Here is a 106,936-nt window from a genome sequence, read left to right as displayed (position 1 = left end):
AACGGAAAAACGGTCCCGAACTGGAACCACCCGTGGATGAAATCATCAGCGGGGACTGCGGGGAATCCTCACGCAGATTGACGTGAACTAAAAAACTCCCCATGAACAGCAATGATCTAAGATAGTGTGAGAATCTCCGGAGTGGGCAGGATGAAAAAGGAAACGCAGATAACGCAGATGCGGCGCTTCGCGCCGCTGCTTCGCTCATCGCATTTGCTCTTCGTCGCTCGCCATCCCGTCCGAGCGGACGGGTGGCGTTGCTATCGCAAGCGCGACGGCAAATGCTCGCGAAGCAATACAAACCTCCCAAGCAGCAAAAAAGCTTCGCGAGCATTTTTAGCTGCGTTTGCGATAACGACCCCGATAGGGGGAGTGGAGCACGGCTCTGCCGTGCGATTGCAACGAGCAACCGCCCGGCTCCGGGCAGGATGGCGAGCAGCGTTAAAAAAATGCGACGAGCGAAGGCGACCCCGCAAGGGGGAGCGGAGCAAGACCTACGGGCTTGCGACTCCGCGCCGTAGGCGCCATCTGCGAAATCTCGCGTTGATCTTTCCTCGTCTTACCCACATAGAAGACCAACAAACAGCGGAAATATGCCACACGCCCACACACAAAAGACCAACAAACACAAAAAAATCACACAAAAAACCACACAAACCAAGGATAAAAAAACCATGACCCCCCAGATCACCCCCGCCGACCTCCTCAACACCGCCATCCTCCCCCACTGGCCCAGACCCGCCGACACCTACGAACAGGCCCTCTGGTGTGAAGACCTCGAAAACGCCCTCGCCGCCCTCATCCCCCTCATGAACGCGCAATACCACACCGCAGTAACCGCCATCATCACCAACAACCTCCAGAACCCGCAGTACGAACTCCTCCAGCCGCAGATCCCGTACCGCAGGATCAACCTCGACCTCCTCCGAAAAAACCTCCCCGCAACCTACCAAAAAATCATCCACCTCAAAGCAACCGACGCAGAAAAAATCATCGGCAGAACCGAACTCTACCGGCTCGCCCGAAAAACCGACCCCGCACGAACCGACACCCTCGCCTGCGCAAACATCGGCGACCTCCAAAAAATCCTCCGGCCCGAAGAAGCAGAACCCTACCTCATCACCAGCCACAAACCCGCACGCCCAAAAATCATCCCACGGAAAACACCATGAAATGCTGGTACCACTACCCCGAACTCGCCGACCGCCACATCCTCCTCAACCTCCTCAGATCAGGATACAGCATCCGCGAAATATGTGAAATGCTCGGATGCACCAGAACAAACGTCGCATCCGCCATGAAAAACCACGGAATACAAAGACCCTACGTAGAACACGTACCCGAAGGAATGCGCAAAAGAATGGGACTATAAAAACCCCGGCAGAAACCGACAAAATAAAAAAAATCTCCGGCTCCAAACCGGAGCACACTTTTTGAAAAAAAATAATGGGGAAGAGGATTACTCCTCATCAGGGAACAGACTCTGCTGCTCCGCATCCTCCGGTAACGGAGACTCGGAAGACTCCTCCTCCTCTTCATCCGCAGGAACAACCGCAATGCTTGTGACCTTATCACCCTCATCCACCCGGATGATACGGACACCCTGGGTGCTCCGCTTCTGAATCGAAATGTCGCCTGCCTGCGTGCGCATCACCACACCGCCCGCAGTTGTAATCACAATCTCCTCATCATCACCGATCGCAAGTGAAGAAACCACCCCGCCGCGCTCAAGATTCGTCACAATATTGCGGACACCCATCGTCCCGCGTCCCTTGCCGCGGAACTCATCAAAGGCAGTCCGTTTCCCGTAACCTCCCTCCGTAATCGTCAGCAGATGATCCTTCTCAACCAGCGTCAGCGCACGGACCGAATCACCGCGGCGCAGAGTGATACCCTTCACACCCTGCACACCGCGACCGGTCGACCGCACCTCATCCTCACTAAACCGCAGACTCTGACCAAGCCATGTCGTCAGAACAACATCGCACGACCCGTCCGTTACCATCACGTCCACGAGCTCATCTCCCTCAAGAATCGTCATCGCAATCAGACCGCCGGACCGCGGGCGCGAGAACAACTCCTCAGACATCTTACCGACCTTGCCCATCTTCGTTGCAAAGAACAGACACTTATCCGACTCAAAGTTCCGCAGCGGAATAACCGCCGTAACATCCTCATCCGTCAGATTCAGCAGATTCACAATCGCTTTACCCTTACTCTGACGCGAACCTTCCGGAATCTCATGCACCCGCAGCCAGTAGACACGGCCGCGGTTCGTGAAACACAGCAGATAATCATGCGTACTTGCAAGGAACACCTTATCCACCGAATCCTCGTCCTTCGTCGTCATACCCGTCACACCGCGGCCTCCGCGGCGCTGCTGGCGACAGGAATCAAGCGGCATCCGCTTGATATAATTCTGCGAAGTCAGCATCACCAGAACCTGCTTGTCCTCAATGAAGTCCAGAACATCCATATCCGTGTTCGCCGAATAATCAATCTTCGTCCGGCGCTCATCCGCATACTTTCCGCGAATCTCCGCCGTCTCTTCCTTCACGACCGACAGAATGTTTTCATCGGAAGCTAAAATCCAGTTCAGCTTATCGATGATAACCTGAAGCTCATTCTTCTCATCGATAATCTTCTGCTGTTCCAGAGCAGCGAGCCGCCGCAGCTGCATCTTCAGAATTGCATCCGCCTGCGGCTCGGAAAACCCAAACTTACTAACGAGGGCAACCTGCGCCGCCGCAACCTCGGGAGAACCCCGGATAGTCGCGATCACCTCATCGATCATATCCAGCGCCTTCAGAAGACCATCCAGAATATGCTTACGCTCCTCAGCCTTCCGCAGATCAAACTGCGAACGTCTGCGGACAACCGACATCCGGTGAGAAATAAAATGACGAAGAATCTCCGCAAGCGAAAGAATCATCGGCTTCTTCTCAACGATCGCAAGGTTCGTGATACCAAACGAACTCTCCAGCGGCGTGTGCTTATAGAGCTGGTTTAAAATCACATTACCCTGCACACCCTGCTTCAGCTCAATGATCACCCGGATACCATCCTTATCAGACTCATCACGCAGATCGCTGATACCCTCAATCTGCTTGTTCTTCACAAGATCAGCAATCTTTTCGATCATCACCGCCTTGTTCACCTGATACGGAATCTCCGTAATCACAATCTGCTCATAGTTCTTCTTCCGCTCCTCAACCTCGGCAACACCGCGGACAACCACTTTACCCTGACCGGTCAGATACGCATTGCGCACCCCGTCGGTACCCATGATAATACCGCCCGTCGGGAAATCCGGCGCCGGAAGAATCTTCATCATCTCCTCGATCGGCATATCCGGTTTATCAATGAACGCCGCAACCAGATCACAGACCTCACCGAGATTATGCGGCATCATACTAGTTGCCATACCGACTGCAATACCGGTTGTTCCGTTTACCAGAAGATTGGGAATCCTGCTCGGCAGAACATCCGGCTCCTGCGAAGACTCATCGAAGTTCGGAACAAAATCCACCGTCTCCTTATCGATATCCTCAAGAAGCGACTCGGCCGCCTTTGTCAGACGGGCCTCCGTATACCGGTATGCTGCTGCGGAATCACCATCAATCGAACCGAAGTTACCCTGACCATCCACCAGCGGATACCGGTACGAAAACGGCTGTGCCATCTTCACGAGCGTATCGTAAATCGCCGCATCACCGTGCGGGTGATAATTACCCATGGTGGCAGCCACTGCCTTTGCCGACTTCTTGTAGGCTTTATCGCTCGTATTGTTCTCATCATGGAACATCGCATACAGAATGCGGCGGTGAACCGGCTTAAGACCGTCACGCACATCCGGAATCGCACGACCAATGATAACCGACATCGCATAGTCGATGAAACAGTTCTTCATCTCGTCCTCGATGTTCACCGGCTCTGTCCGATGAGTGATCTTCTCAACAACAGGTGCCTGCTCCTCAGATGTCAAGGTTCTTCACCTCCCCTGCATGGCGTTTAATGAAATCCTTCCTCGGCATCACATCATCACCCATGAGTTTTTCAAAGATCTCGTTTGCATAACTTGCATCCTCAATTCTGACCTGTTTTAAAATCCGGTTCTCCGGATTCATGGTCGTATCCCACAACTGGCCGGCGTTCATCTCACCAAGACCCTTGTACCGCTGCACGGCAACACCTTTCTCGCCGAACTCGGCAACCGCACTGCGCATATCCTCTTCGGTATAGACATAGCGTTCCTGTTTACCTTTGGCAATCCGGAACAGCGGCGGCTGGGCAACATACACATAGCCAAGCTCAACCAGCGGCTTCATGTACCGGTAGAAGAAGGTCAGAAGCAGGATTCTGATGTGTGCCCCGTCCACATCCGCATCGGTCATGATAACGATGTGGTGATACCGGGCACGTTCAGGATCGAATGATTCGCCGTATCCGGCACCGACCGCAGAGATCAGCGTCTGGATTTCGGCGTTCTTGAGGGCTTTGTGTTCAATTGCCTTTTCCACGTTCAGAATCTTACCACGGAGCGGCAGAATCGCCTGGAACTTCCGGTCACGTCCCTGCTTCGCAGAACCGCCTGCAGAATCTCCCTCCACGATATAGATCTCGCTCTTTGCCGGATCGCGCTCGGAACAGTCCGCAAGTTTGCCGGGAAGACCCGACATCTCCAGAGAACTCTTTCTCCGGGCAAGCTCCTTTGCACGGCGGGCTGCCTCGCGGGCATTTGCCGCTTCCTGTGCTTTTTTGGCGATGGATGCAATGACCTTCGGATTCTCCTCAAAGAACTCCGTCAGTGCCTGATAGACCATGGAGTCCACAAGGCCCTTCACATTGCTGTTGCCGAGCCGCATCTTTGTCTGGCCTTCAAACTGCGGATTTGCAATCTTGACGCTGATGACAGCAGTGAGACCTTCCCGTACATCCTCACCCTTAACCGAGACATCCTCTTTCAGATGCTTGTTTACATGGGCACTGTTGTTGATGGCGCGGGTAAGTGCTGACCGGAATCCTTCCAGATGCGTTCCTCCCTCACGGGTGTTGACGCTGTTCACAAAGGTGAACAGCGTCTCGCTGTAGGTCTGGTTGTACTGCAGTGCAATCTCAACCTCAATCTTATTTTCTTCGTCGGAACGATCCACGTAGATGATATCGTTGTGCAGCACCTCTTTGCCCTCGTTCAGGTGGGCAACAAACTCACGGAGACCGCCTTCATAGCAGTACACATCAGCATCGCCGGTGCGGTGATCCGCAACCCGGAGTTCCAGTCCCTTGTTCAGGTAGGCAAGTTCCCGGAACCGGTGGGCAAGAACATCGTAATCGAAGTGCGTCGTATCAAAGATCGTTCCGTCCGGCTGGAAGGTGATGCGCGTACCGGTAAGATCCTCCGGAGTCTCTGCATCGGCAGCATCCAGACGCGTGCGCCTCTCGCGGAACTCGGCATCCGTCACCGGACGGCTCTCCAGCTTCTGCACAAGACCGCCGCGGGAGAATACCATTGAATAAACGTTTCCTCCCCGGTACACTTCAACGGTCAGTTTCGTGGAAAGAGCATTGACCACGGAAACACCAACACCGTGCAGACCTCCCGAGACCTGATAGGTGTTTTTATCAAATTTTCCGCCGGCATGCAGAACAGTCATTACCACTTCAAGGGCGCTCTTGTTCTGTTTGGGCATAATGTCAACCGGGATTCCGCGTCCGTCATCATCAACCGTGCAGGAACCGTCCTGATTCAGGGTGATGGAGATGTGTTTACAGAATCCGGCAAGAGCCTCATCAATGGAGTTGTCCACAACCTCATAGACAAGATGGTGCAGACCACGGGTATCGGTACTGCCGATATACATGGCAGGGCGTTCACGCACCGGGGCAAGACCCTCGAGAACGGTGATGTGAGACGCATCGTAATTGTCGGTCATTAAATGTGATCTCCTTTGGAAAGAACCACCCGGCGGGCAGATGTTTCTCCCAAATAGTTAACTTATTTTTCAAAACCACGCGGGATAACAGGGCGCAGTCTGAAAAATAATTATTCCTTATTATATTAGTGCGGAATGCTTATTAGATTGCTGGAAGAAAGGGCGTTGTCTCTTCCCCTTGGGTATTCCTTACGAATGGATCGTCACTCGCCATACCGCCCAGAGCCGGGCGGGCGGCGTTGTACTCGCACGGCAGAGCCGCAATGATCTAAGATAGTCGGGAGTCCTCGGCAGGGGCAAGATGAAAAAAGAGAACGCGAGATTTCGCAGATGCGCCTAACGGCTCCGAGTTGTAAGGTAAGTTAGTGGTAAGTGGGCACGATGAAAAAGAAAACGCAGATAACGCAGATGCGTCGCAAGCGCGACGGCAAATGCTCGCGAAGCTCCCACTTGTCCCGTATCCTGAGCCAGTGTCGCGAGTATGTTTGGTCGTAATTAAAGGAAGACACAAGAATAACGCATCTACGCAGAAAAAAAGCTTCGCGAGCATTTTTAGCTGCGTTTGCGACAGCAACGCCGCCCGCCCAGCTCTGGGCGGGATGGCGAGCAGCGTTAAGAAAATGCGATGAGCGAAGCCGCGCCGTTAGGCGCATCTGCGTTATCTGCGTTCTCTTTTTTCATCCTGCCCACTCACCACTCACTCACCTACAATGGCAAGCTACGAAAAGAAAATGCGACTCGGCACCGGTAGGCGCATCTGCGAAATCTCGCGTTTTCTTTTCCCAACCATCCCACTCACCACTAACTCACCTACAATGGCAAGCGACGAGCGAAGGCGACACAATATCCTGAAAAAAAGGGGTTGTTAGATATTCTCACTTTTTCTGTTTCTTCTTCGACATCGACGGCAGGTCAAGCATATACTTCCCGTCGTCAACCCCGATGATAATGTCCTGCGACTCGGCAAGCCGCTCAAGATTCAGCTCATACTTGCCGGGACTCACAATACGGACACTCTCCACCCGCTCCAGAATATCCGTAGGCCGCGATGCCGGCCCCTGGTTTCTGATCTCAAGAACCTCCTGCTTTGTTTCCTGCGCAATATCAGCGATGCTCTTCTCCTCTAAAACATCTGCATTGCGCACACGGTCACTCACGTAGAGGAACTTCTTTCCGCCGCAACTCGGGCATCCGCGAAGGATCTCCACCGACCCGTCGCGGAACTCGCGCCCGCACTGAGTACACTTATGTGGCATGGCTGTATTTTTGTTCGATGAACGAAATGGTGTTTACTGTGCAGCAGACGCCCAGGCAATCAGGCGGTCCTTCTCGCGGGTAAGCATCTTCAGCTGATCGACCGGACCGATCACCATCAGTCTGCCGGCAGGACTCTTGCCTCCGCCGAACAGTTTGGAGAAGAGACCTCCCTCTGAACCTCCGCTGGACGGATACGTCTCGATCTCAATACCCGAAAATCCTCCGGGAGAGATCTCCATCATCGTTGTCTCCAGAAGTTTGCCCTGCTCCTCAGGAGTCAGACCCTTCTCCAGAACAACAATGTAACCCTGACGGACATCATCAAGAATAAGACGAATCTTCTCCATTGACGTCATCCGGCTCAAGCGATCGCTTGACAGCATATCAATCTGAACGCCCTGAATCATTTTTGTCTCACCTGAATACCTCGGAGATCTTCGCATACAGATCATCCATGTTGTTTCCTTCAAGACCGGAGACCATCACAACCGGGTGCTGCGGGAACGCGCTCTTAATTCTCTGGGGTGATGCATCAGGCAGATCAATCTTGTTGGCAACAATAATGACCGGCAGCTTGCGTGACTCAATAATGCCGACCATCATAATGTTCACGTGCATGAACGGATCCTGGGTACTGTCCAGCACATAGATAACACCGTCAATATCCTCACGCAGCCAGTGCATAGCCTCGGCAACACCTTCCGTTGCCTCACGGGCACGGGCAACCGCCTCGTCCTGATCCATACCGTATTCAAGGAACTCGTGGTAGTCGATCTTGGTGGTAACTCCCGGAGTATCCACAATATCTATCAGGAGTTTGCTGCCGCCGCTGTTAATCTCAACACCCTCTTTTCTCCGGGCACGACGGGTTTCATGCGGGACCTCGCTCACGGGACCGATTGCCTCACCCGTTACATCACGGACAATACGGTTGGCAAGCGTGGTCTTACCGGCATTCGGCGGACCGTAGATTCCAACACGCGACCGTTTTTTACCGAACAGCTTTGAGAAAAAGCCTTTTATACGCGTCATTACTGCCATGAAAACACCTTAATTGGGATACGTAGTAGTTCGGTTGTAAAGGAATATAAACGTTCATGTTCGAAGTGAACTGCCGGACAGACGTCAGACAAAAAGAAAAGCCCAATACTTTCTATCTATGATCATCACTTCTATAAAATACAATCCCCACAGAGTATATATACTTCCCGCAACGGAGAAGAAAAACCGCAGGTGATGCCGGATTCCCATAGAATAAACGATGAATTCTCCGCGCGTTATTTTTGAAAAGGGCTCAAAAGATAATGAATTTATACTGGGAAGGAGTATTACTCAATAATCACCAGAAAAACCATGAGGAGGTGAAATGAGTCTGATGAGAATACATCCTGAGATCCCGGAGAACCGGGGAAATATACGACTGATAGAAATAATGAGACCGAACCCGACCTTGATTTCCATAGGGTCAACCACCGCAGAAGCTGCGGCCCTCATGTGCAGGGACGATGTCGGCAGCTGCATCATAACCGAAAACGGCAGCCCCAGAGGAATCGTAACCGAACAGGACTTCAACTGCAAGGTAATGGCAAAAAATCTTCTGCCGGGCTCCGTCCGCGTGGAAGACGTCATGAGCTCCCCCTTAATCACCGTGGACGAGGAGATGCCGGTCTCCGTTGCAGCAAAAAAAATGATTGAGCATAAAGTGAGAAGACTGCCTGTCACAAACGCAGACGGAAACGTGACCGGCATTGTAACCGTCCGTGACCTGCTCGGTGTCACCAATGAGATCAACGAGATCATAACCGAACTTCTCGTGATCAACCGTCCGGACGACAAGAGCGGGATGTGCGGGGTCTGCGGCGCAATGTCTGCAGACCTCATGCCCGTCGACGGCATTCTGGTATGTCCGAACTGCCGCGAGCAGGAACGGATCTAAAACAGTCTGATGATCACTTTACATGAAAAAACACTATGACAACCATTCCAAAACAACAGAAGGGGAACCCCCGGATTCCGAATGCTGAAGGAAAAACAAAATCAGCCGGCAGGAAAAGCAGTCTCCTGGGCATTGCAACAACCAGCGTAATATCCGTTCCCCCGACGATGAGTATCATTGAAGGTGTGCAGATGATGAGCCGGCACAGCTTCCGGCGTCTGCCGATCACCGATCCCGGAAATAAAAAACTCATCGGCATTGTCACCATCACCGACGTAATCAATATGATGGGAGGAGGAAGCCGTTACAACCTTGTCACAAACCGCCACAAAGGTTCCCTCCTTTCTGCATTAAACGACAATATCCGGACAATTGCCACCGAGAAGGTGGACAGTCTCGCACCGTCGACCTCAATTCAGGAAGCAATCTGTCTGCTGGTCAAGAGCGGACACGGCAGTTTCCCGATCACCAATCCTGACAACACCATTGCAGGCATCGTGACCGAGTACGATATCATGAAGATGCTCGCCGGAACCGAGTCAGACCTCATTGTTGACGAGATCATGACAAAGAACCCGAAGGTGGTTGCACCCGATGTCCCGATAAACTGTGTCACGCGGCAGATGGTGGATCACGACTACCGCCGTCTGCCGGTTGTCGCAGACGATCTCCTTATCGGCATGATCACCGCGACCGACATCATGGGATACCTCGGACGCGGCCGGGTCTTCTCCGAGATGAAGACAGGCTCTGTTGACGAAGTCCTCAACCTGCCGGTACGGGATCTCATGACCGGAGCAAACATCCGTACCATGTCGCCGGATGAAAAGATCAACGAGGTGGCACGCGAGATGCTGGAATTCGGCATCGGTGCGTTCCCGGTGATCGATGAAGGAAAACTGACCGGTATTGTAACCGAGTTTGATCTGGTCAAAGGACTTGCCGGAAACATGTAAGTTTCCTTTGCACCGGCAGGCTCTGAAAAAGAGAACAGATGATCCGGCCGGTGCCGAACCAGTCAAGGCGGCGGGAGACGAACTGCAGGAAAATGGAAGCTGCAGGAGAATCTCCCGCATATCATGTCGAATACCAAAAAAATCCAAATACAGGAGGCAGCAAAATGAACCAGAAGTTAACCGTAAAGGATGTAATGTCCAAGCCCGTGTCAATCGCCAAATCAGCATTAATTCCTGAGGCCCTTGACAAGATGCTTGCCGAAGGAGTGGACCCCATCGTTGTGACAAACGACCGGGTGGTCGTCGGTACCGCATCCCGCCGCAGCATTGCGGAGAAGATGGGAAGCAAAAAGACCGGCAACATTCCGGCATCACAGATTCGTGTTGCAAGCGTGACCCGCGAGGACTTCACCTCGGTTTACCAGGATCAGGACGTGGATTTGTTAGTCCCGCTGCTCCAGAGATACAAAATTGTTGTTGTCTGGGATGAAGAGCACCGGTTAATCGGACAGGTGACGACCGGTGATCTTCTCAAAGTTGCAAAGCCCGAAGGATCCATCGATACGATGGTAGAGATTGCCCCAAGAATCTCTCCGGATGACCGTGTTGTCCAGCTGCACCGCCGCATGGTCGGTGACGGGGCAACGAGATTCATCGTTATGGAGGGAAACAAAGCCGTCGGTATCGTAACCGAAACGGATATTGCAAAGATCCTTGTCAAACTCAAGAGCGAGATAGACAAGCACTTTGAAAACGCACTGCGCAACGTGACGGCGGCAGACATCATGTCAAGCCCGCTGATTACGACGCCGGCAAACACACCAGTAGCAAAGGTGGTGGATCTCATGCTTACAAAGAACATCAGTACCATCCCCATTGCAGACGGTGAGAAGGTCATCGGCCTTGCCACCCGCAAATCACTGGTTGACGCGCTCTGAACAGATTCATTCATCTTTTTTTAGAAATTACGCAGCGCAAGGAAAAAATCTGAGAATACGTTCTCTTTCGCGCAGAACATGTAAATTCGGCGTTGCACCTAAATTCGTTTATTGCCTATGAATGATCATCATTGATCGAATTTCAGCCCACGATTCGTACAGGCTCTGCCGTGCGAATCGTGGGATCTTCAGAAATAAAGTTACAACGCCTGCAAATTCGTCACCAGTATAAACCCTGCCGACCAACGTTTTTACTGCTATGCTGAATAACCCCACAAATCCCATGTATCCGGCAGCAGAAATTGACCAGCTGCTGGAGCGGATGAGCCAGACCGGATTTCAGGGAAGAAAACTTGGTGAAAGCTATCATATCTGGAAAGAAATGATCGAAACCCCCGGAGTAAAAATCATTCTTGGTCTCTCCGGTGCGATGATCCCCGCAGGCATGCAGGAATGCCTCATTCAGCTTGTAGAACACCGGTATGTGGATGCCATCGTCTCGACCGGTGCAAACATCTTCCATGACATCTGCGAACACCTCGGAGTCCGGCACTACAAAGGAACTCATCTCACCAACGACGAGGAACTCTACCAAAACGGAATCGACAGAATCTACGACGTATTCGCCGTCGAAAAGGAGTTTCAGAACGTTGAACACTACATCGGTGACTTCGGTGCATCCCTCGGGGACGCACGGCTGAGCAGCCGCGCATTCCTCAGGCTCCTCGGAGAAAAGATTGCAGCCGAACGGCCCGAAGGCAGAAGCCTCCTTGCCGTCTGTGTGAAGCACAATGTGCCGGTCCATGTCCCGGCCCTTGCAGACTCTGCAATCGGTATCGGCCTGGTCACCGCATACCGGAACGGTGCAAAACTCGTCATCGATCAGATCGCTGACGCAAGCGAACTTGCCGCGTTCGTCGAAGATGCGGAGAAGACCGGCGTCATCTATCTGGGAGGGGGAACGCCCAAGAACTTTATTCAACAGACTGAAGTAATACCTCCACAGAAAATGGAAAAGTATATCGGTGGTCACTCCTATGCAATTCAGTACACAACTGACGCGCCGCACTGGGGCGGATTGTCTGGCTGCACCTTTGAAGAAGCAGTTAGCTGGGGAAAGGAATTACCCGACGCAAAAAAACTGCAATGCTTCTGTGATGTAACCATCGCACTGCCGCTTATCGTCTCAGGACTGATTGCAGCAGATGTGGTGAGAAAACATGACTGAAGAAAAAAGACCCAACACCTGCCTGATCTGCGGCTTTCCGATGATCACAAAGAATACTCCGGAAAGAATGGAGTGTGCAATCTGCCGGAAGACCTTCACCGACACAACCGCCTGCGTCAACGGGCACTACGTCTGCAGTGACTGCTGGAACCACCCCGGCGCCGCAGTAATCCGCAGCATCTGTACCAGCACCAAATCAAAAAATCCGGTTTCACTTGCCGTGATGATGATGAACAGTCCGGCGGTCTATATGCACGGAGCAGACCATCACGCAATCATTGCTGCAGCTCTTCTTGCAGCCTATAAGAACTGCGGGGGCGAGGTGGATCTCAACACCGCAATTGATGAGGCAATCAGACGCGGATCAGCCGTACCGTACGGAATATGTGCCACCGCAGGAACCAGCGGCGGAGCGGTGAGTGCCGGAATCTTCTACTCGATCGTTGCAAAAACCGAACCGCTGAGCATAAAAGAGTGGGGAGAAGGAAATCTTCTTGTCTCGGAATGTCTGCATAAAATAGGCCAGGCCGGAGGGCCGAGGTGCTGCAAACGCTGTACGTTCTTTTCCCTTGAAACCGCAGCAGCATTCATCACCGAACATTTCGGCATACAGCTTGAAATGCCGGAAAAGATACGGTGCGGATACGTGGAGCGCAATACCGACTGTAACAAAGAGCGTTGCCCCTATTTCGCAAGCATTACAGATTATTAAAGTAATACGGAAATAAATAGAGATAAATAGAGAGAAGAGAAACACTAACTACTTGTCCGACAAGTCCCGGAAATGAAAGAGAGCTGGAATTTTGCAGAACTCTTCCCGAGTGTATTTCCGGCAACTGTCAAGTGAAGGTGATGTATCTTGAGTGGTGGAAAGAGAAAATCAGATATCTGTGCACTCTGCGGTGCTCCGATGGAAATAATCCATCCTGCAAAAGTGATGGAATGCGATATCTGCGGAAGAAAATTTACCGACGTTATCCAGTGCGCTGCTGGACATTATATCTGCGAAAGCTGTGGTGAAAACCCTGGTCTGGCGATAATTCGTTCGGTGTGTACGCGGACCAAATCAAAAGACCCCATTGAAATTGTAATCAGTATGATGGACAGTCCGGCAATCCTCATGCATGAGGAGAACCATCACTTTGCGGTTGCCGCATCCCTTGCTGCCGCCTACAAAAACTGCGGCGGCAACATTAATCTCAGGGAAGTGCTGGGAGAAATTATCAGACGCGCGAGTTATCTTCCCAAAGATGTCTGCGTAGAAACCGGATCCTGCGGGGCAGGGGTAAGTGCGGGAATCTTTTACTCCGTTCTTGCCGGAACAAAAGTCCTGAGTGTTGATGAGTGGGGAGAAGGAAACCGGCTGGTTGCCCAGGCTCTCATGGAAATCGGCAAAATCGGGGGACCACGATGCTGTAAACGCAGTACCTTTACTGCAATTAAGGTTGCCGCAGAACATGCGGAAGAGTACTTCGGCGTAAAAATGGATCTGCCGGAGATTATCCACTGCAAATATGCAAAACTGAACAGAGAATGTCTGGGAACACGCTGTCCCTACTTCTCCGTATAATTTTACCAATCTTTTCCGTCAACCCGTTTTGTACTTGCCGAAGGTGAGAGTTTTCGTTTCATAACCTCGCCCGGATGCACCATTTCATAGGAATGATCCCCGCCCGTAACGACAGCATACGCATCCGATCCATCCAGGCACCGCACACCACCCGCCGGAGGGGCGGCAGCGAGAACCATCAGAAACTCGACGGGGTCTCCGTAGAGATCGGCGAGCAGTTTTTTCTTTGCGGATATTTCACTGCGAAACCCGCGAACTCCCGACGGGTTGATGATCACCTCGCCGAACACGCGGACACCGTCCGCGGTTTTGATCAGGAGATCCATCTCAGCCACAACTTTCCCGCCGACACGGAACCGGATACCGCCGTCACGGGAGTACCACAGACCGTCCGGAGAATATTTGTCATACGACACAAACACAGCGTCCGAAAACTTCGCGGCAACCGAGACAACTGCATCCGAACACTCCGCAGATCCGAGCAGCAGTTCATAGACCAGAGCTTCAAAATATTTTCCGGTGACTGAACGGTGCAGAGGATTTGCCGCGTCATACAGTACCGCACGTTCGGGTTTCGTCAGATGATGAACGGCATACCGGATATGCGCAGGCGTAATTTCGGCATGCGAGAGAAGGTCGGCGACCCCGGCAGCGGACATGAAAAAAATCAGCGGTGGGTGAAGTAGGCAGTGACCTGCCCGTCCTTCACTGAATCGATTCTGGCAAAACCCACACGCTCAAACTGTACGATCTTCTGATCGTACTTCTGCACGGCAGCCTCACAGTACCCTTCGCTTGTCCCCTCCGGGGTCAGAAGCGAACAGGGAATACCCTCGCCCGCCGGAAGCCACTGGACAATCGGCGCTTTTGCGGTGCGTGCCTCGGCAAGGGAGTTGCCGGCGTACTCGGCGCGGCCTTCTCCGGTGATTCTGATGTTAAAGAGATCTTTTAAGCGGAGCATTCTGCCGGTCTCAATCTCTGATCTCGGCAGAAGAACACTGCCCGTAAACGCGAGTACACGAACGCCCCGTTCCGGCTGGTTCGGGTAGATGGGTGCGTGTGCTTCCATTGCCGGAGCGTCCGCAACCGCAACCGTGACAACGTCCGGGACAAAGAAGTAACGGTCGGCGTCGGCGTCGATGATTGCCTTGTTCTGGGCAAACAGGTTCTCCCACGAAAACGAGATATCGGTGTCGCCCATACCGATGTCAACAACCGCAGCCCGCACCGCTTCCGGCTGAATGCCGCGGCGGGCAAGCGCACGGAGGGTTCCGAGGTGGATGTCATCCCAGCCGGTGTAGAGTCCTTCATTGATTCCTTTACGCATGCCGGATGTGGAGAGTTCGAGACCTGCGATGGACATTCTGCCGTAATGGTAGAAGTGCGGCATCTTCCAGCCGAAATACTGGTAGATGTACTCCTGACGGCGGGTGTTGGCAATGTGGTCTTTGCCGCGGATGACGTGCGTCATGCCGAGCAGGTGATCATCGATGGCGACGGAGAAGTTCATCAGCGGATAGACGAAGATGTCCGGGCGGCGGGGATGTCTGGTGGAGGTGAGTACCCGCATGGCGGCGAAGTCGCGGACTGCGGGGTCGGGATGGGCGATGTCGGTCTTGACCCGCATGGTGATTGCGCCTTCCGGATATTTTCCGGCGAGCATGTCGTCGAAGCGGCGCAGGTTCTCCTCAACACTGAGGCTGCGGCAGGGACACGGCTGTTTTTTCAGTTTTTTCTCGCGGAACTCGTCGTTGTCGCAGGTACACATGTATGCGCCGCCAAGCGTGATCAGTTCGCGGGCGAGGTCGTAGTATATCGGGAACCGGTCGGACTGATAGATCACATCGGTGATGCCGATACCGAGCCATCTGAGGTCTTCTGTGACCATGTCGTAGGCTTCCGGATCAACCCGTTTCGGGTCGGTGTCTTCGACACGGTAGTAGAACTTGCCACCGTATTTTTTGACATAGTAGTCGTTTAAGACCGATGCGCGGGCGTGTCCGAGGTGCAGGGGGCCGGACGGATTTGGCGCAAACCGCATAACAACACCGCCTTCTGCTTCCGGAAGGTCGGGGAGTTCGTGCACGCGTTCCTTCTTCTCATGCATCTTCTCGATCATTTCGGGTGAGAGTGCGGTGAGTTTTGCTTCCCGCTCCTCAACGGACATTGCTTCCACTTCTGCGAGGATCTCAGGCAGCATGGCGTTGATCTCTTTTGCTTTCGGACGAAGCTCCGGATGTGCGCCCATGACCGAACCGAGAATGGCCCCTGCCTTGGGGACGGACTTGTGCTTTACTGCGTTTTGCAGTGCGAAAAGATAGATATCATCACGAATATTTGTATCGGACATTTGCGGGAACTATATTGGCGGGGGAGGTGTTTATAGTTGTGTCCTCGTAAAGCTTTACGCCAAATGTGCCGGATTGCATGACGCTGCCGAAGCGGACCCGGGGGTTACGCTCCTTCCCACTCCGCAAAAAATTCGGCGAGAAACTCTTCCATAAACCGGTGCCGCCGTTCTGCAATCCTCCGTGCCGTTTTTGTGTTCATCCGGTCTTGCAGAAGCAGCAGTTTTTCATAAAAGTGATTGACGGTATGACGGCTGCCGGTGCGGTACTCCGCGGCAGTCGCAACCGGCACAATTCCCTCCTCAGGGTTATACAGCTCGCGGCCTTTCGCCCCGCCGTAGGCAAATGCCCGTGCAATACCGATCGCCCCGATCGCATCAAGCCGGTCGGCATCCTGCACAATCTGTCCCTCCGGTGACAGGGGCATCTGATCAAACCCTCCCGCAAATCCGAGATGCAGAATGTCAAAGATGATGCCGTCCCAGACCTCATCCGGAAACACCGCACGAATACCAAGCTGATCGACAAGACCGGACAACGCCGTCCCGGCATCACCGTCGTAGAACTTTTCATCGAAAACATCATGCAGCAGAGCAGTCAGCTCGACCCGCAGAGGATCTCCGCCTTCTGCTTCGCGGATAGTTGCGGCAAGGCCTGTAACGCGAACCACATGCCACCAGTCATGACCGGTTGACTCGCCGAGCGAGACCGAACGGACATAGTCCCGAACGACGGAGGAAACATCTGCCGGATTCATTCCCAAGATATTGCCGCCGAAACGATATGAATACAAGGGAATACCACAGAAAAAAAGAATCAACCACACCAACCGAACGAAGCGAGTGGACCGCGCCGGTGAAATCGTGCGGGGATGAAAACGCCTGCGGCGTTTTCATCCCCCCAAAACGATTTTCGCGGGTCGGTTAGTATCCTCTCGTAATGAAGAAGTCCACCATCTCAAAGATCAGATCCCGCTCCTCCGACTCCGGCACCACGCTTGCAAGGCCTGCCTTTGAGTCAGCGATGAGTTTTTCTGAGATACCGCGGACCTTCCCGAGAACACCCGACTCCTCAAGAAGCGCAATTGCTTCTGCGATCTCCTCCGGGGAAAGGTGATCCTTATGATACTTCGACAAGTCCACACCCATCTCGCGGGCCGTGATTGCAAGAAGCGTCTGCTTGTTCTCGCGGAGATCGGATGCCTGATCCTTTCCTGAGACCGCGGGCGGCGTCATCAGATCAATGATATCATCCTGAATCTGGAACGCAATTCCTGTGTTCAGACCAAGCGTATAAAACGCAGAGATCTGCTTCATGTCGCCTCCCGCAAGAGCAGCACCGATACCGGCAGCCGCCGCATACAGAACACCCGTCTTCTTCCGGACCATCTCCAGGTACTCAGCCGCAGAAACATCATCCCGCGTCTCAAAGGACACATCCTCCTGCTGACCCTCACAGATCTCATAGCAGGCATGCGACAGCATCTGCACCGCCGCAACCTTCGACTCGGGACTTGCATTCTTCACCGAACACAGATGTTCAAACGCCTTTGCATACAGCACATCGCCTGCAAGAATAGCCGTAGGCTCGTCCCACACCACATGCACCGTCGGCCTTCCGCGGCGCAGCGAATCGCCGTCCATGATATCATCATGCACCAGCGTGAACGTATGTGTCCACTCAAGCGCAAGAGCCGCGGAAAAAATATCCGCCGAAGATCCTTTGCGGACTGCGTCTGCTGCAAGCAGAACCATTGCAGGGCGGAGACGTTTTCCCCCGCCGAGCAGCAGATGTGCGGACGCCTTCTGCAGCGTCGTGTCGGTCGCTTTGCTGTACTCATCCGCCTCCTGATCAACTTTTACGGCAACGGATTTCAGATACTCGGATAACTCCATACTACACACTCTCAATTTTTTTTGGTTATTTCGGAAGAACCAGACGGTCTCCGTTCTGCATAATGTGAATCTCTTTGTTCAGCGTGTAACCGAACTCACGGCCGAGCGTCACATAGCCGCCCTTCATCTCAAACGGACCGTGCGACGGAACAATGTGTTCCGGATTCAGCATGGAAACCAGATCATAATGCTCCTGATAAAACGCGTGACCCGTAACATGAAGACCGTCAAAGATTCTTGCACCCTGCCGCAGCAGAAGTCTGTCAACCTCCGCACGCTGGGCATAGTTCACCGGGTTTGGAATAATGTTTGCCGAAAACATCACCTTATCGCCTTTCTCGATCTTAAACGGCGTATCACCGGCAGCCATACGGGACAGCATGGACCCCGGCTCTCCCTGATGACCGGTAACCACCAGCAGGAACTTCTCCTTTCCTTCCTTTGCCACACGGCGCAGCATCCGGTCGGTCGTCTTGCGGTTGCCGTAGATACTCGTCCCCTGCGGGAAGGCAACCTGCTTCATCATCTCGGCCGTTCCGTTGTACCGCTCCATTGATCTGCCCAGAAGAATCGGGACACGATCAATCTCGCGGGCACACTCGGTGATGGTTTTGATTCTTGCAATCTGCGAGGCAAACGTCGAGACAATGATCGCATTCTTGTCGTCCTCGCAGCGGGTAATCGCATCCCGCACCCGCAGACGGGCAACCTGCTCGCTTGGCGCATACCCGCGGTCGTCCAGATTCAGCGACTCAACAATCAGAACCTTCACACCCTCCTTACCGATCGCACGCATACGTGCAAGATCCGGAGCCTCGCCGATGACCGGCGTCATGTCCAGCTTGAAATCGTTTGCATAGACAACACAGCCCGCCGGCGTGTGAAGCACCGCCATAACAGAGTCGATGATACTGTGCTGGACGCGGACAAACTCCAGCGTTATGTGCTGCGAGATGGTGTACTTGCCGCCCGCCTTGAGCGCAAACGTCTTGTTCGTTACCGAAAACTTACGTTCACTCTCAATCTGCTGCTTGATCAGCTCGGTGGTGTACGGCGTTGCGATCACCGGACAGTTATAGCGGTGGGCAAGCTTCTGGACCGCACCGATGTGATCCAGGTGACCGTGCGTACAGACGATTGCCTTGACCGTGCCCTCGACCGAGTTCATTACGGTATCGTCAGGGATTGCACCGATCTGGATCAGATCCAGCGAGTGCATATTCTCCATTTCTACATTGTTGTTTCCTGAGATCGGGTCAAGATACAGACCCATATCAAAGATAACGATCTCTTTGCCGACGCGGACCGCGGTCATATTCCTTCCGACCTCGTTGTATCCGCCAACAGCAATGACTTCTATGTCAACCATTCTATTTCTCCGATGTTTTTCAGACCTTAGGACATTCGCATATTTGGCTGCTGCCCGATCATCTCCCGCAGTGTTCCTGTGATATACGTTCTTGCATGCTGAAGAGCGGAAACATTGGGAGAACCCGTCAGGAACATTGCCGCACGAAGCTGGTAATGCACTGCATCAATGGTTCTGCATGTTTCCTCTTCGCCGCACAGAGCAGGAGAAAGCAGGGGAAGCGCCATACCCCCGAGGGTTGCCCCGAGAGCTATTCCTTTTGCGATGTCAAGACCCGACCGCAGCCCGCCGGTTGCGATCACGGGTCCGGTTCCGGTCCCGGCTACCTCAAAAACACTCACAGCGGTTGGAACTCCCCAGGTTAGGAGAGAATCACCGAGTTCCCGGAGTGCTTTATCACCGGCAGCCCCGCGCTCATTGGCACGGATTCCTTCTATTTTCGCCCACGATGTTCCGCCCATACCGCCGGTATCAATGGCGGAGACTCCGGCATCCCAGAGCCGGGACGCAACTTCACGGGATATTCCGTTCCCGGTCTCTTTGACGATGACCGGGAACTTCACGTCTTTGCACAGCTGCCGGACGGCATCCAGACATCCGACGGCGGAGTGATCACCTTCCGGCTGGATGGCCTCCTGCAGGAAGTTTAAGTGAATGCAGAGAGCATCTGCATCGATCATCTCGACCGCACGTTCCGCCCATTCCGTGCCGTGCTCCACCAGCTGGACAGCACCGAGGTTTCCGCAGACGAACGCATGCGGTGCGGTCTCGCGGACGATGGCAAACGAGTCCGCCAGTTCCGGTTTTTCCAGAGCAGCACGCTGGGATCCAACCCCAATGCCAAGACCGTAGCGTTCTGCCGCCGCGGCCAGAACACGGTTGACTCCGGCAGTGTCCGGGTGGCCGCCGGTCATTGCCGCGATGAACAACGGGGATCCGAGACGTTTTCCGAGAAACTCAACCGAGAGATCGATTGCGTCCATATCGCATTCCGGAAGGGCACAGTGCACCAGATGCACATCGTCAAAGAGTGCGGTTCCTGTCTCAATGTCGGTCTGGCTGCAGATACGCAGATGGTCCATCTTGCGTGATGAGGTAAGTTTCTCTTTTGTCATGATTTTCGTTACTGAACAATTGTTCCGCCGTGGTCACGGTCATGCAGGAAGTCCATGACACGGGAGATGTGGAAGAGGTGCGACGGGATGCCGGCATCTGCAAGCAGCAGAAGCTCCTCAACTTTTCCACGCATTCCTCCGGTGACATCCGTGTTTGCGGAGTCGCCGAGATTGATTGCACCAACGTTTTCACGGGTGATTACCGGAACAACCCGGCCTTCGGCGAGAACACCGGGGACGTCGGTTGCAACACCGACCCGGGTTGCGCCAAGGGCTTTTGCCATTGCGGGGACGATCTGATCGCCCGAGACGATGCAGGCTCCGCGAACGGTGTCCATCACTACGTCGCCGTGCAGAACCGGGACGACACCGAGTGCAAGCAGTGCTTTGATCTGTTCCTCGCCGGAGTAGACAAGGCGGCCATTCTTTGCAAGACTTGTGCAGAACGGATGCATACAGACCGCGTCAACACCTTCGGCACGGAGGAGTGAGACGAACTCTTCGTTGAGCCGCCGGACGGCAAAGTGGGTGACGGCGATTCCTTCGGCGTTGGACTGTGTGACGCCTTCCTGAATGCGGTACTGCTTTGCCTCCGGATGACCGCAGGACCCTGCACCGTGTACGATGACAAGCGGCACGGATTTTGCGACCGGTGCAATCTGTGCCGCGAGTTCACGAATCCGTGCGGTGTCAATTACTCCCGTTTCGGATTTTTTCGTGACAACGCTTCCGCCGAGTTTGAGTACGGTAATTTCACTCATCTTTTTCCTTCCGTGCGCCTTCGGTATCAATCGTGGTGATGATGGCGCGGGCATCGCATCCTTCGATGGCTCCGGCAACGCGGTTGCGTGAACTCTTGGAGCAGATGGCATACATGCATCCGCCTCCGCCGGCCCCCGTGGTCTTTGCGCCGTGCGCTCCTGCGGAGCGGGCGGCAAGAACAAGTTTGGAGAGAACCGGATGACCGACGCCGAGAGCGTCCAGCAGTGCATGGTTCATGTTCATGAGACTGCCGAGTTCCTTCTGGTTGTCCAGATTGTACATGGCCCGCATGGTGATCGCTGCAATGGAGTCAAGGATGGGATTTGCGATGTCCGGCGAGTGTTTGCGAAGATCCGCTACTTTTCCCACCATTTCAGAGGTGCTGTGCGAGACAAGCGTGTTGCCGATAACGAGCGAGAAGTTCTGCGGCGGCAGAAGGCGGCGTTTTTCGTTGCCGCGGACAAGTACCATGCCACCGAAGGCGGAAACGTAGGTGTCGGTTGCACTGGCCCGGCCGTTCTGGGCGGACATCTCGACCTGATGGGCGAGGTCGGCGATCTCGGCACGGTTTTTTTCCAGGCCGAACTCGTCGTTGATGGCACAGAGTGTTGCAACGGTTACCGCAGCAGACGATCCAAGTCCCGAGGAGCTCGGAAGCTGGGATCTGACATATACACTTCCCTTGACGTCCATCAGCCGGAAGCATTCGGCGATGTAGGGGGAGTTGGGTTTCTGGTGGTAACGCGATTCGCGGACGGTGACCATGACACGGGGCTTAATTGCCATTGCAATGCCGGGTTTTCCATATACCACGGCATGTTCGCCGAAGAGGAATACTTTGCCCGGGGCACTCCATGTTGCCATCAGACTACCTCCATTGCTGCGTATCCGACGACTTCCCGGTTGTCGCCGGTTGCGTCACCCGAAGTCTGGTACATGATCACGTTTGCCTCCCGTGCGCCGAGGTGTTTTCCTGCGAGCATCATTGCTGCAATGCAGCCGTAACCGCACATGGACGGTTTTACCTCGATGAGTTTTTCATAGAATGCCTGCACGTCAAGTTTTGCCGCAGCGGCAAGAACCGTCAGGTCGTCGCGTTCGGCGACGGAAGCCGGTACATAATGCGAGCCGTCACCGGAGGCAATAATCACAACGTCTGCATGCACCGTGTCAACTGCACGGGAAAGTGCAGCCGCCACGCGGCGAACTTCAGTGAGCGACTGGTCACCCAGTAAGACGGGCACAACTTTTGCCTGCGGGAACCGGTAGCGGATGAAAGGCATCTGCACTTCCAGCGAGTTTTCCTGCACCCGCAGGAGGTCGGGACGGTTCGGGATACCCGCCGCAGTCAGTGCGGCGATGAGCGAGGTGTCCGGCAGAACCGGGCCGAGCGGTGTTTCCCAGACCAGGTCTGCGGTTGCGGTCATGCAGCCTGCGTGGCTTGGGCCGATTACCACAAATGTACCGGTAAATGTTTCGGGAATTTTCGCATAAGCACACGCAGCGCATCTTCCCGAGTAGATGTATCCTGCGTGCGGAACCAACACACCGTACGGAGAGGTTACAGACGTGACCGTCGATGAAAAGAGTGCATCAAGCAGGGCTCTCAGTTCCTCTGCGTTCCCGGGGTAAAACATTCCCGCAAGGTCCGCATGCCGACAGCCTGCATCCGCCGTACCGGCGGCAGGGTATTCCTCTATTTTCATGGATATCAAACGGGTTTTATGCCGTAACCAAAGTTTTCGTCCGCCGATCCGCGAAAGATACTATTGAGATATTGCGGATTGGTGTGTGAAGGTGGTTATGTGTTGGTTTGGCAGGGCTTTAATGATTGCGTCATGCAGAGGGTGAGACCGCAAGGGTCTGATACGAAGGAGTGATTTCAGGGGGTGAGGTGACGGGATGGTTTCGCCCAAGAGAACTCTTCCCGCGAAATCGGGAAAGATACAAAAAAAGATGATATCTGAGAAATTTAGAACTCAGACTCAAAGTCTTCAAAGGTAAGGGAGGACACGACGCCCTTCTGCTTTAAGACCTCACGGGTCAGCAGGAAGTAGACCATTGAAAGTGCCTTGCGACCTTTGTTGTTCGTCGGGATCACGAGATCGACGTTGTTGGTCTGGTTGTTGATATCACAGAGTGCAATGACCGGGATACCGCACTGGACAGCCTCGGTGATAACCTGTGCATCTCCGATCGGGTCAGTGACCACGACAACCGACGGCTCAACGTACTTCGGAAGTACCGGGTTGGTGAGCGTACCAGGGATGAACCGGCCAACGTGGGAGATTGCACCAATCGTGTCGGCAAACTTCTGTGCCGGGTACTGGCCGTACTGACGGGAGGTGACCACGAAGATCTTCGGTGCCTCGTAGCGTGCAAGGAACTTTGCCACCTGCTTGATGCGCTCGTCGGTCTTTCTGATATCGATGATATACAGACCGTCAGAGCGGACGCGGTAGATGAATTCCTTCATGTCGTCGTCTTTCTGCTGGGTACCGATGTGGACACCGGCTGCCAGATACTCTTCCACGGATACTAATGGTTCGGTCAGTTCAATTCCAAGTTCATTGTCGGTCATTTTAGAAATGCTCCTCAATTCTTATAAGTTCATTTAATTTAGCGATACGCTCGCCGCCAACAACACCGCACTTGAGGAAACAGCAGTTGAATGCGGTTCCCAGATGCGCGATTGTGGTGTCGGTTGTTTCACCGGACCGGTGGCTCATGACGGTCTCATACCCATACTCATGGGCAAGACGGATCGTCTCAAACGTGTCGGTCAGGGTTCCGATCTGGTTGGGTTTGATCAAAACGCAGTTTCCTGCCTCAAGAGCAATGCCCTCTTCCAGACGCTTTGCATTGGTGACGAAGAGATCGTCTCCGCAGATAAGCGTGTCGCGGCCGCAGACTTCTTCGGTCATCTGTGCGAATCCCTCGAAGTCCTCTTCCTGAATCGGATCCTCTACATAGATCAGGTTATACTGATCCACCAGTTCGGCAATGTATGCGATCTGCTCCTCAGTAGTGCGCTTTGCATTCTTATACACATACCGCTCAAGATCGGCATTCCACATCTCCGATGACGCAACGTCAAGACCCATCCGGACTTCGATTCCGGTTTCATCCTGCACTTTGTTCGTTGCTTCCGCGACGATCTCGAATGCTTCTGCATCGCTGATGTGCGGTGCCCAGGCACCCTCATCACCTTTGCCGCAGCCTTTTCCGCGCGCGACAAGAATCTCTTTGATGGTCTTGTGCACGCGGGCGTTCGTGAAGACCGCCTCTGCGGCGCTTGCAGCACCTGTTGGAACAATCAGGAACTCCTGAATATCGGTTGCGTCCACTGCGTGGGCGCCGCCGCCGATTACGTTACCGAGCGGAAGCGGAGTCTGGTCCACGAACGCGCCGCCGAGATACTGGAAGAGTTCCATGTTCAGGGCGGACGCCGCAGCCTTTGCATTTGCAAGAGAGAGCGCGACCGCAATGTTTGCACCGATACCGGAAAGATCCTCGGTTGCATCCACTTTGCGCAGCGTCTCATCAAAGGTGCGCTGGTCCTGGGCATCGAGATCGATCAGTTCCGGAACAAGCCGGGCCTGTGCATCAGCGATTGCTTCGGCGCATGGCCGCACTTTTGCTTCGTAGATACCGGTCGATGCACCGCTCGGTGCGCATGCGCGGCCGTATCCTCCGCTTGCAGTCAGAATTTCCGCTTCAATGGTTTCATTGCCGCGGCTGTCAAGAATTCTCCGCAGAGTAATTCCGTCGATGGTGGTCATATTACTGCACCTCTATTTTGGCACCGGCAGGGCGCTTGACAGTGATGGGAACCATGTTCTCATCAAACTCAACAAGAGCGATCTCAAGCGGATCGATTTTTGTGGTTCTGACAAGAATAGGAGCACCCATCGAGATCTGTAAAGCACGCGCACCGATGATCCTGGCCCGTTCATAACGAGTGTATATCATTGGCAATCACATCCATAAAACATAAAGAATGGAAAAATGGGGTCGCTGAGATTCGAACTCAGGTCACTACGTCCCGAACGTAATAGGATGGTCCAGGCTACCCTACGACCCCGCATCATTCATGCATCACGTGTAGGGATACAGCTCATCAACAGTCTCTTTGTGCGAGAGAAGCATGCGTCTGCAGCAATACCGCTCAAGTCCGAGAGAGTCAAGAATGTCCTTCGGATCTTCACCGGCAGCTTTACGCTGTTGATATTCTTCCCATGCCGTGGAAATTACCTTTCCACAGGTGAAACATCGAACTGGTATCATTAGTTATCCTTCTAAGGTTATTAATCTGTTGTTTTGCAAATGGGAGTGAGATGCTCACTCCCCTGCAGAACATATGTTCTGAAAGCGAATGGTTAACGGTACGATTTCTGGAACCGTGCACGTGCACCGCGTCCATGCGGCTTCTTGGCTTCCTTCTGACGGGAATCGTTGACCAGAAGCGTACGGTCGTAGCTGAGGTAAACCTCTTTGATGTGCGGGTCGTTGGTCCAGTTCAGGATACCGCGGCCGAGTGCCGTGCGGATAGCTTCTGCCTGGCCCATGACACCGCCGCCGGAGACATCAATGTCAACGTCGACGTTGTCGATTGCACCCGGTGCGAGAGCGATTGCTTCGGCAATCTTCATGCGGATGATCTCGCTGCCGTAGACCTCGAGCGGAACGGAGTTGATACGGACTCTGCCCTTACCCTCTCTGAGGGTAGCGCGTGCAATTGCCGTCTTTCTCTTACCACTGGTGTTAATGATCTTCATCTTTTTCCACCTCTTAGTACTTTGCTCCAAGGTTGGTGCTGATTGCGCCAACGGTGACGTAGCGTGCGCTGCTTAAGCGGTCGCGGTGTGCTGCCTCAAGAACCTCTGCCTCTGTGCCCTTAAGTTCATAAGGAACACCGACGTAGGCCTTGACACGGCGGAATGCTGCTGCTCCGGGCCGGGTCTTGTACGGGATCATGCCGCGGACCGTGCGTTTGACGATCTGATCCGGGCGTCTCGGGTAGAACGGACCGCCTTCAACGGAACCGCGAACGCGCTTTACATAGTACTCTTCCATGATCATCGCACGGGAACCGGAGACAATGACCTTTTCGGCGTTGATAATAGCGATCTCCTCGCCTGCAAGAATGCGCTGGGCAACAAGGCTGCACATTCTTCCAAGCAGAAGATTCTCTCCATCAATAACTGTTACCATTTTTCAGTTCACCTCAGGATCCGGACGCGGCTGCCTTTCGGGTTTGCAGCGACAAGCTCTTCGATTGTCATGCAGGTACCGTTGGCTTCCATAATTTTTTCACGCGCGGCGTCAGAGAAGTTGAGTGCGGCAACCTTGACGGGTGCGGCAATCACACCTGCTGCCAGGACTTTGCCCGGGACCAGGATGATCTCATTCTCTTTTGCGTAGCGGCTAATCTTTCCGATGTTAACCTCGGCGTAGTTCTTGCTGGACGTGTTCAGGCGTCCGGCAATCTCGCGCCAGATATTAGCCTCGTTTTCCCGGGATGCCCGCTTGAGCATACCGATTAAGGATTCGAGGCGGGGGTTTGTCTTATTCATTTACAGTCCCTCCGTGGATATGTCCTGTAATGCATCAGTCAGGTCTGTGGATCGTGACTTGATATGCAGCAGTGCTCTTTCGATGATCTCTTTGACCGGAAGGGACCCGTCGCTTTCGACAACGAAGATGAACTTCGTGCTGTCGGCACCGATGGTGATAGCGGGGTTTTCGCCGATTCCGGTGTTCATACATGCAGTCTCACAGAGACGGCACATGGAACAGTCTTTTTCTTTGCTTTCGCCGTTTACTACGCGGACGTGAACGATGTTGTCGGATACTTCGAGAACGTCACGGGGACATTCGGCAACACATTTTCCACATGCATCACAGCTGTTGTGGATGGTGATTACCGGGAACTCTTTGTAACCGCAGGCGAGAGTCGGCTGCCATTTGGCATGCTCAAGACCTGTGTTGAGTTCGGCAACGGCTTCCAGAACAACCTTCTGACCTTCCCAGAGTTTCACGATTGGAATGTTGTTGTGTACCGGAACGGTACGCGGGTCCATGGAGATCAGATCACCGGAGGTGACCATCCCTGGACCTTCGACACTCAGGGTGAACGTAATCGTGCACTGCGGGCAGCCGGCACCTTCACAGGTGCATTTGCTGCGGGGAACAAACTGGGACAGGTCGGTTTTAATCGGAACCAGGCCCAGTCTGTGTGCAAGGATCTCGTCAAAGAGAACACTGGTGTTGTCATAGATGCGAACGTCTTCGATGGCAAGGGTTGGCACCTCGCCGATCATAGAGCGTCTGAGGGCGTTTGCAAATGCCGGAGTCGCTCCGCTGATAGTAAACCGTGCGACAGAGTCATCGAGCCTGCTGAATACAAGATCCATTCAGACTCTCCTGCCTCTTCTACCACCCGCTGGGCGGATGCTGTCGTGCGGTACCGGAGTTACATCTTCGATTCTGCCGATACGCATACCTGCACGGGAAAGCGCACGGATTGCGGCCTGTGCTCCGGGTCCCGGAGAGCGCTGCTTTCCGTTGCCGGGTGCACGGACGCGGATATGAAGTCCGGTGATTCCCTTTTCCTTTGCTGCCTGGGCAATGTTGATCGCCATCTGCATTGCTGCATACGGAGAAGATTCATTGCGGGCCTGCTTGACGACCATACCACCGCTGCTCTTGCAGATGGTTTCTGCACCGGACAGGTCGGTGACGGTGATGATCGTGTTGTTGAAGGAGGCAAAGATATGTGCAATGCCCCACTTTTCGCTTGCTTCTGCCATTGTCTTCACGCCCTCACATTCATAATACGCTGGCGTTCACCGTTTGCATCGTCGGCGAGGCTGGAGGTTGCATAGTATGCAATGCCTGCTTCTTCTGCGACGGACACCATGTAGCTCGGGACGGACACACGCTGGCCGTTGATGGCGATGTGACCGTGGGTGATTAACTGGCGTGCCTGTTTCGGGCTGCGTGCAAGACCCTTGCGGTAGACGATGGTCTGCAGACGGCGCTCAAGGATGTCTTCAATCTTTAAGGAGAGAATGTCATCCATTGCGGCGTTTGCACCGATCATGCCGTAGCGCTGAAGGGTGTTGATCAGTTCGTCGCGGCGTGCGACGGTTTTCGGGGTCTCGCCAACGGCAGAGACCATTGCGAGCACTTCACGGGCGCCTCCGCGGTGTTTGCGCAGGACGTCGGTTGCTCTCCAGATCTCACGCTTGTTACGAAGACCGTAGGTGATAGCGAGTACACGCTCGCTCTCGATACGCGACTTTTCAAAGCGGCGTTTCGGAGAGGAGTACTGTTTGGTGTTCTTTCCTGGATATCCCATTCTTCATCACCCGGGTTTTACGTGTTCCGCCTCTTGGAAACACCGACAATCTTGCCGAACCGTCCGGTGGACTTGGTGCCCTGACCACGTACCTTCAGGCCGTTCTCATGACGAATGCCGCGGTAGCAGCGCATCTTCTTCATGAGGTTGATGTCGTCTTCTTTTGCGAGTGCAAGGTCGCTGCCGTAGAGGTGCTTCGGAACTCCGGAGTACACATCTACCGGGCGGTTGACCATCCATGCCGGGACTGAGGTCGGGTATGCAAGTACCTGTTCCTCAAGGCGCGCGACATCTTCGTCTGCGAGGAGACCCATTGTTGCGTGGGTGTCGACTCCTGCACGGCGGGAGATGACGAGTGCGGCGTGGAGGCCGATGCCCTTAATTCCGGTCAGCGCAAGCTGTACCGGCTGGGTACCGTCCAGATCATTGTTAATGATCCGCACAAAATATTTCAGTTCTGACTCTTCAACCATGATAGTCGCCTCTCAGTGGAGAGATAAGTCTCATACGTTATGAGCGCTTCGTACTCCTGAACGTTTCAGGGATGATTCATCCCTGGAATAAGCGCAGACGGAGGGATTTGAACCCTCGAGTCCCAGGGGGACACAGGTTTAGCAAACCTGCGCCATACCAGGCTTGGCTACGTCTACAGAGAACTCCGCATCTTTCCTGCATTGCTGCAGGCAGCATAGATATCCGGTAAGGAGTTTCATATGCTAATCGACACTCGCGGTGCCACTTCCCACGGGAATGATTCCTGTGCGAACGTCCGGGTCAGACCCGGCACACCGCTCCACTAAATTGAGTGCTCTAATAGATAGGATATGGAATGATATAATACTTGTCCCGGATCGGATCTGCGGGGGTACGACGTCATCTATATAGTCTCATCCGCCAAATAGGTAATCCGCATGAAGCTGAAGATCATCGAGCTCGAGAAAAGCAAGATACGGCTGAGCCTGGAAGGGGAAGGACATACGTTTATGAATGCACTGACCGAGGAGATTCTGACGGATCCCGAGGTTGATGTGGCGAAGTATGTGATTGAGTTTCAGTTTTCCGATCCGGAGCTGTTTGTTACGATGAAGAAAGGGTCACAGAAGGATCCGGTTACGGTTATCCGCGAGGCGTGCGACCGCATCTCAGGGAGATGCGATGATCTGCTTGGCTGTCTGAAGAACTGAGCCGGGGTGTCGGTTTGTTCCTGTAAACGCAGGTTTATGGGATACTATGATAATAATACTTTTTTGAACCATGCATGATGAGATACGGTACGTGAGGTCAGCGGATGCGAGGGTTGCGTACCGGATTGTCGGGTCCGGGATGCCGCTTGTGATAGTCAGCGGTCTTGGTGATTCGATGAAGGACTGGAAGGAGTCGATTATCCGGATGCTGGCTAAGAGGTTCTGTGTGATTCTGCCGGACAACCGCGGGATAGGTCTGACCGGGATGGGGTCGGTTTCTCCCCAGAAGATGACGATCTGCCGGTATGCGGAGGATGTGCATGCGGTGGTGGAGGGGGAGGGGTTTTCGGAGATTTTTCTGCTCGGTCATTCGATGGGCGGGATGATTGCCCAGGAGTTTACGCTGAGGTATCCGGGGATGGTGAAGAAGCTTATGCTGTTTGCGACGGATTACGGACCGGAGTCGTCGTACCGGGCACGTCTGATGAACCGCTGTGTGCATCCGCTGCAGGCGTTGTGCGTGATTGCGCCGTGGCATACGAAGGGGTTCCGGGCAGGTGCGTGTGCGATTGCGGCGTGGGAGGGGTCGAAAGACCGGCTCGGGGAGATTGGGTGCCCGACGTTTCTGTTGTTTGGAGATGCGGATTTTCTGATGCATCCGGATGTTGCGTATGAGATGCAGAGGATGATTCCGCATGCGGAGCTGCGGATGATTTCCGGCGGGACGCACCGGATGCATGATCTGTATCCGGCAGAGTTTGCAAGAACGGTTCTGGCGTTTTTTGATTCGTGAGACTTGGGTTTTTGAAAAAAAGATGCCGGGGATTTTTCCTCAGCAGGGTATTTTAGAGAATTTTTTGGGTGAATGCGACGGAGCCGGAGATTCTGGTGATCCGTACTTTGACGTTCTGGCCGGCTTTGGTTCCGGAGACGTACAGGATATATTTGCCGATGTGGGCAACGCCGTCGCCTTTTTTGCTGATGGATTCGATGTGTACTTCCAGTTCTTTGCCTTCTTCGATTGCCGGACCCTGGACTTCGGTCTTGGCTTTGCGTTTTCTGATCGGGCGTTTGGAGCCGCATGCTTCGCAGAGAAGCATCTGGACACGGTCGTCTTTGACGAGTTTGGTGTCCGGACGGCCGCATTCGGAACAGATAACGTAGTCGTTTACGTAGGTGGTTACGATTGCTTCAAACTGCGATTCTTCGAATTTTCCGTTGAAGACGCCACGGTTGCCGTCGATTTTGCCTGCGGTTCCGAGTTCTCCTAAGATGAACTTCATGAAGTGGTCTTTGTCGCGATTGAGCATGCCGGCGATGTCGGTGAAGTTTTCCAGAACGGTGGTCTTGCCCTCGATATAGATCTTGGTTTTGGGCATGATGAACCGTTCACCGGTGTCTGTCGGCTCAGACATCCCCGAGTACGCCGATTTCAGCATATCCTCATATGATTCAACCATAGTATTACATGTTAGTGCTGGAGGCATAAAGTTCTGGTGTCATAACGGTGATTCCATGTGTGTCTGTTTTCAGGGAGGGATACGGGGAAATAATTCTCTTGGGGTTTCCAGAGAATAATGTGACCGTTTCATTTGTCTGGAATGGAATGAATATCTCCACCACAAAAGTAAATCCCCTTTGTCACCAACATAGTATTAATATAATGGCCCGCTACACCACCATTCTCTTAATTGTTCTTCTCCTCATCGGAATAATTGGAGGTGCCTTCTTCTTCACCCAGATCAACCCTCCTAAAACCGGTACAACCATAACCCTCTATGTTCTCGGCTCTAACCTTGAGAGTACCACAGGAGAAGCAACCAAAAACCTCCGCACTATTGCACAAATTTGGGAACCCGGCATGGTAGATATTCTCATTGCCTATGGGGCCGCACGAAAAGATGGCTGGAATAATGATGTGGCCATTACAAATATCTCCCTCCTTAAACAGGATCTTGCTGATGGACAAATCGGTCTCGATACTGATGAGCAGGGTACTACTATTCCGACCCGTTATATTCTCAATCGGCTCACTAATACCGATATGGCCGACCCGACCACACTCGCCTACTACCTCGACTACGCAGAAACCTATCGCATCCAGCACAACCTCCAAAACACCAACAATATCATCATCCTCTGGAGTCACGGATACGGATACGATGGATTTGGCAGCAACAAAATTACTGGGACAAAACTCACCCTGCGGGATCTCACCACTGCATTCCAGACCGCAAACCAAAGCAAAACTCCCTATGATCTTCTTATCTTTGATGCCTGCCTCATGGCTTCACTTGAGGCAGCAGATACCGTTTACCCGTATGCACATTATCTTGTTGCATCTCAGGATCTCACACCTCTTGGAGGTCTTAACTATACTGCATTCATCAGTACCGTCACCAAAAACCCCGAGATCGATCCCCAAACCCTGGGTACGATCATCGTTGATACCTATATCCAGCAAAACCAAAAAGAACCAAAGACCCTTTCCTTGGTTGATCTGACCAGGACACCCGCTGTGGTAGACTCCCTGAATAATCTTGGATCAGAACTTACCAATGATCTCACGACAAACCCCAGGATCGTCCATTCCCTCAACCGGGCTTATAACGACAGTCAGGGATTTGGCGCACTTGGTACATCCACCTCAACTATTCAGGCGATAGATCTTGGTCAGTTCGCAAAAAATATCAATGAAGATCAGAATTTTACTTCAAAGACCCGTCAAGCCGCTGCATCTCTCATTACTACTCTTAACACCTACATCCTCCATGCCAACAGTACAAATAACTACACAGCGGCAACCGGAATAACCGTGGCAGCTCCCCTTAATAAGTTTAAACAGGAGATGCCCCAAACCATTCAGTTCGATCAATCAGGCTGGGCAGATTACCTCACTGCTTACTTCGCCAACCCCGATGCAAATGGACACCCGCATCCTAAATTAGCATAAAATAAAACGTTTACCGTCAGGTAAATCTATTTTTTCTAAAAATAAGTTTTGCGATAGGAGTTCTCTGGGAAACCGGGGAGATAATATCAGATATTATAGTACATACAGGTGTTTTTCTTTGCAGGCGATCAATAGATAGTTGTTATGCTGGCAGTTGATGATGAGAGATATATCCGGTCCGTTCTCGGGCGGGATCTGACGCCGCTTGAGACGGCTGCGTTTGAGAATCTGTGGAGCGAGCACTGTAGTTACCGTTCCACCAGAAAGTTTCTGAAAACACTTCCGTCCACGGGTGATAGTGTGATTATCGGACCGGGCGATGATGCGGCGATTGTGAAGTTTTCGGATGATACGGTTCTGGCAATTGCGATGGAGTCCCATAATCATCCAAGTTATCTGAGTCCGTATTCGGGTGCGGCGACCGGTGTCGGCGGTATTGTCCGGGATGTGATTTCGATGGGTGCCCGGCCTGCGGGGATTCTGGCTCCGTGGTATTTCGGGAATCTTGCGGAGGAGAAGACGCGGTGGCTGATCCGGAATGCTACTGCGGGGGCTGCGGATTATAGTAATACGATTAATGTTCCGGCGCTTTCGGGGTATCAGATGTTTGATGAGAGTTTTTCGGGGAATCCTCTGATTAATGTGGTGTGTTTTGGGCTGATGAAGCCGAACCGGTTTATGTTCGGGAAGGCGTTTAAGACGGGATGGAAGCTGATTCTGTTTGGTGCAAAGACGGGACGGGATGGTCTTGGCGGTGCGGCGTTTGCGTCCGGTGATATTGCAAAGGATGCGGGAGAGGGAGGTGCTGCGACGACGTGTGTTGACGGGCATCCGGATATTGAGGCTCGTCTGATTGCGGCGACGCTGGAGTTGTTTGAGAGGAAGACAATTCTTGCGTGCCGTGATCTGGGGGCGGCCGGTCTTTGTGGTGCGTCGTCGGAGATGTGTGTGGATGTGGGGGCGCGGATTTTTGCGGATGCGGTGCCGCTTGGTGATACGGAGATGAGTGTTACGGAGATTTTGTTGTCGGAGTCGCAGGAGCGGATGCTGGCGGAGATTCATCCGGATAAGGTGGCGGAGGCTCTGGAGGTATGTGCGAAGTATGATCTTTCGTGTGCGGTGGTGGGGGAGACTACGGGCAATGATCGGTATGTGGTTGAGTTCGGCGGGGAGGTTGTGTGTGATCTGCCGATTCGGCTGCTGGCCGGTGGTGCGCCGGAGCGGGAGTTTCCGGTAAGGCCGTATGCGGCGGTGCGGGAGTTTGTCCGGCCGGAGGGGTCGCTGCGGGAGCTTGCGCTTGCGGTTTTGTCGCATCCGGATCTTGCGGATAATAGTATGCATGCCGCACAGTTTAATGCGCAGGCGCAGGGGAGAACGTATGCGATGACACCGTTTTATTCGGTGCTGGAGATGGACGGGATGGGGTTGTCGCTTGCGTGCGGGTGTAATGCCCGGCATACGTTTCTGAGTCCGTATGCGGGTGCGGCGAATGCGGTGCTGGAGCTTGCGTGCCATATTGCGTCGGTGGGGGGTGTGCCAATCTGTGTTCTGGATAATCTGAACTTCGGGTCGCCGGAGAGTCCGGAGGTTATGTGGCAGGTTTCGGAGACGGTGAAGGGTATGGGCGATATGTGCCGTGCGCTGGGTGTTCCGGTGGTGGGCGGGAATGTTTCGCTGTATAATGAGTCGGAGGTGTGCGGTACGGGTATTAAGCCGACGCCGGTTGTTGCGATGTTTGGGAAGGGGGATCTGATCGGCTGGGAGTGGCCGGATGTGGGAGACAGTATTGCGGTTGTGGGGGAGACGATGCCGGAGTTTGGCGGTTCGGTTCTGGATGCAGTGACCGGCTGCGGTGGTGCGGCTCCTGAGGTGGGGAGTGTTGCGGCGCTGCCGGTTGTCCGGGATCTGGTGGAGAGGGCGCAGGTGAGCGGGTCGATGGCGATTACGCGGGGCGGTTTGTTGTATGCGCTGGTGAATCTTGCGGCGCAGGCACGGGTGACGATTGAGGGGGATGTGCTGACGAAGTTGTTTTCGGAGACGTACGGGAGGTTTTTGGTGACAGTTTCGGATGAAGGTGTCCTGAGGGAGAGCGGGTTGCCGTATGAGGTGATCGGGGAGATTACGGCGGATGGGATGTTGACGATTGATGCGGGTGCGGAGCGGGTTGTGCTGACGCAGCAGGATCTGTTTATGGCGGGGAGTTCGGTTACGCGGGCGTGCCGTGCACGGTGAGTGAGCGTTTTTCTTTTTTTTTGTGTTTTTGTAACCGATAGGTGCGGTTACAAATTCGTCCGTTTTTGTTGGTTTGTTTTTTATTTTTGTAACCGCGGGTTTGGTATTCTGTTCTGGTTTTTTGTTTTGTTTTTGTACAGAGTACTGTTTTTGCGGTTACAGAGGTTACAATTTTTGTGATTTTCTTTGTATTCTTGGAATTTTTCGTTTTTGATTGGTTTTTGAGGGTGTTTTTGTAACCGATATGTCGGTTACAGGTGGTTGCGTCTTTCGTGGTGTGTGATGTGACGAAAGTACTTTGTAGTTTCTTCTGGAAATTGTGGTGAGTTAGTGATGAGTGGGCAGAAAAAAGGGTTGATAGAAATTCTCTCACTTAATACTGGTCATGCATCTACTATGAATAGATTGAGCATTTCATCCAATGCCACGAAGAGTGCAGTTGGGCGAATGGTTCAATGTGTTTACCTGATGAGAAGACAAACACTGTCATTCTACAGTGAAAAAATGGAATATACAAAACATATCTCTGGATTTCCGGATACAATTAAAAAGAAAGATGGTAAAATCAGATAATGTGATAGTACTTTCCGCCAATCTCATAGATTTTATGCGGGCTGATATACTCCGGAAACGCACGATCCACAAAGGTGTCGTAACTCACTTTTACCCGGTTTATTTCAACATGGTTGAGTTCATTTTCCACCAAGATACGAAGTTCCGGGATCCTGAGGTAGTCATCCTCTCCAAGTGTTCGAACTTCATCATACTCACTTATGTCAGATTTGTTGATCTGATAGAGAGAAAGATCGTTGTTGTCGTACTTGGATTTGAGTTCTTCTGAAACTGTGGCAGGATCGACCACGGGAAGAACATCCGATGCGGAGTATGCAAGATGGAGAGGATTGTCTGTGGCTGATGCAAACTCATTGTTCTGAACCGTGTCGCATTGAATCCAAGTGTATCTCCATGGGAAATCTACGGTCAGTTTGTTACCGGGACCAAGATGGATGAAAAACTCAGATGATTCATCGCTTTTGTTGATGCGTCCCAAGTAACTGTAAACATCAGGTTTTCCGCCACTGATGTGCATATTTTTCAGAATGCGGGTGTACTCATTTCCATATACCAGAAATGTCAGCTGTACAACTTCTGCGCCGCGATCTGGAATGGGGTTGTCAAATTCCAGAAAAGCGTATCTACCTGACTGTTTAATCCCAAGTGGTACAGTAACCGGTCCATACTCTGCAAGAAACTCGTTACTCTCAGGGTTCATTGCGGGTAAGATGGTGGTATACCCCGGGATATAAAAGGGAACGTCTTCAATGGATGGAACAATTTCAGGTGTTGGAGTAGGTATCGGAGAAGGTTCGGATGGTGTCGGTGTTCCTATATCTACAGGAGAGGGATCGGAAATACCAATACATCCACTCGCGAAAATACCAATTAATAGAATAAAAGATACTGATAATGCCAAATAACTAATTTTCATCGAAATCATCTCCAGAGGTAAATCAATTCATGATGATCGTAAGGTAAAAATTATGAATGATTTGGAGGGATTACTAACCCTACCTACTCAAACATAATTTGCCACCCTGAAAAACAGTTCACATCACGGCATCGGAGTCAGTGCGCCTACAGGGCTGCGATCTGTTTTTCCAGAATTGCGGTGTTACGATAATCTCCGGAACACCACGCATGATACTGGTCACGCATCGGTTATAAGGAGATTGAGCATTTCATCCAATGCCCGAAAAAGAGCATTGGATGAAATGCTCAATGTGCTTATATCTGAGGAAATTACAGATAGATTGAGTGTATGAAATAGAAAATTAGTATGTTATGTGCGGTGCTGCTGCTTGCGCTCTGTACTGTCCCGGCAGGAGCGGTTGACCTTCCGGAGACGGAGAAAAACTATATCGTTGTTCCGTTAGATGAGTATAGTACACCAAAAGCTGCACCGATTACCGGAACGATCCGGCAGGGTGAGACATGTGTATATACCTACTCGGTCCCATCAGGGAAAAGTAAACTCGAAGTTCATTTTGAGTGGACATCAGGTACTGCAAATGATCTGAGTCTAAAAATATACACACCAGCAGATCAAGCCCTTGGATCATACTACGATGAATTTGATGGACAAAATGACAATAAAATCCCAGTAATCCTCAAACGAGATCCTATTCAAAGAGGAACGTGGACTTTTAAAATTACCGGGAATAATGTAAATGGAAGTGAAGCCTTCTCACTAACTATCAATGCAGTATAATTCCTCGCTCTCAAAAAAGGTACGACTAGTGATATTGTGCATAGTTGTACTTATTTATGGGACTGGAATCGTAAACGCAGTTCAGCTTCCAAGTGAGTCTTATTCATTCGAGGAATATGAAATTATTCCAGCGGACTATGACATAGTCCCAATTTACGACGGAACGGAAATACAAGAGATTACCGGATGGCTGAACCTGGTCTATTGGAAAGACCTCATGTTCATACATATCGGTCATTTTTTTGATAAGACACCATATGGAGAATTTGTCGGGAAGGCTATCTTTCCGATTGCAAGTTCTCTCCTCGGCCTCTGCTTCTTCATCATCTTCAGCCGGAGAAACTCTCCGGAACAAGATCCGGCATCCACCACCGCAAAAATTCTCCAGTACCTCAAAGAACACCCCGGAAGCCGCCAGCAGCAGATCGTTACCGGCATTCAGAAATCACGCGGTGCCGTGGCATACCAGCTCTACCGGCTGATGAACGAGAACAAAGTGGAAACCATCGACGTACCGAACGGCACCGGCTACTACCTCAAACAGGATGCCCTCTCCCCGCCCGAAATTCTGGTTCGCGCCGCACTGGAAAACCCGCAGACGCGGGAAATTCTTGCACTGCTCTCCCGGCACCCGCATCTCACCCGCCACCAGATCGCCGAAGCCCTGAAAAAATCACCCGACACCATCTACTGGCACCTCGTCAATATAGACAGAAAAATCCTTACCGTACACAAAAAACGAAACGGACACCAGTACTCACTCTCTCCCGAAGCAGGACGGATCTATACCGAACTGACGCATCACCGGATTCCCTGACATGACAATGCCCGGGAAATCAAAAAAAAAGATTGTTCGTTTTTTGTAAATCCGTCACCGGATTTTAAAAAAAATTATTCCAGATCGATCCTGAGACCGCCGAAAACTCCCGCCGCAAGATTGTAAATGAATGCCGAGATTGCGCCGGAGATAAAACCAACAATCATACCCACAACAGCAGTCACAAGAATACCGAGAACAATCCCGAGAACCCCTCCCGCAACCATCGCAGCAGTCGGCGCTGCGGTATAAACTGCAATACCCAAAGCCGCAACAATACCAGAAATGATTCCCGCAATCAGCGTGAGAACCAGACTGATCGCCGCACACAGTTTTGCGGCAGACCATACATCAACATGTTTGACCTCTTTTGTTTCCATGAAGAGAAATGATCGCTGATCCGTAATAGAGGTTTCCTCTAAAAAAAAGAAAAAAATCAGTTCCGGCAGCCGAACAACTCCCAGGACCTCTCCAGAGCATCAAGGGCCGGCAGCTTCTTCCCCGTCAGGAACTCAATACACGCACCCCCGCCGGTAGACAGATGCGAGTACATCGGCTCAAGACCAAGCTGCTCAATAACCGCCGCCGTATGACCCCCGCCGCAGACGGAAAACTCCGCCTTCGCCGCCGCATGCAAAAGCTCGTACGTACCGGTCGCAAAATCCCGCTCCTCAAACATCCCTGCCGGACCGTTGAAAACAACCGTCCCCGACTCGCGGAGAAGTTTGGAAAAGACCTCAATAGACTCACTGCCCATATCAAGAATCGGACAATCCGCAGGCGTCTCCGCAACCGCATACTCGCGGCGCTCCTCATTCTGCTTAACCGCCACACACTCAGGCAGAATCACCTTATCCGGATACGCATCAAGAATCGCCCGTGCCCTGGCAACCTCACCCTCATACCCCAGAGTCTTAATCAGACCCGCAGACGGCGCCCCGATATCAATACCCATCGCAAGATAGAAAACATTCGCCACAACCCCGATGATCGCCACCCGGTCTGCCGTACCATTCGCCAGAACATGACCCGCAACCGAAAGAGAATCATCCACCTTCGTCCCGCCGAGAACAAACGTCACCGGCTTTGGTGCGGACGTAAACACGCGGGAGAGATTTTTAACCTCCTTCTCCATCAAAAGTCCCGCAACGGTGCGCATCGCAAACGGCAGACCCGTGATCGTCGGCTGCGAACGATGCGCCGTCCCAAACGCATCATTCACAAAAAGATCCGCCATGGACGCAAGCTTTCGCACCAGATGCGTATTCCGTGCATCCTCCGGCTTCATCGTAAGATTCTCCTCAGCACTGAACCGGACATTCTCCAAAAGAAGCACATCGCCCGGATGCGACTTACGCACCGCCTCCTTCGCACAGCGGCCGAAGATATCATCCACATACGTAACCGGCATCCCGAGCAGACGCTCCAGCCGGTCGGCATGCGCCTCCAGCGTCGTAAAATCCTTCTTCCCCGGCCGGCTCTGATGCGCAAGAACAACAACCCGGGACTCCTCCAGCGCCTGAATCGTCGGAACATGCTCGCGGAACCGCTTATCATCAAGAATCATACTCGTGGACGGATCAATCGGCGAATTCAGATCAACACGGACAAGAACCGTCTTACCACGGGTTTCCACATCAGCAAGCGTACCAAATTTCATAGAGCCGGACACTCCTCTCGCACAACTATCATAGAACAGCGATCACTCGTAGTTACAACGTTTCGTTATGACAGTATTAAACCCATCGAAGAAAAAATGCACAGACCACCGACACACAAAAAAAGAAAAAAAGGACACAAAAAATGTGTCCCGCAACACCGCCTGATTACAGCTGCATGAACTTTGCCGAAATGATACCGTCGCTTCCGGCGACCTCCTGCATCACATGCGCAGGAACAACATCATCCACAGCAAGAATCATCAGCGACTCAGACCCGACATCCACCTTCCCGACCTGCATATTCGAGATATTAATATTGTACCTCCCGAGCAGAACACACACCGGCCCGACAACGCCCGGACGGTTAATGTGATCGGCAACAATCACGTTGCCCTTCGGCACAAGATCCATGAAGTAGCCGTTGATAGAAGTAATGCGGGGACCAACACGGGTAATAATACCGGAGATCGTCTGCGTACCCTTTGCGGTCTTAAACGTCAGCGTCACGAGCGATTTATAGTCGCCCGCATCCGCAGACGTCTTCTCCACAACAGTCATACCGCGCTGCTGCGCAATAAACTCCGCATTCACAAGATTTGCCGGCTCGTGCAGCGCCTTGTCCAGCAGACCCTTCAGACCCATACGGGTCGGGTACTTCAGGTTCTGCTTCATCTCGGCAACCTCACCGAGATAGGCAAACTCAACCTCGGTAATCGCACCGTCTGCGAGCTGTGCCGCAAGACTGCCCATCTTCTCGGTCAGAAGCGCAAACGGCTCAAGCTTCGGGCGGAGCTCCGGAGCAACCAGCGGCGCGTTCACCGCATTTCTGGCAGACCCGCCCTTCAGCACCTCGATACACTGCTGGGCAACCGAAATTGCCACATTCTTCTGCGCCTCAACCGTACTTGCACCAAGATGCGGAGTCACGATAACCTTATCGAGGGAAAGAAGCGGAGAATCGGTCGGCGGCTCCTGCTCAAACACATCAAGCGCAGCACCCGCAACCTTCCCGGAAGTGATTGCCTCATAGAGAGCCGCCTCATCAATGATACCGCCGCGGGCACAGTTGATCAGCCGGACACCGTCCTTCATGGTCGCAATCGACTCCTTGTTGATCAGATGCGTCGTGGACGGAATCAGCGGCGTATGCACCGTAATCACATCAGCCTTCGTAAACAGCTCGGCCACGCTCATCATCTCAACACCCATCGCAGCCCCGACCTCAGCCGGAATGAACGGATCATAGGCGATGACCGTCATCTGCAGTGCCTGGGCACGCTTGGAAACCTCGCGGCCGATTCTGCCGAATCCGACCACACCAAGCACCTTGCCGTTCATCTCGTTGCCCATAAACTTGGAACGCTTCCACTCGCCCTTCTTCAGGGACGCAGTCGCCTGCGGAATGTTACGCGCAAGCGCCATCATCATGGCGATGGTGTGTTCCGTTGCCGCGAGCGTATTGCCTTCGGGAGCATTGGAAACAATGATGCCTTTCTTCGTAGCCGCATCACAGTCGATGTTGTCCACACCGACACCGGCACGACCGATGTACTTCATCTTATCGGCCGCCTCGATGATGCGTGCAGTGACCTGCGTCCCGGACCGGACAATCAGTGCATCGTACTCGCCGATGATCTTGACGAGTTCATCCTCGGACAGATCTGCTTTTTCCTCAACATCACAAAATCCCTTTAAAATATCGACTCCTTCTTTTGCGAGGGGGTCGCTCACAAGTACTTTGAAGCTCACGAATAATCCCGTATCTATTTGTTCTTACTCGGTAATAGTGTTGCCCAACCCGGAAGAACACAGCCCGTCCCCCTGCCGTCCAACACAATCTATTATTGTTGCCGGGGACCAATGTTATACCGAGTGTCTATGGACAAATCACCCAATATCCTCTGGCTCAACGAAATCCGTAAAGATGATATTCCCTCCGTCGGAGGGAAAGGCGCCTCTCTTGGTGAAATGACCTCCATTGGTCTCCCTGTTCCGCAGGGTTTTGTCGTGACCGCCCAGGCTTTCCGCAGATTTTTACAGCTGACAAAACTGGAAGACTCCATCTTCGATATTCTGGAAAAACTTGACGTTGATGACAACGATGCCCTCAACGCCACCGCAGATAAAGTAAAGGCAATGGTAAGCTCGGCAGCAATGCCCGAGGCAATCAAAAAAGAAATCATCGCCTCCTACCAGAAGATGGGATCAGATACCGTCGTTGCCGTCCGGTCCAGCGCAACCGCAGAGGATCTGCCGGATGCATCCTTCGCCGGTCAGCAGGACACCTACCTGAATATCCTCGGCGAGGCCGATCTCTTACAGTCCGTGCAGGACTGCTGGGCCTCCCTCTATGGAGGACGTGCCATCTACTACCGTGCAAAACAGGGTTTTGATGACCGCACGGTCAATATTGCAGTGGTTGTCCAGCAGCTGGTGTTCTCGGAAAAAGCCGGTGTGATGTTCTCCTCCCATCCCATCTCCGGAGCGGCGACTGTCATCATCGAAGGGTCATGGGGTCTGGGCGAGGCAATCGTGTCCGGCACCGTGTCACCGGACAACTATGTCTATGACCGCAAAAACAAACGGATCACCACAAAGACCGTTGCCAACAAATCCGTCGAGATTATTCCGGACGGCAACAAAGGAACAAAGACCGTTGCCGTACCGGAAAACCGCCAGAATGTGCAGGTCCTCTCTGACGTCGAGGTTGCAAAACTCGCCGAGTTTGCCGTAATCTCCGAGGAACACTACAAAGTTCCGCAGGATATGGAATGGGGAATGGTGGGCAACACCATCTATATTCTCCAGTCCCGCCCGATCACCACGATTCAGAAAAACTCCGTTGCTTCCGCTTCCGGAAAATCCGCTGAATCTGCAGCAGACAGCGAAATTATTCTTCAGGGATACGGCGCATCGCCCGGCGTTGCCTCCGGTCCGGTCGTAATCGTCACCGATGCAAAGGACACCTCCCGCGTGAAAGAAGGCGACATCATGGTCTCGCCGATGACCAACCCGGACATGGTTCCTGCCATGCGCAAAGTTGTCGGCATCATCACCGACGAAGGCGGTATGACCTGCCATGCGGCAATTGTATCGCGTGAACTGGGAACACCCGCGGTCGTCGGAACGAAGAAGGCAACCTCCCTCCTCAAAGAGGGACAGATCGTTACCATCGACGGTGAGAAGGGTCTGATCTACGACGGAAAACTGGAGACCGCAGCACCTGCGGCAGCCGCCGCCGCAGCTGTGCCGGTCGCAGCAGCAGCTCCCATAATCACCGCAACCTCGGTGAAGGTCAACGTATCAATGCCCGAAGCAGCAGCACGTGCTGCGGCAACCGGCGCGGACGGTGTCGGTCTGCTCAGAATCGAGCACCTGATTATCGGCATGAACAAGACACCAAGCTGGTACATTAAGAACGGGAAGGAAGAGGAGTTCATCACCGAGCTGTACAACGGTATCAGGACAGTACTTGACGCATTCCGCGGCAAACCGGTCTGGGTACGCACGATCGATTCGCCGACCGATGAGTTCCTGAACATGGCCGGCGGCGAGGATGAACCGCACGAACACAACCCGATGCTCGGATTCCGGGGTCTCCGCCGCGACCTCCGCCAGATGGCGCAGTTCAAAATGCAGGCAGAGTGTTTCAAACGTCTCTGGGAAGCAGGATACGACAACCTCGGCATCATGTTCCCGCTGGTGCAGCATCCCCGCGAGTTCCTCGCAGCAAAAGAGGCGTTCCGCTCCTGGGGTATTGACGTGGACAAACGCGTCCTTGGTATCATGGTCGAGATTCCGGCATCCGCCATTATCATTGATGAGTTCATCAAGGCAGGCATCAAGTTCTGTTCCTTTGGAACAAACGATCTGATCCAGTACACGCTTGCGGTTGACCGCAACAACGGTATGATCGGCGACATGTACGAGCCGGAACACCCGGCGGTTATGCGTCTGATTAAGCACTGTATTGAGCAGTGCCGCGAGGCGGGCGTGGAGTGTTCCATCTGCGGTCAGGCAGGTTCGGACCCGATGTTTGTGAAATGGCTCGTGAACCAGGGAATCTCCAGTGTTTCTTCAAACATTGACGCAATCCCGAAGATTCGCGAGACGGTTGCAAAGACCGAACGCCAGATTCTGCTGAATATGGCATTTAAGAAAAACTAATTCGGAAATCATTCAATTTTTTTGAGGGAGTGCCTTATGGAGGATAAAGGGTGCAGCAGGGAGGAGGTTCTCTCCTTCCTCGCCGGTTTACGGGCTGAGGATTTGCATCATGATCATATCCTCAGTTCCATGTGTACAATTCCGCATCCGATTGCGGTTGCGGTGCACGAGATGTTTAGCGCAACAAATCTGGGCGATCCGGGTCTGTATCCGGGGACGACGAAGGTTGAGGATCTGCTGATTCATTCCCTCGGGGAACTGATGCATCTGCCGGATGCGGGAGGCTACTCAACATCGGGCGGTACGGAGTCGAATCTTCAGGCGATCCGGATTGCAAAGAAACTGAAACCGGAGGCGAAGAAACCGAATATTGTAGTTCCTGCGTCCGCACACTTTTCGTTTGACAAGACGTGTGATATGCTGGGGCTTGAGATGCGGATTGTGCCCTACGGTACGAACTATACGGTGGATACGGAGAAGATGGCGGAGATGGTGGACAAAAACACCATCGCGGTTGCTGCGGTTGCGGGAACGACGGAGTACGGGATGATCGATGATGTTCCCGCGGTTGCCCGGATTGCCGAAGAACAGGACTGTTTCTGTCACGTGGATGCGGCGTTCGGTGGGTTTGTGATTCCGTTCCTGGAAAATCCTCCGCTGTTTGATTTTGCGGTGCCGGGTGTTGATTCAATCTCACTGGATCCCCATAAGATGGGGCTTGCAACGATTCCCTGCGGGTCGCTGCTGCTTCGGGATCCGGAGGTGTTCGGCTGCCTGAATGTGGACACGCCGTATCTGACGGTGAAGAAGCAGTGCACGCTGGCCGGAACACGGCCGGGGGCGGACGTTGCGGGAGCGTATGCGGTGATAAAACATCTGGGCCGCGAGGGATTCCGTGCACTTGTTGCGGGATGTATGGAGAATACCCGCAGGCTGGTTGCCGGGATGGAGGCATGCGGCTATTGCCGGGTGGTGGATCCGATCATGAATGTGGCGGCGTTTACCGGTGGGGATGCGCCTGCGGGCTGGACGGTGTCACACACGCGTGCAGGTCATCTGCGGTTTGTGATTATGCCGCACGTGACGCGTGATGTGATCGAGTGCTTCCTTGCCGATGTTGCGGCAATGCAGGCATAATCTTTTTTTGTTATGCATGGCGGCGGTCTTGTGCCCTGCCGCCCGTCAGCCGGGACAGTACAGCGATCACGCTCATATCCCTTTGCGTCCAAGTATATTCCCAGTCATGTCCGTTAGTCCCGATGCCGAACTTGCCGCACTCCGCACCGAACTTGCCGCCCTTCAGGCGTATCCCAAAGAAAAACTGGAGGAGATCATTGCCGAGGTGGGATTTTCCTGTACCTGCTGCGGGCGCTGCTGCACCCGTGCGTTCAACGGCCATGTGTTTCTGCTGTCCGCAGATGCGGCACGGCTGCGGGAGTTTGACCCGGAGATGCTGATGCCCGCACCGGACTTTCCCTACTCCGACTCTTTTGGCAACTTCTATGTATCAGGCTTTGCCCTGCGGACGAAACAAAACGGGGACTGCGTGTTCCTCTCGGAAGAGAGGAAGTGTACGATCTATGCAGACCGGTTTTCCATCTGCCGGATCTATCCCTACATGCTTCACCGCGAACCCGACAGCCGCGGCCATGTGGACTGGCGGCAGATCAGCGGCTTAGACGAACACGGAGAGTATGACACGGTCATCCCTCCGGAAGAAATTGCCCAGACCGCAGAAGACGTCATTGCCTACGAGACCGCCTACCTCGAACAGGAGATCGCGTTTCACGAAGCGCTGATAGAAAAGTTTTCGCGGGAAAAAATCCGGTTCGTACGACGCGACCATGACCGGCGTACCCGCGAGTTTTTGAAGGGAGATGTCCCCGCGGTTGTGTATGTCTGGGACGGAGATACATTTTCCCGCGAACAGGCGGTTCCGGCCGGGTACCGGCAGTGAAGCAAAACAAGCGTTGCACCTTTATTTCTGATGTGATGTTTTTGCTTCCGTATGTTCCGCGGGCTGAAATTCGATCAATGACGATCATTCATAGGCAATAAATGAATTTAGATGCAACGCCGAGCAAAACCGCATAACTCTTCTCAAAAGTAAACCAATATACTTCCTCATGGAACCTGTAACCTATCAGCCGGTCGGCATCATCCACTCTCCGCATACGAGCCTTGCCGGAATGCCCATTCAGCCGCCTGCCGCAAAATCCTTTATCGGAACACTTGAGGTCCAGCCGGAGCTTGCCGACGGCCTGACCGGCATTGAAGGGTTTACCCGCCTCATCCTGATTTATCAGCTGCACAAAAGCGAAGGATTCTCCCTGACCGCAACACCGTTCCTGGATACCACAACGCACGGAGTATTTGCAACCCGTGTACCCCGCCGCCCGAACCAGATAGGACTCTCTGTCGTAAAACTGCTGGGACGAAAGGGCAATGTGCTGGAGATCGGGGAAGTGGATATCCTCGACGGAACACCCGTGCTTGACATCAAACCCTATGTGCCGCCGTTTGATGCGTACCCGCAGGAACGGTACGGCTGGTTTGAAGGGAAGCTGGATGACATCGAAGCGGCACGTTCGGATGATCGTTTCACAAAAAATTAACCTAAAAAACAATAAATTAACTATTACTAAATTGAAAACAAATCAATTAATTGCCGTAAACGCACGTGTTTATATCGAACGCAGCCCTATATGATAAGTGATAAAAAATGAAGATTAGCGCAAGAAACCAGCTGAAAGGAAAGATTGTAAAGCTCACAGAAGGCGCAGTCAACACCGAAGTTGTCCTTGAGATCGCAGGCGGACAGCAGATCACCTCCATCATCACCAAAACCTCCGCACAGAACCTCGGCCTTGCAGTCGGCAAAGAAGCCTATGCAATCGTCAAGGCAAGCGAAGTCATGATCGGCACTGACTAAACCCCCTCATTTTTCTTTCATCTTCGTGTATCCCGTTACCGGAACACATGTACTGCTGTCGCTTTGAACGTTACCCAGACCTCTGCACCGCAGCAGAGTTTCAGCCGTTCCACACTCTGCCGCGTCAGTGCCGCAGTCAGTACCATTCCGCCCCCGCATTCCACCAGGATCTTTGAGTAGATGCCGTTCTCCGCAACTCCGGCAACAACGCCGGGCAGCGAGTTCCGGGCCGAGGAGTCCAGCGGTGCGGCCGAGAGGATCAGATCCTCAGGCCGGATACCGACCCGCACCGGCCCGGAAAGATCCGTTGCGGCGAAGAGTTTTACCGCCCCGACCGTAATTTCCGCAGTCCCGGGCCCGCCGGAGACTGCTGTTCCGGAAAAGAGATTCTCCATTCCGGTAAAGTTTGCAATAAAGTCCGAGGCGGGTTTGCGGAGAATGGTCTCCGGCGTTCCCTCCTGCGCAACCGCTCCGTCCTTCATCACCACCACGCGGTCGGCAAGTGCATAGATGTCCTCGAAGTGATGGGTGATGTGCAGAATTGTGATGCCGGTTCGTGCATGGATCTCCTTGATCTCCCGCCGCAGCCGGTCCCGCGTCACGGTATCCAGTGCCGACAACGGTTCGTCCAGCAGAAGCACGCGGGGACGGAGCACCAGTGCCCGCGCAATTGCCGTCCGCTGCTGTTCGCCGCCGGAAAGTGTTGCCGGATAGCGGTCCAGCAGATGGGCAATACCGAGCGTTTCTGCAATCGATCCGGCAGCGGTATCCCGTTCCTCTTTGGGTACACCGCGCTGCCGGAGACCGAACCCGATGTTCTCCCGGACTGTCATGTGGGGAAAGAGCATGTAATCCTGATAGACCATGCCGATACCCCGCCGTTCCGGCGGGGCATCGGTGATGTCGGTACCGTCCAGAACGATCCGCCCTGTATCGGGACGATGAATCCCGGCAATCGTTTCCAGAAGAATGGTCTTTCCCGCACCCGTAGGTCCGAGAATAATACAGTACTCCCCGTCTGCAACCGAGACACTGAGATCGGTGAACCGGAACCCGCCAAGCGTCAGGGAAAGGGAGGATATTTCAAGCATAGACCGCACCCCGGCCGTCACCGGCATACTCCACGATCAGAAGCGTCACTCCCGAGATCACCAGAAGGATCAGCGATGCGGCAATCGCCATATCCAGATCACCGGTGGACATATTCAGGAACAGGGCAATCGGCAGTGTCTCGGTCTTCATCGCAATCGCTCCCGCAAGCATCAGCACCGCACCAAACTCCCCCATCGCCTTTGACCAGGTGATAACAACGCCTGCCGCAAGACCACTCTTGGCCATCGGCAGGGTCACCTGCGAAAACGCCCGCCACTCAGAACAGCCGAGGGTCCGCGCCACATGTTCATACCGGGGGCTGATCATGGCAAACGCAGACCGGGCAATCCGGATCATGTAGGGGAGATTTACAAAGAACTGGGCGATCACAATCGCGACCGGTGTGTACACAATGAAAATGCCGAACCCGGACAGAAGCTGTCCGACAGGCGAGGTGACCGGCGAAAGAAAGATGAGCAGGGCAACACCTGCCACCAGCGGCGGAAGCGACAACGGAAGATTCAGAAGAATGTTGACCCACCGTTTTCCGGCAAAGGGTTTGCGCGTCATCACATACGCAACCGGAACGGCGGCGACCACGCAGCACAGCGTGGAGATGACCGCCGTTATGAGTGACAGCTGTACTGCAAACCAGATCTCATCTGAGGTCAGTGCGGCGAAAAGGGCTTCGGGTGTCGGAAAGATCACCAGACCGCCGAAGACGACAAGGAGGAGTATGACCGCAGCGGTAGTCAGGGCAAGACAGAGTACCTGAAAAAAGGAGGGAGTTTTCCGCATGGTTTACGAGAGGTTTTTGCTCTTCTCGGCGATGTTTGCCAGATGCGTCTCGGTCAGCCAGCCGGACGAAGCGTCGGGCACTGCATCAAACGCCGGGATGTAGGGTTTGATGTCAAGTACCGGCGTGTTGTCCAGAAGGTCAACGCCTTCAATCAGCAGCAGATTGCCTTTGCGTGCCAAGAGCCGCACCACGGAGAATCCGATTTTGTTCGGCCTTGACATGTGACGGGTTGCAAAAATACCATGCGATGCACCGCCGTCCACCATCGGCTTTTCCGCGAGCAGTTCTGCGGGGGCACGGTCAAGTCTGACGAAGAGCATCAGATGCGAGAAGGTCTCAATCTGATCGAGACCGCAGGCATACTCGGGTTTTACTTCAACGGTACCCTGAGCGGCGGAGCAGAGGCTCTGTACCGGTGTCTGCATCATGTCGGTATAGGGAGTCCTGAGATGACCGATTGCGTTGATCGTGAAACTGTCTTCCATGCAGCAGACCTCAGTTTGTGTACTTCTCGTTCGGGTATGCAGGGAAACCGTACTTCTCAAAGATTGCTTTTCCTTCGGCGGAGGCAACAAAGTCCGCGAACTTCTGGGCAAGGTCGGGCTGTGTGGTAAACGTGGTAACGCCGATTGGTGCAATCAGGATGGAGTTGTCGGTTACCGGAATTTCGATTAAGTCGAACCGGTCACCTTTTGCGTTGTCCATGGTGAGGAGTGCGGCGTCTGCGTTTCCGGTGGACATTGCGGTTACTACTTCATTGATGGTGGCACCGCGGAGCACGACGTTTTTTTCGATTTCTGCGGCAACGCCGTACTTGTCAAAGATTTTCACACCGGCTTTGCCAATCGCGGTTGCGTTGACGTCGCCCAGGGCAACCCGGACTCCCGGCTTTGCGAGGTCAGTAATGCTCTGAATGCCGAGGGGGTTGCCTTTCTGTACGGCGATGATAGGGACGTGGTAGGCAACACGTTGTGAGTCGTTGGAGACCAGGCCTTTCTTTACGGCGTTCTGGTAGTCAGGCTGACCGCCGGGGATGAAGGCGTCGCCAAGATGCGAGGTTTCCATCTGGGAGATGAGAACACCGGAGCCGCCGTAGGTCAGGTCAACGGTGACACCGTTCTTTTCGCCGAAGACGGTGCCGATCTCGGCCATAGGGCCTTTGAGTCCTGCTCCTGCATAGATCAGGAGTGTTTTGTTTTCCTCCACAGCGGGAGCGCCGATACAGCCGGCAGCGCAGATAACGGCTGCGAGTACTGCCAGAGTCAGGAGTATCAGTCCGGATACACGTTTCATGAACTTACCATATGCGGATTTGGCATAATAAGGGTATCTAATCTTTTGGAGAAAGTCAATTTGATTAAATTAACCTTGTTCAATACCCCGGAATACTAATCATTATTTATTTTGTCAACCATGTTGTTACATATGATAGGTGAAGCCACAGGGAGACGGACAGAGTACAGCGTCTCCGGGATCACGTACGGGGCGGCGCTATGAAATTTTTACAACTGGTGTCTTCTGCGGAGGCGGAGAAGATCCTGCTGGATCTGGCAAAACCTCTGCCGGAGGAACTGGTGCCGCTTGCGGAATCGTCCGGCAGGGTTTTGGCGCGCAGAATTTTGTCTCCAGAAAATATTCCGGGGTTTCATCGTTCGGTGAAGGACGGGTATGCGGTCCGGTCCGTGGATACGCTGGGCGCTGCGGAGCAGAAGCCGAAGCTGCTGCGGCTGACGGGCAGAATTTTGATGGGGCAGAATGCATCGGGAACTCTTGAGGAGAAGACAACGAAGTACATTCCGACCGGCGGGGTAATGCCGGAGGGAGCGGATGCGGTGGTGATGCAGGAGAGTACGGAGCTTGCAGGAGACATGGTTCTGATCAAGGGGCCGGTGAATCCGGGAGCGGATGTGCTGCGTGCCGATGAGGATTTTGCCAAGGGGGAGGTGGTGCTGGAGGCAGGGACAAAACTCACTGCACAGGCTGCCGGTGTGCTTGCGGCGTTCGGTGTTGATCCGGTGCCGGTGGTGCGGCGGGCACGCGTCGGAGTTATTTCAACCGGGAATGAACTGGTTGCTCCGTCAGAGGAACGGGGGCCGGGGCAGGTCCGGGATGCAAACAGTACGCTTCTTGTGTCGTTTCTGTATACGGCAGGGGCTGTTCCGGTTTTTTACGGGATTGTCCCGGATGAGGCAGAGACTCTGCTGCCGGTGCTCAAGGCTGCGGCTGCGGAGTGTGATCTGGTGATTGTTTCGGGCGGGAGTTCCAAGGATGAGCGTGATGTTACCGCAGGCGTCATCGCCGAGCTGGGCAGAGTCCACGTGCACGGAATTTCGATTGCGCCGGGTAAGCCGACGATCATCGGTTCGATCGGGACAACACCGGTGATTGGTCTTCCCGGTCATCCTGCGGCTACGTATATGATCACGACGGTGTTTGCCGGACCGCTGCTCCGGAAGATGTCAGGCGAGATTTTTTCGCCGCGGGTTGTTTCCGCGCCGCTTTCGATGAGTTTTCCGTCGGAGAAGGGGCGGGAGGATCTGGTGCGTGTCCGGATTCTTCCGGACGGGCGGGCCGAGCCGATTCTCGGGAAGTCAGGTCTTTTGAATACGCTTGTACGAAGCGACGGGTATATCCGTGTTCCGGCCGGTCTTGACGGCTGCGAGGCAGGAGAGGTCGCGGAGGTATATTTATGGCAATGAAACGTTATCTGCATCAGATTACAGCCGATGAGGCTGTTGCAATTATTACGAGTGTGCCGCCGCACAGTTCTTCGCGCCGTCTGCCGGTGGTACACGCAGTGGGTCACCGGCTTGCTGAGTCGCTGTATGCGCAGTATTCGGTTCCGGAGGTTCCGGTTTCGGCTATGGACGGTTTTGCGGTCCGGTCGTCGGAGACGGTCGGGGCGGGGGATCAGACGCCAATTCATCTCCGGGAATTTGCCCGGCTGAATACGGGCAATGTAATTCCAAAGGAGTTTGATGCGGTTGTCCGTGTTGAGGATGTCTGGTTTGACGGTGAGGATCCGAATACGATTACGGTGCGGAAGTCGGTGAATCCGGGAACGAATGTCCGTGCGGCAGGCGAGGATATTAAAAAAGGGCAGCTGATTCTTCCTGCGGGGGCGGTGATCCGGCCATTTGATGTGGGTGCGATTGCTTCCTACGGGATTACGCATGTGAGTGTTTCCCGGGTTTCGGTGGGGATTCTGCCGACCGGCACTGAGCTGATTCTGCCGGGGGAACGTCCGCAGCCAGGTCAGGTGGTGGAGAGTAATACGACGATGGCGGAGGCGTATCTCCGTGAGTTCGGGGTTGATGTTGTGCGGTATCCGCCGGTGGTGGATAATCCGGTGCTGATTCGCGGGGCTTTGGAGCGGGTGCTGGCGGAAAATGATATTGCGATTGTGTCGGCGGGATCGTCGGCGGGGACGAAGGATTTTACGGCGTCGGTGATTGCGGAGATGGGGAAGCTGTTGTTCCACGGAGTTGCGATGAAGCCGGCAAAGCCGGCGATGTTCGGGGTTATTGAGGGGAAGCCGGTGTTTGGTCTGCCGGGGTATCCGCTTTCTGCACAGACGGTGCTGCGGGTGTTTGTCCGTGCGCTTCTGGAGAAATGGGGATGGACCGGTCCTGCGGAGGAGTTTGTGCAGGTGCAGCTGGGCGATTCGATTTCTTCGGAGGGAGGTATTGATGAGTTCAGTCTGCATGCGGCGGCCCGGGTGGGCGATCGATATGTGGTGATTCCGCAGTCCCGGGGTGCGAGTGTGCAGATGACGGGGGTCCGGTCGAATGTGGTGATCCGTATTCCGCACGGGGTTGAGGGGTTTGAGGCGGGAGATGAGGTTCCGGCACTGCTTACGGTGCCGCGTGAGGAGCTGGACCGGACGGTGCTGATTGCGGGGGTGTATGATCCAGTTCTTGATGTTCTTGCGGAGACGGCGATGAAGGCGGGTATCCGTGTTCGTACCGGGAATTTCAGCGGTCTGTCAGGTCTGCTGCTGCTGGTGAAGAACTGCTGTCATGCGGTCTGTATTACGGATGAGCGTGATCTTGCGGTGCTTGGGGATATGCGGGTGAGTATCCGGCCGCTGGGCGGGAAGGAGAAGTCCGCGGTGCGGCTGGTGTGCCGGGAGGAGATGGCGGAGGATCCGCTGATGCAGCGGTTGTTTGCGGCGCTGGATTCTGCCGGGTTCCGGTCCCGGTAATCTTTTTTTTGAAAAAATGCAGACGGGTAAGGGGCAACCGGGCAGATACGAAAAAACTCTCCCACCCACGTCCCGCCGTTCAACCGGATCTCAGAAAACCTGCCAAATTTTTCGGGGTATCACAGGCCCCTCAGACCAGAACCTGTGCAGAACTGCCGTCCGGCTTTTTCACCACGAGAATCTTCTTTTCAATCCGCTGCCGCAGATCCTCGACATGCGAAATAATCCCGATAAGCCGGCTGCCGGATCTCGGCACGGCAAGTGTTGCAAGCGTCTCAATCGCCTGATCCAGGGAGACCGCATCCAGCGATCCAAACCCTTCGTCAATGAAGAGTGCATCAAGTTCAATACCGCCGGAACTTTCCATGATCACATCCGACAGACCGAGCGCAAGAGAGAGCGCCGCCTTGAAAGACTCGCCGCCGGAAAGGGTGGAGGTGGGCCGCTGTTTCTGCGTATAGCAGTCGATCACATCCATCTCCAGTCCCTCCTTTTTCCGGAGATCGGTGGAACTGCTGCGCTGCACAATCGAGAAGCGGCCGTCCGTCATGGCGTGCAGACGGATGTTTGCTTTTTCCAGAATGCGGGAGAGGTACGCAGACTGCACGTACTCCTCAAACTTCATCCGCACCGCAGACCCCGCTGCATCACCGTTTGCCGCCCGGGCAAGATCAGCCAGTTCGTCATACGCAGCAGCGGCCGTCCGGTACTGTTCCAGAAACCCGGATATCTCGGATATTGCAGTGGTGTTCTGTAAAATCCGGTATCCCACTGCTTTCTCCTGCTCCTGAAGTGCGGCGTATTCCGTCTCGGTTTTGACAAGTGCCGCCGTAAGAGCTGCAACATCTGCGGCAACGCGGCCTTCGGTGCGTTTGCGGAGAAGGGCTATCTCAGTAGTAACCGCCGACCGCATCTCGCGGTACTGCTCCAGCGTTTTCGCAGCGCGGGCAGACTCCTCATCGGTCATGAGATCAGCGCGGAAATGCAGACGGTCAAGTCCGCGTTCCGCAAGTGCACGGGAAAACGCCTCCTCATCCGCGGCGCACTGTGCCCCTGCATCATCGCGGATACCGGCTGCTGCGGTGCAGGCGGAAGCCGCATCATACCGGGCGGTCTTTGCGGCCTCGCATGCGGCGGCAAGCTCCGTCTCCTGTTGCCGGTGCCGGGCAATCTCCTCTTCCATCCGCCGGACCGCCCCGGCAAGCTCCGCTGAGGAGGAGTACCCGGGAGGAAGCTGACGCTTCAGCGTCTCGGTACGGGACTTTGCATACGCGGCGCGTCTGCGAATATCCTCCGCCTGGCTGGTGAGAAGGGCAGATTTCTGTTCGCGTGCCGGGGCAGTCGCATCCATCGCCCGAAGATCCGCTTCGAGGGATTTTTTCTCCCCGGCAAGTTGCAACAGCACCGAAATTTCGGCGGTTATTCGGTCGTACTGCGCAGCGGTCGTGCGCATTTCCGCATCAATCAGCCCGTCCAGCTGTTTCGTCCAGCCCGGTTCCCGGGAAAACACAAAGAGCGGCGATGCAAGAGATACGATGTGCTGCTCCTCCGACTTCAGCGTTGCAAGCGCCGCGGAACATGCGGCAGCCGCGGCATTCCGTTCTTTCTCCCGCTCGGCAAGTTCTGCCTTTGCACGATTCAGTGCGGCCTCGGTAGGAATTTCAGCCGAAAATCCGGCCGGATGCGGATGATGCGTTGAGCCGCAGACCGGACAGGGGGAACCTTCAGTGAGACACTGTGCAAGAACCCCGGCCTGCCCGTCAAAAAAGGCGCGCTCCTTCCGCCGGCAGACTGCAGAGGCTTCCTCGCAGGCGTTCGCCGCTTTGGTATAGGCTATCTCCTTTGCGGCATGATCCTTCTCGGTCTGCCGGTAAGCAGCAAGAGATCTTTTCACGGCCTCCAGAGCTGCGGTGCGGGCGGCGATCTGATCCTTTTGGTGGTTTGCTCCGGCAAGTCTCTCCGGAACATCGGCTATCTCGGCCAGACGTACCGTCAGCCTGTCGCGGCGCACCTTCTCCTTTCCGGCTTCCGCCTGATGCTCTTCCAGATCCTTTTCGATTCTTGCAAGCTCCGCCTCTCCCCGCTCCATCTGACCTGCGGCTGCCTCATACTCCGCAAACTGCGGAACAAGACTTTTGAGTTTGCCGATCTCTTCCTGCTTGCGGGGGATGGAAAGTGTTGTTCTCTGAATCTCCGCAAGTGCCGCGGCGGCAGCACCCGCCGACTCCTGTACCCGGGCAAGCTGCTCTGCTGCTTTTTTGCAGGCAGCGTCCGCTTCGGCGGACCGCTGCCGGGAGGAAACTGCCCGCGCTTCAAGCGGCAGAACTTCGCGGACCTTCTGCGAACGTTCGAGTTTTTTACCGAGCCGGATCATATCCGGCTCCTGATTCCGCAGTTCGGCGGAACGCTGAACTGCGGCGGCAAGACGATCCAGTTCCGCATTGATCAGTTTTCCGGCTTCGATCTCGGTGCGGATGTCGGCGGCCTGCCGTTGTGCAGAGACGATACTGCTTTTGAGCGCGGACGCCTGCATCCGGTCTTCAGAGACGGCGACGGCAGCAGCTTCAAGCAGCTCGTCCATCCGGAAAAATCCCTCTTTTGCAGAGATGACCTCTGCAGCGAGTTCGGCGAACCGGGTTCCGGGGACAGCAGCAACGCGTCCGGCACACCCGGTACAGGAGGTTTTGACAGAGTCAACGGCGAGTTTAGCGTCCCGTGCACGTTCGGCAATCTTTTCCTGTAATACCGAGAACCGGTCGGTTGCAAAGAGTTTCCGGAGAATGTCCGCACGTTCGCGGCTGGTACAGAAGAGGAACTTCTGGAAGTCGTTCTGGGCGAGCATGGCGACCTGCCGGAACTGCTGGCTGTCCAGGCCGAGCAGGGAAACGATCTCTTCTCCGACATGTTTCGGCCCGGAGATTTCGGTGCCGGACGGCAGAACAAGGCTTGCAGTTGCTTTTCGTTCGGTTCCGGATGCTAGATATGCGGGAGTTCTGCGGATGGTGTAGGACTGACCGCGGTGTTCAAAGGAAAGTTCCACCTGCGGGACGGTGCCTGCGGCGGCGAAGTCGCTTGCGAGTGTTTTTGCTTCGCGGATACTGCCGCTTGCAACGCCATAGAGTGCGTAGGATACTGCATCGAAGATAGTGGTTTTGCCGGCGCCGGTATCGCCGGTAATGAGAAAGATACCGGAGGTTCCAAACCGTGAGAAGTCGATGACCGTTTCCTTCGCATACGGCCCGAAAGCGGACATGACAAGACGTACCGGTTTCATTTTTCTGCCTCCAGTTCCTGAAGAATGGCAAGGACGGTCTGTTCCTGAAAGGTGCTGAGGTCTCTTCCGGTAGTTTCTGCAAAGAATCCGGCGAAGAGATCGCGGTCGGATTTCCGCAGGTCTTCCATCCGGGCACCGGCGGCGGCGGCAGCGGGCAGGGCATCGTTTATCATTTCCAGAGTGATGATGTTGGGGTACACTGCCCGCAGGCGCGCCAAGGCGTCTGCGGGCGGGAGGGGATCGGTGAGCTGCACGGCGAAGTAATCGTCATGCGGGGCGGGGACAGCACCGTCCGTTGTGAGATCGTCAAGGGTTCCGCAGATAATCCGCAGATCATGCAGAGGGTGTAAGGGGATCTGCCGGATGGTTACGTTTCCTTTTTCAAAGAATTCCACAAGGGTTACGGATTTTGCGGTGCCGCATTCGGAAGGGGAGTATTTGAGAGGGGAGCCTGCGTATCTGATGGTCGGCAGGCCGACCTTCTGCGGTTTGTGCAGGTGACCAAGCGCGACGTACTCAAACTCGGTGAAGCGGTTTGCGTTGACCTGCTCAATACCGCCGACGATGATGCGTTCCGATTCGGAGGAGGAGGGAGTAGTGCCGAGTCCGGCGATGAACTGATGGGCGACGGCAACGTAGCGTTCGTCCGGTCGGAAGGGGATGTCGGCAAGTACGGCGGCAACGGCGTCGTCGAAGGTGGTGATCTGTTCTGCGGGAAAGCGTCCGGAGCTGCGGACGGAGGCGGGGTCGAGATAGGGGAGGAGGCAGATGTGCAGCGGCCCGTAGGTGTCGTGCAGGTCTACGATTCTGATGTCGCGGTCACTATCGTAGATGCCGCTGATGTGGATGCCGCAGCTGTCCATGATGTCGCTCGCGTAGTGGATGCGTTCAGGGGAGTCATGGTTGCCGCTGATCATGAAGACGGCGATCTTTTCGTCTCTGAGTCTGGTGAGGAACCGGTTGAGCAGATCGATTGCGGTACGGCCTGCGACGGCTGTGTCAAAGATGTCGCCTGCGATGATGAGGCCGTCGGCATGTTCCCGGACCGCGGTTTCTGCGATCTGGTTGAGAATGAACTCCTGGTCGGTAAGGATGCTGTATCCGTAGAGTTGTTTTCCGAGATGGAGGTCGGCGGTGTGAATCAGTTTCATAAAAAGAGGGTCAGGTGGTGTTTGCGTTGTCGTAAACGAGTGCCATGTACCGGGCAGAGAAGACGCCGAATGCGGCGGCAAGCAGGATTATGATCAGTATCCAGAGGAAGAGGAACATGGTGATCAGGGAGCCGAATGTGCCGAGCAGGATTCCGAAGGCAAATGCGATGAGTTCAAGGATGATGCTGAATGCCAGGGCGCAGACGATGAGGATGAGGATTGCGGCGACGTAGTCGGGCCATCCGATTGTTTTGATCGATGCAAGAATTTCGCGGAGGTTGAAGGCTTCGCGGATTTTTCCGTTCCGTGTCATCCGGACCATGCCGAGTGTTGAGATGAGGGAGATGAGGAGGGAGACAAGGAGGAGGGTTACGATGAAGGCGAGGAGCAGACCCATCAGCATGGCGGCATTTTCGGGACCAAGAGACTCTGGGCTGTTGGAGGGGATGGGGGTGAAGCCGGTTATGAGAAGGTAAAATGCGGCAGTGATAAGGAGTGCCGGAAGTGCATAGATGACTCCTGCGATGTTCATCCTCCAGCCTTTGCAGAAGAGGTCTTTGATGCCGGATACTGCGGGGATGCCGGGGTCTGCTTCCATGATGCGGTAGAGGTAGCCGGAGAAGAGCGGTACGATGCAGAGTGTTACGGCGTTTATCAGAAGATAGATGAACAGGTAAAACCAGCGGTCCGGCCTGCATGTCTCTTTGACGTAGGTCAGAGAGGAGGAGAGTATTGCCCCGTGATCCATTTTTTCCACCAAGTTTTCGTTGCTATATTCTTCGCTGTAGGACGGATTAAAGGGTTCGCAGGTTTCTTCCGGTTGGTGTCATCCGGGGTTCATCTATGACAACATGATACGTGATAGCATACCTCATTATTTTATATGTCTGCACCGAGAATAGTGTAATCGGATTTGGAATGAACGCGTGGCCGGTATCTTCACATCATCTTTCTCCGGCCCGGTTCTTCGTATTTTTCTTCTATCACTTTTACTAAGGGGACAGTCACGTTTTCGTATGACGGTTTTTGTAACTGTTTTGCGATGAGTCCGTGATGCGATAAGACCCAAATCCTTCTACGAGAGACGGATACTCTACCCTGTTTGGAATGAGCGACCCGGGAGTATGGATGACGGATGTTATCTGTACTGCCGCATTGATCGGCTGCATTGTTTACGGAGAGCTGAACTGGAATAAGGATAGTGATGACGATGGCAGTGAGTACTGAGCTGATTGTAATGCCACGAAAAGATTTAGGAGATTTCTCCGGAACGTTTTTTTCTGAAAATTGTTGACGGGTGAGTGGGATACCTGAGAGAAGAAAAAAGAAGCAACCGCAACCGCGAACACGGCAGCAGGATCACAGCCCGCCTTAACCCGGGCATCCGCACCGGTCTTAGGCGTACTGGCTGAATTGTTTATCGCGGGTATCCTCCTGCGACAGCGGGAATAATTTATCTCTCATATCTTCTTTTATGGAGGAAAATCGGGCAGAGTTACATCACGCACCCGGCAAAAACAAAAAAAAAGGAATTACGCAGCCTGCGCAATTCGGATCGCAACCTTCAGCGAATCAACCTCCCACTCGGTTGCAAGCAGCGGCACAGCAACCGCACCACTGTCCGCCAGTGCCGAAATAACCAGCTTTGCCGCCCGCACCTCATCAGCGATCAGATCCTTACGGGAAACAACCAGCTCCGCCACACGGGCATCCATCACCACCACCTCACAGACAATCTTCGCATCCACCGCAAGACCCGCCTGCTTGCGCATCTCCTGAATCCGGCGGATAACCTCACGGGCATACCCCTCCGACTCAAGCTCAGGCGTCAGCGCAACATCCACATACACCATACTTCCCTCACCAAGCGGCGACGAAAACACATTCTCCGGCATCCGCTCCTCAAACACCATATGCTCCTCCGTCAGCTCCGCCGAAAAACCATCCTGCGCAATCACAACCTTCCCCTCGCGGGCAAGAGCCGCCTTCAGAACCGTACCATCCGACCCCTCAATAAACGCCTTCACCTTCGGACCATCCCGGCCGAACTGCTTCCCGATAACCTTCATGACCGGCAGAGCAGTCCACTCCACCCGATCCCAGACACCGGAAACCGTCCGCACCGACCGCGCATTCGCCCGGTCGCAGCACATATCATTCATCACCGAAACAGCATTTGCCACCGCCGGAGACGTTGTCGCCACCACAACCTCACCCACAGGCCAGCGGCCCTTCCGCTTCCCGTTCTGCCGGGCATTCGCCACTGCCTCATCAAACTCCTGCACAATCTCCATCTCCTCCTCCAGAACAGAATCGATCAGCTGCACATTCCCGGCAAACCAGTCCTGCATATGAACAGACTCCGGCTCATTTGCAAGACGCAGATTCTGATACATCTCTTCCGTAATATGGGGCGCAAACGGTGCAAGAATCGTAAGAAGCCTGCGGAGAACATAATACATCGTATCATACGCCTGTTTCTTCGACACCGAATCCTCCTCAAGCCACATCCGCGGCCGCACCAGCTGCACATACCAGCGTGACAGCTCATCCAGAACAAACGTGGCAATCGGCCGGGTTGCCCGGTGCAGATTGCAGACCTCCATCTCCTTTGTCACCTGGGCTGCAAGCGTATTCACACGGCTTACCAGCCAGCGGTCTTCCCTGCCGAACTCCGCAAGATGGTCTTCGACCACGGACGGATCCCACACGCCTGCGGCGGTCGCCGCAGGCGTATAGCCGTCCAGCTGCATATACGGCAGCGGGAACCGGTACACATTCCACAGCACATTGAACATACGGTGCGTCGTCTTCACGCCCTCCATCGAAAACCGCAGATCATCCCACGGCGCACTCGCCGACAGAATATACTGCCGCAGCACATCCACTCCGAACTGGGAAATAACATCCTCCGGCGCAATCACATTGCCGAGACTCTTGCTCATCTTCTTGCCGTTTGCATCCAGCGCAAACCCGTGCATCAGCACGGACTTGTACGGCGCCTTCCCGAACGCAATCGTCGAAAGGGCAAGCTGCGAATAGAACCAGCCGCGGGTCTGATCCTGCCCTTCCAGAATAAACTCTGCCGGCCAGTCCTTTGCAAACGCCTCCGTCTGCTGCGGGAACCGGAGCGTGGCCCACGAGGCAACACCCGAATCATACCAGACGTCAAAGATATCCGGCACCCGCTTCATTGTTCCGCCGCATTCGCAGGGAATTGTAATGTCATCCACATACGGCCTGTGGGGGTCCGTCATCTTCTGACCGGAGAGTTCTTCCAGTTCTGCGTAGCGGCCCACCACATGATACTTGTTACAAACCGGACAGACCCAGACCGGAATCGGAATACCCCAGTACCGCTGCCGGGAGATACACCAGTCGCGTGCCTCCTCGATCCAGTCATGGAACCGGGCAGACCCCGCCCAGTCCGGATACCACGTGACCTCGTTTGCAATCTCGGCAAGCATCTTGTCGCGAACATCCTTCGCCTTCAGGAACCACTGCGATGTCGCCCGGTAGATGATCGGCGTCTTGCATCTCCAGCAGTGCCCGTACCGGTGAGTGATCTTGCGCTTCGCAAGCATCGCAGGACCGAGAGCTTCGATGACTTTGTTGTTGGTCTCTTCGTCCTTGACGTAGAGGCCGGCAAAGATTCCGGCCTCATCGGTGAAGTTTCCGTTGCCGTCGACCGGACAGACGATCGGAAGATTCTCACGAAGACCCACCAGATAATCATCCCAGCCGTGACCGGGTGCGATGTGGACCATTCCGGTGTTTTCCATGGCGACGTAGTCTGCAAGTACGACGCGGTGCTCGATCTGTTCCTGCATGGGCACCTGGGAAACCAGCGGGGAGGTGTATTTTGTTCCGGCAAGTTCTGCGCCGGTTTTGGTCTCCACAACCGAGTAATCCTGATATTTACCGTATTTGAGGATCTGTTCGGCGAGGTCTTTGGCAATCCAGAGGTCTTCGGTCTTGCCGTCCTTTACGGCCCGGACCCGGGCATAGACGAACTCTTTGCCGACCGCAACGGCAACGTTGGCCGGAAGGGTCCAGGGCGTGGTTGTCCAGATGACGAGGTATTCATTGTCGCGTCCGACGATCGGGAACTTGACGAAGATGGACGGATCGGTTTCGTCCCAGTACTCAACTTCGGCATCGGCAATTGCGGTTCCGCAGCGGGGACACCAGTTGACGACACGGCTGCCGCGTTCGAGCATTTTCTCCTCTTCGCAGCGTTTGAGGGTGTACCAGGCAGCTTCAATGTAACCGGAGTCTACCGTCTGGTAGGGGTCGTCAAAGTCCATCCAGACACCGAGGTTTTTGAACTGATCGGACATTAAGTCCTTGTGGGTGAGGGCGAACTCGCGGCATTCTTCGATGAACTTTGCGACACCGTGTTTTTCGATGTCGGCTTTGTTCTTGAATCCGAGTTTTTCCTCGACCTTGACCTCAATGGGGAGACCGTGCATGTCGTATCCGGCACGCTCCACGATGTTTTTGCCGGTCATGGAGTGGTAGCGGAGAATGCTGTCTTTGAGGATTTTGTTCCAGGCGGTGCCTAAGTGGATGTAGCCGGTAGTGTAGGGCGGTCCGTCCACAAAGAGCCAGGGGCGGCCTGCACTGCGGAGCGCCCGGGTTTTCCGGTAGGTGTTGTGGTCGTTCCAGTATGTGCGGACGTTGGATTCTACGTTTGCAGCAACGTAGCTTTCGGTGACTTCTTTCACAATATTTTCCTCGTGGATAGTGTCTGTATATGTTGGCGGTGATGATAGATAGTGATTTGGGAGAGAGTGAACAAAGGGAAAAAAGGAGGTTACGGGAAGTAAAGGATGTCACGCAGGTCGCCGGGACTCCGGACGGCTCCGTCCTCTCCTTTCGCAAATGTCCCGTACGCGGCATGTACGGCCCGTATGCCTGCTTCCCGTGCGGGGGTTACGTCGCGGTCAAGCCGGTCGCCGATCATGACGGCGTCCGCAGCAGCTACGCCGAGGAGGGAAAGGGTTTTCTGATAGACGGCGGGGTCGGGTTTTTTGATGCCAAAGGTGTCCGGGGTGATGACCGCTTCAAAGAATCCGGCGATGCCGAGAAGTTCCAGCCGCAGGTGTGCTTCCGCGGGGTCGGAGTTGGTGATGACGGCGAGACGGACATCGGCGGTTCGCAGGTCGAAAAGGAGGGGCAGGATGCCGGGGAAGGGGGTGATGCAGCTGCGTTCCAGGGTGTGATAGAGCCAGGCGGCTACAGGGAGTGCGGAGAGGTTGTTCTGTCCGGCAAGGTAGGCGGCAAGGACGTCTTCAACCATCGAGGGTTTGTCGTTGTGGAGGAAGAGGAACGGGAGATCGCCGGATGCGTCGCTCAGCCATGCGGCGACGACCGAGACGGCGGTGAGCCGGGCAGCTATCAGGCTGTGGAGGGTGTTGTCGAGGTCGAAGATGACGACTTTCGGGAGGGATGGCATCTCTATACTGATTAGGCGCCTTCGGGTGATGAATATTTCATCGCACAGGTACCGGATTTTTATTCTCCAGAACACGGTGTATTCCCACACGATCACCTATAAATGCAATACAAACAACATACATATCAGGTACAAATCCATGCCGAAAACCTCCTCCCTCAGCATCCGCATCGACACCGAAACAAAAGACAAAGCGGAAGCCGTCTGCAAAGAGCTGGGAACAAATCTTTCCAACGCCGTCAACATCTTCCTCGCCTCCCTCGTCCGCTGCAATGGATTTCCCTTTGAACTCAGAATAGAAACACCAAACGACGAAACCATGCAGGCAATGCAGGAAGCACGGAATATTTCCCGCGACACGACCGTCAAACGATACAAAAATGCAGACAGCCTCATGAAAGACCTGCTGGACTAACCAATGTACGCAGTAACCGCAACCAGCAGGTTCAAAAAAGATGTGAAAGCTCTGCAAAAGCGGGGATATGATATGGCACTCCTGACCGGTATCATCGAGATACTTGCACGAGGAGAAAAACTACCGAGGAGCTATGCAGACCACGGACTAAACGGGGAATGGTCAGATTTTCGTGAATGCCACATTCAGCCGGACTGGATACTCATCTACCGCATAGACGGGAAAATGCTTGTCCTTACGCTGACCCGAACCGGCACCCACAGTGATCTCTTTTGAAACACATATTTCCACAACCTCCGCCTCAATGTAGGGCCGCAGGTAGGGACTCAGCCATTTCTCACTGACCAGATCCACGTTGCGGCCAAAGAGTTCCTCCAGATACCGGGTGAGCGCCATGACGTTCTGCATCGTCACATACCCACGACGATTATGTTACAAGGATATCCACATCACTTTCCGGGGTATCCTCTTCCCGGATGACCGAGCCAAAGACGCCAATGGTGGCAACGCCATAGATGTCCTGCAAGGTACGCATCTCACGAGAGAGAGTTTGCAGAACGAAGGGCCGGATTGTCTGGTACTCGGGGGTCATGGGTATCACCGGGTTTTGGATATACTACTTTTTGGGTGCGGGAGATAATGATGGTTATGGCAGTACGATTAAAAAAATTGCGGGGGAGAGAATTATTTTTTAACAAGATGCTTTTTTGAGATAGATTCAGATTTATCAAACACCATCTTTTTAAGAAGAGCATACATTTTTTCTGCACGAATATTTAAGAAATCATCATATTTAGAATCATATTCACCGTCAATGATGTCACCAGGGATAAGATTCATCTCTAATATATCCTTTAAACTAGGATTTGAAGCACTGAGAGGTTGAAGGTATTGGGATGGGGCTTTTTTTCCAAATTTAATATTGTCCGTTTTTGAGATTAAAACACGGTTAACAAGACTCTCTTTTAACATATCATCAACACCCATTTTATCAAGATATTCTTTGGGGAAGATGTGATGTGAGTCCATGGCCTCACAAGTACATGAACCACTCATCCAACTAGGGACACCACCGATGGATTTCACCATGAGAGATATCACGGCTTTATACACAGGAGAATTACTTTTCGCAGGTATATCTATGAGATCCGCAGGTTCCTTGATAAGTTTCTGGGGATCTAACTGTTTGAAATAATTATGAGCAGTAATTGGCTCATTCATTGCAACATGAATCAGCTGTTCAGAATCAAGAATAATTATTTCATTAGTACCACCACCAGAGTATCGTTTTGAAATGGCAGCAGACCAATACCAATAATCCAAGAATTCCCTCTGAGAATGTGTCATTTGACCAAATTTCTTATTTTTAATATTATTCAAGAACATCATCATAGGGATTATCATGTTTTCATACGGTATCCAGTCCTTCTCAAGGATGTATTTATTGGATCCCAAGTAACTTATCGTATCATCATATAACTGGACAACATTATCCCAGTTATTTGAAAGATCGCTGTGATCCAGCTGTCCTAAGATGTAGTTCTTATCAACATGAATACCCTTTCCCTTCTCCTTACTGGAAATAAAGGCAATTGCACGGACAATCGTTTCGAGATTAAGTTTGTAAGACCTGCCATCCCCGGCAATTCCGCGATTGGTAATTTTATCCTTTATATTAAAATGTGTGTAATGTTTTGCAATGAGAATATCAATGAAATTTAGGTGCATACCCCGACTATTACTTCGTTCAAAGAACATAGCAAATTTTTCTGTACTCATGTCCAAAAGGAAATGAGATACCAGTTTAGATCCACTTAGCAACTCTTCATCTATCCGCTTATCCAAAAGACGATATAAGTTGAAATATGTATTCTGACAACACTCATCACTGTTACACAATATATCTTTAAAATATCCTAATTTCTCAAAATAGTTGGGTCGGACTTCATCATCACGCAGATTATCACAATTAATTGTATAAGCATCCTCTAACTTGATAGATAAGTGATCCTGATCTTCTTCTTTGGAAAATGTGTATAGGAGGAGTTCCAAATTAATTTTATCATTTTTGAGATCGTCTCTTAACACATTAAAAAGATCGGATGTCCAAAATTCGGCCTCTTGATATGGGGAGAGAGGTATCTCACATGGATTTTTGGCAACAAACCAGACCGTATCTATTCCCTTGAGTGCCCTGTAAATTGATGTAATCCTCTGTTGTCCATCAAGGACAAGACGGGGTTGAGTCGTCCGTATCACCTCATTGGTAAGTTCTCTTACGTTTAATGGAACGCGTCTTTTACCTTTTGACTTTCTTGGACGAATATCAATGTCACGAATAGTAATTGGTTGTGATGGTCTGCCATAGATCACCGTTCCTACAAATATCTTGCGCACAAACGAGTCAAAAAGATCTAATGTCTTATCAAAATCCCAAACGAAATCCCTTTGAAATTCTGGAAAAAGCAACTGATCTTCATCTATTCCTTTAACAATATCCCTTAAAGATTCCGAATAAGCTAGATTTTCCTTTTCCATATAGAAGAATAGTCACAGACTTATTTAATAATATCTAACGATTAATATGAAGGCATATCTACCACCCAACACTGAAAGTGTATTGCAGAGACTCCAATGTAGGTTAATCTGAATGGAACAAAGAAAATCGGAAAATAAACACATGATCCATTTCAATAACGCAAGATCTGAAAACAATTTTTTCGCACTACAATCGTTAAGTGATACAAAAATGCAGAAATGTACAGGTAAACCCCGTGCCAACCTGATAACCCGCAATAGCCCCGCCAATACGAAATCCAACCCCAGACAAACGTTCACGCCAACCTGCCAACCGAATGTGTGATCCCCACCACTCTACCAAAAACACAAAACAGATCCCTTCCGGCAAACCCAAAGAAATCGAGACGGATCATCCAAAAGGTTGGCAGGTTGGCGTGAAGCAAGCAAACGGTCTGAAATAAAAAATAAACAACAATCTGAGAAAAATAGGTTGGCGGGAGGTTGGCAGAACCTCTCACAGAGTTGCCTGACTCTCCACAGGAACCAGGGCATACACCCGATGGTTTCCTTTTCGCTGTTCTATCTTCTCCACATACCACTCCGCCCCCGCGAACCGTGTCCCCACAAACCCCTTCAGCCACATCCCCACCTTTACCGAAGACAGCGTACCCGCAACCGCCGCCCGAATCATTCCCTCATCTGCATAATTCAGCAGCCCGTCAACCCCCTCACCGCGTTTCCGGGCCGCCCCTTCCGTAACCAGCACCTTCAGCAGAGCCTTCGCCGAAAACCGCTCCTCCCCAAACACCGCATGAAGCGCCGTCACCAGCTCTGCCCCCTCCGTATCCGCCGCATTCTCCTGCGTCTGCATCTCGCCCTGATTTGCCAGAACCTCCGTCCAGCCCGCATACGCAAGCGTACCGCCCACCACCCGCAGCCACTCCGGAAACTCCGACAGATTCCCGGACGCGAGCCGGAACTCCGGTTCGCCCGCCTGCTGCCAGAACCGCAGCAGCACCGCAGCACCCCACACCGCCTGCGGATGCATCGCCGCTGCCAGATCCAGCAGCTCCGTCTTCGTCCGGCGGAACCGCATCTCCTGCCACGCCTTCGGTGCAGACAGCCGTACCAGAAACATCCGGCCCGTCACATCCGCCCGGATATCCAGATGTACCCCGTTCACCACAAAGAACGCCGGAGCCTTACTCACAAACGACGAGAACGTTCCCATATTCCGGGACAGCACCCGTCCCGACCCGGAGGTCGCCGACAGCAGCACCTCCGGCGTCCAGTCCGCACCCGGCGCAACATTATCCAGCAGCACAAACCGGCCCTGCTCCCGCAGCGCCATCCGCACCACCTTCTCCATCTCATCACGCCGGCGGCTCGCCGCATACAGCAGCGGCGGCTCCCCGTACGCAAGAGCGCCTGTCACCTGCGCAAGCAGCGTGCCGCCCGCCCGCGGCGTATTCTTATCAATCGCCCAGATGGGAACAGGACCGGAAAGTGTCGGGCGGAGAAATGCCGTCATCAGCCCGGCAACTGCATTCGCGAAATCCGTTTCTGTGGCAAACAGAAACTCATCGAAGATATCGGCAAACAGTTCGCGGACAAACCTGACATCCTCCTCGGTCGGATGCTCCGGCACCGGAGGAACGGCATAGGTCTTCGTCAGGAAAAATCCTGTTGCCGCGTCAAACCCGGCAGTGCAGGCAACCGTCCCGTCCGGGCGGAGGAGCACCCCGGAGTAGAGACCGGCAAGCACCGGAATCTTCCGGTAGCGGTCGGGCGGCGCCGCAACCGCTGCATCCAGCAGGCCATTGTCCGGCTCGGTGATATCCTCTTTCATGAACCGTCTCCAGGTTCCTGCCTCGGAAAGTGCCAGCCGCAGCCGGTTGCGGTCAAGGGGGACGACGGCATAGCCGTCGTCTTCGGTTCGGATAACCCGGACAAGACGGCCGTCCTGCCGGAAAATAACCGGCCCCTGCGGCGAAACCGCGTTCAGCCGGACGAGGGCGAGATGCACCTGCTGCACCGAGTCAGTAATCTTTTCATGTACAAAAAACACCGCCGGAAACAGCTGCGGACCGGAGGAAGGGGAGGAGGCAGAGGCCGCATCAGTGTTCGGGACGGATTCGATCGGGGTCAGGAATCCGGCGAGGTCGAGATCGGATTCCGTATTTAGGGGGGTGAAGTTTTCACTTTTTGTCATGCTATCACCTTGAGGTAGGGTGAGCGGGGGTTCGTGAAGGTGTCCGCTTCGATTCTGCTGGCGGACGAAGGACGGGATACTTCCCGGGATACACTGGTTGGTTTTTCCGCACGCGGTCTATTCATTATGGGGGGAACGACGGCGCACGAATCTTGGTGAAGGGAACCCCCTTGCATACTACAGGGATCGGTGGGATAATAAATGTCACTTTTGTCCGCGGATCTGGGAAAAAACGCAGATTGATGTAGTCCGCCGTCGAAGAGTACTGTACTATGCGGGTCTATATTTACGGAGAAAAGGTCCTTGCAGACGTTGCTGCGCCGGTTGAGTCCGTCACTCCCGAGCTGTGCAGTCTCCTGGACGAGATGGTGCCGTTCATGCGGGAGAGTCGCGGCGTCGGTCTTGCCGCCCCGCAGATCGGGGTGTCCCGGCGGTTTTTTGTGATGGATGCAGGTGACAAAGTCCGCAAAGTAATCAATCCGGAGATTCTCGCTTCCGGCAACTCCACGGCGGAAATGGAGGAGGGATGTCTTTCGGTTCCGGGCATTCACAAGAGAGTCCGGCGGCCCAGACGAATCACCGTGCGGTATCAGACCGAGACAGGCGATACGGTCGAGGAGGAGCTGAAGGATTACCCCGCACGGGTGTTTCAGCACGAGTTTGATCACCTTGACGGTGTGTTGTTCGTGGACCGTATCGCCCCGATTGCCCGCAAACTGGTGTCACGTGATCTGGACCGGCTAGCGGCGGAGGCAGCAGCGCGGGAGGAGACGCAATGAGGGTGCTGTTTATGGGAACACCGGCCTATGCGGTTCCGGCGCTGGAAGCAGTTGCGGGCCGTCATGAGATTGTGGGCGTGGTGACCCGCGTGGACAAACCAAACCGGCGGGGGAATAAGATCGCGTTTTCGCCGGTAAAGGAGTGGGCGCTGGCGCATGAGGTTCCGGTCTTTCAGCCGGAGTCGATGAAGGATCCGTCTCTCGCAGTAGAGCTTGCGGCTCTTGCGCCGGATGTGGGTGTGGTGGTGGCGTTCGGGATGATGATCCCGGAAGACATCATTAATCTGCCGCGCCATAAGACGATCAATATTCACGGGTCGCTTTTGCCCCGCTATCGCGGGGCGGCACCGATGCAGTATGCGGTGCTGAACGGTGATGCGGATGCGGGGGTGTCGATTATGTATATTACGCCGGAGCTGGATGCGGGCGATGTGATTCTGTCGCGGTCGCTTGCGGTGGGGGAGGATGAGACGTTCGGCGAACTGCATGACCGGCTGGCGGTTCTCGGTGCGGAGGCGCTGATGGATGCACTGGATTTGATCGCGTGCGGCGGGGTGTGTGCGGTTCCGCAGGATGGGGCATCTGCGACGTTTGCTCCCTCGATTACGAAGGAGGAGTGTGTGATTGACTGGACACTTCCGGCAGGAATGGTGCACAACCGTATCCGGGGTCTGTCGCCTGCGCCGTGTGCGAATACGAGACTGCCGGACGGGAAACGGCTGCTGGTGTACCGGAGCGGGCGGGTGTCTGCGGGGTATGCAGGACAGCCGGGTGAGGTGGTGGATGTGATAAAGAAGAAGGGGCCGGTCGTGATGACGGGGGCAGGGGCGGTGTGTATTCTGTCGGCGAAGCCGGAGGGGAAACGGGAGATGCCGGGGTTTGAGCTGGTGAACGGGCATTATCTGGCGGTCGGCGACCGGCTGGGATAAACTCCCGCAAACTCTATACTTTTTTACGATACTATACTAACTACAGACACATGACGGAGTACACAAGTATCCGGGAGGATGTCCTCGCCAAACTTGAAGAGTATCTGCCGGAAATACGGGAGCAGTTCGGCATTCAGACGCTTGCAATATTTGGTTCCGTCTCACGGGGTGAGGATACTCCTGATTCTGATGTGGATATTTTGTATGAGTTTCGTCCCGGAGAGGCAACGCTCGCCCATCTGGTGGGTCTTGGAGATTTTCTTGAGGAACGTTTGGGAAGAAAGGTTGATCTGGTCGCAGCACGGGCACTGAGCCCCTACATTCGTGATGAAGTGATTGCCGAGGCGGTGTATGTATGAAGGAGGGATCAGACCGGGTGTATCTTCTGCATATCAGAGACGAAATAACATTTCTTGAAGAGAATACCCATGATCTGAGTTACGAAAGACTTGACTCTGATAAAGTAATCCAGCATGTTGTGCAGAAGTCGCTGGAGATCATTGGAGAGGCAAGTAAAAAACTGTCAACGGAAACAAAAGACCGCTGTACCCAAATTCCCTGGCACCATGTTGCCGGGATGCGTGACCGGCTTACGCATGGATATTTTGAGGTGAACTGGGAACTTGTCTGGAATGTGCTCCGGAATGATATTGTGCCACTGAAAGTTTGCATCAACAGAATTCTGGCGGAAAAAGGCTGGGACTAACTCCCGTCCACCTCATGCACCTGCCCGCACAGCCCCGCCGCAGTAAACGCGGCCAGGACTTCGGCCTCCGGCATTGTTTTCCGGTAAAACAGATGTGTCGCACAGTCGCAGTCCGAACAGCCGAACGCAGCGATTCCGGCTCCCCCGATGGCTGCGGCAAGCACGCATTCAAGGTCAGCTTCCGTTTTTGCACAGACCACTTTGCGGAGCCGGACGGCTTGTGCCGCCATAAAATAATCAATGTGCCACTTGGCCTTGCGGTACTGTTCACGGTAAAACCGGATATGACGGCTCACGCGGGAAAGGCCGCCGCTGCCGAGAGCTGATCCGGCATACAGATACCAGCCGGGAACGAACTCCCGTTCACCCAATGCCCCGATCCGGATCGTCTGCGGCTCCGTGCATTCCAGCAGCAGGCAGTAGACGCCTTTATCCATACTTTGGTACTTCCGCCTGAGAGAGGAGCACGTCCCGCATTGCACCGGACGGAACAGGCATGTCATGACCGCACCACAACGAGTCGATGCGGAGCCCGGCAAGACGGTTGATGGATGCAACGAGGTCGGCGTGGCTGCCGGTCGGCAGGTCGGTTCTGCCGAACGAACCGTGCGGGAAGAGGGTGTCTCCGGCAATCAGAGCGCCGTCTTCTTCGCGGTAGAGGCAGATGCTTCCCCGCGTATGACCGGGCGTGTGGATGACCACGAACTCACCGAGGTGATCGCCGTCCGCGAGCGGTGCGGCGGGAACTCCGGGCGAGTGTTCGCCGAAATGACCGGCGAGGGAGAGGGCGTCGTCGGAAAGGAAGGCGAGGTCGCCTTCCCCGATGCAGACGGATGCTTCGCAAAGGTCTGCGAGGGCACGGAGGTTTGCCATGTGATCAAAGTGGCCGTGGGTGAGAACGATTACCTCGATCTGATCTTTGTAGGGGGCAACCGCGGTTACCGGCTGGGAGGCATCGACGAGAATGTTCCCGCAGACGTAGGAGTTTGCACGCCAGCTGATCTCTTTCAGCCAGCGGATAGGTTCACGCATACAGTATAATGAGTTGTGAGGACAAATGATATAATCGAATGCACTCAATACTCCGCGACTGCCAGACAGGCGATGTGGCCGGTCTTGCCGGGACGGCGAAGGCCGAAGGGATGACGCCTGAGGCGCTTGGCCGATCCATTGCCGCCGGCAGAACAATTCTGCTGAAGAATGCGAAACGGGATTATACGCCGTGTGCAATCGGCGAGGGAACGAAGGTCAAGGTCAATGTGAATATCGGAACGTCCGGTCAGCGGTGCGATCCTGCGATGGAGATGGAAAAAGCAGCTGCCGCAATCGCAAACGGTGCGGATGCGATCATGGACCTGTCCACGGGCGGCGATCTTGCGGCGATGCGGCGCGAGATTCTGAAACTGGCGATTCCGGTCGGGACGGTGCCGATTTATGAAGCGGTGCGGCGTGCCGGAAATGTTATCGATCTCACCGCGGATCTGCTGTTCAAGGTTATCCGCGAACAGGCGGAACAGGGCGTGGATTTCATGACACTGCACTGCGGGGTGAATCGGGAGGTTGTGGAAACACTCCGGCTTGATCCTCGGGTGATGGGCGTGGTGTCCCGGGGCGGGTCGTTTCATACGGCAATGATGCTTGCGTCCGGCGAGGAGAACCCGCTGTATGCGGAGTATGACTACCTGCTGGAGATTCTGGATGAGTATGAGATTGCACTGTCTCTTGGTGACGGCATGCGTCCCGGAGCGTATGTGGATTCAGGGAAACTTGCGAAGTCGCAGGAGTATCTGACGCTCGGAAAACTTGCCCGCGTTGCGCATGCGAAAGGTGTGCAGCGGATGATCGAGGGGCCCGGTCACATGGATTATACTGAGATTTCCTATAATGTGAAGATGATTAAGGAGATTACGGATTTTGCGCCGCTCTATCTTCTCGGCCCGCTTGTTTCGGATATTGCGCCCGGCTACGATCATATTACGGGTGCTATCGGCGGGGCGGCGGCGGCGGCGGCGGGCGCGGATTTTCTGTGCATGGTTTCTCCTGCGGAACATCTGGCGCTTCCGGATACGCGGGATATTATTGAGGGGACGCGGGTTGCGAAGGTTGCGGCGCACGTGGGTGATCTGTCCCGCAGACGCGAGGCGGAGCTGCCCCGGCAGGCGGCGATGGCGGAGGCACGCCGGACGCTGGACTGGGAGGCACAGTATGCGCTTGCGCTGTTCGGGGATCATGCCCGTGCGGTGCATGACCGCGACGGGGACTGCGAGACCTGTTCGATGTGCGGCGATCTGTGTGCGATTAAGATCGTTGAGAAGGCGCTTGAGAAGAGGATCTGATTTTTTAGGGGAGCAGGCAGATGCGTTGTTTTGCGACGCGTGCTTCGCTCACCGCATGCCTTCAGCCTGCTTCGTTTCTCCTTTCAGGAGTTCACATCGCATTTTCTGAACGTCGTTTTCGCATTGCACGTCCTTCGGCCTTGTTTCGCTCCTCCCTACGAGCTTGCGACTCCGTGCCGTCAGGTGCATCTGCGTTTTTTTTTCATTCAGCCCGCTCATTATTTGGCCGTGCACAGAACTGTCGTGCTGTTCTGTTCTCTCCATGGCTGCGGTGCAGAATCTCACGGGCAGATGCGTGAGTCGCACCGCATACGCTTAACGAGGCGGGTGTGTTTTGGGGAGTCGTCATACATCTGCTGTACGGTTTGATGTTTTGTAAAAATGGGTCAGGTGGTTTTTGTTCCAACCACGACCCAATCATTCTTATTCCCCGCATCAAACCTTACTTTCGCATACAATTTGTCACCATATTTGACTAAAGTCCCAACCTCATCAGAAGGTGATGATGGGAGACTATCTACTTCCTGTGCATTACTGATCTTTTCCTCAGACAAATCCAATACGAATCCACTATGAGTTCCCAAAGATTTCTGAAGGAAGTCTTGTGCATTCAACGTGTTTATATCATCAACATTTAGCCAATGTGGATCATAAGAGTATTGAGAAGTTACAAACACATACCCGTCATGAAATTGCAATAATGTATCTTTTGGAAGAGAGATACTCCATTTGTTAGCATTATAATACTCACTCCACTCTTGGGCGTTTATCGTGTATCCCGGCCCCGCATCCTCATCCCCGTCATCACTGCCCGCAGGCTCCGCATTCGTAAACGTCACCGCCTGCATCAGCAGCACCTGATCCGTTCCGTCCGCAAACGTTCCTTTCACCCACACATTCGTCGCATACGACGGCATCTCCTCCGCGGGCCGGGCCACTCCTTTGGCGGTGAGCGGCACCCCGACCGGCGCCGTACCTGCCGCACCGTTCCAGGCTTCCACGAACGCACCGGACGAAGACCCTGCATCGATCACCTCAAGCCGCACCAGACCCGGAATATCCCTGCTGCCATAGAGCGTAACCACTGCATCCGAACCCGCAGGCGCCGCCTTCACGATAAGCCCGACCACATAATCCGGCTGGGTATCGGCCATTCCCATTACCACCACCGCCGCTGCAGCCGCCGCAATCACCGTCATCAGAACAATTAAAATCGTCGCAATCGCCGGGGATACAGCATTATCCTCATTATTCCTATTCATACGGACCAACTCCTACGGGTATTTCCAATGATATATTTCCTATCAGGAGAGGGCTGCATCATCACCGATGAAAATTTTCAAAAAATAATTTTTCTGAAAAATATTTTCAAATTTTTTCTTTCAATGAGAGGCACAATTTTTCTCCGGTTATATCCTTCCAAAAAATATTTTTTTCCCGAAATGGGATATCCAAAAAAAGTTTCTCAGAAAAATAACGCCGTTCACAAGCCAGAATGTCATGCAAAGGGAGGAAGACTGATTTTTGTGGTTTTTTCTGCCACGCCACAACTTTATATTTCGTGCAATCCTATCCTGAAAGGATTCAATACCGGCGGACATCCCGCGGTGATATCATGAAAATAATTCGTCGGTTCTCTTTTCTGAAGAAATTGTGTACGGGTGAGTGGTGAGTGCGGTTTTGTTTGAAATAATCACGGAATGCACTGAATACACAATTCCCTCAGAAAAAAATCTCATGCCGCGAAAGGATTTAGTAGATATTTTTCCGGAACGTTTTTTTTTTCTGAAAAATGTAGGCGAGTGAGTGAGGAGTCTGGCAGGATGAAATAAAGAAACGCGTTCCGGAAAAATACCTCCCGCAAAATCCCGCACAAAAAAATTACACAGGAGATCCTTTCCGGGCCAGACTTTTGAGCGGATACCTGATCAGCAGTGCCAGAACCGGACAGAGAATCGTCGGGATGATCAGAAGATACAGTGCCGCAGACAGAGACCCCATCACATCCGCCGCCCAGCCGATGACCGCCGCCCCGAGACCTCCCACACCCAGAGAAAAACCGAGAGTAAGCCCTGACGCAAAACCGACATTGCCGGGAAGAAGATCCTGCGTCATTGTCACCGACATGACATAACAGGACGAAGCGAAGAACGCATACATCATCACGCCCAGATACATCAGCAGCTCATTCGTAGAGAATATCAGGGCAAAGAACGGGATTGCACACGCAAGACCAAGAACAAGCATCTCTTTTCTCCCGAACCTGTCCGAGAGATACCCGCCCGCAACCTGCCCGGCCACCCCGAAGAACAGCATGACGGTCACGATAACCGACGTGGTGAACGTATCAAAATCATGATGACCGAGAACCAGCAGCGTCGGCAGATAAGTAATAATGCCGATATACGCCCAGGCACGCAGCGAACAGACGGAGACCACAAGACCTGCCGGAACCCACCAGTACTTTCTCTTTACCACAGTACCGGCAGGTGTTTGGAGTACCGGCTTTCTTTCCGCCGCCGGAACGGAACGACACTTCCGGTTGTTCCGGTACATCCACGTCGCACCCACAATACCCGGAATCACCAGCCAGGTAACCGCCGGAAGACCGCCGACGGTGATCAGAATACCAGCCAGAACCGGACCGATCGCATACCCGATACTCCCGCTCGTGGTGAAAATTGAATTGTAGAGACCGCGTTTCGCCGGCGGACTCAGAGAGTACATGACGCTCATTGCCGCCGGATGAAACAGGGCATGACCGACTGCGGCTCCGGCTGCAAGGAAGAGGAGAAGGAGATAATTGCCCGTAACTGCGGTCAGACTGACACCAACACTCCCGATTACCAGACATAGCGGGATACTCGCCCTCCATCCGGTTTTATCTCCGTACAGACCAATGAACGGCTGGGAAACCGACGAAGTCACATTGAACACCGTGACAATGAGACCCGCAAGGAAGTAGGAAAGATTCATCTGTGCAATCAGCAGCGGCAGAATCAGCGACAGCACCGGCGTATAGATATCTATCAGAAAATGCCCGCAGATAACACCGCGAATCTTTTGGGCTGCGTTCTCTTTCTCCATACCCTTGCACTGTTTGGCAGTATCACTATAAAGTGGTTCGGGGGACCAACCCGGAAAAAATACCCATCCAAGTGTCACATCCCAACAAAATATAAATGAGCCTTTCCAATAGTATTATGCCTTATTACAAGGAAGGAAAATCAAAATGGACAAATATCGTTGTGTAATCTGCGGATACGTATATGATCCCGAAAAAGGTGCAGGCATCATGCACCCAGCAGGAACCGCCTTTGAAGACCTCCCCGACACCTGGAAATGCCCGGTCTGCGGCGCACCCAAAAGCCAGTTCAAAAAGGTGTAACCGCCAATGGCAGCGCGTGAGATATGTGAACGGATTTACTCCGTCGGAACGATTGACTGGGATCTCCGGTATTTTGACGCTATAATGCCGACCCCGCGAGGAAGCAGTTACAACTCCTACCTCGTGAAAGGCAGCGAAAAAACCGCACTGATTGACACCTGCAAACCAAACGACGAAGCAGACTTCATCACCAACCTCATGCGCCTCGAGCAGCACTCGCTTGACTACATCGTCATCGATCATGCAGAACAGGACCATTCCGGTCTTCTGCCGCTGCTTCTTGAGGTGTATCCAAGTGCAAAGATCGTTACCAACGAAACCTGCAAAGGTCTCTTACTGGCAATGCATCATCTCGAAGAGGTTGAGGACAGATTCATAACCATCAGCGACCGGGAAACCCTTTCCCTGGGTGATAAGACGCTGAAGTTCTATCTCGCCCCCTGGGTTCACTGGCCGGACACGATGTTCACCGAAGTCGTGGAAGATAAAATTCTCTTTACGACCGACTTCCTCGGCACCCATTACGCCGCTCCGACGCTCTATCAGGACGATGAAAGTCCCGATTATCTTGAGGCAGCAAAACGGTACTACGCCGCAATCATGATGCCGTTCCGATCCTCGGTGCAGGATCACCTGAAACTCATTGACGAGATTGCTCCAAAGATCATCGGACCGAGTCACGGTCCGGTATTGAAGATGCCGGCGAAGATCGTGGATCTCTATCGCGAGTGGTCCGGGGATACGCCGAAAAATCTTGTCATCGTAGCCTATGTATCGATGCACGGAAGTACGGAGCTGATGACCAAGTTCCTCGTGGACGATCTCGTTCAGCGGGGGGTGCCGGTCCAGCAGTACAACCTCCTGGAAACGGATACCGGTGTTCTCGGCAGTGCCATCGTGGATGCGGCAACGATTATTCTGGCAACCCCGACAGTTCTTTTCGGTCCGCACCCGGTTGCGGTGAATGCCGCCTACCTTATTCGTGCGCTGCGCCCGAAGGTCCGGCATCTCGGTGTGATCGGTTCCTACGGCTGGGGTACGAATGCCGTCAATTATCTTGGAGAGATGCTTGCACCGCTCGGTGCAGAGATGCTTGATCCGGTTTACATCAAGGGTCTTCCCGATGAAGAGGCTATTCAAGCTATTCATGGAATGGCTGAGGTTATTGAACAGCGCCATACGGCGCTGTAAATTCCATTTCCATTTCTTTTTTTCGTGAATTACCGCTATCCTCAAATATATATTGTTCTTGCGCGAACATATCTGTCATGACAGAAGTTAGTGAAATCTACAAGTGCAACATCTGCGGAAACACCGTCAGAGTCATCGGAAAAGGTGCGGGCGAACTTGTCTGCTGCGGCGAGGCAATGCACAAGCTGGTGGAGAACACCACCGATGCGGCACAGGAAAAGCATGTTCCGGTTGTGACAAAAGTTGACGGCGGATACAAGGTTGCGGTCGGTTCGGTTGCCCACCCGATGGAAGCCGAACACTACATTACCTGGGTTGCCCTCAAAACGGATGACGGCGTGGTGCATGAAAAGTTCCTTGCACCCGGAGAAAAACCGGAAATCGTTATCAAGACTCCGGCAAAAGCGGTCAAGGCCTGCGAGTACTGTAACAAGCACGGTCTGTGGTCCAAGACAGAATAATTTCTTCAATATCTTGGGCAGTTCTGCCCTGACACTTTTTTTATTGTTATTTCCGCAGCCGCATCTTTCCCTGCCGGATGTGGACGGCAAGTCCTGAGGGGAGATAGGGAACGTATTTTGTCATGACCTGGGTCCCCATGAGGAGGTTATCTGCGGGACCTCGCTCACAGCCGACGACATCGGTTTTCTGATGCCGGACGGCTTCGAGGAACTCTGCGGGGGTCAGCGGATCTGCGGAGGTGGTAACCGCCCGGCCTACTTCGCGGAGTGTATGGGCGTCGGAGCCGCCGGTCATGCAGAAGTTGTGTTCTGCGGCGTAGGTTTCGGCACGGATGTTGAGGGCGTGCGACAGACCGCCGCAGATGACTTCAAGGCCGTCGATATTGTCCAGTATCTCCGGTGAAAGCATCCCAACCTCGATTGCCTTGAGAACGCCGCGGACCAGCATGGCGTAACCGTACGGGTGTGCGGCGATGACAAGACCGCCGTTTTCGTTTGCGGCGGTGACGATTGTTTCCGTTGACAGATCGGTTGCCATGTGGGGGCATGCCCCCTGATGGCCTCTGATGGAGGTCTCATAATAGGAGGAAAGGTCGCGGGGGGTGTCGAAGTAGATCAGAAGATGCGGGCCGTCACTGGCGGACACTTCGATGCCGGGAATGATGATGCTGGCCGCGTCTTCGCGTTCGTATGCTTCGCGAACACCTGCAATGGTGTTGTGGTCGGTGACTGCGGCACGAAGGCCGCGGCGGTGAAGATGGGCAAACAGTTCCGGGACACGGACGAGTCCGTCCGAGTGGTTCGTGTGGACGTGCATGTCGAATGCACTGCCGCCGGTCCATTGTACCGGACAGGAGGCGGAGTGCTGAACGGTCCCGGGCATGGTTACTGAGTAGGTTGGCGGGCGAGGAAGAAAAAGTAATTTATCCTGACGAAGGGGAGACCGCAATAGATATGGAACCTGCACTCCGTGTACATCGTTGACAATCATACGGCATTTCATCAGGAAATTGGAGAAAAACTTGGGGTATCACCGGTGAGGAGGCTGTTGCACTTGGAAAGACCATATGCGATGAACAGATGCAGAGAATGATCGATCAGGAGATGAACGTGGCAGAAAAATAATCCTGATTCAATAATCTCTTTTTGCGGAGTCCCAAAAAAATAACTGAGGGGATATCAGCTCCCGGATATTTGAAAAAATATGCGCTGTATCGGATTATTCAGTGAAGATCAGACTGATTGCGAACTGACCGGCCGCATCCGTTTCCCATGAACGCGTGTATTCTGCGCCAAAGGTGTACGTGCCTGCGTTGTCTGCGGTGACATACCAGACATAGGTTCCGCCGACCCCGGTCATGCCCTCTTTATGTTCATCAGGGATGTACCCGGATTTCAGGATCGTCAGACCATCAACGGCGGTTACGTGCCACTCATAACCCGTGGTCGGGTTGCCCGGAACCGTGATCTTGACCACATGGTTCACCTGCGGATTCATAGTCCCGTCAAAGGAGACTACAAAGACCGGCTCCTTGACGGTGTTCTGTCCGTCATCCCTGACGACAATGATCTGGGTAAAGGTAGCGGCGGGTGCAGTCTCGGTCTCCCACGACCGCTTGTACTCGGCAGTGAACGTATAGATACCTGCTTTGTCCGCGCTGAGGATAAAGACCTGCTTTCCTCCTGCGCCGATAAGTTCGGAATCGGATGCAAGGAAGTCCTCGGTAACATTCAGACCCTCAGCGTTTGTCACAACCCAGGTGTAACCGGTTGCAGGATTCGAGGGCATGATGAATTTCACCTGGTCACCAATGGCAATTTCCGCGACGGCTTTTTCAACGGAAACAGTGAGATCAGGGTTCAGTACGGTGGAGTTTTCATTTGGTGTTTCATATGTGGCCGCGACTACCGTACCCGCAAGGAAAACTGCGAGCACGGCAAGAGCGAGGCCGATGAAGAGTATGCTGTTTTTCTTCATAACAGGTAATGGTCATGCATGCAATAAACTGTTTTTGTAAACTACAACATTATTTGCAGCTATTTTTGCAAAGAACCGGTATCCACCATATCTCCAATGAAAGAACTTTCAGCACAGAGTATTCGCGTAAATGAAGGAAATATCTCAGCTGCTCTTTTTTCCCGGCTCTTTTATGCCGAACATAAACCGTGTTACGCGGAACCGTTTCACGGCCTCGTAGGAAAGATACGTAGTCACAAACGTCAGAACGATGATAATCAGAATCTGCACCAGAGGATTGGGAACCCACAAAAGTACAAACCAGCCTATAAGTAACAGCCATGACTGGTGGAAGATGTAAACGGTAAATGATGACGCACTGAGATACTCGGTAACCCGGTTGTGTTTTTCCAGATAATGTATGCCAAGACCGATCATCGCAAGAATTACCGGTCCTGCGGCAAGCACATTGCCAAACTCACTCAGAACTGAATTGAGGGGAACAAAGACGAGCATCACACCGAACAGAACAATACCCGCAACAGCCGCACAGGTGAGAGGAAACCTGCATCGTTCAAGCGTATTCTGTACACCGGGACTGCTGAGAACCAGATACCCCAGAATAAAAAACGCAAAAAACATCAGAAAAGAATACGATCGTTGTGCACTCATCCATACCAGCGAGATAAGAAAAGTATCCACAACCGGCGTCTCTGCAAGCCACGACAACAACCCTGTACCAAGAAAATTACCTGCAAGAAACATGAATGCCGGAAGGAAGAACACGAAAACGATCAGCCATACCGGCATATGGTCCATACGCTGCACGGTCGTTTTCTCTGCTTTTTTCGTCCACCAGTGCATAACCGGCAGTGCAAGAAGCGAGATCCCAAAAAGCCAGAGAATAAACCAGAGCTGACCGCCGTCAAACGTATTTCCCAGCATCGTTGGAACGAGATCAGTAGTAACGTAGGAAAAAAATCCGCCGGTATAGGTTCCGGTACTGAGTTCCCGAACATAATACTGGATCGGCATCAGCAGAATGAACGCACACAGAAACGGAATAAACAGCCGCAGCATCCGTTCCTTTCCGTACTCCATCTCCGTCCGCTTTGCCAGGGAATACCGCGATGCCATACCGGCTGCCACAAACATCAGCGGCATAATCCAGAGATTGATAAAAATCAGTACCGGATTCACCGCGGGCAGCACATCACCCTGAAGATTGTAGGAAAACCCGAGCGAACTGTAAATCAGCAGCGTGTGATAGGGAATAAGAAGAAGTATACAGATATTTCGCAGATTATCGATGGAATACAGATGCATACGGGAAAGACTCCGGTAATCTTACTTTGTCACCTTACAGGATATAACAATTGTGGAGATACGGGCGTTGTCCATAAAATCCCAAAACCCACAAATACCACAAAACACACTGAAAAAAACATCATGGAACTCAAGGTTCGTTCTAAAAATCCGGGGACGAAAAAAGATAACAGAGGAATGGAGTTGACTCCCGAATCCTTCCGGGAGAGAGTATTCTCTGTATATTGGGAGAAAAAGAATTACTCGAGGTAATCCTTCGGGGTCGGAATCTGTTCCTTGAGACCCTTTCTCTTTCTGATGCCCATCACAATCTCGGAGAGCATACCCTGCGGAACCGGAGAGAATCCTGCGAACTCAGTGGACCACATGGCACGGCCTTCGGTTGCGGAACGGATATCGCCTGCGAAACCGAACAACTCGGCAACCGGTGCCTCACCGTTGACCACAATCTGGTCACCCTCAGCATCGGTCGTAGACAGCTGACCGCGGCGTCCCTGAATCTGGGAAATTGCCGCACCCATCTGATCCTGCGGAACCGTAATCTGGATCTTCTGCATCGGCTCAAGCAGTGTGTCACCGGCCATCAGAAGAGCAGCCTTCAGACCACCACGGACTGCCGGAATAACCTGTCCCGGACCACGGTGGATTGCATCTTCGTGCAGCTTCACATCGTGGAGCTTAATGAGAACGTTCTGCACCTGCTCATCTGCGAGCGGTCCGCCGTCCAGTGCCTCATGCAGACCATCGATGATAAGTTCCATGGTCTCATTGAGGTACTGAATACCTTTCGTGCAGTCGATGAACATGTTGGAACCATAGATATCCTTCACGTTCTTTGCCTCATCCTTGTCCATGCCAAGTGCGGCAAGTGCATCACGGCGGGCGATGTTCTCCATGTTCATAGAGATCTCGCTTGACTGAATTGCATCAAGAATGTTCTGCGGCATCGGCTCAACAGACAGGAAGAATCTGTTGTGGCGGTTCGGGGACTTCCCTTCAACGGTCCCGTCAAGGGCCTTTGCAACCGTCTCACGGTACACCACAATCGGCGGGGAAGTAACAATATCCACACCTTTGTCTCTCTTGATACGGCCGGTAACGACCTCAAGGTGCAGCTCGCCCATACCGGCGATAAGGTGTTCGCCCGTCTCCTCGTTGATGTTCACGCGGACAGTCGGGTCTTCCTTTGCAACCTGGTGCAGAACCTCAATCAGCTTCGGCAGATCCTTCGTGTTCTTTGCCTCAACTGCAACGGTCATAACCGGCTCGGAGTAGTGCTTCAGAGACTCGAACGGCGTCATCTCCTTCAGGGAAGAAACGGTCGAACCAACGATTGCATCGTTCATACCGGTAACTGCGGCAATGTTTCCTGCCACAACCTTGTCCACATCCACCCGGGTCGGGCCCATGAAGATACCGACCTGCTGAAGTCTGTTCGGTTTACCGGCGGTACCGGAGATGTACACTTCCATACCACGGGTCAGCGTTCCGGAGAACAGTCTGCCGGTTGCAACTTCTCCTGCATGCTTGTCAAAGGAGATGTCGGTAACCATCATGGCGGCCGGTCCGTTCGCATCACAGGCATACATTGCCTTACCGATCTCAGAGTTTACATCGCCGTGCCAGATAATGTGGCATCTTCTTCCCTGTGCCTCAAGCGGGTTCGGCAGGAAGGTAACCACCATATCAAGCAGCACTGCATGCAGCGGGGAAGCCTTTGCAAGGTACTTTGCATCGCCCTCGTTGCATTTGTCAATGATCGTCTGAAGACTGACACCGGACTTCTTCATGTAGGGAATCGAGATTGCCCAGTTGTAGAGAGCAGAACCAAATGCGACGTTTCCTTTCAGAGCGTCGAGTTTCCATCCGCCGTTGTTGTAGAGCTCCTCGTTCATTCCCTTGATGAGCTTGTTGACTTTGTCAATAACCTTACCAAGACGAATCATCATCTCCTGCGGGTTCACCTTCAGCTCATTGATAAGCCGGTCAACCTTGTTGATGAACAGAACCGGGTGGACACCCTCTTTGAGTGCCTGGCGCAGCACCGTCTCGGTCTGCGGCATCGGGCCTTCGACTGCGTCCACAACGACGACAGCTCCGTCCACTGCACGCATTGCGCGGGTAACATCTCCGCCGAAGTCAACGTGGCCGGGAGTATCAATCATGTTGATGAGGTACTCTTTGTCCCCGACTTTGTGGACCATGGACACGTTGGATGCATCAATCGTGATTCCACGTGCCTGTTCCTCCTCATCGGAGTCCATCCAGCATGCTTTGCCGGAGAGTTCCTCACTGATCATTCCTGCTCCGGAGAGGAGGTTATCTGAGAGGGTGGTCTTTCCGTGGTCAATGTGTGCTACGATACCGATGTTACGGATGTGCTCAGGATCGTTCATGAGCTCCGTAATTCTTTCAACCATCTTCTTTCCGCGTGACATAAAACACCTTTTCTAAAAAAGATTTGATATTTGTTTACCGGGCAGACTTTGCAATCCGCTCGACTTCTTCCTTCTTTCCAACGGAGAAGCACTTTGCATCTCCCTTTGCGGCCATGATAAGTTCATTGGCGAGCACAAGGTATGCCGGCTTCTTGGTCTTGTGGGAACCTTTCCAGGTTGCCATGGCAATGTAGCGGAGTGCAGTGTTGACACGGCGGATTGGTGCGGAATCCACGGACTTCGGGACGTTGATACCGCCGTACTTCAGACGGACGGTCTCTTCGCGCGGACCTGCATTCGCGACAGCGTCAACGAGGACCTGAAGCGGGTTCTGCTTGGTCTTCTTGTTGATCTCGTCGAATGCGTCCATAACGATACGGGTACACAGCTGTTTCTTGCCGGTGTTGGTCTCCGTCTGCATCAGACGGTTGATGAGCCGCTCCACAATTGCCATCTGGCTCTTGGTGAACTGCTGCTGGGTGAGTCTGCCGCAGGAACTCGGAACCTCGGTGGAGGTTACGGTCACGTAGCGGACGAGACCTGCGTCCTTGACAACGACTTCACTCGTGTCCCATTTGTTGAACAGCAGGATCTTGCTGGTTGCAGTCTGTTCTTCTGCCATACTATTTACCTCCGTGCCTTCTCCTTGCGTCCGATAACAAGCTCATTGAGCGTGACACCGTTGACGCCGATAACGACGAAACGGACTCCCGGAATATCTCCCATGGAACGTCCTGCACGACCGCCGATACCACAGATGGTGACTTCGTCGTGTTCATCGATGAAGTTGATTGCACCGTCGCCGACTGCAAATGCAGTGACCTGACGGCCGTTTTTGATCAGCTGAACACGAACGCACTTTCTGATTGCGGAGTTCGGCTGTTTTGCTTCAACACCGACTTTCTCTAAGACGATTGCACGTCCGAGCGGTGCGCCCTCAAGCGGGTCTGCCTTCAGCTTCAGCTTAAGCGCTCTGCGCGCATAAACCGAGTCGCTCCACCGGAATTTCTTGGCGGAACGGACAAGCTTTCTTGCTGCGAATTTTCCCTGTCCCATTAAATTACCTCAGTTACAGTAGATTTTTGGATAGATGAATCTTGGAACACAGTCGCCTGTGCTGTGTCTCCCGAAAAAAACGTGCACGTAGATTTCCGGGAAACTATTCCTCTGTTGGAATATTGTGAATGCGGGGGAAGGGTCTTTGAGAGATAGCCTTCCCTTGCATGTTCCTATACTTATGAGCAGGCTGTCCTAATAATATTAATGGGAGATTGTGTCCTGCGGGAGCAGTACTTCTTCCGGTTTTTTCTGACTGCCGAAAAGCTGCGGAGAGAGTGTACAGGCATAACTTCCTGCATGGGTAAAGGTGATCCGATCACCTGCTGCGGCACGCGGAAGACGGATCTGTTCCGCAAGGATATCTGAGGCGGTACAGAGGTTTCCCACAATGTCCACCACTTCGGTTTCCGGTGTCGTTGCGTCCGAGGTGATCCGCCAGGCATCTTTTGCGGTGAAGAGCGGTTCTGCTGATGCGTGACCGTCACCGACAAACGCGGAGAGTGCCGGCCGGAAAAATCCGTTGAGTCCTCCGTCCACGATGAGATAGGTTTTCCCGCGGGATCGTTTGATGTCAAGTACTTCAGTGATGTATGTTCCTGCTTCGCAGACGAGAAATCTGCCCGACTCGATCAGAAGGGTTGCGGAGATCTGCGGCCGGTAGGCGGCAACAAGTTCTGCCGCATGTTTTCCGAGTGCATCAAGGTTTACGGGTGCGTCCGTCTCCTGATAGGGAACGCCGATACCGGAACCGAAGTTGATGAAGGAAAGAGGATGCCCGATCTCCTGCTGAACACGGACGGCGAGCCGGAAGACGTTTTCATAGTACCGGGCAATCTTTTTCCAGTCCAATTCCTGGGACTGTACATGCACATGGATACCGGTTATCCGGAGTGCAGGAAAGGCGGCAAATGCATCTTTGATACAGAGTTCCTCGTCGATGCCAAACTTGGACGGTATGCCGGGAGTGCCGTGCATGGTGAAGTCCGGGTTGATGCGGATACCGACCTCCTGCTCAACGCCCCGTTCTTTTGCAAGCCGGTTGATCCGTTCGAGTTCCTGAAAACTGTCAGCGATGAGGACGCAGTGACCGAAGGTTTCGGTGAGATCAGACAGAGTTTTTCCGGGACCTGAATAATAGATGTGCTGGGGAGAGACACCATTTGCGCGTGCGAGCATGACCTCCTTTTGCGATGCTGCATCCGCACCGATGTTTTGGGATGCGATAAACTGTACGAGCGGCGGGTAGGGATTTGCTTTCAGGGAGTAGAGGATTGCAAACTGCGGGAAGGCGGTTTTGAGTTTTTGTATATTTCCGCAGATGCGGGTTGTATCGTAAACATATGCGGGGGTGTTCATGCGTAGTAGTATGTCATCTCTACCTCTATTATACCTCTATTATTATAGTTTCCCGCGAGCAATATGTGGTTAACTATGAGTACCCGGATCTTTAAGGAAACACACTTTGATGCGTCCCACCGGCTGATGCATTACGAGGGGAAATGTTCCCGGCTGCATGGTCATCGCTGGGAGGTCGAGGTCTGGATGGAGGGAACGATCGATGCGACGTCGAAGATTCTTCTGGACTATAATATTATCAAGCAGGTGGTGGAGGTGTATGATCATCAGGTAATCTTGAACAAGGATGACCCGATGGTCAAAGCCCTGTCCCCGTTCCAGCTGCCGGTGCTGACGGACGGCGATCCGACCAGTGAACTGCTTGCCGAGGACATCCGGGCGCGGCTGAACCGGTTCTGCGGGGAAGCGGGCGTGGATGCCCGAGTGACGCGGGTACGGGTCTGGGAGTCGGACGGCTGTTATGCAGAGGTGGATGCTGAGTGAGAATCACTGAGACGTTTGTGAGTTTACAAGGGGAGGGGCTGCGGCAGGGAATGCCCTGTATGTTTGTGCGGTTTGCGGGATGCAATCTCCACTGTGCGTGGTGCGATACGCGGTACTCGCTGAATAATTCGCAGGGCGTTGAGACGACCGCCGAGGAGATTATGCAGGCGGTGATTGTGTCAGGAATGCGGTATGTCTGCATTACGGGCGGTGAGCCGCTGCTGCAGAAAGAGGAGCTTGTTCCGCTGGTTGCGGCGATTCATGAGGCGGGGGTCTTTGTGGATATTGAGACGAACGGCACCATTCCGTTTGGGGAGGTGCAGGAGTATGCGTCCGTCTGTATGGATGTAAAGTGTCCGTCGTCGGGGGAGATGAGCGATCTGTCCCTGCTGGACTCGCTGCGCCCGGAGGATTCGGTGAAGTTTGTGATCGGGGACGAGGCAGATTATCTCTATATGGTTGAGGTTCTGGCGGCACATCCGGATCTTCGTGCGCCGGTCTGCATCACGCCCGTGTTCGGGACGGATGCAAAGTGGCTGATTGAGACGATTATTGCGGAGAAACTGCCGGTCAGATTCCAGCTGCAGCTGCATAAAGTGGTGAATATTCCATGAAAAAGGCGGTGTGTCTGCTTTCGGGCGGGATGGATTCGACGACGCTTGCGTACGTTGCAAAGGATATGGGCTATGAGATTCTGGCGCTGCATATGAACTATGGCCAGCGGACGGAGAGGAAGGAACGGGAGTGTGCGAAGAGGATTGCAGAGCATCTGGATGCAGTGGATTTTGTGGAGATTTCGCTTGATTACTTTACGAAGTTTGGTGCAAGCAGTCTGACGGATATGAAAATTCCGGTGGAGGAGGGGACTGTGGGCAGAGCGGATCATCCGAATACGTATGTGCCGTTCCGGAATGCGAATCTGATTGCGATTGCGACGTCCTACTGTGAGGCACGCGACGGCGATGCGGTATTTATCGGGGTGCAGTCGGGCGATCACATCGGGTATCCGGACTGTACGCCGCAGTTTATTGATGCGATGCAGCGGGTGATCTCAATCGGGACGCAGACAGAGAAGGAGATCCGGCTTCTTACACCGTTTGTATCAATGAACAAGACCGATATTCTGCGTGAGGGGCTGCGGCTCGGTGTGCCGTATGAGGATACGTGGTCCTGTTATGCTACGGAGGATTCAGCCTGCGGTGTGTGCAGTTCGTGTCTGTCGCGGCTGAAGGCGTTTTCGGATCTGGGTGTTGCGGATCCGATTCCCTACGCCCGCCGCTGATCTTTTTTCTTTTTCGGATTTTATCCGTTTTTTACCGTCTGCATACGTTTTCCGGGCTGCCGCTGAGGTAGGCAGTGATGTTTTGGAAAACGATCTCTGCTCTCCGGCGCATGGACTCTTCGGAGAGGAATCCTATATGCGGGGTGAGGATGGTGTTTGGTGCGGCAAGCAGGGGGTAGTCCTGCGGCAGCGGCGGTTCAGTGTCGAAGACGTCGATGCCCGCTCCGGCAATAGTTCCTTTGGTAAGGGCACGAGCGAGGGCGGCGTTGTCCACAACCGATCCCCGTGCACAGTTGATGAGGATCGCAGACGGTTTCATGAGCGCGAGCCGTTCGGCGTTGATCAGATGATGTGTTTCAGGGGTTGCGGGGACGTGCAGGGAGATGATGTCACTTTCCCACAGGAGGGTGTCAAGCGGGACATAGGTGATGCCAAGGGCATGTGCCGCCTCTGATTCGCTGCGGGAGAATGCGAGGATCTTTGCTCCGAATGCGGAAAAGAGGCGGGCGGCGGCAAGGCCGATGCGGCCGGTTCCGATGATGCCGACGGTTCGTCCGGCAATTTCACGGCCGGTGAAGGCAGCGGAGGTGTTTCCGGTGCGGGCGGCGGTGTCTGCGGCGGAGATGCTGCGCAGCAGGGCTATCGTAAGGCCGATAGAGAGTTCTGCGACGGGCTGGTTTGCGTAGTTTGCGGCGTTGCAGATGGTGATGCCGCGGGATGTGCATGCTGCGGTGTCGATGTGATCGATGCCGGTGAAGGCTACGGCGATCATTTTGAGGCGGTCTGCCTGCCGGATGGCTTCTGCGGGATACGGGGTGTTTGCAATGATGATAATGTCCGCGTCGCGGGATCTCCGGCCAAGTTCCTGCGGGTCGGTTGTGCGGGTCGGATAGCAGGTGAGGCGGTGTCCGGCGCTGATGAGGTCAGCGGCGAGTTCCTGTATACAGGTGTCCGGGACACCGATTGGTTCAAGGAGGACGATGTGCATGGGATGTTGTTCCGTCTTTACAGGTATGCGTCCCGGTTCTTTTATACTGATGCCTGAGGATTTTTATTTTTGTACGACCAATGGAGTTGCAGTGAGTCTTTTCCATGCCGATTCTGTATGATACTCCGCGCCTGAAGATCGAAACAAAGCCGGTACACCTCCCGAACGGCCGCGACCGTGAGTATTTGTTTGTGCAGCCGGTGTCTGCGGTGTGTATTCTGCCGACCGATGCGCATTCGGTGTATCTGATCCGTCAGTACCGGGCGGTAATTGATGCATATATCTATGAGGTTCCGGCAGGCGGTATGGAGGCAGACGACTGCGATCCGATCGAGACGGCACGGCGCGAGCTTGCGGAGGAGGCACGGTTTTCTGCCGGTGAGCTGATCCCGCGGGGGTTTGTGTACTCGTCGCCGGGATTTTGTACGGAGAAGCTGTGGCTGTTTGAGGCGCGGGATCTTTCTCCCTGTGAGGAGTTCGCCCGTGACGAGGATGAGATTATTGAGGTGGTGCGTGTGGCGAAAAAAGATGCGGTTGCGATGATGAAGGATGGACGGATCTGCGATGCGAAGACGATTGCGCTGCTGACGCGGTGTCTGTACTGAATCCTGCTCAGTGAGGATATTTGTCCGTAAATATTATAAAAGAATCTATTCGTTGTGTATTCTTTGGGTTTACGTTTTCAATGGTGGGTTTTTTTCAGGAGAATATTTTTGGTTTGCACTGTTCTGATGGTAGAAAGAAATTCAATCTCTGTGTCCTTTCTGATGTGGTAAGGGCATTATTTTTTTCTGAGTTTTTCGTTATTCTTCCCTTTTTGGAATTATTTTGGTACCGATTATATCCTCACTGAGAAGGATTCAATGAGATTTTATCAGAAGCTGATTGCGAATCGGAGGAAAGGTGGCATAGTATATGAATCTAAGACACAGATGTTTCAATGGTATAAGAAGTACCCTGATGATGAATTTGTCAAGCAGGAATACCGATACTGGCAGAAAGTTTACTGGTTGACCGGTGAAGGCACCAGGAAATTGGGAATTGATGCTGAACATTTAAGAAAATTACATGAATGGTTACCTCAGAAATCTACCACTTCTGAACAAATTCATCTGAACGATATTACACTAAATCTTGATCATCTTGCACTTACCACACTGATTTTAGTGGAATATGCTGATATCTTTCCCCCAGGAATGTATTATGATCGATCGGGGCGTTGGCTCAGTCTTCCAGAATTTACCCAGAAAGAGTTTGTGGGAGAAGGCCCTTATGAAACTGAATCCGTCCAGCTACACAAAGACGACATCGTCATTGACTGCGGTGCGAACATGGGCATCTTCTCTATGCTTGCGGTGAAACGCGGAGCAAAAACCGTGTATGCATTCGACCCACAGGAACGTGCATTACGTCTTCTGAACGCAAACATCACCTCCAACAACTGTGAGGGGAAAATTATTCCTGTCCCATACGGACTCTCGGACAAAAAATGTACCCTTTCTTTTGTGGAAGACAATGATAACATTGGCGGAAGCCGCATCTCCCGTGAAGGCGACACCGCAACCACCACCATTGAATGTACCACGCTCGACGACTGGGTTGCCGAGAACAATATTCCCCGCATCGACTTCATCAAAGCGGACATCGAAGGTGCCGAACGAGACATGTTACGCGGTGCCGGAAACACCATCAAACGTGACCATCCGCGGCTCGCCATCTGTACCTATCACCTTCCCGACGATCCCGAAGTCCTCCGCGACATTATTCTCAGTATCGATCCCTCCTATCACATTGACCAGCGTGCCAAGAAGCTGTACGCCTGGTAACCCCACACCCCTTTTTGGAAAATTACCGCAGAACGCGGATTTTCATCTCATCGCTGGCACTGTCAAGTACTGCACGTGTGGTTTTTTTTCTGGAATCTTTTTTTGAAAATTATTTATGGGTTAAGTGGTAGGCGGGCAGGATGAAAAGTCGCCACAGATTTTCAAAAAAAAAATGATTCCAAAAAAATCCCCCCCCAAAAAAATATTCACTCTTTTCTCCGCTTCACTACACCTGTCGGCTGACGCTCTGCCGGCGCATCCGCATCAATCTCCACCGTAATACCGATCAGATACGCATTCATCCGATCAATCGCCTCACGGTTCTGCGTATCCGCCGACGCCGCACGCTGGTAACAGGAGTACGCCGTATCGCGGTCGCCGCGGAGATCATACACCTTACCCAGCTCCGTCAGCGCACGGCTGTCGGAAGGATGATCCGCAACATAACTTCCCAGAATCTTCAGCGCATCATCATACTTCCCGGCGCGGCGCTGATCAATACCCGCCTCAACCGCATCCCACGCATCACTCCCCCTTCGCTTGGGAGCCGGAATAAACGACGCAGCTTCACGTTTCTTGCGCTCAATCCGATCCTCAAGCTCCTTACTTGCCCGGCGGGGAACCTTTGCCGCAGACTCCTCCGCATCCCGCTCGCGCCGGAGCTTTCGCTCCGGCCCGGACTTCCCGGAACGGGACTTACGTTCACCCTCATGCTCACGCCGTGCTGCAACCGCCGCAGACTTCCGCTCGGCCACCCAGGCAGGAGGAGCGTCACTGCGCGACTTCTTCTCCGAAGACGACCCCGCCGGAGACTTCTTCCCGGCCATCCAGTCTGACTCCTTCTTCTCCGTCGCCCGGCGATCAGCCCGCCGCCGTTCCTTATCGCGCTCCTCCTCGGAACACTCGATCTCGGCTATCAGCTCCAGCGGATCCTCCATCACCCGCACCAGCCGGTCAATCTCCAGCAGCTTCTCCATCCCGATAAACTGCTCGGCCATCACCCGTCCCAGCGGCGAAAGCTCCAGCACCCCGCCATTCTTACGAACAAGCTTGTGCCGCAGAAGATCCGGCAGCGGATCCTCACCGCACCCCACCATACTCGCACCGACCTTCACGATATCTGCCTCACGACCACGACACACAATCGCATTTGCCGCAAACTCTTCCGATGTCTCCTCAATCTCATACACCGGTGCAACCTCCTCCATATCACCTTTCAGCAGCCGAATCGCAACCTCCTCCTCAGTCAGCTTCGTATCCCGCGAATACGACGCACCCGGCTCTGCGAGAACAACAACACGACCCAGATCATGGAAATCCGGTCTGCCCGCACGCCCCATCATCTGATGGAACTCCTGCACCGTCAGCCAGTTGATACCCATCGCAAGTGCATCAAAAATAACCTGCGACGCAGGAAAATCCACGCCTGCAGCAAGGGCCGCAGTCGTCACCACACAGGCAAGCTTCCCGTCCTCAAACTGCTTCTCCACCGCCCGCCGCTCCTGCGACGTAAGACCCGCATGATACGGCGCAGCAAGTTTCCCAATCGCATCCGCCACCGTATGGCACCGGGTACGGGCATTCGTAAAAATAATCGTCTGACCGCGGAACCCCTTCGACGAAGTCTTGTTGTACTCCTCAAAGACCAGCTTCTTCATATAGGGAACCTTCGCATCCTTCTCCGTAAAAATAAGATGCCGCTCCAGCGCAACCGGCCGGTCGGCATACGACACCAGTGTTGCCCCGAGCTTCTTGGCAAGCAGATGCGGCGACCCGATCGTTGCTGACAGATACAAAAACTGCGCCTTGGGCACAACATACTTCAGCCGGGCAATCAGCCCATCCAGCCGGTGACCGCGTTCCGGATCCTCCAGCATCTGCACCTCGTCAATCACCACCGTCCCGATGTTGTGCAGACCCGCACCCTTACGGAGAAGATTATCCACACCCTCATACGTACCGACCACAATCCCGCCGCCTGACCCACGGTTCCCGACGGGCCGGGTCTCCGGCAGATTCACGCGGGACACCCCCGTCATCACCGAAGTGGTTGCAACCCCCTCATACTTCTGGGAAAACCGGTCGTACTTCTGGTTCGCCAGCGCAACCAGCGGCACGAGGAAAAGCATCCGCCCGCGCTTCTCCAGATAATTCTTCAGTCCCGCCATCTCACCAATAAACGTTTTTCCGGAAGCCGTTGCCGCAACCACCAGCAGATCCTTTCCAAACAAAAGTCCCGCCTCAACCGCCCGCTGCTGGGCGGGCATGAGCGTTTCCACCCCGCAGACATCCACAAACTCACGGGGCAGCGGAAGATTCTCGATTCGTTCCGTCGGCGTCTGCTCGTGTGCCTCAAGCCGGTCAAACATCGTCTTCTTCGTATCCAGTGACTCCGGCTGAAGAATCGCCAGCACCATATCCAGATCGCGGTACTCCTCCAGCAGATCCTCAATATGGCTCTGGGTACGTTTCCCAAGCCGTTTGATGTGGGCAAGCTCGCGGCGCAGCTCGCGCTTGGCACAGTCCAGACAGACAAACTCCTGCCCGCACCGGATACGGGTCGTCTCGGAAAGCGGCGTAAGCCGGTCATCGAACATACAGGTCCGGCAGAGCGTAACCTTCTCCCACGGAATCTGCATACTGCGCAGAAAATCCTGAAACTCCGGCAGCGTCTCGGTCAGCTGCACCATGCCGTTCGCCCGCAGAACCGTAATCAGCTCTTTGGTTGGTGTCTTCTGGGCGTGGGACGTCCCCGGTCTTCGCACAAAAAACTCCGCCGGACGAATACCTTTGGACGTCTCCTCCAGCTCAACCGTTCCGACGTGTTTTATTTTTCCATTCTTTGAATCATCACAAAAATAGACTTTGTACCCTTTTTTATAGGGCTGAACAACGGTTACCACTTATTGACTCACCAGTTCATGTATCGTATAGGAAAGGCCTGCGGTCTCAAGCCGTTTCAGGAAATCCGTGAACTCCTCGTCCACGATAAGGATCAGACAGTGCATCCCGTGGAACGCCGCCTCGATCACTCCCTCCCGCGCACCAAAGAACATATCAGGATTGATCTTGGCATTCTTCAGTGCGAGGTACGCCTCAAGACCAACAGCCCCGATAACGTCGGCTTTTTTCACCAGAGGAAGAAGTTTGTCCGGAGAAATCATTTTGGATCCGCCGCGTTCGATCCGCGGCACCTTGGCAACATCCACCTTACCTTCGGTGTGATCGATGATACCCGCAAGACGGGCCACGCCGACATCCGCCCCGCAGGCAGCGTCCGCAATAACCATACCCATTGCGGTCTGCGGCTGACGGCCTGCATACAACCACCCTCCTTTCATATAGACACCAACAGAATCCCCGGCCTTCAGATCCGTATCGGCAATGGCAGCCCAGGTTGCAACCTGATGAATAATATCCCGGCGGACGTGACGGGCATACGCCTCCAGAACCTCGGCATTGTTTAAAACCCACTCAACACCTTTGTGCGTGACATAGTACCGCCCGCGTCCCTCAGCACTGATAAACCCGTCATTGGCAAGATCACGGACGTACTCGGATATCGCCTGCGGGGTAACGCCGAGTTTTTCGGCGATCTCCTGCTGGCGGATGGACGGCTGGTGTTCCGCGACTTCTACAAGGACCTGAAAACGTGTGGTCTCACGCTTACTTCTGAGTATATTGGATAAGGGATCGTCGGACATAAGTATCTTCCTGATTTCTGGTGCAGAAACCCTACACTTATATTGGTTGTAATTCTATAATGGTTTTTGAGTGAGTAAATGCGTTGCGGCAGAATCATAGTGCGCGGTATTGTTCAGGGTGTGGGGTTCCGCCCCTTTGTGTATGCGGCTGCCGTGCGGTTCGGCATCGCAGGAACAGTAATCAATCACGGGAGTGAAGTGGAGATTACCGCCTGCGGCGACCGGTTTGATGCATTCTGCCGTGAGGTATCGGCAGGGCCGAAGATGGCCGTGGTGGACTCGGTAACCGTTGAACCGCTGCCGGAAGAAGCGGTCGTCGGGGACGGATTTTCGATTCTGCCGAGCGCGGACGGGGCGCGGACAGGATTCATCCCGGCTGACATTGCAACCTGCGACGCCTGCCTTGCCGACATTATGAACCCGGCAAGCCGGTATTATGGATACTGGGCAACTTCCTGCACGGACTGCGGGCCGCGGTACAGTATTATCCATGCAGTTCCCTACGACCGCGAACGGACCGCAATGGATGTGTTCCCTCCCTGCGGGGACTGTTCTGCGGAGTACGAAAGCCCGCAGAGCCGCAGGCATCATGCGCAGACGATTGCATGCAGCAGCTGCGGACCGAAACTGTCACTGCTGACCGCCTCGGGAGGGGAGGTTGCAACCGACGATCCGATCCGGACCGCTGCGGAACTGCTGGATGCAGGACACATCGTTGCCGTCCGCGGCGTGGGCGGGTATCATATCTGCTGCATCGAGGAAGAGGCAGGCCGCTTAAAACAGCTGCTCGGAAGACCACATCAGTCGCTTGCCGTGATGATGCGGCCGGAGTCGCTCAAAGAGTATGTGGTCCCGCCGACGGATGCGGAACGGGAGATGCTGAAAGGACCGGTGCATCCGATTATGATTCTGGATAAAGTGGACCCGGTATCGCATACGGAGTTGTCGGAACTGCATAATCTCGGCGTAATGCTACCTTATACGGGTCTGCATCATCTGCTGTTCGGACATCTGAACCACCCGCTGCTGGTGATGACGAGCGCGAACGCGCCGGGGACGCCGATGATCACGGAGACATCCTACATCTCCGAACGGATGGGAACGGTTGCAGAGTATATCCTCTCGCATGACCGGGAGATTGTGAACCGGTGCGATGATTCGGTGGTGCGGGACGGGTATATTATCCGGCTGTCGCGTGGTCTTGCACCGCTGCGGACGGCGATGGATCTCGGAGACAGGCAGATCCTTGGTGTGGGGCCGGAGCTGAACGCAAACGCAACGATCTATAAAGGTGGGTTTGTGGTGACGTCGCCGCATATCGGCAACATCCGCAATCCTCCGACCGTTGCGTATCTGGAAGAGACCATTGCAAAGCTGTGTTCCCTGACGGGAGCAAAACCGGAGATCATTGCGCATGATCTGCATCCTCAGTTTCTGAGTACCCGCCTTGCCCATGCGCTTGCAGAGGAGTCAGGGGCAGTGCTCTGCCCGGTGCAGCACCACTGTGCGCATATTGCATCCGTGACAACGGAAGAGGTGGTCGGCATTGCAATTGACGGTGTGGGATACGGAACCGATGCAACGATCTGGGGCGGCGAGATTCTGACCGGGTCACCGGCGGACGGGTATGTCCGGACCGGACATCTGGAGCAGGTGCTGATGCCGGGCGGCGATCTTGCCACGAAGTTTCCGGAACGGATGCTGTATGGAATTTTACCGGATGATGCTACGCTCTCCCTGCTTGCGGAGCGCGGCTGGGACGCGGTATCACTCCGGGTGCTTGCGCAGACGGTGACAAAACGGTTCAACAGCCCCGCGACCACGTCAACTGGCCGTGTGCTGGATGCGGCTGCGGCGCTTCTCGGAGTCTGCCGCGAGCGCACCTACGACGGGGAACCGTCCATGGTTCTTGAAGCATATGCCGCACGGGGAACACCGCAGCCGCTGGAGGTCAGGATTGCATCCGGCAGCGGCGGGGCTGATGTCCTGCTGACCTCGGAGATTTTGCGGGACGTCCGGGGCCGGCTTGCTTGCGGCATGGGAACCGCGGATGCGGCGGCGACGATCCAGACAGCGCTTGCAAAGGGTATTGCGGAGCTTGCGGTCCGGTCGGCGGAACGGACCGGTATCCGGACAGCTGCACTATCTGGCGGTGTCGCCATTAACCGGTCGATCCGCGAGACGATTCTTGCAGAACTCGCACGGGCCGAGATCCCCTGCCTGATCAATCCCCAGTATCCGTTCGGGGACGGATGCATCTCCTGCGGTCAGGTGGTAACGGCAGGTGTTCTTGCACAAGAAGGGAAAATATGACGATCCCGATAAAATCCCGCACACCGGCATATGCACAGGAAAACGGGTCGATTCTGATCGATGTCCATATCAGCAGTATGGATCAGTTCTATAATCTGCTGGACCCCTCGCCCGAAGAGGAAAAGGATCTGGACGAGGAGACGGAGACCTATATCCGCAATGCGGTGGAGGATCTGACACCGGATGAACGGAAACGGGCACGGATTGTGCTGTATCTTTCTCCGCACCTGTACCAGAACAGCAGTACCCGGAAAAACATGGAACGGGCGGTGACAGCCAACTTTGCATACCGTCTCTACCATGAAAACCGGAAATATGCATTTGCTCTGGAACGGGGCAGACGGTACCTCCTCCGCGGTCTGATCTTCCTTGTACTCTGTCTGGTTATCAGCAGTGTGTTTACCCGTATCTTCGAGGAGAATGATGTCAATCTTGCCCTTGCCCAGAGTTTTGTGATCATCGGCTGGGTGGCGCTGTGGAAACCCGTTGAATTTTATCTGTATGACCGGCGGGATCTTCTGGACGATCTTGCGGTGCTGGAAGCACTGACCGCAATGCCGGTTGAGTCACGGAAGGGAACAACGGTACCGGAGAATGAAACACTGGTACTGATGTAATATAGGATAAAAAGCAAAAAAAACATATTTCCCGGAAAAATCCGGGACCATTTACTCCTCGATTTTTCGGAAAAGACCGGGTTTGCTCTTCGGAATCATACAGGTAGGACACTTCCATGTATCCGGAATATCCTCATACTTTGTTCCGGCCGGAATACCATGCTTCGGATCGCCCAGATCCTCATCATAGATATACGCACAGAAAATGCACAGATATTTTGCCATAAACTGATTTCACCCGACAAAAATAAATATTCTCGGTTTCAGGCACTTTTTTTCTTCTCTTCCATCTCCTCACGGATCTCGTCAATGTACATAATATCGTCGCAGTGTTTTCCACACAGACAATAGCCGTGCTTGTCCACCGCATACACCGGATAACGGACAACATCCTCAGGCACCGGCGTCGCCGTCATCCGGCTCAGGTTCAGAAGATCCTCTGGCCGGTAGCCAATCGTTTTGCACACATGATTGAAATCACGGACCCAGCCGCGGAGATCACGCACATCATTCATATCCCACTTAAAGATCTGATACAGCAGCATGTACGCATCACGTTCCAGAATAACCTGCGACAGTTCTTGGCTCTGGCTGAAATAGAAATCAAGGAACGTCCGCACATCCCGCACCTGCTGCGCAGACTCGTACGTTGCAGCCCGCATCTCGCGTGCGGTACCAATACGATCCTCATCATCCAGTTTTCCGCCAAGGCGCCCGACTTCCTTGGAAATATCCTTCAGATCCAGCTCAATATTCTCCAGATCCCCGAGAACATCTTCGAACTTCTTATACAGCTCGACGCCGAAGAATGCCTCCATGTATTCGCTGTGCTTCGTCATTGTAAAGATAATTAACTCACAATTCTATATAAACCATTACTTCGGGCACATCGGTAGAAATAAATATCAATTTTCCATCAATCAGCCCTGATATAAGATACGTTGTAACCTTTATAGAGAATAAAAACCAAAGTCTCCAGCAACCACATGCCATCCCTTGATCCCGAATCTATCAGAAACGACTTTCCGATCCTTGCAAAACTTGTCTACCTCGACAACGCTGCAACGTCCCTTTCACCGCGTCAGGTAGTTGAAGCGCAGGTAACTGCCGAGTACCATTACCGCGCCAATGTCGGCCGCGGCATTCACCGTCTGTCCCGGATGGCAACCCATCAGTATCAGGATGCACGGGAAACCGTCAGGCAGTTCCTCGGCGGCGGGCAGGGAACTCTTGTCTTCACCAAAAATACTACGGAGGCAACAAATATTGTTGCCCAGGGACTGAACTGGAAAAAGACCGATCGCATCACCACGGTTCTTCAGGACCACCACTCCAACCTCCTTCCCTGGTACCGGCTCAAAAACGAGGGGAGGGTTGCAGGTATTGATACGGTTCCGCTCAACGACGGAGTGATCGAGTCATCGGACATTGAAGCATGCATCACGCCTGAGACACGGCTCGTTGCCGTAGGTCATGCATCAAATGTGTTTGGAACGATTGCACCGGTAAAAGCCATTGCCGATGTCTGCCGGGACCATGACGTTGCCCTCCTGATCGATGGGGCACAGACCGCGCCGCATCTGCACATCGATCTTGAGGAGATAGGATGTGATTTCTTCTGCTTCTCCGGCCACAAGATGCTCGGGCCTATGGGTACGGGGGGGCTTTGGATCTCTGATGCGGTCTCCGAAGAAAATATTCCCCGTCCGCTCTTTGCCGGCGGCGGGATGGTGGATTGTGTGGAAGGTACTGCGTTTACCCCGGTGACCGGACCGGGACGCTACGAGGCAGGAACACCGAATGTTATCGGTGCAGTTGGTCTGGCTGCGGCAGTCCGGTATCTGTCCCGTCTTGGGATGGAGAATGTGGGCCGCCACAGTGCGGCACTTGCCCGCCGGATGCTGTCCGGTTTGTCGGAGATCCCGGGTGTCCGGGTGTATACCCCGGCTGATGCCCCGCTCATCGGCACCGTCTCTTTCACCGTGGATGGTGTCCACCCCCACGAAGTTGCGTATTTCCTTGATGAGGCCGCAGGCATCATGGTCCGTTCCGGTGAGCACTGCTGTCAGCCGCTCATGCATGCTCTCGGCCTCAATGGCGGAACAGTCCGTGCAAGTGCATACTGCTACAACACCGAGGATGACATCGATATGCTGATTGCAACAACCGAAGAAATTGCCGGAATGGTGAGATAATCATGACAAACCTGAAAAATGAAACCCCCGTACAGATTATTGTCAATGGTCGTGCCGCAATGACTCTTATGACCTCGACAGAGAACCCGACCGATCTCGTTGTCGGCCAGCTCTACACCGAACGTGTTATTGAAACCTATGCAGATATCAGTTCGATGCACACCGATGGTCTGCAAACCAGCGTTGTCACCGTCAATCCCTTTGAGATTCTTCTTTCGCGAAAGACCGTCCTTGCCGGATGCGGTGGTGCATCCTCTTTCCTTGACTCAGGAAAACTTGGAACCATCACATCAGACCTTGCAGTGTCAGAACACCAGCTTCGCAAAAGTGCAGGAGCTCTCCCAGAAACCTGCTGGCACAGCGCGGCACTCTTCACAGAGGACGGAACCCTTCTCACCACGGCAGAGGATCTCACCTCTCAGAACGCAGCAGACCGTATCATCGGCTGGGGTCTCGCACACAACACTGATTTTTCCAGAACGTATCTCCTCTTTTCGGGGAACATCGTTGCAGAAACGGTCCGGAAAACGGTCATCGCAAAAATACCCCTCGCAGCAACCGATGCGGAGGTAACCTCCGCATCGGTTGCTGCGGCAGACGATGCAGGACTGGCCCTGCACCGGATCACCGGAGACACGGTTGTTACCCTCGGAAAAATTAGCCGCTGCACCCCCTGAACAGCTCCATTTTTTGCAATCCGGAATAGGAATGCCGGGTCGCGTTCCATATAAATTACTTGTGATAGGTATATTAATTAGAATAAATTCAAAGATCCGCACAAGATACACTATAAAATCATTTCCACCAACATTGATAATGAATCCATTCGAATAGGAAATACAGCTATGGTAGCTAATAGTTCTGAAGAAAAAAAAGGTCTGGACTCTTACCTGAAGATGCCGCTCGTTGGCGGGGCCGTCATCGGCTTTGCCGCAGCCCTCATCCAGGCCCTTCTGTTCGCCGCAGGCGGACCACAGGCATACGGATTCTGTGTCGCATGCCACAGTCGTGACTTAATCAACTACGTTTACAACTCCCTCACCGGAAGCAACCTCTTCCTTGCACCCTTCTCGGCAAACCCTGTTGCTGCAGGAACCCTGCCGGTCTTAACCATCATCGGGGTCCTCATCGGTGCCGTTGCCGCCGCACTGCTCTACAAAGAGTTCCGTGTCAAGAAAGGTGACGCAAAGAGCTACGTTGTCTACGGAATCGGCGGAATTCTGTTCATGATCTTCGCTCTCTGTATGGGAGCGTGCCCGTACCGTCTTGCACTTCGTATCGGCTACGGTGATCTCGTCGCAGTCTTCGGACTTATCGCAATCATCGTCGGCATCTACATCGGCATCAAGATTGCGCTCAAGAGAATGGAGGCCTGAACCATGGTAGAAGGATTCTTAATCGCAAAGGAAAGTGCAGTCCTCCTCGTCCCGATTGCAACGATCATTCTTGGTCTCATTATCGGCTGGCTCTGCCAGAGAAGTGGATTCTGTTCCATCGGTGGAATTCGCGACTTCATCCTCTTCCGCCAGACCCGGCTGTTAAAAGGATACATCGCCTTAATTATCTCCGCATTCGTCTTCTACCTCATCTTCTCCTTCATCGTCCCGGCAGCAATTCCGAAGTTCCTCTGGTGCATGCAGGACGGCCAGCTCCTTACCGCAATCGGCGGAGCACCTGCGGTCAGCGCAGCAGGAGTTATCGTCCTCATGATCATCGGCGGTATCTTCGTCGGACTTATCGGAACACTTCTTGGAGGATGCCCGCTCCGTCAGCTTGTAATGACCTCGGAAGGAAATCTCAAATCTCTGGTCTTTGTAATCGGCATGCTTGCCGGAGCAGTTATCTTTACGGCACTTGTCTCCCCATGGATCATTGAGGTGTTTAAAGCAATCGGCCTTTAAGGTGAAGTAACCATGACTCATACATTAGATATTACCGGGAAAGTCTGTCCGATCTGTCTTCTGACCGTGGACAAAGAGCTGAAGAAACTGTCGTCCGGAGAAGACCTTGTTGTGGTATGCGATCATGCACCCGCAGCCACAGCGTCAATTCCCGAGTACTGCGGAGACAGACACTTCGGATGCAGTGTCAAACTGATTGAAAACGGACTTTGGGAAATCACTATCACTAAGAACTGAGAAACCAAATGGGTTAGGATGATACCTGACTTCCGTGAAGAATCGTGTACCTATCTGATGCTGAGGCTGAAAGTTGCCCTGAAAAAAGAAAAAGGTGCTTTCAGTTTTCTCGGAACATCGACACAGGTAAAAACAGTGGAAGGGGCGTTCCCGAAATCAGGGTATGCAGTTGATGTGACCTGCCGGGAAGAGAAAGATACCTATCTCATTACATTAACCCCTTTCTCCAAAAAACAAGAATGATAATATGCTGAATAATATTGATATAGCACAGGTAAAGCAATACGAAGCTGAAATAAAGGCTGACGACAATGAAGCGCTGTTCACGACCAAGATGACCGGAACCTGGCAGTTCGATGAGAACGGCCCGCAGTTTACGGCAGACGCAAAGACCGATGCAGGACCGGTTACCTTCGCGTTAGCCCATCCGAATTTCGAGAAGCTCGGCAACTATCCGTCACCGATGGCATACGGCCTGTTCTGGATCTGCGGATGTGCTTCGGCTACGTTCATGACAGCTGCCGCAAAAAGAGGTATCAAGATCGATGCCCTGCACACCGACATCGAAGCAGACCTCGATTATCATGCGCAGTTCCAGCTCGGAACACAGCCTCTGGTCGGCGCATACAGAGTTACGTTCAATGTAACAAGTGCACAGGCAACCGATGAAGAGATCGAAAGCCTGAAACAGGCGGCTTATAACGGGTGTATGGCACTGTTTACCGTGAGAACCGCAATCCCGTTAACCGTTTCCGCAAAGAGAGCATGACGCTCCCTTCCTATTTTTCCATTCCCGACACGCTTGACTGTGCTCAATTAAAAACGCAGGCGGAAGAGCTTTTCAACAGCGGACAATTTTATTGTTCGGAGGTTGTGGTAAAAATAATCAGAGATACCTTCTGTCCGTCCGTTTCGGATGAGATTATCGCTGCCGCGTCAGGTTTTCCTGTGGGTATGGGAGGCGGAGGGTGCACGTGCGGGGCTGTGGCAGGAGGAGTTATGGCTCTCGGCCTTATCTTCGGCAGAACACGACCCGGGGAAAAAGTACAGTCAGCAGAGTGTATGAAATATGCCCGTGAGCTTCACGACAGATTCCGGAAAGAGAATAAATCGGTGTGCTGCCGTGTGCTGACAAAAAATATGCTCGCGGATTCACCGGAGCATACAAAACAGTGTGCCGAACTCACGGGTGAGGTTGTTGAAATTGTCACCGGGATCATTCTCAGAGAAGCAAAAGCACCGTAAGTGTGGTATCCGGACCGTATTTCACTCCCTGGGAAAACCAAATCTGTCCAGCAAACCATGAGTCTGGTCGGACAGATCTCACACCATTACCGTAAAGACAATTCTTTTATCATCCCCTCTCCAATGATCGAGGTACAATGGCAGATCCGAATCTCTATCTCAAAGGTGGTGTTATCCCCGAACGGGATAATGAACACTATATTATCCGGCTCCGGACACCCGCCGGCATGCTGGGCGTGGAGGCTCTCGCGGGAATTGCGAAGATCGCAAAAAAATACGGAGTTACGGATACACATTTAACCACACGGCAGACGATTGAGCTGCTTCATGTGAGTCCGGAGGTCTTAGACGGTCTTCTTGCGGCTCTTGAGAAGAACGGAACGCCGATCGGTGCAGAGCGGAATGAGGTTGTAAATGTTACCGCGTGCCTCGGGAATGCGAACTGTAAATATTCTGTCATCGATACGCTTTCCCTTGCCAGAAAACTGGATGAGCGGCATTTCGGCAAGGAGATGCCGGTAAAGGTCCGTATTGCTATCTCCGGTTGTCCGAACGGATGTACCAGTGAGCGGTTGAATGAGATCGGCATCACCGGACTCCGCCGCCCGATACGAAACGAAGGACTTTGTACCGGTTGCGGAACCTGCGGGTACTACTGCCGTGAGAATGCAATCATGATCGAAAACGGAAAGCTCCGGCTGAACCAGGGAGACTGTATGCTCTGCGGGTTCTGTATTCATGCCTGTCCTTTCCAGTACATTAACTTCGAGGATCCGCTCTATCTGATTACACTCGGCGGCAGACGCGGACGCCATCCGAAGATCGGAAGAACATTCTATATTGCACGTTCCGAGGACGATGTTGTGGAGATTGTGGGGAAGATTATCTACTGGATTTTCCGGAGTATTGCATCGGATAAGATGCTTCCCGAACAGCTGACTGATGAGGAGTTCGCAGAGTTCCGCGAGAAGGTTATGAAGAGTGTAAAACCGCTCGGTATTGAGGGTGTGGATCCGACCAACGCGTACTGCCTCCAGCAGCACTAATTCATTCTTTTTTCTGAGCCGGAGATGTTTCCGGAACGTCGACAATTATTTAATAAACACCGATCAACGCAGAATCACTTAATAAAGACAGCATACAAATATAAATACATGAAATCAGACTCCAAAATATACGAAATGGGCGGAGTAATAACCGAGGCGGACGGAGAACACTGTACCGTCCGGCTGCGGATGCCTGCCGGCATCGCAACCGCCGATCAGGTCATCGCCGCAGCAGAGCTCGCCAAAAAATACGGAACAAACGAACTTCACTTCACCACCCGGCAAACGCTTGAAATTCCGCACATTCCCGCAGATAGACTTCCCTCCTTTTATGAAGATCTTGTCGCCACAGGAAACAACGTCGGTGCCGAACGCGGAGAAATCGTCAACATCACCGCATGCCCCGGGACGGAACGGTGCAAATTCGCCAATATTGATGCAGTCGGCATGGCAAAGAAGATCGATGCCAAATACTTCGGTAAGGACATGCCCGGCAAAGTCCGTATCGCCATCTCTGCATGCCCCAATGCCTGTACCAGTGAAACTCTCAATGAAATCGGGATCACCGGCATCTGTACACCCGTCCGCCAGCCCGGCTACTGTACCGGCTGCGGGACCTGTGTCCAGTACTGTCAGGAAGATGCACTCAGTGTCCGGGAAGGAAAAATCATCATGGATGACGGCAGTTGTGTGGACTGCGGAACCTGTGTCCGCTCCTGTATCTATGGAATTCTCGAATCAAAACCGGTCTCCTATCGTATCACCTTCGGCGGCAGACGCGGACGTCATCCCAAAGTCGGTACACATCTGATAACCGTGAACACCGAGGAGTCAGCCCTGCAGGTCATTGATCTGATCGTTGACTGGATCTACCGGTACGCGAGATTTGACCGACCCATCATCCAGCAGATCGGATCAGATCTTGATATGGAAGAGTTCAAAACACATCTGCGGAAAAAAATCCCCACGGAAACAATCGTTCTTTGAAAAAGGTTTGCGGGCAGGATGAGGGAAACCGTCACACAATAGCGCAAACACCCACGAAGACCGGGACTAAAACCCCCACTTTTTCAGAACAGTCCCCCTCACCCAGAAAAACTCCACGGGCATTATCACCCGTTTCCGATAGGTGTTTCTCTTTCCGACATCAAGTACTACACTATCACCATGTACCCATCCCCCATCTCCGGAGGCCGCATCCAATGATCCCGCTTACCGGCCTCATAACTGATCTCCGTACCCGCAACGCAAAACGCGTCGCTGTCCAGCTTCCCGAAGGACTCAAGCGAGGAACCGCAATGCTTGCCAAAGCACTCCGCGACGAAGGATTTGACGTAACCATCTGCGGTGACGCATGCTGGGGCGCATGCGACCTCGCACTTGACGCCCTCGCCGATGCCGACGTCCTCGTCCACATCGGCCACACACCCGTCACCCCGGAGGAAAACGTCATCTACATCCCGTTCCGGCAGGACATAAACCCGGACATCCTCGCCTCCGCCCTCCCGGCACTTGCCCCTTATTCCCGCATCGGCATCGTCACCACCATCCAGCACGCCCACCAGACCGAAGACATGCGCCGCTGGCTCGCAGAACACGGCATCACCGCCGTCATCGGCAAGGGCTCCTCCCGCACCCCGCAGCCCGGACAGATACTCGGCTGCACCTACGCCGCCGCAAAATCCGCAGATGCAGATGCATACCTCTTCGTTGGAACCGGCGTCTTCCACGCAATCGGCGTCTCACTTGCAACCGGCAAACCCACCTTCGCCCTCGACCCGTACGGCGACGGCGGCGTACAGGAAGTCTCCGCCGACCGCCTGCTCCGCAAACGGTTTGTACAGATAGAAAAAGCAAAAACCGCCGAAACATTCGGCATACTGCTCTCCGGCAAATCCGGGCAGTGCCGGAAAGAACTTGCCCGCCGTCTTGCCGCGCTCACCGACAAAGCCTCCATCATCCTCATCCGCGAAGTCTCCGAGATGCAGCTGCGCAACCTCGGCTTCGACGCATACGTAAACACCGCCTGTCCCCGGCTCGCCCTGGACGATCAGAGCCGGTTTCCGATGCCGGTCCTCTCCCCGGCGGAGTTTGAGATCGTTCTCGGACTCCGCAGCTGGGACGACTACGCAATTGACGAGATAGCATAACCATGAAACTCCGCCAGCTTGAAATGCAGCTGCAGAAAGTCCGCGGATTCACCCGTCCGCGTTCTGATGCGGAACAGTACATGACGCCCGCCCCGCTTGCCGCCCGGATGCTGTATCACGCGGCAATGAACGGTGACATCGCAGACCTCCGGGTCTGCGATCTCGGATGCGGTACCGGCATGCTCTCCATCGCAGCCGCACTGCTCGGCGCAGACGTCATCGCAGTTGACTTCGACACCGCGGCTCTTGCCGCTGCCCGGGAAAACGCGGAACTCTTTGGAGTGGACATCACCTTTGCCGAGGTCCGTATCGGCGATGCGGACCCCGGCATCACCGCCGACACTGTTATCATGAACCCGCCGTTCGGCGCACAAAAGGAACACGCCGACCGTCCCTTCATCGACGCAGCCCTCCGAATTGCGCCGGTGTGCTACGGCATCTTCAACGCAGGCAGCATTCCATTCCTCGCCGCCTATACTAAAGGCCGTGCCGAAATCGTAGAAAAAATATCCGCACAGCTGACAATTCCCAAACAGTTTGCGTTCCACACCAGGGAATCCCTGGAAATTTCGGTAGAGATAGCACATTTTGAGCGCATCGTATGTCCCATCGAATAAACTAATTTTAGAAAATCTTAAGCAGTAATAAATACAACAGAAATATAGCCCCATGTGGTGATGAAATCGCTGAAATCGTCACAACAGTAGTGGCTTTATTTCTTCTGGCGAAGCTGGTTGGTGATCTTCACGGCATTACTGCGAGCCGCGTGTGTCAGCTGGTGAAGTATTACCGTACGAATGGCGTGTATCCTGCCGCAGAAGCGTGGCAGCCCTGCTGCTGTCGTCTTTCCTCCCTTCGTTTGGATATCCTCTTCGTCAAAGCAACTCTCCGTATTGGTACCAAGGCATTGGAGATCTATCTTCGGGAAATCAAAGGATTTTCCATTGGTAACCGTACAATTCATCGCATTCTTATGGAAGATAGTATGACTTATCCAGATCCGAAAAAAGGTA

Annotated in this window: 113 protein-coding genes and 2 tRNA genes (1 of these 115 running past the window's edge); 53 read left to right on the top strand and 62 right to left on the bottom strand. The window is 53.6% G+C overall.

Going from position 1 to position 106,936, the window contains the following annotated elements; all coding sequences use genetic code 11:
- Positions 1–208: hypothetical protein (locus O0S09_RS05135; protein ID WP_268922895.1), on the bottom strand; the 208-nt coding region annotated here is incomplete at its 3' end.
- 466 nt (positions 209–674) lie between these two features.
- Between O0S09_RS05135 and O0S09_RS05130 the strand changes: the two genes are divergently transcribed.
- Positions 675–1,172, top strand: coding sequence for a hypothetical protein (locus O0S09_RS05130; protein WP_268922894.1), 498 nt, complete (start codon positions 675–677; stop codon positions 1,170–1,172).
- Positions 1,169–1,372: a hypothetical protein gene (locus O0S09_RS05125; protein ID WP_268922893.1), complete on the top strand. Its 204-nt coding sequence runs from the start codon at positions 1,169–1,171 to the stop codon at positions 1,370–1,372. The genes O0S09_RS05130 and O0S09_RS05125 overlap by 4 nt, the downstream gene beginning before the upstream one ends.
- 87 nt (positions 1,373–1,459) lie before the next feature.
- Here O0S09_RS05125 and gyrA read toward each other — a convergent pair whose 3' ends face one another.
- The 5 genes from gyrA to O0S09_RS05100 all read right to left on the bottom strand — a co-directional run bounded on the left by gyrA (position 1,460) and on the right by O0S09_RS05100 (position 8,231).
- Positions 1,460–3,985 carry a DNA gyrase subunit A gene (gene gyrA / locus O0S09_RS05120; protein WP_268922892.1) on the bottom strand — a complete coding sequence of 842 codons (2,526 nt, stop codon included), beginning with the start codon at positions 3,983–3,985 and terminating at the stop codon, positions 1,460–1,462.
- Positions 3,975–5,933, bottom strand: coding sequence for a DNA topoisomerase (ATP-hydrolyzing) subunit B (gyrB, locus tag O0S09_RS05115; RefSeq protein ID WP_268922891.1), 1,959 nt, complete (start codon positions 5,931–5,933; stop codon positions 3,975–3,977). Before gyrB ends, gyrA begins: the two co-directional genes overlap by 11 nt.
- Positions 5,934–6,808: 875 nt before the next feature.
- Complete coding sequence (locus O0S09_RS05110) at positions 6,809–7,189, bottom strand: Zn-ribbon domain-containing protein (protein WP_268922890.1); 381 nt, start codon at positions 7,187–7,189, stop codon at positions 6,809–6,811.
- A gap of 33 nt (positions 7,190–7,222) precedes the next feature.
- Positions 7,223–7,597: a DUF2073 domain-containing protein gene (locus O0S09_RS05105; protein ID WP_268922889.1), complete on the bottom strand. Its 375-nt coding sequence runs from the start codon at positions 7,595–7,597 to the stop codon at positions 7,223–7,225.
- A gap of 7 nt (positions 7,598–7,604) precedes the next feature.
- Positions 7,605–8,231, bottom strand: a complete 627-nt coding sequence (locus O0S09_RS05100; protein ID WP_268922888.1) for an Era-like GTP-binding protein — start codon at positions 8,229–8,231, stop codon at positions 7,605–7,607.
- Between the two features lie 391 nt (positions 8,232–8,622).
- On the opposite strand from O0S09_RS05100, the gene O0S09_RS05095 reads away from it, so the two are divergent.
- The 6 genes from O0S09_RS05095 (at position 8,623) to O0S09_RS05070 (ending at position 13,818) form a co-directional block, all read left to right on the top strand.
- Positions 8,623–9,126: a CBS domain-containing protein gene (locus O0S09_RS05095; protein ID WP_268922887.1), complete on the top strand. Its 504-nt coding sequence runs from the start codon at positions 8,623–8,625 to the stop codon at positions 9,124–9,126.
- A 35-nt stretch (positions 9,127–9,161) separates the two neighbouring features.
- Positions 9,162–10,082, top strand: coding sequence for a CBS domain-containing protein (locus O0S09_RS05090; protein WP_268922886.1), 921 nt, complete (start codon positions 9,162–9,164; stop codon positions 10,080–10,082).
- A 164-nt stretch (positions 10,083–10,246) separates the two neighbouring features.
- Complete coding sequence (locus O0S09_RS05085) at positions 10,247–11,020, top strand: CBS domain-containing protein (RefSeq protein WP_268922885.1); 774 nt, start codon at positions 10,247–10,249, stop codon at positions 11,018–11,020.
- Between the two features lie 259 nt (positions 11,021–11,279).
- Positions 11,280–12,248 carry a deoxyhypusine synthase gene (locus O0S09_RS05080; RefSeq protein WP_268922884.1) on the top strand — a complete coding sequence of 323 codons (969 nt, stop codon included), beginning with the start codon at positions 11,280–11,282 and terminating at the stop codon, positions 12,246–12,248.
- Complete coding sequence (locus O0S09_RS05075; RefSeq protein ID WP_268922883.1) at positions 12,241–12,960, top strand: DUF5714 domain-containing protein; 720 nt, start codon at positions 12,241–12,243, stop codon at positions 12,958–12,960. Before O0S09_RS05080 ends, O0S09_RS05075 begins: the two co-directional genes overlap by 8 nt.
- 198 nt (positions 12,961–13,158) lie before the next feature.
- The gene (locus O0S09_RS05070; RefSeq protein ID WP_338148502.1) at positions 13,159–13,818 is read left to right on the top strand and encodes a DUF5714 domain-containing protein; all 660 of its coding nucleotides are present in this window, start codon (positions 13,159–13,161) and stop codon (positions 13,816–13,818) included.
- 2 nt (positions 13,819–13,820) lie between these two features.
- Here O0S09_RS05070 and O0S09_RS05065 read toward each other — a convergent pair whose 3' ends face one another.
- The 22 genes from O0S09_RS05065 to O0S09_RS04960 all read right to left on the bottom strand — a co-directional run bounded on the left by O0S09_RS05065 (position 13,821) and on the right by O0S09_RS04960 (position 29,320).
- Entirely contained in the window at positions 13,821–14,477 is a 657-nt protein-coding gene (locus O0S09_RS05065; RefSeq protein WP_268922882.1) for a hypothetical protein, read from the bottom strand.
- 8 nt (positions 14,478–14,485) lie between these two features.
- Entirely contained in the window at positions 14,486–16,168 is a 1,683-nt protein-coding gene (locus O0S09_RS05060; protein ID WP_268922881.1) for a glutamate--tRNA ligase, read from the bottom strand.
- 104 nt (positions 16,169–16,272) lie between these two features.
- Positions 16,273–16,923: an HD domain-containing protein gene (locus O0S09_RS05055; RefSeq protein WP_268922880.1), complete on the bottom strand. Its 651-nt coding sequence runs from the start codon at positions 16,921–16,923 to the stop codon at positions 16,273–16,275.
- Positions 16,924–17,089: 166 nt separating this feature from the next.
- The gene (locus tag O0S09_RS05050) at positions 17,090–18,061 is read right to left on the bottom strand and encodes a polyprenyl synthetase family protein (protein WP_268922879.1); all 972 of its coding nucleotides are present in this window, start codon (positions 18,059–18,061) and stop codon (positions 17,090–17,092) included.
- A 25-nt stretch (positions 18,062–18,086) separates the two neighbouring features.
- A complete protein-coding gene (locus tag O0S09_RS05045; RefSeq protein WP_268922878.1) occupies positions 18,087–19,430 on the bottom strand; it encodes an RNase J family beta-CASP ribonuclease in 1,344 nt (447 codons plus the stop codon).
- A 26-nt stretch (positions 19,431–19,456) separates the two neighbouring features.
- Positions 19,457–20,545 (bottom strand): type 2 isopentenyl-diphosphate Delta-isomerase, encoded by a 1,089-nt coding sequence (gene fni, locus O0S09_RS05040; RefSeq protein ID WP_268922877.1) that lies wholly within the window; start codon positions 20,543–20,545, stop codon positions 19,457–19,459.
- Between the two features lie 8 nt (positions 20,546–20,553).
- Entirely contained in the window at positions 20,554–21,306 is a 753-nt protein-coding gene (locus O0S09_RS05035; RefSeq protein ID WP_268922876.1) for an isopentenyl phosphate kinase, read from the bottom strand.
- Entirely contained in the window at positions 21,299–22,171 is an 873-nt protein-coding gene (gene mvk / locus O0S09_RS05030) for a mevalonate kinase (RefSeq protein WP_268922875.1), read from the bottom strand. The genes O0S09_RS05035 and mvk overlap by 8 nt, the downstream gene beginning before the upstream one ends.
- Positions 22,171–23,013, bottom strand: a complete 843-nt coding sequence (amrB, locus tag O0S09_RS05025; protein ID WP_268922874.1) for an AmmeMemoRadiSam system protein B — start codon at positions 23,011–23,013, stop codon at positions 22,171–22,173. The genes mvk and amrB overlap by 1 nt, the downstream gene beginning before the upstream one ends.
- Before the next feature lie 266 nt (positions 23,014–23,279).
- On the bottom strand, positions 23,280–23,888 hold the full coding sequence (rpsB, locus tag O0S09_RS05020; RefSeq protein WP_268922873.1) for a 30S ribosomal protein S2: 609 nt from the start codon (positions 23,886–23,888) through the stop codon (positions 23,280–23,282).
- 1 nt (position 23,889) lies between these two features.
- On the bottom strand, positions 23,890–25,089 hold the full coding sequence (eno, locus tag O0S09_RS05015) for a phosphopyruvate hydratase (RefSeq protein ID WP_268922872.1): 1,200 nt from the start codon (positions 25,087–25,089) through the stop codon (positions 23,890–23,892).
- Between the two features lies 1 nt (position 25,090).
- Entirely contained in the window at positions 25,091–25,279 is a 189-nt protein-coding gene (locus O0S09_RS05010; RefSeq protein ID WP_268922871.1) for a DNA-directed RNA polymerase subunit K, read from the bottom strand.
- A 37-nt stretch (positions 25,280–25,316) separates the two neighbouring features.
- Positions 25,317–25,391, bottom strand: a tRNA-Pro gene (locus O0S09_RS05005).
- Between the two features lie 14 nt (positions 25,392–25,405).
- A complete protein-coding gene (locus O0S09_RS05000) occupies positions 25,406–25,594 on the bottom strand; it encodes a DNA-directed RNA polymerase subunit N (RefSeq protein ID WP_268922870.1) in 189 nt (62 codons plus the stop codon).
- 92 nt (positions 25,595–25,686) lie between these two features.
- A complete protein-coding gene (locus O0S09_RS04995; RefSeq protein WP_268922869.1) occupies positions 25,687–26,085 on the bottom strand; it encodes a 30S ribosomal protein S9 in 399 nt (132 codons plus the stop codon).
- A gap of 13 nt (positions 26,086–26,098) precedes the next feature.
- Positions 26,099–26,521: a 50S ribosomal protein L13 gene (locus tag O0S09_RS04990; protein ID WP_268922868.1), complete on the bottom strand. Its 423-nt coding sequence runs from the start codon at positions 26,519–26,521 to the stop codon at positions 26,099–26,101.
- 8 nt (positions 26,522–26,529) lie between these two features.
- Positions 26,530–26,883, bottom strand: coding sequence for a 50S ribosomal protein L18e (locus tag O0S09_RS04985; protein WP_268922867.1), 354 nt, complete (start codon positions 26,881–26,883; stop codon positions 26,530–26,532).
- Positions 26,884–27,723 (bottom strand): DNA-directed RNA polymerase subunit D, encoded by an 840-nt coding sequence (locus O0S09_RS04980; protein WP_268922866.1) that lies wholly within the window; start codon positions 27,721–27,723, stop codon positions 26,884–26,886.
- Positions 27,724–28,119, bottom strand: coding sequence for a 30S ribosomal protein S11 (locus tag O0S09_RS04975; RefSeq protein WP_268922865.1), 396 nt, complete (start codon positions 28,117–28,119; stop codon positions 27,724–27,726).
- 5 nt (positions 28,120–28,124) lie between these two features.
- On the bottom strand, positions 28,125–28,670 hold the full coding sequence (locus O0S09_RS04970; RefSeq protein WP_268922864.1) for a 30S ribosomal protein S4: 546 nt from the start codon (positions 28,668–28,670) through the stop codon (positions 28,125–28,127).
- A 17-nt stretch (positions 28,671–28,687) separates the two neighbouring features.
- On the bottom strand, positions 28,688–29,143 hold the full coding sequence (locus tag O0S09_RS04965) for a 30S ribosomal protein S13 (RefSeq protein ID WP_268922863.1): 456 nt from the start codon (positions 29,141–29,143) through the stop codon (positions 28,688–28,690).
- Positions 29,144–29,235: 92 nt separating this feature from the next.
- Positions 29,236–29,320, bottom strand: a tRNA-Ser gene (locus tag O0S09_RS04960).
- Between the two features lie 261 nt (positions 29,321–29,581).
- On the opposite strand from O0S09_RS04960, the gene O0S09_RS04955 reads away from it, so the two are divergent.
- Together O0S09_RS04955 and O0S09_RS04950 are read left to right on the top strand one after the other, a co-directional pair.
- Positions 29,582–29,854: a DNA-directed RNA polymerase subunit L gene (locus tag O0S09_RS04955; protein ID WP_268922862.1), complete on the top strand. Its 273-nt coding sequence runs from the start codon at positions 29,582–29,584 to the stop codon at positions 29,852–29,854.
- A 70-nt stretch (positions 29,855–29,924) separates the two neighbouring features.
- Positions 29,925–30,647, top strand: coding sequence for an alpha/beta fold hydrolase (locus tag O0S09_RS04950; protein WP_268922861.1), 723 nt, complete (start codon positions 29,925–29,927; stop codon positions 30,645–30,647).
- A 52-nt stretch (positions 30,648–30,699) separates the two neighbouring features.
- On the opposite strand, the gene O0S09_RS04945 is transcribed toward O0S09_RS04950, so the two are convergent.
- Entirely contained in the window at positions 30,700–31,314 is a 615-nt protein-coding gene (locus O0S09_RS04945) for a translation initiation factor IF-2 subunit beta (protein WP_268922860.1), read from the bottom strand.
- Positions 31,315–31,517: 203 nt separating this feature from the next.
- On the opposite strand from O0S09_RS04945, the gene O0S09_RS04940 reads away from it, so the two are divergent.
- From O0S09_RS04940 to O0S09_RS04930, 3 genes are all read left to right on the top strand, one after another.
- Complete coding sequence (locus O0S09_RS04940) at positions 31,518–32,807, top strand: clostripain-related cysteine peptidase (protein ID WP_268922859.1); 1,290 nt, start codon at positions 31,518–31,520, stop codon at positions 32,805–32,807.
- Between the two features lie 144 nt (positions 32,808–32,951).
- Positions 32,952–35,039, top strand: coding sequence for a phosphoribosylformylglycinamidine synthase subunit PurL (purL, locus tag O0S09_RS04935; protein WP_268922858.1), 2,088 nt, complete (start codon positions 32,952–32,954; stop codon positions 35,037–35,039).
- 333 nt (positions 35,040–35,372) lie between these two features.
- Entirely contained in the window at positions 35,373–35,612 is a 240-nt protein-coding gene (locus tag O0S09_RS04930; protein WP_268922857.1) for a hypothetical protein, read from the top strand.
- Here O0S09_RS04930 and O0S09_RS04925 read toward each other — a convergent pair.
- Positions 35,605–36,528: a hypothetical protein gene (locus O0S09_RS04925; RefSeq protein WP_268922856.1), complete on the bottom strand. Its 924-nt coding sequence runs from the start codon at positions 36,526–36,528 to the stop codon at positions 35,605–35,607. The two genes, O0S09_RS04930 and O0S09_RS04925, sit on opposite strands and share 8 nt — an antisense overlap.
- 360 nt (positions 36,529–36,888) lie before the next feature.
- Between O0S09_RS04925 and O0S09_RS04920 the strand changes: the two genes are divergently transcribed.
- Positions 36,889–37,308, top strand: coding sequence for a hypothetical protein (locus tag O0S09_RS04920; protein ID WP_268922855.1), 420 nt, complete (start codon positions 36,889–36,891; stop codon positions 37,306–37,308).
- A 217-nt stretch (positions 37,309–37,525) separates the two neighbouring features.
- The gene (locus tag O0S09_RS04915; protein WP_268922854.1) at positions 37,526–38,125 is read left to right on the top strand and encodes a winged helix-turn-helix transcriptional regulator; all 600 of its coding nucleotides are present in this window, start codon (positions 37,526–37,528) and stop codon (positions 38,123–38,125) included.
- Between the two features lie 74 nt (positions 38,126–38,199).
- Here the strand turns inward: O0S09_RS04915 and O0S09_RS04910 are convergent, their stop codons facing one another.
- The 3 genes from O0S09_RS04910 to serA all read right to left on the bottom strand — a co-directional run bounded on the left by O0S09_RS04910 (position 38,200) and on the right by serA (position 41,535).
- Positions 38,200–38,505 carry a hypothetical protein gene (locus O0S09_RS04910; protein WP_268922853.1) on the bottom strand — a complete coding sequence of 102 codons (306 nt, stop codon included), beginning with the start codon at positions 38,503–38,505 and terminating at the stop codon, positions 38,200–38,202.
- Positions 38,506–38,561: 56 nt separating this feature from the next.
- Complete coding sequence (locus O0S09_RS04905) at positions 38,562–39,785, bottom strand: phosphoglycerate kinase (protein WP_268922852.1); 1,224 nt, start codon at positions 39,783–39,785, stop codon at positions 38,562–38,564.
- A 166-nt stretch (positions 39,786–39,951) separates the two neighbouring features.
- Entirely contained in the window at positions 39,952–41,535 is a 1,584-nt protein-coding gene (gene serA / locus O0S09_RS04900) for a phosphoglycerate dehydrogenase (RefSeq protein ID WP_268922851.1), read from the bottom strand.
- A 129-nt stretch (positions 41,536–41,664) separates the two neighbouring features.
- On the opposite strand from serA, the gene ppsA reads away from it, so the two are divergent.
- The 5 genes from ppsA to O0S09_RS04875 all read left to right on the top strand — a co-directional run bounded on the left by ppsA (position 41,665) and on the right by O0S09_RS04875 (position 46,885).
- Entirely contained in the window at positions 41,665–43,953 is a 2,289-nt protein-coding gene (gene ppsA, locus O0S09_RS04895; RefSeq protein WP_268922850.1) for a phosphoenolpyruvate synthase, read from the top strand.
- A gap of 36 nt (positions 43,954–43,989) precedes the next feature.
- Complete coding sequence (gene mfnA, locus O0S09_RS04890) at positions 43,990–45,090, top strand: tyrosine decarboxylase MfnA (protein WP_268922849.1); 1,101 nt, start codon at positions 43,990–43,992, stop codon at positions 45,088–45,090.
- 106 nt (positions 45,091–45,196) lie between these two features.
- Entirely contained in the window at positions 45,197–45,910 is a 714-nt protein-coding gene (locus O0S09_RS04885) for a YkgJ family cysteine cluster protein (protein WP_268922848.1), read from the top strand.
- A gap of 169 nt (positions 45,911–46,079) precedes the next feature.
- Complete coding sequence (tsaA, locus tag O0S09_RS04880; RefSeq protein ID WP_268922847.1) at positions 46,080–46,568, top strand: tRNA (N6-threonylcarbamoyladenosine(37)-N6)-methyltransferase TrmO; 489 nt, start codon at positions 46,080–46,082, stop codon at positions 46,566–46,568.
- A 107-nt stretch (positions 46,569–46,675) separates the two neighbouring features.
- Positions 46,676–46,885 carry a TOBE domain-containing protein gene (locus O0S09_RS04875; RefSeq protein WP_268922846.1) on the top strand — a complete coding sequence of 70 codons (210 nt, stop codon included), beginning with the start codon at positions 46,676–46,678 and terminating at the stop codon, positions 46,883–46,885.
- Between the two features lie 35 nt (positions 46,886–46,920).
- Here the strand turns inward: O0S09_RS04875 and O0S09_RS04870 are convergent, their stop codons facing one another.
- The 4 genes from O0S09_RS04870 to modA are packed head-to-tail and all read right to left on the bottom strand — an operon-like array spanning position 46,921 to position 50,069.
- Positions 46,921–47,976, bottom strand: a complete 1,056-nt coding sequence (locus O0S09_RS04870; RefSeq protein ID WP_268922845.1) for an ATP-binding cassette domain-containing protein — start codon at positions 47,974–47,976, stop codon at positions 46,921–46,923.
- Positions 47,969–48,775 (bottom strand): ABC transporter permease, encoded by an 807-nt coding sequence (locus O0S09_RS04865; RefSeq protein ID WP_268922844.1) that lies wholly within the window; start codon positions 48,773–48,775, stop codon positions 47,969–47,971. The genes O0S09_RS04870 and O0S09_RS04865 overlap by 8 nt, the downstream gene beginning before the upstream one ends.
- Before the next feature lie 3 nt (positions 48,776–48,778).
- Positions 48,779–49,261, bottom strand: a complete 483-nt coding sequence (tsaA, locus tag O0S09_RS04860; RefSeq protein ID WP_268922843.1) for a tRNA (N6-threonylcarbamoyladenosine(37)-N6)-methyltransferase TrmO — start codon at positions 49,259–49,261, stop codon at positions 48,779–48,781.
- Between the two features lie 10 nt (positions 49,262–49,271).
- Positions 49,272–50,069 carry a molybdate ABC transporter substrate-binding protein gene (modA, locus tag O0S09_RS04855; RefSeq protein WP_268922842.1) on the bottom strand — a complete coding sequence of 266 codons (798 nt, stop codon included), beginning with the start codon at positions 50,067–50,069 and terminating at the stop codon, positions 49,272–49,274.
- Between the two features lie 200 nt (positions 50,070–50,269).
- Between modA and O0S09_RS04850 the strand changes: the two genes are divergently transcribed.
- The gene (locus O0S09_RS04850) at positions 50,270–51,475 is read left to right on the top strand and encodes a molybdopterin molybdotransferase MoeA (protein WP_268922841.1); all 1,206 of its coding nucleotides are present in this window, start codon (positions 50,270–50,272) and stop codon (positions 51,473–51,475) included.
- Complete coding sequence (locus tag O0S09_RS04845; protein WP_268922840.1) at positions 51,466–52,980, top strand: molybdopterin-binding protein; 1,515 nt, start codon at positions 51,466–51,468, stop codon at positions 52,978–52,980. Before O0S09_RS04850 ends, O0S09_RS04845 begins: the two co-directional genes overlap by 10 nt.
- Positions 52,981–53,110: 130 nt before the next feature.
- On the opposite strand, the gene O0S09_RS04840 is transcribed toward O0S09_RS04845, so the two are convergent.
- From O0S09_RS04840 to O0S09_RS04830, 3 genes are read right to left on the bottom strand one after another with little or no spacing between them, the layout of a single operon-like run.
- Positions 53,111–56,254, bottom strand: coding sequence for an AAA family ATPase (locus O0S09_RS04840; protein WP_268922839.1), 3,144 nt, complete (start codon positions 56,252–56,254; stop codon positions 53,111–53,113).
- On the bottom strand, positions 56,251–57,405 hold the full coding sequence (locus O0S09_RS04835) for an exonuclease SbcCD subunit D (RefSeq protein WP_268922838.1): 1,155 nt from the start codon (positions 57,403–57,405) through the stop codon (positions 56,251–56,253). The genes O0S09_RS04840 and O0S09_RS04835 overlap by 4 nt, the downstream gene beginning before the upstream one ends.
- A gap of 10 nt (positions 57,406–57,415) precedes the next feature.
- Entirely contained in the window at positions 57,416–58,153 is a 738-nt protein-coding gene (locus tag O0S09_RS04830; protein ID WP_268922837.1) for a DUF4013 domain-containing protein, read from the bottom strand.
- A 359-nt stretch (positions 58,154–58,512) separates the two neighbouring features.
- Here O0S09_RS04830 and O0S09_RS09980 point away from each other — a divergent pair, with 359 nt between their 5' ends.
- Complete coding sequence (locus O0S09_RS09980) at positions 58,513–58,632, top strand: symporter small accessory protein (RefSeq protein ID WP_338148501.1); 120 nt, start codon at positions 58,513–58,515, stop codon at positions 58,630–58,632.
- A gap of 305 nt (positions 58,633–58,937) precedes the next feature.
- On the opposite strand, the gene ileS is transcribed toward O0S09_RS09980, so the two are convergent.
- Together ileS and O0S09_RS04820 are read right to left on the bottom strand one after the other, a co-directional pair.
- On the bottom strand, positions 58,938–62,132 hold the full coding sequence (gene ileS, locus O0S09_RS04825) for an isoleucine--tRNA ligase (protein WP_268922836.1): 3,195 nt from the start codon (positions 62,130–62,132) through the stop codon (positions 58,938–58,940).
- An 89-nt stretch (positions 62,133–62,221) separates the two neighbouring features.
- Positions 62,222–62,863, bottom strand: a complete 642-nt coding sequence (locus tag O0S09_RS04820) for an HAD family hydrolase (protein WP_268922835.1) — start codon at positions 62,861–62,863, stop codon at positions 62,222–62,224.
- Between the two features lie 139 nt (positions 62,864–63,002).
- Between O0S09_RS04820 and O0S09_RS04815 the strand changes: the two genes are divergently transcribed.
- Together O0S09_RS04815 and O0S09_RS10000 are read left to right on the top strand one after the other, a co-directional pair.
- A complete protein-coding gene (locus tag O0S09_RS04815; RefSeq protein WP_268922834.1) occupies positions 63,003–63,278 on the top strand; it encodes a type II toxin-antitoxin system RelB/DinJ family antitoxin in 276 nt (91 codons plus the stop codon).
- A gap of 3 nt (positions 63,279–63,281) precedes the next feature.
- The gene (locus tag O0S09_RS10000; protein ID WP_342765832.1) at positions 63,282–63,554 is read left to right on the top strand and encodes a type II toxin-antitoxin system YafQ family toxin; all 273 of its coding nucleotides are present in this window, start codon (positions 63,282–63,284) and stop codon (positions 63,552–63,554) included.
- Here O0S09_RS10000 and O0S09_RS04810 read toward each other — a convergent pair.
- The 4 genes from O0S09_RS04810 to O0S09_RS04795 form a co-directional block, all read right to left on the bottom strand.
- Entirely contained in the window at positions 63,441–63,692 is a 252-nt protein-coding gene (locus O0S09_RS04810) for a nucleotidyltransferase family protein (protein WP_268922833.1), read from the bottom strand. The two genes, O0S09_RS10000 and O0S09_RS04810, sit on opposite strands and share 114 nt — an antisense overlap.
- A gap of 13 nt (positions 63,693–63,705) precedes the next feature.
- On the bottom strand, positions 63,706–63,870 hold the full coding sequence (locus O0S09_RS04805) for a nucleotidyltransferase family protein (protein ID WP_268922832.1): 165 nt from the start codon (positions 63,868–63,870) through the stop codon (positions 63,706–63,708).
- Positions 63,871–63,962: 92 nt separating this feature from the next.
- The gene (locus tag O0S09_RS04800; protein ID WP_268922831.1) at positions 63,963–65,816 is read right to left on the bottom strand and encodes a GmrSD restriction endonuclease domain-containing protein; all 1,854 of its coding nucleotides are present in this window, start codon (positions 65,814–65,816) and stop codon (positions 63,963–63,965) included.
- Between the two features lie 496 nt (positions 65,817–66,312).
- On the bottom strand, positions 66,313–68,010 hold the full coding sequence (locus tag O0S09_RS04795) for a hypothetical protein (RefSeq protein WP_268922830.1): 1,698 nt from the start codon (positions 68,008–68,010) through the stop codon (positions 66,313–66,315).
- A 272-nt stretch (positions 68,011–68,282) separates the two neighbouring features.
- Here O0S09_RS04795 and def point away from each other — a divergent pair, with 272 nt between their 5' ends.
- From def to O0S09_RS04775, 4 genes are read left to right on the top strand one after another with little or no spacing between them, the layout of a single operon-like run.
- On the top strand, positions 68,283–68,789 hold the full coding sequence (gene def / locus O0S09_RS04790; protein WP_268922829.1) for a peptide deformylase: 507 nt from the start codon (positions 68,283–68,285) through the stop codon (positions 68,787–68,789).
- Positions 68,786–69,718: a methionyl-tRNA formyltransferase gene (gene fmt, locus O0S09_RS04785; protein ID WP_268922828.1), complete on the top strand. Its 933-nt coding sequence runs from the start codon at positions 68,786–68,788 to the stop codon at positions 69,716–69,718. Before def ends, fmt begins: the two co-directional genes overlap by 4 nt.
- Positions 69,719–69,768: 50 nt before the next feature.
- Positions 69,769–70,077, top strand: a complete 309-nt coding sequence (locus O0S09_RS04780; protein ID WP_268922827.1) for a nucleotidyltransferase family protein — start codon at positions 69,769–69,771, stop codon at positions 70,075–70,077.
- Positions 70,074–70,424 carry a HepT-like ribonuclease domain-containing protein gene (locus O0S09_RS04775; protein ID WP_268922826.1) on the top strand — a complete coding sequence of 117 codons (351 nt, stop codon included), beginning with the start codon at positions 70,074–70,076 and terminating at the stop codon, positions 70,422–70,424. Before O0S09_RS04780 ends, O0S09_RS04775 begins: the two co-directional genes overlap by 4 nt.
- Here the strand turns inward: O0S09_RS04775 and O0S09_RS04770 are convergent.
- Positions 70,421–70,861: a GIY-YIG nuclease family protein gene (locus O0S09_RS04770; RefSeq protein ID WP_268922825.1), complete on the bottom strand. Its 441-nt coding sequence runs from the start codon at positions 70,859–70,861 to the stop codon at positions 70,421–70,423. The two genes, O0S09_RS04775 and O0S09_RS04770, sit on opposite strands and share 4 nt — an antisense overlap.
- A complete protein-coding gene (locus O0S09_RS04765) occupies positions 70,854–71,456 on the bottom strand; it encodes an MBL fold metallo-hydrolase (RefSeq protein WP_268922824.1) in 603 nt (200 codons plus the stop codon). The genes O0S09_RS04770 and O0S09_RS04765 overlap by 8 nt, the downstream gene beginning before the upstream one ends.
- Positions 71,457–71,494: 38 nt before the next feature.
- On the opposite strand from O0S09_RS04765, the gene thiC reads away from it, so the two are divergent.
- On the top strand, positions 71,495–72,760 hold the full coding sequence (thiC, locus tag O0S09_RS04760) for a phosphomethylpyrimidine synthase ThiC (protein WP_268922823.1): 1,266 nt from the start codon (positions 71,495–71,497) through the stop codon (positions 72,758–72,760).
- Between the two features lie 386 nt (positions 72,761–73,146).
- Here the strand turns inward: thiC and O0S09_RS04755 are convergent, their stop codons facing one another.
- Together O0S09_RS04755 and O0S09_RS04750 are read right to left on the bottom strand one after the other, a co-directional pair.
- The gene (locus tag O0S09_RS04755) at positions 73,147–74,022 is read right to left on the bottom strand and encodes an archaellin/type IV pilin N-terminal domain-containing protein (protein WP_268922822.1); all 876 of its coding nucleotides are present in this window, start codon (positions 74,020–74,022) and stop codon (positions 73,147–73,149) included.
- Between the two features lie 619 nt (positions 74,023–74,641).
- A complete protein-coding gene (locus tag O0S09_RS04750) occupies positions 74,642–75,847 on the bottom strand; it encodes an MFS transporter (RefSeq protein ID WP_268922821.1) in 1,206 nt (401 codons plus the stop codon).
- 145 nt (positions 75,848–75,992) lie between these two features.
- Between O0S09_RS04750 and O0S09_RS04745 the strand changes: the two genes are divergently transcribed.
- From O0S09_RS04745 to O0S09_RS04735, 3 genes are all read left to right on the top strand, one after another.
- Entirely contained in the window at positions 75,993–76,148 is a 156-nt protein-coding gene (locus O0S09_RS04745) for a rubredoxin (protein ID WP_268922820.1), read from the top strand.
- A gap of 6 nt (positions 76,149–76,154) precedes the next feature.
- Positions 76,155–77,339, top strand: coding sequence for an FprA family A-type flavoprotein (locus O0S09_RS04740; RefSeq protein ID WP_268922819.1), 1,185 nt, complete (start codon positions 76,155–76,157; stop codon positions 77,337–77,339).
- Between the two features lie 77 nt (positions 77,340–77,416).
- Positions 77,417–77,800, top strand: a complete 384-nt coding sequence (locus tag O0S09_RS04735) for a desulfoferrodoxin (RefSeq protein ID WP_268922818.1) — start codon at positions 77,417–77,419, stop codon at positions 77,798–77,800.
- Between the two features lie 46 nt (positions 77,801–77,846).
- Here O0S09_RS04735 and O0S09_RS04730 read toward each other — a convergent pair whose 3' ends face one another.
- The 7 genes from O0S09_RS04730 to O0S09_RS04700 all read right to left on the bottom strand — a co-directional run bounded on the left by O0S09_RS04730 (position 77,847) and on the right by O0S09_RS04700 (position 85,936).
- Complete coding sequence (locus O0S09_RS04730) at positions 77,847–78,683, bottom strand: PHP domain-containing protein (protein ID WP_268922817.1); 837 nt, start codon at positions 78,681–78,683, stop codon at positions 77,847–77,849.
- Between the two features lie 336 nt (positions 78,684–79,019).
- A complete protein-coding gene (locus O0S09_RS04725; RefSeq protein WP_268922816.1) occupies positions 79,020–79,778 on the bottom strand; it encodes a protease inhibitor I42 family protein in 759 nt (252 codons plus the stop codon).
- 144 nt (positions 79,779–79,922) lie between these two features.
- Entirely contained in the window at positions 79,923–81,083 is a 1,161-nt protein-coding gene (locus O0S09_RS04720) for an acyltransferase family protein (protein ID WP_268922815.1), read from the bottom strand.
- Between the two features lie 239 nt (positions 81,084–81,322).
- Positions 81,323–83,521, bottom strand: a complete 2,199-nt coding sequence (locus O0S09_RS04715; protein ID WP_268922814.1) for an elongation factor EF-2 — start codon at positions 83,519–83,521, stop codon at positions 81,323–81,325.
- Between the two features lie 34 nt (positions 83,522–83,555).
- Positions 83,556–84,143 carry a 30S ribosomal protein S7 gene (locus O0S09_RS04710; RefSeq protein ID WP_268922813.1) on the bottom strand — a complete coding sequence of 196 codons (588 nt, stop codon included), beginning with the start codon at positions 84,141–84,143 and terminating at the stop codon, positions 83,556–83,558.
- 5 nt (positions 84,144–84,148) lie between these two features.
- The gene (locus tag O0S09_RS04705; RefSeq protein WP_268922812.1) at positions 84,149–84,577 is read right to left on the bottom strand and encodes a 30S ribosomal protein S12; all 429 of its coding nucleotides are present in this window, start codon (positions 84,575–84,577) and stop codon (positions 84,149–84,151) included.
- Positions 84,578–84,781: 204 nt separating this feature from the next.
- A complete protein-coding gene (locus O0S09_RS04700; RefSeq protein ID WP_268922811.1) occupies positions 84,782–85,936 on the bottom strand; it encodes a type III PLP-dependent enzyme domain-containing protein in 1,155 nt (384 codons plus the stop codon).
- Positions 85,937–86,011: 75 nt separating this feature from the next.
- Here O0S09_RS04700 and O0S09_RS04695 point away from each other — a divergent pair, with 75 nt between their 5' ends.
- Genes O0S09_RS04695 through queC form a run of 3 tightly spaced genes read left to right on the top strand, consistent with a single transcriptional unit; the run spans position 86,012 to position 87,701 of the window.
- On the top strand, positions 86,012–86,419 hold the full coding sequence (locus tag O0S09_RS04695) for a 6-carboxytetrahydropterin synthase (RefSeq protein ID WP_268922810.1): 408 nt from the start codon (positions 86,012–86,014) through the stop codon (positions 86,417–86,419).
- Positions 86,420–86,436: 17 nt separating this feature from the next.
- Complete coding sequence (locus tag O0S09_RS04690) at positions 86,437–87,033, top strand: 7-carboxy-7-deazaguanine synthase QueE (protein WP_338148500.1); 597 nt, start codon at positions 86,437–86,439, stop codon at positions 87,031–87,033.
- Positions 87,030–87,701, top strand: coding sequence for a 7-cyano-7-deazaguanine synthase QueC (gene queC, locus O0S09_RS04685; protein ID WP_268922808.1), 672 nt, complete (start codon positions 87,030–87,032; stop codon positions 87,699–87,701). The genes O0S09_RS04690 and queC overlap by 4 nt, the downstream gene beginning before the upstream one ends.
- A 31-nt stretch (positions 87,702–87,732) precedes the next feature.
- Here the strand turns inward: queC and O0S09_RS04680 are convergent, their stop codons facing one another.
- The gene (locus O0S09_RS04680) at positions 87,733–88,689 is read right to left on the bottom strand and encodes a 2-hydroxyacid dehydrogenase (protein ID WP_268922807.1); all 957 of its coding nucleotides are present in this window, start codon (positions 88,687–88,689) and stop codon (positions 87,733–87,735) included.
- Between the two features lie 104 nt (positions 88,690–88,793).
- Between O0S09_RS04680 and O0S09_RS04675 the strand changes: the two genes are divergently transcribed.
- Positions 88,794–89,294 carry an NUDIX hydrolase gene (locus O0S09_RS04675; protein ID WP_268922806.1) on the top strand — a complete coding sequence of 167 codons (501 nt, stop codon included), beginning with the start codon at positions 88,794–88,796 and terminating at the stop codon, positions 89,292–89,294.
- 651 nt (positions 89,295–89,945) lie between these two features.
- Positions 89,946–90,515: an FkbM family methyltransferase gene (locus O0S09_RS04670; RefSeq protein WP_268922804.1), complete on the top strand. Its 570-nt coding sequence runs from the start codon at positions 89,946–89,948 to the stop codon at positions 90,513–90,515.
- 206 nt (positions 90,516–90,721) lie between these two features.
- Here O0S09_RS04670 and O0S09_RS04665 read toward each other — a convergent pair whose 3' ends face one another.
- Positions 90,722–93,418, bottom strand: coding sequence for a DEAD/DEAH box helicase (locus tag O0S09_RS04665; RefSeq protein ID WP_268922803.1), 2,697 nt, complete (start codon positions 93,416–93,418; stop codon positions 90,722–90,724).
- Complete coding sequence (locus O0S09_RS04660) at positions 93,419–94,219, bottom strand: DUF7839 domain-containing protein (protein WP_268922802.1); 801 nt, start codon at positions 94,217–94,219, stop codon at positions 93,419–93,421.
- Between the two features lie 78 nt (positions 94,220–94,297).
- Between O0S09_RS04660 and hypF the strand changes: the two genes are divergently transcribed.
- Positions 94,298–96,532, top strand: coding sequence for a carbamoyltransferase HypF (gene hypF, locus O0S09_RS04655; RefSeq protein WP_268922801.1), 2,235 nt, complete (start codon positions 94,298–94,300; stop codon positions 96,530–96,532).
- A complete protein-coding gene (locus O0S09_RS04650) occupies positions 96,529–97,149 on the top strand; it encodes a hypothetical protein (RefSeq protein WP_268922800.1) in 621 nt (206 codons plus the stop codon). The genes hypF and O0S09_RS04650 overlap by 4 nt, the downstream gene beginning before the upstream one ends.
- A gap of 51 nt (positions 97,150–97,200) precedes the next feature.
- On the opposite strand, the gene O0S09_RS04645 is transcribed toward O0S09_RS04650, so the two are convergent.
- Together O0S09_RS04645 and O0S09_RS04640 are read right to left on the bottom strand one after the other, a co-directional pair.
- Entirely contained in the window at positions 97,201–97,374 is a 174-nt protein-coding gene (locus O0S09_RS04645) for a rubredoxin (protein ID WP_268922799.1), read from the bottom strand.
- A 38-nt stretch (positions 97,375–97,412) separates the two neighbouring features.
- Entirely contained in the window at positions 97,413–97,988 is a 576-nt protein-coding gene (locus tag O0S09_RS04640) for a hypothetical protein (RefSeq protein WP_268922798.1), read from the bottom strand.
- Positions 97,989–98,135: 147 nt separating this feature from the next.
- Here O0S09_RS04640 and O0S09_RS04635 point away from each other — a divergent pair, with 147 nt between their 5' ends.
- The 13 genes from O0S09_RS04635 to O0S09_RS04575 all read left to right on the top strand — a co-directional run.
- Positions 98,136–99,344: an aminotransferase class V-fold PLP-dependent enzyme gene (locus tag O0S09_RS04635; RefSeq protein ID WP_268922797.1), complete on the top strand. Its 1,209-nt coding sequence runs from the start codon at positions 98,136–98,138 to the stop codon at positions 99,342–99,344.
- A 2-nt stretch (positions 99,345–99,346) separates the two neighbouring features.
- Entirely contained in the window at positions 99,347–100,021 is a 675-nt protein-coding gene (locus O0S09_RS04630; RefSeq protein WP_268922796.1) for a formate dehydrogenase accessory sulfurtransferase FdhD, read from the top strand.
- 168 nt (positions 100,022–100,189) lie between these two features.
- The gene (locus O0S09_RS04625) at positions 100,190–100,720 is read left to right on the top strand and encodes a YeeE/YedE thiosulfate transporter family protein (RefSeq protein ID WP_268922795.1); all 531 of its coding nucleotides are present in this window, start codon (positions 100,190–100,192) and stop codon (positions 100,718–100,720) included.
- 3 nt (positions 100,721–100,723) lie between these two features.
- Positions 100,724–101,245 carry a YeeE/YedE thiosulfate transporter family protein gene (locus O0S09_RS04620; protein ID WP_268922794.1) on the top strand — a complete coding sequence of 174 codons (522 nt, stop codon included), beginning with the start codon at positions 100,724–100,726 and terminating at the stop codon, positions 101,243–101,245.
- A gap of 12 nt (positions 101,246–101,257) precedes the next feature.
- Positions 101,258–101,482, top strand: coding sequence for a sulfurtransferase TusA family protein (locus tag O0S09_RS04615; RefSeq protein WP_268922793.1), 225 nt, complete (start codon positions 101,258–101,260; stop codon positions 101,480–101,482).
- Between the two features lie 18 nt (positions 101,483–101,500).
- Complete coding sequence (locus O0S09_RS04610; protein WP_268922792.1) at positions 101,501–101,725, top strand: hypothetical protein; 225 nt, start codon at positions 101,501–101,503, stop codon at positions 101,723–101,725.
- A gap of 4 nt (positions 101,726–101,729) precedes the next feature.
- Entirely contained in the window at positions 101,730–102,251 is a 522-nt protein-coding gene (locus O0S09_RS04605; RefSeq protein WP_268922791.1) for an OsmC family protein, read from the top strand.
- Positions 102,248–102,727 carry a C-GCAxxG-C-C family (seleno)protein gene (locus tag O0S09_RS04600; protein WP_268922790.1) on the top strand — a complete coding sequence of 160 codons (480 nt, stop codon included), beginning with the start codon at positions 102,248–102,250 and terminating at the stop codon, positions 102,725–102,727. The genes O0S09_RS04605 and O0S09_RS04600 overlap by 4 nt, the downstream gene beginning before the upstream one ends.
- A gap of 137 nt (positions 102,728–102,864) precedes the next feature.
- Positions 102,865–103,773, top strand: a complete 909-nt coding sequence (locus O0S09_RS04595) for a 4Fe-4S dicluster domain-containing protein (protein ID WP_268922789.1) — start codon at positions 102,865–102,867, stop codon at positions 103,771–103,773.
- Positions 103,774–103,881: 108 nt separating this feature from the next.
- Complete coding sequence (locus O0S09_RS04590; protein WP_268922788.1) at positions 103,882–104,760, top strand: 4Fe-4S dicluster domain-containing protein; 879 nt, start codon at positions 103,882–103,884, stop codon at positions 104,758–104,760.
- Between the two features lie 215 nt (positions 104,761–104,975).
- Complete coding sequence (dph2, locus tag O0S09_RS04585) at positions 104,976–105,923, top strand: diphthamide biosynthesis enzyme Dph2 (RefSeq protein WP_268922787.1); 948 nt, start codon at positions 104,976–104,978, stop codon at positions 105,921–105,923.
- A 2-nt stretch (positions 105,924–105,925) separates the two neighbouring features.
- A complete protein-coding gene (locus O0S09_RS04580) occupies positions 105,926–106,540 on the top strand; it encodes an METTL5 family protein (protein WP_268922786.1) in 615 nt (204 codons plus the stop codon).
- An 89-nt stretch (positions 106,541–106,629) separates the two neighbouring features.
- Positions 106,630–106,936: the beginning of a hypothetical protein gene (locus tag O0S09_RS04575; RefSeq protein WP_268922785.1), read on the top strand. Its footprint extends 632 nt past the window's final position; only the first 307 of its 939 coding nucleotides appear in the window; it begins with the start codon at positions 106,630–106,632; its stop codon lies beyond the right edge, outside the window.

This window comes from Methanocorpusculum vombati, assembly GCF_026891935.1.
GTDB classification, from domain to species: domain Archaea; phylum Halobacteriota; class Methanomicrobia; order Methanomicrobiales; family Methanocorpusculaceae; genus Methanocorpusculum; species Methanocorpusculum vombati.
Note: the sequence above shows the minus strand (reverse complement) of the source record. Positions and strands in the feature narration are given on the sequence as shown.

What these genes read in the sequence shown, in the direction of transcription:
- O0S09_RS04720 (WP_268922815.1), bottom strand. Translation starts at nt 81,083, where the DNA reads ATGCATCTGTATTCCATCGATAATCTGCGAAATATCTGTATACTTCTT.
- O0S09_RS04770 (WP_268922825.1), bottom strand. Translation starts at nt 70,861, where the DNA reads ATGGATAAAGGCGTCTACTGCCTGCTGCTGGAATGCACGGAGCCGCAG.
- tsaA (WP_268922847.1), top strand. Translation starts at nt 46,080, where the DNA reads ATGGAACCTGTAACCTATCAGCCGGTCGGCATCATCCACTCTCCGCAT.
- queC (WP_268922808.1), top strand. Translation starts at nt 87,030, where the DNA reads ATGAAAAAGGCGGTGTGTCTGCTTTCGGGCGGGATGGATTCGACGACG.
- O0S09_RS04940 (WP_268922859.1), top strand. Translation starts at nt 31,518, where the DNA reads ATGGCCCGCTACACCACCATTCTCTTAATTGTTCTTCTCCTCATCGGA.
- O0S09_RS04930 (WP_268922857.1), top strand. Translation starts at nt 35,373, where the DNA reads ATGAGTGGGCAGAAAAAAGGGTTGATAGAAATTCTCTCACTTAATACT.
- O0S09_RS04965 (WP_268922863.1), bottom strand. Translation starts at nt 29,143, where the DNA reads ATGGTTGAAGAGTCAGAACTGAAATATTTTGTGCGGATCATTAACAAT.
- O0S09_RS04840 (WP_268922839.1), bottom strand. Translation starts at nt 56,254, where the DNA reads ATGAAACCGGTACGTCTTGTCATGTCCGCTTTCGGGCCGTATGCGAAG.
- fni (WP_268922877.1), bottom strand. Translation starts at nt 20,545, where the DNA reads ATGACAAAAGAGAAACTTACCTCATCACGCAAGATGGACCATCTGCGT.
- O0S09_RS04660 (WP_268922802.1), bottom strand. Translation starts at nt 94,219, where the DNA reads ATGTCCGACGATCCCTTATCCAATATACTCAGAAGTAAGCGTGAGACC.
- O0S09_RS04875 (WP_268922846.1), top strand. Translation starts at nt 46,676, where the DNA reads ATGAAGATTAGCGCAAGAAACCAGCTGAAAGGAAAGATTGTAAAGCTC.
- O0S09_RS04765 (WP_268922824.1), bottom strand. Translation starts at nt 71,456, where the DNA reads ATGCGTGAACCTATCCGCTGGCTGAAAGAGATCAGCTGGCGTGCAAAC.
- O0S09_RS04600 (WP_268922790.1), top strand. Translation starts at nt 102,248, where the DNA reads ATGACGCTCCCTTCCTATTTTTCCATTCCCGACACGCTTGACTGTGCT.
- O0S09_RS04640 (WP_268922798.1), bottom strand. Translation starts at nt 97,988, where the DNA reads ATGACGAAGCACAGCGAATACATGGAGGCATTCTTCGGCGTCGAGCTG.
- O0S09_RS04680 (WP_268922807.1), bottom strand. Translation starts at nt 88,689, where the DNA reads ATGCACATCGTCCTCCTTGAACCAATCGGTGTCCCGGACACCTGTATA.
- O0S09_RS04990 (WP_268922868.1), bottom strand. Translation starts at nt 26,521, where the DNA reads ATGGTAACAGTTATTGATGGAGAGAATCTTCTGCTTGGAAGAATGTGC.
- O0S09_RS04775 (WP_268922826.1), top strand. Translation starts at nt 70,074, where the DNA reads ATGAAGGAGGGATCAGACCGGGTGTATCTTCTGCATATCAGAGACGAA.
- O0S09_RS04905 (WP_268922852.1), bottom strand. Translation starts at nt 39,785, where the DNA reads ATGAAATTTGGTACGCTTGCTGATGTGGAAACCCGTGGTAAGACGGTT.
- fmt (WP_268922828.1), top strand. Translation starts at nt 68,786, where the DNA reads ATGAGGGTGCTGTTTATGGGAACACCGGCCTATGCGGTTCCGGCGCTG.
- O0S09_RS04620 (WP_268922794.1), top strand. Translation starts at nt 100,724, where the DNA reads ATGGTAGAAGGATTCTTAATCGCAAAGGAAAGTGCAGTCCTCCTCGTC.
- gyrB (WP_268922891.1), bottom strand. Translation starts at nt 5,933, where the DNA reads ATGACCGACAATTACGATGCGTCTCACATCACCGTTCTCGAGGGTCTT.
- O0S09_RS05055 (WP_268922880.1), bottom strand. Translation starts at nt 16,923, where the DNA reads ATGAATCCGGCAGATGTTTCCTCCGTCGTTCGGGACTATGTCCGTTCG.
- O0S09_RS05095 (WP_268922887.1), top strand. Translation starts at nt 8,623, where the DNA reads ATGAGACCGAACCCGACCTTGATTTCCATAGGGTCAACCACCGCAGAA.
- O0S09_RS04975 (WP_268922865.1), bottom strand. Translation starts at nt 28,119, where the DNA reads ATGGCAGAAGCAAGCGAAAAGTGGGGCATTGCACATATCTTTGCCTCC.
- O0S09_RS10000 (WP_342765832.1), top strand. Translation starts at nt 63,282, where the DNA reads ATGTACGCAGTAACCGCAACCAGCAGGTTCAAAAAAGATGTGAAAGCT.
- O0S09_RS04705 (WP_268922812.1), bottom strand. Translation starts at nt 84,577, where the DNA reads ATGGGACAGGGAAAATTCGCAGCAAGAAAGCTTGTCCGTTCCGCCAAG.
- O0S09_RS05060 (WP_268922881.1), bottom strand. Translation starts at nt 16,168, where the DNA reads ATGTCCGATACAAATATTCGTGATGATATCTATCTTTTCGCACTGCAA.
- def (WP_268922829.1), top strand. Translation starts at nt 68,283, where the DNA reads ATGCGGGTCTATATTTACGGAGAAAAGGTCCTTGCAGACGTTGCTGCG.
- O0S09_RS05045 (WP_268922878.1), bottom strand. Translation starts at nt 19,430, where the DNA reads ATGGTTGACATAGAAGTCATTGCTGTTGGCGGATACAACGAGGTCGGA.
- O0S09_RS05070 (WP_338148502.1), top strand. Translation starts at nt 13,159, where the DNA reads ATGGAAATAATCCATCCTGCAAAAGTGATGGAATGCGATATCTGCGGA.
- O0S09_RS04745 (WP_268922820.1), top strand. Translation starts at nt 75,993, where the DNA reads ATGGACAAATATCGTTGTGTAATCTGCGGATACGTATATGATCCCGAA.
- O0S09_RS05125 (WP_268922893.1), top strand. Translation starts at nt 1,169, where the DNA reads ATGAAATGCTGGTACCACTACCCCGAACTCGCCGACCGCCACATCCTC.
- O0S09_RS05085 (WP_268922885.1), top strand. Translation starts at nt 10,247, where the DNA reads ATGAACCAGAAGTTAACCGTAAAGGATGTAATGTCCAAGCCCGTGTCA.
- O0S09_RS04740 (WP_268922819.1), top strand. Translation starts at nt 76,155, where the DNA reads ATGGCAGCGCGTGAGATATGTGAACGGATTTACTCCGTCGGAACGATT.
- O0S09_RS04850 (WP_268922841.1), top strand. Translation starts at nt 50,270, where the DNA reads ATGAAATTTTTACAACTGGTGTCTTCTGCGGAGGCGGAGAAGATCCTG.
- O0S09_RS04605 (WP_268922791.1), top strand. Translation starts at nt 101,730, where the DNA reads ATGCTGAATAATATTGATATAGCACAGGTAAAGCAATACGAAGCTGAA.
- O0S09_RS05010 (WP_268922871.1), bottom strand. Translation starts at nt 25,279, where the DNA reads ATGATATACACTCGTTATGAACGGGCCAGGATCATCGGTGCGCGTGCT.
- O0S09_RS04735 (WP_268922818.1), top strand. Translation starts at nt 77,417, where the DNA reads ATGACAGAAGTTAGTGAAATCTACAAGTGCAACATCTGCGGAAACACC.
- O0S09_RS04625 (WP_268922795.1), top strand. Translation starts at nt 100,190, where the DNA reads ATGGTAGCTAATAGTTCTGAAGAAAAAAAAGGTCTGGACTCTTACCTG.
- O0S09_RS04725 (WP_268922816.1), bottom strand. Translation starts at nt 79,778, where the DNA reads ATGAAGAAAAACAGCATACTCTTCATCGGCCTCGCTCTTGCCGTGCTC.
- O0S09_RS04635 (WP_268922797.1), top strand. Translation starts at nt 98,136, where the DNA reads ATGCCATCCCTTGATCCCGAATCTATCAGAAACGACTTTCCGATCCTT.
- amrB (WP_268922874.1), bottom strand. Translation starts at nt 23,013, where the DNA reads ATGAAAATAGAGGAATACCCTGCCGCCGGTACGGCGGATGCAGGCTGT.
- ppsA (WP_268922850.1), top strand. Translation starts at nt 41,665, where the DNA reads ATGGACAAATCACCCAATATCCTCTGGCTCAACGAAATCCGTAAAGAT.
- O0S09_RS04885 (WP_268922848.1), top strand. Translation starts at nt 45,197, where the DNA reads ATGTCCGTTAGTCCCGATGCCGAACTTGCCGCACTCCGCACCGAACTT.
- O0S09_RS04595 (WP_268922789.1), top strand. Translation starts at nt 102,865, where the DNA reads ATGGCAGATCCGAATCTCTATCTCAAAGGTGGTGTTATCCCCGAACGG.
- O0S09_RS04815 (WP_268922834.1), top strand. Translation starts at nt 63,003, where the DNA reads ATGCCGAAAACCTCCTCCCTCAGCATCCGCATCGACACCGAAACAAAA.
- dph2 (WP_268922787.1), top strand. Translation starts at nt 104,976, where the DNA reads ATGATCCCGCTTACCGGCCTCATAACTGATCTCCGTACCCGCAACGCA.
- O0S09_RS05000 (WP_268922870.1), bottom strand. Translation starts at nt 25,594, where the DNA reads ATGATACCAGTTCGATGTTTCACCTGTGGAAAGGTAATTTCCACGGCA.
- O0S09_RS04910 (WP_268922853.1), bottom strand. Translation starts at nt 38,505, where the DNA reads ATGGAAACAAAAGAGGTCAAACATGTTGATGTATGGTCTGCCGCAAAA.
- O0S09_RS05080 (WP_268922884.1), top strand. Translation starts at nt 11,280, where the DNA reads ATGCTGAATAACCCCACAAATCCCATGTATCCGGCAGCAGAAATTGAC.
- O0S09_RS04830 (WP_268922837.1), bottom strand. Translation starts at nt 58,153, where the DNA reads ATGGATCACGGGGCAATACTCTCCTCCTCTCTGACCTACGTCAAAGAG.
- O0S09_RS04970 (WP_268922864.1), bottom strand. Translation starts at nt 28,670, where the DNA reads ATGGGATATCCAGGAAAGAACACCAAACAGTACTCCTCTCCGAAACGC.
- O0S09_RS04955 (WP_268922862.1), top strand. Translation starts at nt 29,582, where the DNA reads ATGAAGCTGAAGATCATCGAGCTCGAGAAAAGCAAGATACGGCTGAGC.
- O0S09_RS04915 (WP_268922854.1), top strand. Translation starts at nt 37,526, where the DNA reads ATGTTCATACATATCGGTCATTTTTTTGATAAGACACCATATGGAGAA.
- O0S09_RS04710 (WP_268922813.1), bottom strand. Translation starts at nt 84,143, where the DNA reads ATGGCAGAAGAACAGACTGCAACCAGCAAGATCCTGCTGTTCAACAAA.
- O0S09_RS04730 (WP_268922817.1), bottom strand. Translation starts at nt 78,683, where the DNA reads ATGCCCGGGACCGTTCAGCACTCCGCCTCCTGTCCGGTACAATGGACC.
- O0S09_RS04845 (WP_268922840.1), top strand. Translation starts at nt 51,466, where the DNA reads ATGGCAATGAAACGTTATCTGCATCAGATTACAGCCGATGAGGCTGTT.
- O0S09_RS04980 (WP_268922866.1), bottom strand. Translation starts at nt 27,723, where the DNA reads ATGGATCTTGTATTCAGCAGGCTCGATGACTCTGTCGCACGGTTTACT.
- O0S09_RS04650 (WP_268922800.1), top strand. Translation starts at nt 96,529, where the DNA reads ATGACGATCCCGATAAAATCCCGCACACCGGCATATGCACAGGAAAAC.
- O0S09_RS05090 (WP_268922886.1), top strand. Translation starts at nt 9,162, where the DNA reads ATGACAACCATTCCAAAACAACAGAAGGGGAACCCCCGGATTCCGAAT.
- O0S09_RS04870 (WP_268922845.1), bottom strand. Translation starts at nt 47,976, where the DNA reads ATGCTTGAAATATCCTCCCTTTCCCTGACGCTTGGCGGGTTCCGGTTC.
- O0S09_RS04750 (WP_268922821.1), bottom strand. Translation starts at nt 75,847, where the DNA reads ATGGAGAAAGAGAACGCAGCCCAAAAGATTCGCGGTGTTATCTGCGGG.
- O0S09_RS05075 (WP_268922883.1), top strand. Translation starts at nt 12,241, where the DNA reads ATGACTGAAGAAAAAAGACCCAACACCTGCCTGATCTGCGGCTTTCCG.
- thiC (WP_268922823.1), top strand. Translation starts at nt 71,495, where the DNA reads ATGCACTCAATACTCCGCGACTGCCAGACAGGCGATGTGGCCGGTCTT.
- O0S09_RS04675 (WP_268922806.1), top strand. Translation starts at nt 88,794, where the DNA reads ATGCCGATTCTGTATGATACTCCGCGCCTGAAGATCGAAACAAAGCCG.
- O0S09_RS04755 (WP_268922822.1), bottom strand. Translation starts at nt 74,022, where the DNA reads ATGAATAGGAATAATGAGGATAATGCTGTATCCCCGGCGATTGCGACG.
- O0S09_RS04700 (WP_268922811.1), bottom strand. Translation starts at nt 85,936, where the DNA reads ATGAACACCCCCGCATATGTTTACGATACAACCCGCATCTGCGGAAAT.
- O0S09_RS04715 (WP_268922814.1), bottom strand. Translation starts at nt 83,521, where the DNA reads ATGTCACGCGGAAAGAAGATGGTTGAAAGAATTACGGAGCTCATGAAC.
- modA (WP_268922842.1), bottom strand. Translation starts at nt 50,069, where the DNA reads ATGAAACGTGTATCCGGACTGATACTCCTGACTCTGGCAGTACTCGCA.
- O0S09_RS04580 (WP_268922786.1), top strand. Translation starts at nt 105,926, where the DNA reads ATGAAACTCCGCCAGCTTGAAATGCAGCTGCAGAAAGTCCGCGGATTC.
- O0S09_RS09980 (WP_338148501.1), top strand. Translation starts at nt 58,513, where the DNA reads ATGAGCGACCCGGGAGTATGGATGACGGATGTTATCTGTACTGCCGCA.
- mvk (WP_268922875.1), bottom strand. Translation starts at nt 22,171, where the DNA reads ATGGCAACATGGAGTGCCCCGGGCAAAGTATTCCTCTTCGGCGAACAT.
- O0S09_RS04795 (WP_268922830.1), bottom strand. Translation starts at nt 68,010, where the DNA reads ATGACAAAAAGTGAAAACTTCACCCCCCTAAATACGGAATCCGATCTC.
- O0S09_RS05110 (WP_268922890.1), bottom strand. Translation starts at nt 7,189, where the DNA reads ATGCCACATAAGTGTACTCAGTGCGGGCGCGAGTTCCGCGACGGGTCG.
- O0S09_RS04820 (WP_268922835.1), bottom strand. Translation starts at nt 62,863, where the DNA reads ATGCCATCCCTCCCGAAAGTCGTCATCTTCGACCTCGACAACACCCTC.
- O0S09_RS04835 (WP_268922838.1), bottom strand. Translation starts at nt 57,405, where the DNA reads ATGAAACTGATTCACACCGCCGACCTCCATCTCGGAAAACAACTCTAC.
- O0S09_RS05100 (WP_268922888.1), bottom strand. Translation starts at nt 8,231, where the DNA reads ATGGCAGTAATGACGCGTATAAAAGGCTTTTTCTCAAAGCTGTTCGGT.
- O0S09_RS04615 (WP_268922793.1), top strand. Translation starts at nt 101,258, where the DNA reads ATGACTCATACATTAGATATTACCGGGAAAGTCTGTCCGATCTGTCTT.
- tsaA (WP_268922843.1), bottom strand. Translation starts at nt 49,261, where the DNA reads ATGGAAGACAGTTTCACGATCAACGCAATCGGTCATCTCAGGACTCCC.
- O0S09_RS05105 (WP_268922889.1), bottom strand. Translation starts at nt 7,597, where the DNA reads ATGATTCAGGGCGTTCAGATTGATATGCTGTCAAGCGATCGCTTGAGC.
- O0S09_RS04985 (WP_268922867.1), bottom strand. Translation starts at nt 26,883, where the DNA reads ATGAATAAGACAAACCCCCGCCTCGAATCCTTAATCGGTATGCTCAAG.
- O0S09_RS04610 (WP_268922792.1), top strand. Translation starts at nt 101,501, where the DNA reads ATGATACCTGACTTCCGTGAAGAATCGTGTACCTATCTGATGCTGAGG.
- O0S09_RS04780 (WP_268922827.1), top strand. Translation starts at nt 69,769, where the DNA reads ATGACGGAGTACACAAGTATCCGGGAGGATGTCCTCGCCAAACTTGAA.
- O0S09_RS04945 (WP_268922860.1), bottom strand. Translation starts at nt 31,314, where the DNA reads ATGGTTGAATCATATGAGGATATGCTGAAATCGGCGTACTCGGGGATG.
- O0S09_RS05130 (WP_268922894.1), top strand. Translation starts at nt 675, where the DNA reads ATGACCCCCCAGATCACCCCCGCCGACCTCCTCAACACCGCCATCCTC.
- O0S09_RS04925 (WP_268922856.1), bottom strand. Translation starts at nt 36,528, where the DNA reads ATGAAAATTAGTTATTTGGCATTATCAGTATCTTTTATTCTATTAATT.
- O0S09_RS05050 (WP_268922879.1), bottom strand. Translation starts at nt 18,061, where the DNA reads ATGGAGTTATCCGAGTATCTGAAATCCGTTGCCGTAAAAGTTGATCAG.
- O0S09_RS04995 (WP_268922869.1), bottom strand. Translation starts at nt 26,085, where the DNA reads ATGAAGATCATTAACACCAGTGGTAAGAGAAAGACGGCAATTGCACGC.
- O0S09_RS05035 (WP_268922876.1), bottom strand. Translation starts at nt 21,306, where the DNA reads ATGAGTGAAATTACCGTACTCAAACTCGGCGGAAGCGTTGTCACGAAA.
- rpsB (WP_268922873.1), bottom strand. Translation starts at nt 23,888, where the DNA reads ATGACCGACAATGAACTTGGAATTGAACTGACCGAACCATTAGTATCC.
- O0S09_RS04805 (WP_268922832.1), bottom strand. Translation starts at nt 63,870, where the DNA reads ATGACCCCCGAGTACCAGACAATCCGGCCCTTCGTTCTGCAAACTCTC.
- mfnA (WP_268922849.1), top strand. Translation starts at nt 43,990, where the DNA reads ATGGAGGATAAAGGGTGCAGCAGGGAGGAGGTTCTCTCCTTCCTCGCC.
- O0S09_RS04645 (WP_268922799.1), bottom strand. Translation starts at nt 97,374, where the DNA reads ATGGCAAAATATCTGTGCATTTTCTGTGCGTATATCTATGATGAGGAT.
- eno (WP_268922872.1), bottom strand. Translation starts at nt 25,089, where the DNA reads ATGACCACCATCGACGGAATTACTCTGCGGAGAATTCTTGACAGCCGC.
- O0S09_RS04800 (WP_268922831.1), bottom strand. Translation starts at nt 65,816, where the DNA reads ATGGAAAAGGAAAATCTAGCTTATTCGGAATCTTTAAGGGATATTGTT.
- hypF (WP_268922801.1), top strand. Translation starts at nt 94,298, where the DNA reads ATGCGTTGCGGCAGAATCATAGTGCGCGGTATTGTTCAGGGTGTGGGG.
- O0S09_RS04865 (WP_268922844.1), bottom strand. Translation starts at nt 48,775, where the DNA reads ATGCGGAAAACTCCCTCCTTTTTTCAGGTACTCTGTCTTGCCCTGACT.
- O0S09_RS04950 (WP_268922861.1), top strand. Translation starts at nt 29,925, where the DNA reads ATGCATGATGAGATACGGTACGTGAGGTCAGCGGATGCGAGGGTTGCG.
- O0S09_RS04695 (WP_268922810.1), top strand. Translation starts at nt 86,012, where the DNA reads ATGAGTACCCGGATCTTTAAGGAAACACACTTTGATGCGTCCCACCGG.
- O0S09_RS04590 (WP_268922788.1), top strand. Translation starts at nt 103,882, where the DNA reads ATGAAATCAGACTCCAAAATATACGAAATGGGCGGAGTAATAACCGAG.
- purL (WP_268922858.1), top strand. Translation starts at nt 32,952, where the DNA reads ATGCTGGCAGTTGATGATGAGAGATATATCCGGTCCGTTCTCGGGCGG.
- O0S09_RS05065 (WP_268922882.1), bottom strand. Translation starts at nt 14,477, where the DNA reads ATGTCCGCTGCCGGGGTCGCCGACCTTCTCTCGCATGCCGAAATTACG.
- O0S09_RS04630 (WP_268922796.1), top strand. Translation starts at nt 99,347, where the DNA reads ATGACAAACCTGAAAAATGAAACCCCCGTACAGATTATTGTCAATGGT.